104 protein-coding genes and 3 pseudogenes (1 of these 107 running past the window's edge) are annotated in these 111,360 nt (G+C 50.0%); 71 read left to right on the forward strand and 36 right to left on the reverse strand.

What is annotated here, in order from left to right:
* A protein-coding gene (locus ACYUJT_RS17760) for an ATP-dependent DNA ligase (protein WP_460324610.1) crosses the window boundary here: on the forward strand, positions 1–82 show its end. Its footprint begins 866 nt before the window's first position; only the last 82 of its 948 coding nucleotides appear in the window; its start codon lies off the left edge, out of view; it ends in the stop codon at positions 80–82.
* Positions 83–85: 3 nt separating this feature from the next.
* Here ACYUJT_RS17760 and ku read toward each other — a convergent pair whose 3' ends face one another.
* Positions 86–1,009 (reverse strand): non-homologous end joining protein Ku, encoded by a 924-nt coding sequence (gene ku, locus ACYUJT_RS17765; RefSeq protein WP_460324612.1) that lies wholly within the window; start codon positions 1,007–1,009, stop codon positions 86–88.
* A gap of 246 nt (positions 1,010–1,255) precedes the next feature.
* On the opposite strand from ku, the gene tsaE reads away from it, so the two are divergent.
* The 4 genes from tsaE to tsaD are packed head-to-tail and all read left to right on the forward strand — an operon-like array spanning position 1,256 to position 4,155.
* Positions 1,256–1,744 (forward strand): tRNA (adenosine(37)-N6)-threonylcarbamoyltransferase complex ATPase subunit type 1 TsaE, encoded by a 489-nt coding sequence (gene tsaE, locus ACYUJT_RS17770; RefSeq protein WP_460324821.1) that lies wholly within the window; start codon positions 1,256–1,258, stop codon positions 1,742–1,744.
* Complete coding sequence (tsaB, locus tag ACYUJT_RS17775) at positions 1,741–2,565, forward strand: tRNA (adenosine(37)-N6)-threonylcarbamoyltransferase complex dimerization subunit type 1 TsaB (protein ID WP_460324614.1); 825 nt, start codon at positions 1,741–1,743, stop codon at positions 2,563–2,565. The genes tsaE and tsaB overlap by 4 nt, the downstream gene beginning before the upstream one ends.
* A gap of 22 nt (positions 2,566–2,587) precedes the next feature.
* Positions 2,588–3,112 carry a ribosomal protein S18-alanine N-acetyltransferase gene (gene rimI / locus ACYUJT_RS17780; RefSeq protein ID WP_460324616.1) on the forward strand — a complete coding sequence of 175 codons (525 nt, stop codon included), beginning with the start codon at positions 2,588–2,590 and terminating at the stop codon, positions 3,110–3,112.
* A complete protein-coding gene (tsaD, locus tag ACYUJT_RS17785) occupies positions 3,103–4,155 on the forward strand; it encodes a tRNA (adenosine(37)-N6)-threonylcarbamoyltransferase complex transferase subunit TsaD (protein WP_460324618.1) in 1,053 nt (350 codons plus the stop codon). Before rimI ends, tsaD begins: the two co-directional genes overlap by 10 nt.
* Positions 4,156–4,289: 134 nt before the next feature.
* Here tsaD and ACYUJT_RS17790 read toward each other — a convergent pair whose 3' ends face one another.
* The gene (locus ACYUJT_RS17790) at positions 4,290–4,724 is read right to left on the reverse strand and encodes a bactofilin family protein (RefSeq protein ID WP_460324620.1); all 435 of its coding nucleotides are present in this window, start codon (positions 4,722–4,724) and stop codon (positions 4,290–4,292) included.
* A complete protein-coding gene (locus tag ACYUJT_RS17795; RefSeq protein ID WP_460324622.1) occupies positions 4,724–5,746 on the reverse strand; it encodes a peptidoglycan DD-metalloendopeptidase family protein in 1,023 nt (340 codons plus the stop codon). The genes ACYUJT_RS17790 and ACYUJT_RS17795 overlap by 1 nt, the downstream gene beginning before the upstream one ends.
* A 290-nt stretch (positions 5,747–6,036) precedes the next feature.
* On the opposite strand from ACYUJT_RS17795, the gene ACYUJT_RS17800 reads away from it, so the two are divergent.
* The 3 genes from ACYUJT_RS17800 to ACYUJT_RS17810 all read left to right on the forward strand — a co-directional run bounded on the left by ACYUJT_RS17800 (position 6,037) and on the right by ACYUJT_RS17810 (position 8,220).
* Positions 6,037–6,888 carry a VanW family protein gene (locus ACYUJT_RS17800; protein WP_460324623.1) on the forward strand — a complete coding sequence of 284 codons (852 nt, stop codon included), beginning with the start codon at positions 6,037–6,039 and terminating at the stop codon, positions 6,886–6,888.
* Between the two features lie 69 nt (positions 6,889–6,957).
* Positions 6,958–7,374, forward strand: coding sequence for a DUF6157 family protein (locus tag ACYUJT_RS17805; protein WP_460324625.1), 417 nt, complete (start codon positions 6,958–6,960; stop codon positions 7,372–7,374).
* 42 nt (positions 7,375–7,416) lie between these two features.
* On the forward strand, positions 7,417–8,220 hold the full coding sequence (locus tag ACYUJT_RS17810; protein ID WP_460324627.1) for an AAC(3) family N-acetyltransferase: 804 nt from the start codon (positions 7,417–7,419) through the stop codon (positions 8,218–8,220).
* A gap of 680 nt (positions 8,221–8,900) precedes the next feature.
* Here the strand turns inward: ACYUJT_RS17810 and ACYUJT_RS17815 are convergent.
* Positions 8,901–9,761, reverse strand: a complete 861-nt coding sequence (locus ACYUJT_RS17815; protein ID WP_460324629.1) for an AraC family transcriptional regulator — start codon at positions 9,759–9,761, stop codon at positions 8,901–8,903.
* A 171-nt stretch (positions 9,762–9,932) separates the two neighbouring features.
* On the opposite strand from ACYUJT_RS17815, the gene ACYUJT_RS17820 reads away from it, so the two are divergent.
* Genes ACYUJT_RS17820 through fucU form a run of 4 tightly spaced genes read left to right on the forward strand, consistent with a single transcriptional unit; the run spans position 9,933 to position 14,422 of the window.
* Positions 9,933–11,729, forward strand: coding sequence for an L-fucose isomerase (locus tag ACYUJT_RS17820; protein WP_460324631.1), 1,797 nt, complete (start codon positions 9,933–9,935; stop codon positions 11,727–11,729).
* Positions 11,730–11,754: 25 nt separating this feature from the next.
* A complete protein-coding gene (locus ACYUJT_RS17825; protein ID WP_460324633.1) occupies positions 11,755–12,414 on the forward strand; it encodes a class II aldolase/adducin family protein in 660 nt (219 codons plus the stop codon).
* Positions 12,415–12,430: 16 nt separating this feature from the next.
* Complete coding sequence (locus tag ACYUJT_RS17830; RefSeq protein WP_460324635.1) at positions 12,431–13,945, forward strand: rhamnulokinase; 1,515 nt, start codon at positions 12,431–12,433, stop codon at positions 13,943–13,945.
* 48 nt (positions 13,946–13,993) lie between these two features.
* Positions 13,994–14,422: an L-fucose mutarotase gene (gene fucU, locus ACYUJT_RS17835; protein ID WP_460324637.1), complete on the forward strand. Its 429-nt coding sequence runs from the start codon at positions 13,994–13,996 to the stop codon at positions 14,420–14,422.
* Between the two features lie 70 nt (positions 14,423–14,492).
* Here the strand turns inward: fucU and ACYUJT_RS17840 are convergent, their stop codons facing one another.
* The 4 genes from ACYUJT_RS17840 to ACYUJT_RS17855 form a co-directional block, all read right to left on the reverse strand.
* A complete protein-coding gene (locus ACYUJT_RS17840; protein ID WP_460324639.1) occupies positions 14,493–16,760 on the reverse strand; it encodes a hypothetical protein in 2,268 nt (755 codons plus the stop codon).
* Between the two features lie 140 nt (positions 16,761–16,900).
* Complete coding sequence (locus ACYUJT_RS17845) at positions 16,901–17,755, reverse strand: SDR family oxidoreductase (protein ID WP_460324641.1); 855 nt, start codon at positions 17,753–17,755, stop codon at positions 16,901–16,903.
* Between the two features lies 1 nt (position 17,756).
* Positions 17,757–18,854: a mannonate dehydratase gene (uxuA, locus tag ACYUJT_RS17850; RefSeq protein WP_460324643.1), complete on the reverse strand. Its 1,098-nt coding sequence runs from the start codon at positions 18,852–18,854 to the stop codon at positions 17,757–17,759.
* Between the two features lie 12 nt (positions 18,855–18,866).
* Positions 18,867–19,541, reverse strand: a complete 675-nt coding sequence (locus ACYUJT_RS17855) for a GntR family transcriptional regulator (protein WP_460324823.1) — start codon at positions 19,539–19,541, stop codon at positions 18,867–18,869.
* 141 nt (positions 19,542–19,682) lie between these two features.
* Here ACYUJT_RS17855 and uxaC point away from each other — a divergent pair, with 141 nt between their 5' ends.
* The 8 genes from uxaC to ACYUJT_RS17895 all read left to right on the forward strand — a co-directional run bounded on the left by uxaC (position 19,683) and on the right by ACYUJT_RS17895 (position 31,182).
* A complete protein-coding gene (gene uxaC, locus ACYUJT_RS17860; RefSeq protein ID WP_460324645.1) occupies positions 19,683–21,092 on the forward strand; it encodes a glucuronate isomerase in 1,410 nt (469 codons plus the stop codon).
* A gap of 69 nt (positions 21,093–21,161) precedes the next feature.
* Entirely contained in the window at positions 21,162–22,772 is a 1,611-nt protein-coding gene (locus tag ACYUJT_RS17865; protein ID WP_460324647.1) for a response regulator, read from the forward strand.
* Positions 22,769–24,523: a sensor histidine kinase gene (locus ACYUJT_RS17870; RefSeq protein WP_460324649.1), complete on the forward strand. Its 1,755-nt coding sequence runs from the start codon at positions 22,769–22,771 to the stop codon at positions 24,521–24,523. The genes ACYUJT_RS17865 and ACYUJT_RS17870 overlap by 4 nt, the downstream gene beginning before the upstream one ends.
* 127 nt (positions 24,524–24,650) lie before the next feature.
* The gene (locus ACYUJT_RS17875; protein ID WP_460324651.1) at positions 24,651–26,345 is read left to right on the forward strand and encodes an ABC transporter substrate-binding protein; all 1,695 of its coding nucleotides are present in this window, start codon (positions 24,651–24,653) and stop codon (positions 26,343–26,345) included.
* Positions 26,346–26,570: 225 nt separating this feature from the next.
* Complete coding sequence (locus ACYUJT_RS17880) at positions 26,571–27,434, forward strand: ABC transporter permease (RefSeq protein WP_460324826.1); 864 nt, start codon at positions 26,571–26,573, stop codon at positions 27,432–27,434.
* A gap of 27 nt (positions 27,435–27,461) precedes the next feature.
* On the forward strand, positions 27,462–28,400 hold the full coding sequence (locus ACYUJT_RS17885; protein WP_460324653.1) for a carbohydrate ABC transporter permease: 939 nt from the start codon (positions 27,462–27,464) through the stop codon (positions 28,398–28,400).
* Positions 28,400–29,416 carry an endo-1,4-beta-xylanase gene (locus ACYUJT_RS17890; protein ID WP_460324829.1) on the forward strand — a complete coding sequence of 339 codons (1,017 nt, stop codon included), beginning with the start codon at positions 28,400–28,402 and terminating at the stop codon, positions 29,414–29,416. The genes ACYUJT_RS17885 and ACYUJT_RS17890 overlap by 1 nt, the downstream gene beginning before the upstream one ends.
* A 224-nt stretch (positions 29,417–29,640) precedes the next feature.
* Positions 29,641–31,182, forward strand: coding sequence for a glycoside hydrolase family 43 protein (locus tag ACYUJT_RS17895; RefSeq protein ID WP_460324655.1), 1,542 nt, complete (start codon positions 29,641–29,643; stop codon positions 31,180–31,182).
* A gap of 99 nt (positions 31,183–31,281) precedes the next feature.
* On the opposite strand, the gene ACYUJT_RS17900 is transcribed toward ACYUJT_RS17895, so the two are convergent.
* The 5 genes from ACYUJT_RS17900 to ACYUJT_RS17920 form a co-directional block, all read right to left on the reverse strand.
* The gene (locus ACYUJT_RS17900; RefSeq protein ID WP_460324657.1) at positions 31,282–31,659 is read right to left on the reverse strand and encodes a rhodanese-like domain-containing protein; all 378 of its coding nucleotides are present in this window, start codon (positions 31,657–31,659) and stop codon (positions 31,282–31,284) included.
* Positions 31,660–31,701: 42 nt separating this feature from the next.
* Positions 31,702–32,625, reverse strand: coding sequence for a cysteine synthase A (gene cysK, locus ACYUJT_RS17905; RefSeq protein ID WP_460324659.1), 924 nt, complete (start codon positions 32,623–32,625; stop codon positions 31,702–31,704).
* Positions 32,626–32,783: 158 nt separating this feature from the next.
* On the reverse strand, positions 32,784–33,671 hold the full coding sequence (locus tag ACYUJT_RS17910) for a hypothetical protein (RefSeq protein ID WP_460324661.1): 888 nt from the start codon (positions 33,669–33,671) through the stop codon (positions 32,784–32,786).
* A gap of 484 nt (positions 33,672–34,155) precedes the next feature.
* Complete coding sequence (locus ACYUJT_RS17915; protein ID WP_460324842.1) at positions 34,156–34,431, reverse strand: hypothetical protein; 276 nt, start codon at positions 34,429–34,431, stop codon at positions 34,156–34,158.
* Entirely contained in the window at positions 34,407–36,374 is a 1,968-nt protein-coding gene (locus tag ACYUJT_RS17920) for an ABC-F family ATP-binding cassette domain-containing protein (protein ID WP_460324663.1), read from the reverse strand. Before ACYUJT_RS17920 ends, ACYUJT_RS17915 begins: the two co-directional genes overlap by 25 nt.
* Before the next feature lie 222 nt (positions 36,375–36,596).
* On the opposite strand from ACYUJT_RS17920, the gene ACYUJT_RS17925 reads away from it, so the two are divergent.
* The 21 genes and pseudogenes from ACYUJT_RS17925 (at position 36,597) to ACYUJT_RS18025 (ending at position 48,369) form a co-directional block, all read left to right on the forward strand.
* Positions 36,597–37,268 carry a 5-formyltetrahydrofolate cyclo-ligase gene (locus ACYUJT_RS17925; protein ID WP_460324665.1) on the forward strand — a complete coding sequence of 224 codons (672 nt, stop codon included), beginning with the start codon at positions 36,597–36,599 and terminating at the stop codon, positions 37,266–37,268.
* A complete protein-coding gene (gene moaC / locus ACYUJT_RS17930) occupies positions 37,238–37,732 on the forward strand; it encodes a cyclic pyranopterin monophosphate synthase MoaC (RefSeq protein ID WP_460324667.1) in 495 nt (164 codons plus the stop codon). The genes ACYUJT_RS17925 and moaC overlap by 31 nt, the downstream gene beginning before the upstream one ends.
* Positions 37,733–37,830: 98 nt before the next feature.
* On the forward strand, positions 37,831–38,316 hold the full coding sequence (locus ACYUJT_RS17935; RefSeq protein ID WP_460324669.1) for a MogA/MoaB family molybdenum cofactor biosynthesis protein: 486 nt from the start codon (positions 37,831–37,833) through the stop codon (positions 38,314–38,316).
* A gap of 147 nt (positions 38,317–38,463) precedes the next feature.
* Complete coding sequence (locus ACYUJT_RS17940) at positions 38,464–38,691, forward strand: twin-arginine translocase TatA/TatE family subunit (protein ID WP_460324671.1); 228 nt, start codon at positions 38,464–38,466, stop codon at positions 38,689–38,691.
* 56 nt (positions 38,692–38,747) lie between these two features.
* On the forward strand, positions 38,748–39,506 hold the full coding sequence (gene tatC, locus ACYUJT_RS17945) for a twin-arginine translocase subunit TatC (protein ID WP_460324673.1): 759 nt from the start codon (positions 38,748–38,750) through the stop codon (positions 39,504–39,506).
* Between the two features lie 315 nt (positions 39,507–39,821).
* Positions 39,822–40,103 (forward strand): co-chaperone GroES, encoded by a 282-nt coding sequence (gene groES, locus ACYUJT_RS17950; protein WP_155611430.1) that lies wholly within the window; start codon positions 39,822–39,824, stop codon positions 40,101–40,103.
* A 66-nt stretch (positions 40,104–40,169) separates the two neighbouring features.
* The gene (groL, locus tag ACYUJT_RS17955; RefSeq protein ID WP_460324675.1) at positions 40,170–41,789 is read left to right on the forward strand and encodes a chaperonin GroEL; all 1,620 of its coding nucleotides are present in this window, start codon (positions 40,170–40,172) and stop codon (positions 41,787–41,789) included.
* A 167-nt stretch (positions 41,790–41,956) separates the two neighbouring features.
* Positions 41,957–42,079: a hypothetical protein gene (locus ACYUJT_RS17960; RefSeq protein ID WP_460324677.1), complete on the forward strand. Its 123-nt coding sequence runs from the start codon at positions 41,957–41,959 to the stop codon at positions 42,077–42,079.
* The gene (locus tag ACYUJT_RS17965) at positions 42,076–42,219 is read left to right on the forward strand and encodes a hypothetical protein (protein ID WP_460324678.1); all 144 of its coding nucleotides are present in this window, start codon (positions 42,076–42,078) and stop codon (positions 42,217–42,219) included. Before ACYUJT_RS17960 ends, ACYUJT_RS17965 begins: the two co-directional genes overlap by 4 nt.
* Entirely contained in the window at positions 42,216–42,596 is a 381-nt protein-coding gene (locus ACYUJT_RS17970; RefSeq protein WP_460324679.1) for a MerR family transcriptional regulator, read from the forward strand. The genes ACYUJT_RS17965 and ACYUJT_RS17970 overlap by 4 nt, the downstream gene beginning before the upstream one ends.
* Positions 42,593–43,012, forward strand: a complete 420-nt coding sequence (locus ACYUJT_RS17975) for an Rrf2 family transcriptional regulator (protein ID WP_460324681.1) — start codon at positions 42,593–42,595, stop codon at positions 43,010–43,012. The genes ACYUJT_RS17970 and ACYUJT_RS17975 overlap by 4 nt, the downstream gene beginning before the upstream one ends.
* A gap of 107 nt (positions 43,013–43,119) precedes the next feature.
* Positions 43,120–43,500, forward strand: a complete 381-nt coding sequence (locus tag ACYUJT_RS17980) for an IDEAL domain-containing protein (protein WP_460324683.1) — start codon at positions 43,120–43,122, stop codon at positions 43,498–43,500.
* An 84-nt stretch (positions 43,501–43,584) separates the two neighbouring features.
* Positions 43,585–43,686, forward strand: a pseudogene (locus ACYUJT_RS17985) (thiol reductase thioredoxin); the annotation flags it as partial.
* A 49-nt stretch (positions 43,687–43,735) separates the two neighbouring features.
* A pseudogene (locus ACYUJT_RS17990) lies at positions 43,736–43,894 on the forward strand (tRNA 2-thiouridine(34) synthase MnmA); the annotation flags it as partial.
* A gap of 69 nt (positions 43,895–43,963) precedes the next feature.
* On the forward strand, positions 43,964–44,851 hold the full coding sequence (locus ACYUJT_RS17995; protein WP_460324685.1) for an alpha/beta fold hydrolase: 888 nt from the start codon (positions 43,964–43,966) through the stop codon (positions 44,849–44,851).
* Between the two features lie 84 nt (positions 44,852–44,935).
* Positions 44,936–45,061: pseudogene (locus ACYUJT_RS18000) on the forward strand (DinB family protein); the annotation flags it as partial.
* A 188-nt stretch (positions 45,062–45,249) separates the two neighbouring features.
* Complete coding sequence (locus tag ACYUJT_RS18005) at positions 45,250–45,570, forward strand: PadR family transcriptional regulator (RefSeq protein WP_460324687.1); 321 nt, start codon at positions 45,250–45,252, stop codon at positions 45,568–45,570.
* A gap of 72 nt (positions 45,571–45,642) precedes the next feature.
* Entirely contained in the window at positions 45,643–45,984 is a 342-nt protein-coding gene (locus tag ACYUJT_RS18010) for a DUF1048 domain-containing protein (RefSeq protein WP_460324689.1), read from the forward strand.
* 212 nt (positions 45,985–46,196) lie between these two features.
* Complete coding sequence (locus ACYUJT_RS18015) at positions 46,197–46,958, forward strand: ABC transporter ATP-binding protein (RefSeq protein WP_460324691.1); 762 nt, start codon at positions 46,197–46,199, stop codon at positions 46,956–46,958.
* Positions 46,959–47,708: an ABC transporter permease gene (locus ACYUJT_RS18020; protein WP_460324693.1), complete on the forward strand. Its 750-nt coding sequence runs from the start codon at positions 46,959–46,961 to the stop codon at positions 47,706–47,708.
* Between the two features lie 112 nt (positions 47,709–47,820).
* Positions 47,821–48,369: a dihydrofolate reductase family protein gene (locus ACYUJT_RS18025; RefSeq protein WP_460324695.1), complete on the forward strand. Its 549-nt coding sequence runs from the start codon at positions 47,821–47,823 to the stop codon at positions 48,367–48,369.
* Here the strand turns inward: ACYUJT_RS18025 and ACYUJT_RS18030 are convergent.
* The 11 genes from ACYUJT_RS18030 to ACYUJT_RS18080 all read right to left on the reverse strand — a co-directional run bounded on the left by ACYUJT_RS18030 (position 48,354) and on the right by ACYUJT_RS18080 (position 57,058).
* Positions 48,354–48,521: a hypothetical protein gene (locus tag ACYUJT_RS18030; RefSeq protein ID WP_460324697.1), complete on the reverse strand. Its 168-nt coding sequence runs from the start codon at positions 48,519–48,521 to the stop codon at positions 48,354–48,356. The genes ACYUJT_RS18025 and ACYUJT_RS18030 overlap by 16 nt on opposite strands.
* Entirely contained in the window at positions 48,518–49,363 is an 846-nt protein-coding gene (locus ACYUJT_RS18035) for an MBL fold metallo-hydrolase (RefSeq protein WP_460324699.1), read from the reverse strand. Before ACYUJT_RS18035 ends, ACYUJT_RS18030 begins: the two co-directional genes overlap by 4 nt.
* Positions 49,364–49,561: 198 nt before the next feature.
* Complete coding sequence (locus ACYUJT_RS18040) at positions 49,562–50,485, reverse strand: AEC family transporter (RefSeq protein ID WP_460324701.1); 924 nt, start codon at positions 50,483–50,485, stop codon at positions 49,562–49,564.
* A 234-nt stretch (positions 50,486–50,719) separates the two neighbouring features.
* Positions 50,720–50,956, reverse strand: a complete 237-nt coding sequence (locus ACYUJT_RS18045; RefSeq protein WP_460324703.1) for a hypothetical protein — start codon at positions 50,954–50,956, stop codon at positions 50,720–50,722.
* A 268-nt stretch (positions 50,957–51,224) separates the two neighbouring features.
* A complete protein-coding gene (locus ACYUJT_RS18050; protein ID WP_460324705.1) occupies positions 51,225–51,647 on the reverse strand; it encodes a Na+/H+ antiporter subunit G in 423 nt (140 codons plus the stop codon).
* Entirely contained in the window at positions 51,625–51,909 is a 285-nt protein-coding gene (locus ACYUJT_RS18055; RefSeq protein WP_460324707.1) for a Na(+)/H(+) antiporter subunit F1, read from the reverse strand. The genes ACYUJT_RS18050 and ACYUJT_RS18055 overlap by 23 nt, the downstream gene beginning before the upstream one ends.
* Positions 51,909–52,391 (reverse strand): Na+/H+ antiporter subunit E, encoded by a 483-nt coding sequence (locus tag ACYUJT_RS18060; protein WP_460324709.1) that lies wholly within the window; start codon positions 52,389–52,391, stop codon positions 51,909–51,911. Before ACYUJT_RS18060 ends, ACYUJT_RS18055 begins: the two co-directional genes overlap by 1 nt.
* 41 nt (positions 52,392–52,432) lie before the next feature.
* Positions 52,433–53,911 carry a Na+/H+ antiporter subunit D gene (locus ACYUJT_RS18065; protein ID WP_460324711.1) on the reverse strand — a complete coding sequence of 493 codons (1,479 nt, stop codon included), beginning with the start codon at positions 53,909–53,911 and terminating at the stop codon, positions 52,433–52,435.
* Complete coding sequence (locus ACYUJT_RS18070) at positions 53,904–54,242, reverse strand: Na(+)/H(+) antiporter subunit C (protein WP_460324713.1); 339 nt, start codon at positions 54,240–54,242, stop codon at positions 53,904–53,906. Before ACYUJT_RS18070 ends, ACYUJT_RS18065 begins: the two co-directional genes overlap by 8 nt.
* Positions 54,243–54,246: 4 nt before the next feature.
* Positions 54,247–54,669, reverse strand: a complete 423-nt coding sequence (locus ACYUJT_RS18075; RefSeq protein ID WP_460324715.1) for a Na(+)/H(+) antiporter subunit B — start codon at positions 54,667–54,669, stop codon at positions 54,247–54,249.
* Positions 54,656–57,058 (reverse strand): Na+/H+ antiporter subunit A, encoded by a 2,403-nt coding sequence (locus ACYUJT_RS18080; protein WP_460324717.1) that lies wholly within the window; start codon positions 57,056–57,058, stop codon positions 54,656–54,658. Before ACYUJT_RS18080 ends, ACYUJT_RS18075 begins: the two co-directional genes overlap by 14 nt.
* Positions 57,059–57,456: 398 nt before the next feature.
* On the opposite strand from ACYUJT_RS18080, the gene ACYUJT_RS18085 reads away from it, so the two are divergent.
* The 6 genes from ACYUJT_RS18085 to ACYUJT_RS18110 all read left to right on the forward strand — a co-directional run bounded on the left by ACYUJT_RS18085 (position 57,457) and on the right by ACYUJT_RS18110 (position 66,081).
* Positions 57,457–58,155, forward strand: a complete 699-nt coding sequence (locus tag ACYUJT_RS18085) for a universal stress protein (protein ID WP_460324719.1) — start codon at positions 57,457–57,459, stop codon at positions 58,153–58,155.
* A gap of 304 nt (positions 58,156–58,459) precedes the next feature.
* Positions 58,460–59,914: a polysaccharide deacetylase family protein gene (locus ACYUJT_RS18090; RefSeq protein ID WP_460324721.1), complete on the forward strand. Its 1,455-nt coding sequence runs from the start codon at positions 58,460–58,462 to the stop codon at positions 59,912–59,914.
* A 36-nt stretch (positions 59,915–59,950) separates the two neighbouring features.
* Positions 59,951–61,264 carry a nucleotide sugar dehydrogenase gene (locus tag ACYUJT_RS18095; RefSeq protein ID WP_460324723.1) on the forward strand — a complete coding sequence of 438 codons (1,314 nt, stop codon included), beginning with the start codon at positions 59,951–59,953 and terminating at the stop codon, positions 61,262–61,264.
* Between the two features lie 30 nt (positions 61,265–61,294).
* Positions 61,295–63,166, forward strand: a complete 1,872-nt coding sequence (locus tag ACYUJT_RS18100) for a glycosyltransferase family 2 protein (protein WP_460324725.1) — start codon at positions 61,295–61,297, stop codon at positions 63,164–63,166.
* A 30-nt stretch (positions 63,167–63,196) separates the two neighbouring features.
* Complete coding sequence (locus ACYUJT_RS18105) at positions 63,197–64,975, forward strand: polysaccharide deacetylase family protein (RefSeq protein ID WP_460324727.1); 1,779 nt, start codon at positions 63,197–63,199, stop codon at positions 64,973–64,975.
* 38 nt (positions 64,976–65,013) lie between these two features.
* Positions 65,014–66,081, forward strand: coding sequence for a glycosyl hydrolase family 18 protein (locus ACYUJT_RS18110; protein ID WP_460324729.1), 1,068 nt, complete (start codon positions 65,014–65,016; stop codon positions 66,079–66,081).
* Between the two features lie 163 nt (positions 66,082–66,244).
* On the opposite strand, the gene ACYUJT_RS18115 is transcribed toward ACYUJT_RS18110, so the two are convergent.
* Genes ACYUJT_RS18115 through ACYUJT_RS18125 form a run of 3 tightly spaced genes read right to left on the reverse strand, consistent with a single transcriptional unit; the run spans position 66,245 to position 69,209 of the window.
* Positions 66,245–67,165, reverse strand: a complete 921-nt coding sequence (locus ACYUJT_RS18115) for a glycine betaine ABC transporter substrate-binding protein (RefSeq protein ID WP_460324731.1) — start codon at positions 67,163–67,165, stop codon at positions 66,245–66,247.
* 3 nt (positions 67,166–67,168) lie between these two features.
* The gene (locus tag ACYUJT_RS18120; RefSeq protein ID WP_460324733.1) at positions 67,169–68,011 is read right to left on the reverse strand and encodes an ABC transporter permease; all 843 of its coding nucleotides are present in this window, start codon (positions 68,009–68,011) and stop codon (positions 67,169–67,171) included.
* The gene (locus tag ACYUJT_RS18125; protein WP_460324735.1) at positions 67,995–69,209 is read right to left on the reverse strand and encodes a quaternary amine ABC transporter ATP-binding protein; all 1,215 of its coding nucleotides are present in this window, start codon (positions 69,207–69,209) and stop codon (positions 67,995–67,997) included. The genes ACYUJT_RS18120 and ACYUJT_RS18125 overlap by 17 nt, the downstream gene beginning before the upstream one ends.
* 251 nt (positions 69,210–69,460) lie before the next feature.
* Between ACYUJT_RS18125 and ACYUJT_RS18130 the strand changes: the two genes are divergently transcribed.
* Positions 69,461–70,009, forward strand: a complete 549-nt coding sequence (locus ACYUJT_RS18130; protein ID WP_460324737.1) for a GbsR/MarR family transcriptional regulator — start codon at positions 69,461–69,463, stop codon at positions 70,007–70,009.
* 89 nt (positions 70,010–70,098) lie between these two features.
* Here ACYUJT_RS18130 and ACYUJT_RS18135 read toward each other — a convergent pair whose 3' ends face one another.
* Positions 70,099–72,339: an alpha/beta hydrolase family protein gene (locus tag ACYUJT_RS18135; RefSeq protein WP_460324739.1), complete on the reverse strand. Its 2,241-nt coding sequence runs from the start codon at positions 72,337–72,339 to the stop codon at positions 70,099–70,101.
* Positions 72,340–72,561: 222 nt separating this feature from the next.
* Positions 72,562–73,923, reverse strand: coding sequence for a lytic polysaccharide monooxygenase (locus ACYUJT_RS18140; protein ID WP_460324741.1), 1,362 nt, complete (start codon positions 73,921–73,923; stop codon positions 72,562–72,564).
* A 444-nt stretch (positions 73,924–74,367) separates the two neighbouring features.
* Here ACYUJT_RS18140 and ACYUJT_RS18145 point away from each other — a divergent pair, with 444 nt between their 5' ends.
* From ACYUJT_RS18145 to ACYUJT_RS18180, 8 genes are all read left to right on the forward strand, one after another.
* Entirely contained in the window at positions 74,368–75,285 is a 918-nt protein-coding gene (locus tag ACYUJT_RS18145; protein WP_460324743.1) for an AraC family transcriptional regulator, read from the forward strand.
* 116 nt (positions 75,286–75,401) lie between these two features.
* The gene (locus tag ACYUJT_RS18150) at positions 75,402–76,397 is read left to right on the forward strand and encodes an N-acetylglucosamine kinase (RefSeq protein WP_460324745.1); all 996 of its coding nucleotides are present in this window, start codon (positions 75,402–75,404) and stop codon (positions 76,395–76,397) included.
* Positions 76,390–77,700, forward strand: a complete 1,311-nt coding sequence (locus ACYUJT_RS18155; RefSeq protein WP_460324747.1) for a 6-phospho-beta-glucosidase — start codon at positions 76,390–76,392, stop codon at positions 77,698–77,700. The genes ACYUJT_RS18150 and ACYUJT_RS18155 overlap by 8 nt, the downstream gene beginning before the upstream one ends.
* Positions 77,701–77,908: 208 nt before the next feature.
* Positions 77,909–78,874: an ABC transporter permease gene (locus ACYUJT_RS18160; protein ID WP_460324749.1), complete on the forward strand. Its 966-nt coding sequence runs from the start codon at positions 77,909–77,911 to the stop codon at positions 78,872–78,874.
* 27 nt (positions 78,875–78,901) lie between these two features.
* Positions 78,902–79,795, forward strand: a complete 894-nt coding sequence (locus tag ACYUJT_RS18165) for a carbohydrate ABC transporter permease (RefSeq protein WP_460324751.1) — start codon at positions 78,902–78,904, stop codon at positions 79,793–79,795.
* Between the two features lie 85 nt (positions 79,796–79,880).
* Positions 79,881–81,551, forward strand: coding sequence for an extracellular solute-binding protein (locus ACYUJT_RS18170; protein WP_460324753.1), 1,671 nt, complete (start codon positions 79,881–79,883; stop codon positions 81,549–81,551).
* Between the two features lie 97 nt (positions 81,552–81,648).
* Positions 81,649–83,223, forward strand: coding sequence for a response regulator (locus ACYUJT_RS18175; protein ID WP_460324755.1), 1,575 nt, complete (start codon positions 81,649–81,651; stop codon positions 83,221–83,223).
* A 27-nt stretch (positions 83,224–83,250) separates the two neighbouring features.
* Positions 83,251–85,014 carry a cache domain-containing sensor histidine kinase gene (locus ACYUJT_RS18180; RefSeq protein ID WP_460324757.1) on the forward strand — a complete coding sequence of 588 codons (1,764 nt, stop codon included), beginning with the start codon at positions 83,251–83,253 and terminating at the stop codon, positions 85,012–85,014.
* Here ACYUJT_RS18180 and aspA read toward each other — a convergent pair.
* Both aspA and ACYUJT_RS18190 read right to left on the reverse strand, forming a co-directional pair.
* Positions 84,990–86,429, reverse strand: a complete 1,440-nt coding sequence (gene aspA / locus ACYUJT_RS18185) for an aspartate ammonia-lyase (RefSeq protein ID WP_460324759.1) — start codon at positions 86,427–86,429, stop codon at positions 84,990–84,992. The genes ACYUJT_RS18180 and aspA overlap by 25 nt on opposite strands.
* Positions 86,430–86,527: 98 nt before the next feature.
* Positions 86,528–87,787, reverse strand: coding sequence for a GNAT family N-acetyltransferase (locus ACYUJT_RS18190; protein ID WP_460324761.1), 1,260 nt, complete (start codon positions 87,785–87,787; stop codon positions 86,528–86,530).
* Between the two features lie 207 nt (positions 87,788–87,994).
* On the opposite strand from ACYUJT_RS18190, the gene ACYUJT_RS18195 reads away from it, so the two are divergent.
* Entirely contained in the window at positions 87,995–88,156 is a 162-nt protein-coding gene (locus tag ACYUJT_RS18195) for a hypothetical protein (protein WP_460324763.1), read from the forward strand.
* A 16-nt stretch (positions 88,157–88,172) separates the two neighbouring features.
* Here the strand turns inward: ACYUJT_RS18195 and ACYUJT_RS18200 are convergent, their stop codons facing one another.
* From ACYUJT_RS18200 to ACYUJT_RS18215, 4 genes are all read right to left on the reverse strand, one after another.
* Positions 88,173–88,862, reverse strand: a complete 690-nt coding sequence (locus ACYUJT_RS18200) for an ABC transporter permease (protein WP_460324765.1) — start codon at positions 88,860–88,862, stop codon at positions 88,173–88,175.
* Positions 88,863–89,798, reverse strand: a complete 936-nt coding sequence (locus ACYUJT_RS18205; protein ID WP_460324767.1) for an ABC transporter ATP-binding protein — start codon at positions 89,796–89,798, stop codon at positions 88,863–88,865.
* A 71-nt stretch (positions 89,799–89,869) separates the two neighbouring features.
* The gene (locus tag ACYUJT_RS18210) at positions 89,870–90,832 is read right to left on the reverse strand and encodes a sensor histidine kinase (RefSeq protein WP_460324832.1); all 963 of its coding nucleotides are present in this window, start codon (positions 90,830–90,832) and stop codon (positions 89,870–89,872) included.
* A complete protein-coding gene (locus ACYUJT_RS18215; RefSeq protein WP_460324769.1) occupies positions 90,832–91,539 on the reverse strand; it encodes a response regulator transcription factor in 708 nt (235 codons plus the stop codon). Before ACYUJT_RS18215 ends, ACYUJT_RS18210 begins: the two co-directional genes overlap by 1 nt.
* Positions 91,540–91,699: 160 nt before the next feature.
* On the opposite strand from ACYUJT_RS18215, the gene ACYUJT_RS18220 reads away from it, so the two are divergent.
* The 4 genes from ACYUJT_RS18220 to ACYUJT_RS18235 all read left to right on the forward strand — a co-directional run bounded on the left by ACYUJT_RS18220 (position 91,700) and on the right by ACYUJT_RS18235 (position 99,176).
* A complete protein-coding gene (locus ACYUJT_RS18220) occupies positions 91,700–92,950 on the forward strand; it encodes an MDR family MFS transporter (protein WP_460324771.1) in 1,251 nt (416 codons plus the stop codon).
* An 81-nt stretch (positions 92,951–93,031) separates the two neighbouring features.
* Positions 93,032–93,304, forward strand: a complete 273-nt coding sequence (locus ACYUJT_RS18225; RefSeq protein WP_460324835.1) for a hypothetical protein — start codon at positions 93,032–93,034, stop codon at positions 93,302–93,304.
* A 183-nt stretch (positions 93,305–93,487) separates the two neighbouring features.
* Positions 93,488–95,257, forward strand: coding sequence for a protein kinase domain-containing protein (locus ACYUJT_RS18230; protein WP_460324773.1), 1,770 nt, complete (start codon positions 93,488–93,490; stop codon positions 95,255–95,257).
* Positions 95,258–95,417: 160 nt separating this feature from the next.
* Positions 95,418–99,176, forward strand: coding sequence for an S-layer homology domain-containing protein (locus tag ACYUJT_RS18235; RefSeq protein ID WP_460324775.1), 3,759 nt, complete (start codon positions 95,418–95,420; stop codon positions 99,174–99,176).
* Positions 99,177–99,833: 657 nt separating this feature from the next.
* On the opposite strand, the gene ACYUJT_RS18240 is transcribed toward ACYUJT_RS18235, so the two are convergent.
* Positions 99,834–101,357 (reverse strand): methyl-accepting chemotaxis protein, encoded by a 1,524-nt coding sequence (locus ACYUJT_RS18240; protein WP_460324778.1) that lies wholly within the window; start codon positions 101,355–101,357, stop codon positions 99,834–99,836.
* A 257-nt stretch (positions 101,358–101,614) separates the two neighbouring features.
* Here ACYUJT_RS18240 and ACYUJT_RS18245 point away from each other — a divergent pair, with 257 nt between their 5' ends.
* The 10 genes from ACYUJT_RS18245 (at position 101,615) to ACYUJT_RS18290 (ending at position 111,219) form a co-directional block, all read left to right on the forward strand.
* Positions 101,615–102,523, forward strand: a complete 909-nt coding sequence (locus ACYUJT_RS18245; RefSeq protein ID WP_460324780.1) for a response regulator — start codon at positions 101,615–101,617, stop codon at positions 102,521–102,523.
* 326 nt (positions 102,524–102,849) lie between these two features.
* Positions 102,850–103,680 (forward strand): ABC transporter substrate-binding protein, encoded by an 831-nt coding sequence (locus ACYUJT_RS18250; RefSeq protein WP_460324782.1) that lies wholly within the window; start codon positions 102,850–102,852, stop codon positions 103,678–103,680.
* Positions 103,681–103,924: 244 nt separating this feature from the next.
* On the forward strand, positions 103,925–105,034 hold the full coding sequence (locus tag ACYUJT_RS18255) for an outer membrane lipoprotein-sorting protein (RefSeq protein ID WP_460324784.1): 1,110 nt from the start codon (positions 103,925–103,927) through the stop codon (positions 105,032–105,034).
* A gap of 224 nt (positions 105,035–105,258) precedes the next feature.
* Positions 105,259–106,443: an alanine racemase gene (gene alr, locus ACYUJT_RS18260; RefSeq protein ID WP_460324839.1), complete on the forward strand. Its 1,185-nt coding sequence runs from the start codon at positions 105,259–105,261 to the stop codon at positions 106,441–106,443.
* 260 nt (positions 106,444–106,703) lie between these two features.
* Entirely contained in the window at positions 106,704–106,985 is a 282-nt protein-coding gene (locus tag ACYUJT_RS18265) for a CopG family ribbon-helix-helix protein (RefSeq protein ID WP_019638235.1), read from the forward strand.
* A 3-nt stretch (positions 106,986–106,988) separates the two neighbouring features.
* A complete protein-coding gene (locus tag ACYUJT_RS18270; RefSeq protein ID WP_125082509.1) occupies positions 106,989–107,339 on the forward strand; it encodes a type II toxin-antitoxin system PemK/MazF family toxin in 351 nt (116 codons plus the stop codon).
* Between the two features lie 204 nt (positions 107,340–107,543).
* Positions 107,544–107,906: a DUF4190 domain-containing protein gene (locus ACYUJT_RS18275; protein ID WP_460324787.1), complete on the forward strand. Its 363-nt coding sequence runs from the start codon at positions 107,544–107,546 to the stop codon at positions 107,904–107,906.
* Positions 107,907–108,038: 132 nt separating this feature from the next.
* Positions 108,039–110,264 carry a Tex family protein gene (locus ACYUJT_RS18280; RefSeq protein ID WP_460324789.1) on the forward strand — a complete coding sequence of 742 codons (2,226 nt, stop codon included), beginning with the start codon at positions 108,039–108,041 and terminating at the stop codon, positions 110,262–110,264.
* Positions 110,265–110,496: 232 nt separating this feature from the next.
* On the forward strand, positions 110,497–110,823 hold the full coding sequence (locus ACYUJT_RS18285; protein WP_460324791.1) for a hypothetical protein: 327 nt from the start codon (positions 110,497–110,499) through the stop codon (positions 110,821–110,823).
* Positions 110,824–110,844: 21 nt separating this feature from the next.
* A complete protein-coding gene (locus tag ACYUJT_RS18290) occupies positions 110,845–111,219 on the forward strand; it encodes a hypothetical protein (protein ID WP_460324793.1) in 375 nt (124 codons plus the stop codon).
* Positions 111,220–111,360: the final 141 nt, after the last annotated feature.

Below are 111,360 nucleotides of genomic sequence, written 5' to 3' on the forward strand. Positions count from 1 at the left end.
CGGCGGAACGATGCGCCATCCGGTATTGCAGGGGATGGGCGATGTGCCGCCGGAGAGCTGCACGGTTACGCAGGGCATCTAGTAATCAGGAGATGGTTTTCTTTGCTTTGCTGGATGTTCTCTTCTTCGGCTTAGGCGCAAGCTCGCCGCTTAGCGGATCATCCGTACTGCCTGTCCCTGCAGCTGGTTTCTTGGCTGCCGTTTTGCGGGTACGCTTGGCCGGACCGGGATCGGTGACGACAGGCTTGACGGCTTCGATGCTGGCCTGCAATGCGGCCATAAGGTCGATGACATTGCTTTGCGGTTTGGCTGGTGCCAGGCTGATCTCTTCGCCGGCAATTTTCTGCTCGATGAGATGCAGTAGGGATTCACGGTAATCATCGGTATATTTCGCCGGCTCGAAAGGTGTGGACAGCTGTTCAATCAGCAGCTTGGCCATGGACAGTTCTTTATCGTTCACGTTGATGCTTTCCGGCAAATTGGGCACTTGCGAGATCGGCCGGATTTCGTCGGGGTAGAAGATTGTCTCCACGGCTAAGCAGCCCTCCATGACGCGAATAGCAGCGAGACTACTCTTGGAGCGGATGGCAATTTTGGCGATGCCGATTTTGCCAGAGTCGCGCATCGCTTCCAGCAGCAGTTGATAGGCGTTCGATCCTGCTTGATCCGGGGAGAGATAATAGGTTTTCTGGAAATAGATCGGGTCGATTTCGGTTAAATCCACGAAGTCCAGAATCGTGATCGTTTTTTCGGTTTGGGCCGACAACTGCTCAAGCTCCTCTTTTTCGAAGAGGACGTATTTGCCCTTCTCGTACTCGTAGCCCCGGGAAATCTCCTCCCAGGTCGTATCCTTGTCGCAGGTCGGACAACGTCTTACATAAGAGATCGGGCTGCCGCAGACGGTATGAATGTACTTCATGGAAATGTCTTTGTCTTCCGTTGCGGAGAACATTTTGACCGGGACATGCACGAGCCCGAAGCTGATCGCACCCTTCCAAACGGTATGCATTTTCAGTTTGCTCCCTTCCGTGTTCCATATTTATTATTTGGCTGCCTGGCGTATGATGATGACGAGTTTGATGCTAAAGATGCGTTGATACCAAGGAAACTGGCGAACTATCTCTATCATAGTATGGTCCATTTTGGTTTCTCATAACCGGGCGGCTGCGGCCTAAGTTGTTGCGGGTCTTGCGGCAGACCGATATAATGGGGACATACATTTTGCGCATGTAAAGGTGGTTGTATCTTCGTGGGATTGGATCAAGCTTCGGCCGAGTGGGTGTACGAGGCGAAAGATTTGGATGGAACTGGGCAGCTCGCAGCTTTCCTTGCCGCCCGGGCGACACCGGGAACGGTCATTGCCCTGGACGGTGATTTGGGCGCGGGGAAAACGGCTTTCTCCCAGCTGTTCGCGAAACATTTGGAAGTTCGGGACACGGTGAACAGTCCGACTTTTACATTAATTAAGGAATATGAGGGCAGATTGCCTTTTTACCATATGGATGTGTACCGGCTGTCGCTGGAGGAAGCGGAGGAGCTGGGGCTGGACGAATACTTCTACGGCAACGGTGTGACGTTAGTGGAGTGGGCCAGCATTATCGATGAAATTATGCCGGAACGGCTGCTGCACATATATATAGAAGCCGGGGCGGGCTCGGAGCGTAAAATGCATTTGACGGCTCGGGGAGAACCCTATGAGCAATGGATCACGACCTTGAGACAGAATGGAGCTGCACCTAAATGAAGCATAAGATAGAGCCGCGCCAGCGGTTATTGGCGTTGGATACGTCTACGTCGACGCTGGCTGTCGCCGTGATGGAAGGCGGCAAGCTGCTGGCCGAGCGGAATATTAAGGCGGAGCGGAACCATTCCGCCTATTTAATTACGGCGATTGAGGAAGCAATTGCTGCTGCAGGAGTAGGCAAACAACAGTTGAACGGTATTGCCGTCGGCGTCGGCCCGGGCTCCTATACCGGAGTTCGCATCGCCGTAACGACAGCCAAGACGCTGGCTTGGTCACTGGGGTTACCGTTGTCCGCCGTATCCAGCCTGGCGGCGATTGCGTTTGGCGCATTTGCTGGGGGAACAGGCCAGGTTCCGGAGCAATTTGCCGAAGCGAATACGACGACAGGTGAAGATGCGTCTGAGGCAGATTACTCCGCCCAGCATTGGATCGTGCCGCTGGTCGACGCCCGGCGCGGGCAGGCATATACTGCGCTGTTTAGCGCAGCAATAGGGCAAATTCCGCGCCGCTTGGAGGCGGATGCGATCCGGCTCGTGGCCGATTGGCGGAATGAGCTTGTCGAGCGGCTGCAGGGGCTGCCTTCTGCTCAAAGACCGGCAGGCGTATGGTTTGTCGGAGACGCGGCGCTCCACGCGGCGGCGATCGAGGAGTTGAGGCCTTTACTGGGAGATACGCTGCATTTAGTCGGCTACGAATTGGAAGGAGCATGGCTCGGACTCATCGGCTCGGAGCAGTTCCTGCAAGGAGCCCATGATGACGTGCATGCGCTGGAGCCGAATTATACCCAGTTGGCGGAAGCCGAAGCGAAGAAGCTTCGTTAGCATTCAGGAGGGGGGCACGGACATGGAGTCAGCAAAGTCGGTACAAATGGCCAAGGTGACTTTCCGTCAGATGACGCTTGAGGATATTCCCGATATTATGGTCATCGAGCATGAATCCTTCACCTTGCCCTGGAGCGAGGAAGCGTTCCGCAGTGAAATGACACTCAACCATTTCGCGAAGTATATAGTGATGGAATACGAGGGGAGCCCGATTGGGTATGCAGGGATGTGGACGGTTCTGGACGAGGCGCATATTACCAATATCGCCGTCAGAACGGCATACCGCGGTCATCATTTGGGCGAACTGCTGTTCCGCAGGATGATAGATTGGGCGGGCGAGCTAGGCATGCGCCGGATGACGCTGGAGGTGCGCGTTACGAACCATTCCGCTCAGTCTTTATATAGGAAGCTTGGATTTCATTCTGTCGGCACCCGCAAGGGGTATTATTCCGACAATCAGGAGGATGCGCTCATTATGTGGTGCGAGCTGCCCGAGCGGGAGCCGCAGGCAGGCGAAGAGGAAGGAAGCGAAGAAGATTGGATTTGAACCAAGATTGTTATATATTGGCAGTCGAGACAAGCTGTGACGAGACTTCTGTGGCCGTCGTTAAAAATGGGACCGAGGTGCTCTCGAATTTAATCGCGAGCCAAATCGAGACGCATCAGGCATTCGGCGGAGTCGTGCCGGAAGTAGCGTCCCGGAAGCATGTGGAGAGCATCACGCTCATGCTGGAGGGAGCTGTCAGGGAAGCGGGCATTCCCCTTCAGGACTTATCGGCCGTGGCCGTAACGGAAGGCCCCGGACTTGTTGGTGCCTTGCTGGTGGGGATTATGGCCGCGAAGAGCCTGGCCTTTGCTGCCGATAAGCCGCTAATCGGCACGCACCACATTGCCGGGCATATTTACGCAAACCGGCTCGTGCAGGAAATTCATTACCCTTCGATCGCGCTTGTCGTGTCTGGCGGGCATACCGAATTAGTGTTGATGGAGCGGGAAGGCAGCTTCAAGCTCATCGGCCGTACGCGAGACGATGCCGTCGGGGAGGCTTATGACAAGGTAGCGAGAGCGCTTGGCTTTCCTTACCCGGGCGGACCGCATGTCGACAAGCTGGCGCTTGAGTCGGAGACCGTCGAGGTTCTGCCACGGGCCTGGCTGGAGCCGGATTCCTACGATTTCAGCTTCAGCGGGCTGAAATCGGCCGTGCTGAATGCGGTTAATCAGCATAAAATGCGCGGGGAGGAAGGATATGGGCCGGCTATTGCCCGCGGCTTCCAAGAGTCCGTCGTCGAAGTGCTGGTAGAGAAAGCGATCCGTGCGGTACGAGCGACTGGGGCGGTGCAGTTATTGCTTTGCGGCGGGGTAGCCGCAAACCGGGGACTGCGGACGGCACTGACCGAGCGGTGCGAGAAAGAGCGGATCGAGCTTGTCATTCCGCCGCTGAAATATTGCACGGACAACGCTGCTATGATCGGGGCCGCTGCCTATTTGAAATGGAAGAGCGGCGAGTTCTCTGGCTGGGAGCTTAAGGGTGAGCCGTCACTCTCTTTGGAGAATTGGTCTGTAGGCACCAGCAACAAGGGTAGTGCTTAGCTTAATGAAGGAAAGCATCTCAAATTCCACGGCAGTTGGAGTTTGGGATCTTTTTTTATACGAATACAAATGAAGAATACAAAAGGGCTGTCCACTTTGAATGGAACACCCCTTTTTTTGCGGTCAAACGAATATTAAGCTTTCTTCTCTGATTTCTTCTCCGAAGCAGCAGCGGCTTCCTTATTGGCGCTTGGTGCCGGTGCGGTATCTGGCTGGCTGCTCATGCGGCTGCTGCCTTCAAAAATGCTGCCTTCCTCAATAGACAGGCTGGCGACCGTAATGTTGCCGTACAGTTTGCCCGTCGATGTAATGGAAAGTTTGCTCTTCGTTTGAACGTCCCCGGTCACAGTACCAGCAATGATGACGTTGCGCGCGGCAATATTGGACTTCACTTGCCCTTTCTCTCCGATCGTCACATCGCCTTTGCACTCAATATCGCCTGTTACTTGCCCTTCGATCCGGATGCTTGCATCCGATTTAATATTGCCTTCAAAGCTGCTGCCCTCACCTACCAGCGTATCGGTCGTATCAGGATCCAGCTTCACGGGAACGGCCTTGCTCTTGAACATTATTCATCCTCATCCTTTTCCGGTTTGATTAAATATATTTCAGGGTCGACCATTGCGCCGTTCTTCACCACTTCAAAATGCAGATGAGGCCCTGTGCTGCGTCCGGTCGAACCAAGCGTGCCTATGACATCGCCTTGCTTCACTTTTTCGCCTTTTACTGTTGAAATTTCGTTTAAATGCAAGTAATTCGTCGATAAGCCTGAGGGGTGGCTAATGGTGACGTAATTGCCGCGGGATGAGCTGTATCCGGCATCGGTAACAGTCCCGTCAGCTGCGGCGTATATCAAATCGCCGATATTTCCCTTGATGTCCAGGCCGTTATGCAGCGTCAGCTTGCCGTTAAACGGATCGAGCCGCTTGCCGAACGGCGAGGAGGTTTTCAAGGAATCCGCTGGCCAGTACGTCGGCAATATGCGCATCATTTCCTTGTACTCTGTTACGGCTTTTTTGGTTTGTTCCAGCCTTGCCTGCAGAGAAGGCATTTCTTCTAAAGAGGCGGATATACTCTCTCTTGTCTCTTCAATAAGGGAGTCGATATCCTCTTCGCTCAGAGGGATGAGCTCCCCGCCCATTCCTTCCGTACTCCACCCGGCGTCGGAATTTTGCCATGACGAAGACGAAGCGGACTGGATTCCGCTCCCTGTGCGTTCTCCGTTCGTAATGGACTTCAGCTCTGCTTCCAACTGCTCGAGCTCCGTCATTTTCGTTTCCAGTGTTTTGGATTTCTCAGAGAGTTCCACCAGTTGAAGCAGCAAGCGGTCGATTTCCTGTTCCTTATCGCTGACGGTCGCTTGAAGCTGCTCCGAGGACGCCGTAAGCTTGGTTTCCAAAGCCGCGATCTTAAAGGCGTGGCTCCGGTTTAGTGTGAACAGGGCGAGCGCAGTAACGAGCAGAACGACGGCGGCAATTAAGCCGGCAAGCAAATATGTGGAAGTCATTTTCAGACGAAAAACCGGCTGTGAGCCTTCGGGAACAACGAGAACGGTATAACGCTGGTTCTTGCGTTTAAATCCGAGTTTCATAGCTTCCTCCTGAATCATATACAGAATGTTTCATATAAAATGAATATACAAGCTTAAAAGAACGAGAGATGATCGTCTTCGTTCGCCAACAGGTACTATTCGGCAAATCATTCCAATATTCCTGTCGCTGGGGAAAATTTTATCGGATTTTTTTGCGAAACTGTGAAAATTGTCGAAAGTGTTGCGAGTGAACCTGGAAAATGAGCAGGTTTGCAACTTTTTAGGTGAAAGGACTGTTTAATAGAGTAGATTACGGTGGAATACATACAGAGACAGGGAGGGAAGGCAGAGTGAGTGAAGCGTTGAAGCCTGTAACGCGATCTAAACTGCGGGTCTGGCTTGGCACACGATACTATCGTTTTAAGCGGTATATGGAATGGTATTTGGGCGAAGACAAAATAGCCGGCTCCCGCAGCTGTAATTTGCTGCCGCATGTCATTTCCGAGCATCGAAGCCCCTTGCTAAGACAGCTGAAGGATGTCGATATGTGGCTGCAGCACAATAAAATCACGAATCTTAAATTGGCGGTATCCCGGATTGACGGTTTGATTTTGCAGCCTGGGGAGACGTTCTCTTTTTGGAGGGGGGTAGGCAAACCTTCCCGGCGAAAAGGCTATGTTGACGGCATGGTCCTCCATTATGGTAAATTTAAGCATGGGGTGGGCGGAGGGCTGTGCCAGCTTACGAATTTGCTGTACTGGATGGCGCTTCATTCCCCTCTCGAAATACGGGAGCGGCATCGCCACAGCTATGATGTATTCCCGGATTCCGGCCGCACCCAGCCGTTTGGCAGCGGGGCGACATGCTCGTACAATTATTTGGACTTGAAGCTTTACAATCCGGGTGATGAGCCCGTGCAATTGCATGTATTTTTGAATGATGAGAATCTCGTAGGAGAGCTTCGCGCAGCAAGTCCTTCCTTGTACCGATACGAGGTCTATGAGCGGGAGCATCGGATTACGCGTGAATACTGGGGTGGCCATATTAGGCATAATTTGATCTATCGCCGTGTCTACAACTTGGACGCCGAACTGATCGAAGATTGTTATATTACCGAGAACCATGCGCTGATGATGTATGAGCCGCTGCTTGAAGCCGGGGATGCCTCCCAATGCAAAGAGGATGACGGCCTGAAGTGCTAATTCGCTATTGGAAGATGCTACTCTATACTATTTGATGCTGAAGCGTCAAAAAAGGAGCGGTTGAAAACGATGAGCTACAAAAGTACCTTCATCAAAGTATCGCCGGATTGTCCCGTGACTAGCAGTGTCGTTCCGCAGCATAAAACGAGCAATAAGCCGATTCACGTTATCCAGTATGAGCTCTTGAGCCGTCATCCTTACCGGTATACGCATGAACAGCTGTTGTTTGAGGTTCATATTAGGCATAAAAACATCCCAGCCGATGAGCTGGAAATGAACCGCCAGCAAATTTGGGATGCGCTGTTCAGCAAATCGCATGCCTGTCTGCGGGCTTCCCAGCTTTCGAAAAAATACGGCTTTGGCGTTCATTACGATGCGGAGGGCCGAATTGCCGTCTATGGTATGGAGACGCCCGAATACGAACATTTCGTACAATCGGGCGATGAGATTACGCTGCTGAACGGGATGCGGAGCCGGCGTGAATAGGCAGCGGAGATAAGCTATTGAATTGGAAAAGGTGACCACACGATGGAAGAAATCAAAGGAACATTAATTACAGTTGATACGCTGCTGCAGGATTTAAAACAGCTTGGCGTGCAGGAGGGGATGACGCTGATCGTCCATTCGTCGTTCAAATCTCTTGGACAATGGGTGCTCGGGGGACCGGTATCCGTCATTCTCGCTCTGGAGAAGGCGGTTGGGACGGATGGCACGTTGGTTATGCCGACGCATACTCCGGATTTAAGCGATCCGTCAGGCTGGGAGAATCCGCCGGTCTCGGAATCTTGGTGGGAGGCGATTCGGGCAGAAATGCCTCCTTTTGACAAGGACATGACACCATGCGAATGGATGGGCGTAATCCCGGATACCTTTCGCAAGCAAAAGGGCGTCATGCGCAGCAGCCATCCTCAAGTTTCTTTTGCGGCCTGGGGAGCAAATGCTGGCGATATTGTGACGGGGCATGATCTCGACAATGGACTTGGCGAGCAATCACCGCTAGCCAGGATATATGATCGCCATGGCTGGGTACTGCTGCTAGGTGTCGGACATGGAAGCAACACATCTCTTCATCTCTCGGAGCATCGGGCGAGTTATTCCGGCAAGAAGACAGTGGAATGCAACGCTCCGGTAATGAAGGAAGGCGTAAGACAATGGATCAGCTACATGGATCTGGATTACGAATCGGCCGACTTTGATCGGTTGGGTGTAGATTTCGAGCGCTCGGGCGGGCGAGTCATCCGTGGGCAAATCGCTGGCGCTAGCGTGATGCTAATGCCGCAGAGAGAGCTTGTGGACTACGGGGTTCAGTGGCTGGAGCAGCATCGCTGCTAGCGGGAAGGCAAGCTTGCTGCGAGCTGCAGGCTGCAGGGAGTTCGTGGAGTAATGGTAATGGTGGAGCTAGTTCCTATGGGGCGGAAGCGCGTGGCCGATGTTTGCTGAGGCGGCGATTTTAGGCTGATGAGCAGGGCACACATGCTTGGAGGGCCTGTCGCGGGCCGTTGAGCAATGTGCGGCATGGCACCAATCAGTGCGCATTCTGTGCTAGCAGCGGGTAGCTAATGGACACTGGTTCCGCTATTTCGATGAAATTGCTCTAAATAAAGAATTAACGGACACAGAGGACCTTATCTGCTTATAAACAATCAAAATATAGCCGATTATTGCCTAATAACGTCCCCTGTGTCCGTAACAATCGGAAAGTCGCCGGAATTATCGAAATAGCGCCTTCTGTGTCCGTTAGAAATTTGCTGGATCATTGCCCAACCCAACGCACTAGCCGCCACCCCCAGCACCACACTATTCACGCACGACGTACCCGAATCTATCTACCGCATTTAAAGCAACCTAATTACTTAACGCACTAGCCATACACTCAGCACTACACCGCTCACGCACCACGTACCCGAATCTACCGTATTTAAAGCAACCTAATTACTCAACGCACTAGCCGCCACATTCTGAACCAAACCACTCACGCACCACGTTATCCGAGCCATCCGCACTTAAAGTGACTACCGCTTCGAACGCTGCGCTTCACGGTAACCGCTTGGGGTCTGACCGGTGACTTTTTTGAAGAGCATGGAGAAATATTTATCGTTATTGTAGCCGACGGCGGCGGCTACTTCATGGACGGGGGCCTCGCTCTCAGCGAGCAGGCGCTTGGCTTCTTCGATCCGGCGGGTAATGAGGTAGTTCACCGGGGAGTCGCCCAAGTCTTTTTTGAACAAACGGGACAAGTAATGCTGACTGACATAGAGGGTATCGGCGATCTCTTTCAGCGTGATGCTCTGCGTAAAATTATTATCGATGAACTCCTTCGTGCGCATCGTCAGCTCGCTTTTACCCTTAAGCGATTGGAACTGGTGATCCGCATCAACGATCCGGTATATGAGTGTGATCAGAGACATCAGCAGATTGCTGCTCAGCGTCTCATAGCCCAAGGCTTGGGAATCGCATTCCCGGAGCATTTCCGATAAGTAGGCTTCAACTCGGCTGGCATACTGTCCGCAGGAAATGACAGGATCGACATACGGAGGCAGCAGCAAGCCGCCCAGCACGCCATCGATATGCAAATTGTCCAATCCGCAATAAACTACCTTGAACGTTTCGCCATTTTGGCTCGTAGAGCGTTCCTCATGCAGTACGCCGGGATTGTAGATGGCCACGTCCCCCTGCTGCAGGGCGTAGCTCTTGCCGCCGATTTTAAACTCTCCCGAACCTTCGACGATATAAATGATTTCGCAGAAATCGTGAATTTGCATCGGCGCGTAGAAGGCGGTCTCGTCCACGACTTGTCCGGCGTAAAGGAGCTCGGGAATTTTTTTGAAACGGAATCGGTCGCTCTTGTTGTAAGGGATTTCAATTTTCGGCATTTGCAGTCCCTCCCAAACCGAACTTTACCTTTAATTATATAACCAGGGTGCGAGGAGGTACACATTATTGACCGGTATGGCCGGTAAAAGAACAAAATAGTAGGTTATCTTCACCTGCGCCCCTCATTAGAATAAGGGTATGCTCAAATTTTAACCATTGGAGGGAGAACGATGACATCATTTGAAAGCGATTACAGATGGCGGGATGGCTTCCCGGCTATTGGGATTCGTCCGACGATCGACGGAAGAAGAAGAGGAGTTCGCGAGTCGCTGGAGGAGCAGACGATGAATCTGGCCGAAGCGGTAGCGGCCCTGCTGTCGGAGCAGCTGCGGTACCCGAACGGCGATCCGGTGAAATGCGTCATTGCTGATACCTGTATTGGGGGAGTGGCCGAGGCGGCTGCGGCTGCAAAAAAGTTCAAAAACGCCGAGGTCGGGTTGACGATTACGGTTACCCCTTGCTGGTGTTATGGAACGGAGACGATGGATACTGACCCGACACTGCCTAAGGCGGTATGGGGTTTTAATGGAACGGGCCGTCCCGGAGCGGTGTACTTGGCTGCGGTCCTGTCTGCGCATGCCCAAAAGGGGCTTCCGGCCTTCGGCATTTACGGGGAGGATGTCCAGGACGAAGGAGACGGAACCATTCCGGCGGATGTGCAGGAGAAACTGCTGCGCTTCGCAAGGGCGGGGCTCACGGTTGCGATGATGAAAGATAGGGCGTATTTATCGATGGGCTCGGTATCCATGGGCATTGCGGGCTCCATGGTGGATGACCGCTTCTTCCAGGAATACCTGGGCATGCGCAATGAATATATCGATATGAGCGAGTTCACGCGGCGGATGAATGAAGGGATCTTCGATCCTGAGGAATATGACCAAGCGCTAGCCTGGACGAAGAAGCATTGCAAGGAGGGAGCGGACAATAATCCGGAGCATCTGCAATCGCCCCGCGAGCGCAAGGATCAGGAATGGGAGACGGTAGTCAAAATGACGCTCATTGCCCGCGACCTGATGATCGGCAATCCGCGGCTGGCCGAGCTGGGCTTCGAAGAAGAGGCTCAGGGGCACCATGCGATTGCTTCCGGATTCCAGGGGCAGCGGCAGTGGACGGACCATTGTCCGAACGGCGACTTCATGGAGACGCTGCTCAATTCCTCGTTCGATTGGAATGGCAGACGCTCCCCTTATATCGTCGCTACCGAGAACGACAGCTTGAACGGAGCCGGCATGCTGTTCGGATATTTGCTAACGAATACGGCTCAGATTTTTGCTGATGTCAGAACATATTGGAGCCCGGCTTCGGTGGAGCGGGTTACGGGCTACAAGCTTGAGGGCCGCGCAGAGAACGGCATTCTTCATTTGATCAATTCGGGCTCGGCCGCCTTGGACGGAACGGGGGAACAGATGAAGGAAGGGCGGCCTGTCATCAAGCCGTACTGGGAAATCAGCGATGAAGAAGTGGAGAAAATGCTTGCAGCGACCGAGTGGCGCCCGGCATCGCTGGAATACTTCCGGGGAGGCGGCTTCTCTACCGACTATTTGACGCGCGGCGGCATGCCGATGACGATGGCCCGGATCAATCTCGTCAAAGGGCAGGGGCCGGTGCTGCAAATTGCCGAGGGGTATTCCGTCGATCTACCGCAGCATGTGCATGACACGCTCGATAACCGGACGGACCCAACTTGGCCGACGACCTGGTTTGCGCCGAATTTGACGGGGAGCGGCGCTTTTACGACCGTATATAGCGTGATGGACCATTGGGGGGCCAATCACGGGGTAATCAGCTACGGCCATATCGGTGCCGATTTGATTACACTCGCCTCGATCCTGCGGATTCCGGTGAGCATGCACAATGTCCCGGCAGAGCAAATATTCCGCCCGCGGGCGTGGGGGCTGTTCGGCACAGAGAGCGCCGAGAACGCCGATTACCGGGCTTGCGCGAATTTCGGGCCGCTGTATAAATAGTAATTTACCGGAAAGGAGAAGCAGCATGCGAAATATGGATACGCGAAACGAGCTGTGCAAATACGCGCGCAAAATCGTAGATCACGGGCTCGTCGTCGGACCCGGTGGCAATATTAGCGCGCGGGCAGGAGACAAAATGTACTTGTCTCCCAGCGGCTTTGCCTTGGAGGAAATCGAGCCGGAGCAGTGGATCGAGGTTGATATTTCCTCGGGGGAAATAACCGATATCGGCCTGCGCCCGTCCTCGGAAGTGCTGATGCATCTGTACGGTTACCGGCAAAAGCCTGATATGGGGGCGATGGTTCATACCCATCCCTCCTACTGCATCGCTTTTACCTTGATCGAACGGGAGCTCCCGATCATGTTCCCCGATCAAGCGGCACTGGTCGGCAGCACGGTGTATATTCCTTATCTAATCCCGACGACGGAAGTGCTTGCGGAAGCTGTGGCCGCCAAGGTGAACGAAGCCAGTTCGATCCTTCTGGGCAACCACGGGCTGGTCACGACTGGGCGCAATTTGCGCGAGGCTTACTACCGCACTCAAGTGGTGGAGGAAAGCGCAAAAATTTATTTGAGCGCAAAAGCCGCAGGCAGCCCGGTTCCGCTTACCCTTCAGGAAGTTGCGGATATCGCCGCGCTGGAAAGCGAGGACTACCGGATTCAGCTGCTGCAAAAAATGAAGTGAGCGGGTGGTGATCAAGATGAACATATCCCCTTGCGTTCTAGCCTTTGATCTAGGGGCCGGCAGCGGCAGGGCCCTCATCGGCGAGCTTGTCAGGGATGAAAGCGATCAGCCTGACCACCCCGGTAGGCTGCAAATTACAGAAATCCATCGTTTTGCCAACATGCCCATACAGATCGGCGAGCACTTGCATTGGAATATCGCGATGCTGCTGCAGGAGATCAAGCACGCTATTCGCCAAGCGTACCAGGCAGGATATAAGCCGGTGAGCTGCGGAATCGATACGTGGGGCGTCGATTTCGGACTGCTTGACCGGAATGGCGAGCTGCTGGGCATCCCTTATCATTACCGGGATCGCCAGACCGAAGGGCTGGTGGAGGAAGTGTCGGCGCTTATCGGGGAGGAGCGGCTGTTTCGGGAGAGCGGGTTGCAGTTCATGCCCTTTAATACGTTATATCAGCTATATGCGATGAAAAAAGCAAACTCTCCCAAGCTGGAGATGGCGGACACGCTGCTGCTGACCCCGGATTTGCTTAACTATTTTTTGACGGGGCGCAAAGCTTGCGAATTCACCATGGCTACAACTACGCAGCTGTACGATCCGGCAAAGGGAGCGTGGAATGCGCCTTTGCTGGAGCAGCTTGGCCTGCCCGCGGATATCTTCCCGGAGCCGGTCTACCCGGGAACAGTTATTGGAGAGCTGACTGAAGCACTATGCGCTGAACTGGACGTGCCTCCGCTCAAAGTCGTGGCCGTGGCATCGCATGATACGGAATCGGCGGCCGCCGCCGTGCCTTCCGTATCGCCGCACTTTGCCTATCTGGTCAGCGGTACGTGGTCGCTGCTCGGCACTCCGCTGGAAAGGCCGCTGTTGGACCCTGCGGTGCTAGAGCTGCAATTTTCAAATGAGGGCGGAGTCGGCGGCAGCTATCATTTATTAAAAAATATTATGGGATTATGGATCCTTCAGGAGTGCAAGCGCAAATGGGAGCAGTCGGGGACCTCCTATTCCTACCCCGAACTCGCTTTGCTGGCGGAGGCGGCACCTCCATTGCGCAGCTTCATCGACCCGGACGATCTCCGCTTCATGAATCCGGCAGATATGCCTAAGGAAATTCTCGGCTACTGCAGGGAGACCGGGCAGGCCGAGCCCAGCAGCATCAGCGCGATCATTCGCTGTATTATGGAAAGTCTCGCGCTGCGTTACCGCCAAGTGCTGGAGCAGGCTGAGCAGCTGACCGGGGCGCGGTTCGAGGGGCTGCATATGGTAGGGGGCGGCATCCAAAATGCGCTGCTGTGCCAGTTTACGGCCAATGCTCTTCAGCGTCCGGTATGGACCGGGCCGGTTGAAGCCAGCGCGATCGGGAACATGCTCGTACAGCTGCTGGCCGGCGGCCTCATACGGAGTATGGAGGAGGGGCTTGAAGCGGTGAAGGCTTCATTCCCGCTGCGGGTCTACGAATCCGAAGACGGAATTGAATGGGAAGATGCTTACGAGACATATTGCGGGCTAGCTGCCCGTCAAGTACGCTAATTATGGAATGGGGTCCATGAAATCATTAATGAAGCTGGGAGGGCTGGTATGTTAAAAGGAATTTCGAGCCTGATCTCGCCGGATCTGATCAAAGTGCTGATGGAGATGGGGCATTCGGATGAAATTGTATTTGCCGACGCCAATTTTCCGGCAGCGAGCCATGCCCGACGTCTGGTTCGCTGCGACGGTCATGGCATTGCTGAGCTGCTGGAGGCGATACTGCCGCTGTTTCCGCTGGATGTATACGTGGATCGGCCCGTGACGCTGATGGCCGTAACGCCGGGCGACGGCGTAAAGACGCCGATTTGGGACAGGTACCGGAAAATCGTGGAGCAGTATCATTCCGGGTCCGACGCCTTCGAGGAAATGGAGCGGTTCGCCTTCTACGAGAGGTCGAAGCAGGCTTATGCGATTGTGTCTACCGGGGAGAGAGCACTATACGCAAACATCATTTTGAAAAAGGGCGTTGTCATATAAGATGCGATATCAATGACAAATAGCTGCCAGGATAACCGGCAGCTATTTCGTCTGTAAACTTATAAAAATATTAAAGAATCCAGCTCGAGCAATGCATACGTGTGATGCCGTCATAGGTTACGGCCAGCTTCAGCTTGTAGCGGGCAGCTGCATGGCAGTCCCCGGTATCGTCACTGTCGGAAGCCTCACTGTAATTGGAAGAGGAAGATTCGCCGTTGCCGGCAGCCTGACCAAAGCCAGAGGTTTCGATTCCCAGCCTATGATCGGAAAGGCAGATGCGCTGCACCTCTTCGCCGCCGCGCGGAACAATGCCGGTTACGGTCGCCTCGTCCAGCAGGTGATCGTCCTCGCTGTGGAGCGAGACGGTCAGCGCATAGCGGCAGCTGTGGCGCTCGTCGATGCTGAGCAGGCCGATCTGGGCGACAAGCGGCTTCTCCGGCAGCAGCCCGCCGCGCTGCAGCGATGGCCGAATGCTCAGCCGATCCGGCGCAGCGAGCTCCAGCTGCATCTCCCCGTTTAGGGCGCGGCAGCGCTCGGCCGTAAACTGCAGCGAATGCCGGCCCGCCTCGAGCGGGATATTCTCCGCGATATAGCGCAGGGATCCGCTTCCGTTCTCGGCCGGCGTCAGGGAGATCGGCCCTGGCAGTTCGCACCCGTCGATACTGAGCCGGAGCATCGGTTTGTCACCCTGCTTTACGATGGCTGCAAGCTTCAGCGTGTACAGGCCGCTCTGCTGCACGAAAATATCCAGCTTCTCTTCGGGAGAGGTGCAGCAGCCGCCCAGAACGCCGGGCACAACGAACGGATCGAAGCAATCCCGGTCGATCTCCTGCGCGGACCATGGCGCCGTTCCGGCGGGCAATCCGTTGTAATAGCTCTCCGGCGGGCCGAGCAGGCTTGGCTTCTGACCGCCGGTGTCGATAACGAGCTTCTGCAGGACGACGAACGGATCGACCATCCAAACTCGGAGCGTATGATAGCCCGGATGCTCGATATGGTGCCGCGTTACTCCGGTACGGATGTTAATAATGACGCTTTGCTCCCAATCGCGTCCATCGAATCCCTCGTCAGGCAGCTTCGCGATCAGCTCGGCAATTTGCACCGGCCCGTCATCGAAGGAGACGCCGATCCGCAGCCCTTGCCCAGGTACAAAATCGTTGGATGGAACAGCGGACAACGTGACGCTAACCTCGCCCGTACTCGTCATGTATACGGGATATTCCAGGCTCGGCGAGTTTCCGGCATCCGGCTGCTCCGCGCTAGGCCCGGTAACCGGGAATACGGCGACTGAGGATAAGGTGTGGCCGTAGCCTGCAATAGGTTGCCACTCCTTGCCGTTTGCACCGCGGCATGCGGAGTAATGCTCCGCCTCAATGGCGATGACGCCGCCCGTCTCGATATGACCGGCGAGTGAGTCGCGGGTTGGCTCGGCAGGATGGAAGACAGCGATTTGCACCGCGATTTCATCCCCCGTTGGGCCGCTGATCATGATTTCGCTTTGAACATCATTGCCGACTGGCGCAGCAGTCCAGTCGATATCAACCCAAATCCGCTTCTGCGAGATGACCTCTCCTGCGAATAGGGACAGCTTGATCCAGGGAGCTCCTGCCGTTGCGCGAAAAGCGAATGGTTCCGAGCCTTTATTAAAGACATCGATATATCTTGCTTCCTGGGTAAAACCGTCGAATGCAGGCAGCCGGCATACCGTTTTGGCCTCTGGCCATACGTCGGCTGTGCCCTCCACGGCGATGCCCATCTCGAAGTAGTCCTTAGTGGCAACCGTGCCCGTCTCCGGCATAGCGTTCACAGGTGGCTGGTTCCAGTTGGTGTACCCGATATGGGTCTGATCCATCAGGTGATCCAATTTGCCCTGTGAGAGCATTTTATTGTAGGCCAAAGTCAGTTCGCGATCGGCTTCAAAGATCAGCTCCGCCTCTCGGGCGGCGATGTTCGCCGCACTTCTTCCTTGTCGTGCATACAAGCGGCTTCGCGCAGCCTGCATATGCAGCTCCCACATTTGTGCGGAAGCCTGGGCCGGATAGAGGGCCAATTGGAAAAAGGCATTCCGCAGCGGTTCCGGCAGATCCTTATACAGCCGCTCTGCCTGGCTGGAGATGGCCTTCAGCTCTGAAACCACCAGCTCGGCTTCCTTGTAATCCGTCAGGCTGTACAGCTCTACAGCGTTCAACAGCTCGGGCTTTATTCTGCTGTTGAACTTGGCATAGCCCATCAAAATCTCCGCTACCGCTTCGCCATACTTAGCGCCGAATTGCTGCTCCGCCCAATGGACGGCGCCTTCGCCGCTAGTTTGCTGAACAACATAATTTTCGCTGAACATGATACTCCCCCTGCATACAAAATGGTATTCATCCGAATACGGAATGTGATTCAGTATATAAGATCCCCGCATTGGTCCGGGAGGTTCGAGAACAACATGTTTAATTGCATGGGGAAAGTGCTAAAGTTTTCAAAGCTTGATCATACTCCCGAGTAAGCCATGAATCCGCCGTCCACCGGAATGACCGTTCCGGTAACGAAGCCGGACGTATCCGCATCGGCGAGCCAGAGCAGCGTACCAAGCAGATCCTCCGGTACGCCGAAGCGCCGCATTGGCGTGTGCGTAATGATTTTGTGAGAACGCTCCGTCAACGAGCCGTCCTCATTGGTGAGCAGGTTGCGGTTCTGCTCCGTCAGGAAGAAGCCGGGTGCAATCGCGTTGACGCGGATGCCGGATTCCGCCAAATGGACGGCGAGCCACTGCGTAAAGTTGTTGATCGCCGCTTTTGCCGCGCTATAAGCCGGCACTTTGGTCATCGGACACGGCGCGCTCATCGAGGAAATATTCAGCACGACTGCTCCTGGACGGCCGAGCATCGTTTTGGCGAACACCTGCGTAGGAATAAGGGTGCCGACGAAGTTCAAGTCGAATACCGTTCTTACTCCGGGAATGCTCAGGTCAAAGAAGGTGGTGATGTCAGGATTCGTTAAATCCTCGGAGCGGAAAATTTCATTTGTCGTATTGGCGCTAGGCTGATTGCCGCCAGCGCCGTTGATCAGAATGTCGCAAGGGCCCAACTGCTCCCGTACGATCTTCTCCGCTTGGGTGACGCTGGCCACGTCGGTAACGTCGCAGGCGACCGCGATCGCCTGGCCGCCGCTAGCTTCAATTGCCGCGGCCACCTCGTCCCCCTTCTCTTTCGTCCGGTTAAGAATGGCAACCTTGACTCCCTGCCCGGCGAGCTCCTGCGCCATGGCCCGGCACAGCACGCCGGAACCGCCGGTAATGACGGCGGTTTTACCCTCAAGGGAAGAATGCTTAGGCAATGCACACATATTAATTCCCCTCCCCAGCGCTTACGTTAGCGGATTGTGCCTGTTGTCTCGAATAGGCGTCCCATAATCCCCATAAGTACATGATTCCGAGGCCGCGGTCATACAGCCCATATCCCGGACGGCATTGCTCGCCCCAAATATGTCTGCCGTGGTCAGGGCGGCAGTAGCCCGTGAAATCGGTATCATAATACGCTTTCACAACGCCGCTGATGTCAACCGTGCCGTCAGATGTTTTATGAGAGGTCTCGATGAAATCCCCATTATCCATAACGCGAACGTTACGGATATGTGTAAACGGAATCCGCCCCTGGAATTCGTGGATCATAGAGATGATGTCGTTGCTTGGCTTGGCTCCGAGCGATCCGGTGCACAGCGTAATGCCGTTAGCCGGGCTGTCATGGAGCGACAGCAGTCGGCGGAAGCCGGCCTGGTCGTTCAGGATTCGCGGCAATCCGAAGATCGCAAATGGTGGATCGTCCGGATGGACAGCCATCAGGATGCCGTTCTTCTCGGCAACGGGTACGATTCTGTCAAGGAAATACTTGAGATTATCCCACAGATCCTCTTCCGTAACTTCCCGATATGCTTCGAATAAAGTGGTGAGATGTGCGAGACGCTCAGGCTCCCAGCCTGGCATTGTGAGATCGCTGTTCTGATTGATGATTTTTACAAGATCGAACGGATCTACTCCGTCAATTTTTTCCTTCTCAAAGAATAGAGCGGTCGAGCCGTCTTCCAACTCTTTGAACAAATCCGTTCTCGCCCAGTCGAATACCGGCATGAAATTGTAACAAATGACCTTAACGCCGATTTGAGCCAGATTCTCGATCGTGCGAATGTAATTTTCGATATATTGATCCCGGGTAGGAAGCCCGAGCTTAATATCCTCATGGATGTTCACGCTCTCGACGACTTCCGTATGCAAGCCGTGCTTGCTGGCTAAGTCGCGGATTTCCTTAATCCGTTCGAGTGGCCATACTTCTCCAGCGGGCACATCATGAAGTGCCCACACGATACCCTCTGTTCCAGGGATTTGTCTGATTTGATCCAGCGTAACTGTGTCGTTGTTCTCGCCGAACCAGCGAAATACCATACGCATAACCTTCACCGCCTAATAAATTTTTGTTTGGTTATTGAAATAATCGGGAAACTTCTCCTGCAGCAGTCCAAGATTATAAATGCTGAGAGCCAAATGGGTCTGCATCAGGCGATCCGCCAAAGCTTCATCCTTTTGGCAAATCGCTTCATACACATCGCGGTGCTGCTCGAACAAATGATTCCAATGGGGATCGGTTCTCATCCACAGGATGCGGCTCCGGTTCAAATGAGCATTCATTTGTTGAATGACGCCCCAGGTCCCGAGCTTATTCACCCCTTCGAACAAGATACGGTGAAATTGCTCATCCAGTTCGAACATCGCCATCCCATCGTGCTTCATTAGGGATTCCCGCTGAAGGGACAAGTTGTTGCCAAGCTCTTCGAGCAGCTTCTCGGGGAATTGCTTGCATGCTAGACGGACGACGGCCCGCTCCAACTGCTCGCGCATGAATTGGGCTTCCAGAACGAGATCCGGTTCAATCAGGGACACCCGCGTGCCGCGCTGCGGAAGCACTACCACCAGTCCTTCCTGGGCAAGCCGGACAAAGCTCTCCCTTACAGGAGTACGGCTTACATTGAAAGTGATCGACATTTCCTTTTCGGATAACGTAGTTCCCGGAGCCAGCTCCATATTGACGATTTGCTTCTTTAATTCGTTGTACACGGTATTCCCAGCCGATTCTTGCATAGGGGGGTTCCATCCTCTCAATCGATCACCTCCTTACTTCTTCCATACTACCACACTTGTATGGTAGTATGGAACTGGCAATAATCAATAAATATCATAGCGGCTAGGAAGCAACGAATATATGCTGTCAGGGGGATGGAGATGAAACATTTTTACACGGAAAATTTGCTGCTTACGAGCAATAGCGCGAAAAAGCTGTACTTCGAATATGCAGCAGGAATGCCGATTTACGATTATCACAATCATTTGAATCCGGCGGATGTGGCGGCGAATAGGCAGTTTCGCAATTTGACGGAGCTATGGCTGGATGGGGATCATTACAAATGGCGGGCGATGCGCTGGCTGGGCATCGATGAATCGCTCATTACGGGAAAGGCCGGAGACCAGGAGAAGTTCATGGCTTGGGCCCGTGCCGTTCCGCGGCTAGTCGGCAATCCGCTCTACCATTGGAGCCATTTGGAGCTAGCCCGTTATTTCGGCATTGAGGAGCGGCTGAGCGAAGACAATGCCGAGGAAATCTGGCATCGCTGCAACGAACGTCTGCAGGAGAAGTCGCTTCGCGCTGCAGGCATATTGCAGCAGTTCGATGTACGGGTCGCGTGCACGACGGATGATCCGGCCGACGAATTGGCGGCTCATGGACGAATTGCAGACAACAAGGAGATTTCAGCCCGGGTTCTGCCGACCTTTAGACCGGACCGGGCTTTGAATATTACGGCCCCGGGATTCCAGGAATACATGGCGGAGCTTGGTCAGGCGGCCGGCTGCGCGATTGGGAATTACGAGGATCTATTGGAAGCGTTGAAGAATAGAATCGATTATTTTCATGCGATGGGCTGCCGCTTGTCGGATCATGGTTTCGGGACCTTCCCTTTTGAGCGGGCGACGGAACGGGAGACAGAGCTAATTTTTGCCAAAGCGCTCCGTGGGGAAATGCTGACGGATTCGGAAGAAAACCGCTATCGGACGTTTACCCTGCTTCGTTTGGGTGAAATGTATTATGACCGAGGTTGGGCGATGCAGCTGCATATTGGCGCCATCCGCAACAATAACGACCGCATGCTGAAGACGATCGGCAAGGATAGCGGGTACGATTCCATCCTCGATTATCATTTGGCGGCGTCCTTGAACACTTTCCTGAATGAATTGGAAATGGGCAGCCGCCTGCCTAAGACGATCGTATACAGTCTTTATCCCTATCATTATGAAATGCTTGCGACAACGATCGGCAATTTCCAATCCGGAGAGAGCGCTGGCAAGCTCCAGCTTGGCTCGGCTTGGTGGTTCAATGACCAGAAGGAGGGAATGCTGCAGCAGTTGAAAGCGTTATCCTCAATCGGGGTTATCAGTACCTTTGTCGGCATGCTGACGGATTCGCGCAGCTTTATGTCCCTGCCAAGACATGAATATTTCCGGCGTGTCCTATGCCGATTGTTCGGGGAGTGGATCGAAGAAGGAGAGCTGCCGGCGGATTACGATTATATTGGAAGCATCGTGCAGGACATTTGCTATCATAACGCGGTCCGTTATTTCGGAATTTCCTTGTCTTAACGTTTACGGGCATCACCAACATCATGTGCCGGCTGCATTCCGGGCAGCAGGCTGGGAGGAGGCATACCGATGGAACTTCACAGTGTTATTCTTGTAGATGATGAGCTGTTTACGCGGAAGGGATTAATCAAGTTGATCGACTGGGGAGCTTGCGGCTTCCAAATATCCGGCGAGGCTGACAACGGAGAGGACGCGCTGGAGTTGATCCGGTCCGCACGTCCCGATCTGGTCATCACCGATATTCGCATGCCGGTTTTGGATGGACTGGGGCTAATCCGACAGTTGATCGAAGAGGATGAGCAGCCGCCCGTGTTTGTCATTATTAGCGGCTATGATGATTTCAGTTATGCGCAACAGGCCGTTCGCTACGGAGTTCATGATTTCATTCTCAAGCCGATCGATGAAGGTGAATTCACCGAAATGCTGTGCAGGCTGAGCGGCCGGCTCCGCGAGGAACGCGAAGAGAAGGAGCGGGAGAAGCGTCTGGAGAATCAGGCGATGATCGAATCGATCATCAGGAATGAAGCCGAGGAGCAGTTCATTTCGACCTGGGAGGAGCAGTTGAACCTGACGAACGGCGATAGCCTGTATTATATGCTCGTGGAACTGAATGATCTGCACCCGTGGCGGCAGGTAGAGGAAGAGGAAGAGCTTCCTCTTCACCGGTTCAAGGAGCAGGTGGAGCAAGCGCTGCAGGAGATCGTAGGCGGAGAACAGCCGCTCTACATTTATGAGCATCGCAACCGCATCGGGGTGATTGTGCCTGAACGTCTGCTGAAGCCGTTTCATAACAACATCCGTTCGTTCGCGGAATCGCTTCAGACCAGGATAAAGGTTCGGGAGGGGCGCGTCTTTATTTATGCGGGATGCCCAGTTCAAGGATTGGCCGGCCTTCGAGGCGCGTACGAAAGTGCCAAAGAGGCGTTGTTATATAAATATGTTCATGACCATGAGGGCATTGTGGTTCATAGCCAAACGAGCGAATGCGCCGTCCAGTATATGCCGGTCGATCAGGAGCTATACCATCGTTTGATCGAGCAGATCGAGGAATATCGCCTTGAGGAGCTTGGGCGTTCGATCAAGCAGATGTTTCAGCGTTTCCAAGGGAAGCGCTATGCCCCAGAGGCCGTGAAGATGAGCATTCACCAATGCGTGCTTGGCGTGGTTGATATTGTCCGGGGCATGGAAGGGGACGAGCGTACGCTCGGTTCGTTGGACCCGGTTATCGGCTGGCATGACTTGAATTTGTCCCTGCAGGAGCTGCAGCGTCTCTTCGCCGCCTTTGCGGCGGAGAGCGGCCAGTATATCAGCGTCCTGCGCAAGGAGCAGCAAAAGGGCGGCATCCATAAAATCCGCGCCTATATCGAAGAGCATTATCACGAGAACATTAGCTTAAAGTCCATTGCTGCTAAATTTTATATGAACCCCGTTTACCTTGGCCAATTGTTCCGCAAAACCTACGGCGTATATTTTAATGATTTCCTGCTGCAATTAAGAATAAGCGAGGCCAAGCGACTGCTCCGCCAGACGGATATGCGCATATATGAGGTCGCCGATCGCGTGGGCTTCAGCAATCCCGATTATTTCGTGACGCAATTCGAGAAGCTGGAGAAGCTGACGCCAAGCGAATACCGTTCGCAGCTGGTGAAGGGAGGGGCGTCCTCAAGGACGAGCCGATGATACCTAATTTGAATAATGTTCGGCTGCGGGACAAGATGCTGCTGCTCTATTTTCTATGCGTGCTCGTTCCGATACTGCTTACGAATTTCATTTTCTATAACGTAACCACAACAAGTGTAAGAAATCAGCGGATGCAGGACATTTCCCGGGCTTTAGAGCAAGTCAAGAACGAGTTTCTTCAAGAAGTGGAAGATACCCTGCAGGTATCTTCCGTTTTTTATACCGATCATCTCCTGAATGAGATCATCGAGACAGAATACGAGCATCCCATCGACTATGTGGAGGCCTACGACTCTTATTTGCGGCGGATTATTAACACATCCAGCCCGGCTTATAATTCTGTGGATGCCATCACCGTATATGTCGATAATCCGACACTGCTATATTCAGGCGGCATTGTCTACATTGATCAGAACATCAAGCAGCAGGATTGGTACAAGAAAATATCCTCGGCCAAGCTGTCCGCGCCGATATTTATGCGTACAGGCCAAGATGGCCAGCTGGATACGTTCAGCGTCATTCGCCGCATGGATTACTATTATTATTCGCGGCAAGAGAACGGGCATTTCCTGAAAATCGATTTGCGCATGCCGGTGATCCGGCAAATATTCAACAATTTGAATTTGCAGGGCCGTATTTACCTGTTGAATGACCGGGGGGAGATCGAGTACTCGAACGATGCCGACCTCGATTTGCATGCAGGAGCTGTCGCTTTTGACCAGATAGTTGCCCCGGAGAGAACGATCGAATTTCACAAAGATTACGGGCAGAGCAATAATTTGAACGGCTGGAGCGTCGTGGGGAGAATTTCCGAGGATGAAGTGTTCCAGGAGGTCAGGCAAAACCGCAATTTCATCGTGCTGCTAACTTGCCTCAATATTCTGCTGCCGACCTTGATCATCGTCTGGATCACCCGTTCGCTGAACGTAAGGCTGATCCGTATTTTGAAATATATGAAGAAGGTCAAAAACCAGCATTTCGAGACAATACAGGATGAAGGCTCCAGCGATGAAATCGGACAATTAACGGGCGAATTCAATCGGATGACGCTGCAGATCCAGAGCCTGATCAATAACGTGTATGTAGCCGACATCCAGAAGAAGAATCTGGAGCTGGAGCGCCGTCATGCTCAATTGAATGCGCTGCAAAGCCAGATTAATCCGCATTTTTTATTTAATGCCCTGGAAACGATCCGCATGCGGAGTTTGATGAAGGACGAGGAGGAGACCGCGAGAATCATTCACAATATGGCGAAGATTTTCCGCAATTCCCTCGTCTGGCGGAAGGATATGGTCACTTTGAAGGAAGAGCTGGAATTCATTTATTGCTTCCTGGAAATCCAGAAATACCGGTTTGGGGAAAAGATTGAATACACGGTCCTGGCGAGCGAAGCCGATACTTCGATTCTAATTCCCAAAATGTCCATCGTTACCTTCGTAGAGAACGCAAGCATCCATGGCATCGAACCTTTGAAGCAAGGCGGAAAAATCGAGGTAGAGATCAAGCAGTCCGGCGACGAGTTGATCTGCATGATACGGGATAACGGTGTCGGCATGTCCAGCGAGAAGGTGGAGAAATTATACCGCTACCTGGAGGGCGAAGAAGAGATGGGGGAACGCATCGGCATTCAGAATGTCATCTATCGCCTCAGAATGTTTTACAAAGACCGGTTGACATTGAACATTCGCAGCAAGCTTGGCGAGGGAACGGAGGTTCTCTTTATCATTCCGGCGGAGAAGCGGTTAATGTAGAAATCTATACCGGGCTCCTATAGTTTTCAAAGTATCAACTTTAGATTGACGGGTAAAAGTCGTCGCCTGCCTCTCTTATAATGAAAGTGCTTACAAAAATGAAGGCCTGAAAGGGGAAGTCAAAAACATGAAGAAAAGACGGTTTTGGCTAAGTTGTCTGACCATCGTAATGCTGGCATCGCTGTTGTCCGCATGCTCCGGCGGCAAAGACAATAACAAGGCAGCGAACAGCGCATCAACAGGTGGCGCCCAGGAAGAGAAGCTGGATAAAGTAACTTTTACTTACTTTAATGCAGTGGCAGGCAAGGACGTTAATACGAATGAAACGAAAATTGGAAAAATATTTGAAGATCAAACTGGTGTGAACTTTAAAATCGAGCATCTTGTTGGCGATGAGAATACGAAGGTAGGCACGTTCATCGCAAGCAACAGTTACCCGGACGTGCTTGTGCCAGGCGGCTCGATCGATAAGCTGTTGAGTTCGGGCTCTTTTATTCCGCTAAACGATTTAATCGATCAATACGGCCCGAATATCAAACGGGTATATGAGCCTTACTACAACTTGATGAAGGCAGAGGATGGCAACATCTATTTCTTGCCGATGAGTGCCGTAGTGGGCGAGTACATTTCCGCTCCGAATATCGAGCAGGGAGCCTTCTGGATTCAGCGCCGCGTGCTGAAGGAAGCGGGCTATCCAACGATCAAGACGTTTGATGATTACTTAAATCTTATCCGCGAATATGTGAGTAAGCATCCGGGTGAAGACTTGACGGGATATATTGCATTGACTACACAAGACCAATTTTTTGCTTTAACGAATCCGCCTATGCACCTTGCAGGGTATCCGAATGACGGAGGCGTCATCATCGACATGGAAACTCATGAAGCGAATGACTATGCTGATGACGATTTTACCAAACGTTATTTGCAGGAGCTGAACAAGCTGAATGCGGACGGATTATTTGATAAGTCGTCCTTTGTTGACAATCGTGACCAATATTTGGCCAAAATCGCGTCAGGTAAAGTGCTTGGCTTCTTCGACTACAGATGGCAGGTAGGCCAATCGATGAACAACCTGCGTGAAGCGGCGCAGCAAACTGGCAACGATGATTTGGAGTATATGGCATTGCCGATCGTATTTGACGAAAACACCAAAGACCAGTACCTCGATCCGCCTTCCTTTGTTAACAACCGTGGAGTAGGTATCTCGGTTAGCGCGAAAGACCCTGAGCGTATTATCAAATACTTCGATAACCTGCTTACCGATGAGAATCAAATCTTATCGAACTGGGGAATTGAAGGCGAGACTTATTCGGTAGATGAGAACGGCCGTTTCTATCGTACAGAGGAACAAATCAAGCAGACGAATGCGGAAGCCTTCCGCGAGTCATTTGGCTTCAAGTACTTTGAATACAACTGGCCGCGTTACGGTAACGGTTCTTCGCTGCCGGACGGGAACTCCGTAGGGGCGGGCCGTCAACCTGAGGTAGCGCAAATGTCTTACTCTGAAAGCGACAAGAAGCTGTTGGAAGCATACGGCATCCAGTCATTCTCGCAATTGTTCGCAGCACCTGAAGAGCGTCCTTGGTACCCGGCTTGGAGTATTCAGATTGAGCAAGGTTCGCCGGCGCAAATCTTTACGCAGAAGAAAAGCGATTTGCAGCGCAAATACTTCCCTAAACTCGTTCTTGCCAATCCGGCGGAGTTCGACAAAATCTGGGATGAATACGTAACAGATTTCAACAAACTTGGCGTGAAAGATTATGAGCAGCTGATTACAGACGAAGTGGCTAAGAAAGTCGATCTGGTTCAAGGAAAATAATAAACCGAGAATTTGAAATGGAAAGGCCGGCTGATCTGGGCAATGAGAGGATTTCCGGCCTTTCTGTTATCTAAATTCCCCATTACTGGATAGGGAGGAGAAGAAACCGTGGACAATGTGACACAATTAAGACCGGCAGAGTCGCCCGAGCCCGAGGTTAATAAACTGGACGGCGGCTTGAAAGGTTTCTTCCACAAACTAAGCAAGCAAAGAGCGCTCGTCTTTATGTCGGTGCCTTTTCTGATTTGGCTGATTATCTTCAAATATTTGCCCCTATGGGGCTGGAGCATCGCGTTCCAGGACTATAAACCGGCAAAAGGGATGTTTGACCAGACCTGGGCCGGTCTGAAGCACTTCAAGTTCCTGTTTCAGGACGAGCATTTCGTCCGGGTTATGCGCAATACGCTTGCGATGAGCTTTATCAATCTTGTTCTAGGTTTTGTTACAGCGATTACTTTGGCGATTCTTCTCAATGAGCTTCGTAAAGTCGCCTTCAAGCGCGTTGTGCAAACGATCAGTTATTTACCGCACTTTATTTCATGGGTTGTAGCCTCAAGCATCATTGCGACGGCGTTGTCTGCGGACGGCGGCATCATTAACGATGTGCTGATGTGGCTCGGCATTATCAAAGAGCCGATTCTTTGGCTCGGGGAAGGGAAATATTTCTGGGGAATACTCGGTGTTTCGGAAGTCTGGAAAAACGTAGGTTGGAACACCATTATATATTTGGCAGCGATGACCAGTATTGATCCGTCTCAGTATGAAGCTGCAGAAATCGACGGAGCTGGACGGTTCCAGCGCATTTGGAACATTACGTTCCCGGGCATTAAGTCTGTTGTCGTCATATTGCTCATTATGAACATCGGAAACCTGCTGGAGACCGGCTTTGAACCGCAATACCTGCTTGGAAACGGCATGAACGTCGACTACTCCGAGAACCTGGATATCTTCGTGCTTAAGTACGGGATTCAGATGGGGAACTTCTCTCTCTCGATTGCGGCGGGTATGTTCAAGACGGTGATCAGCTTCATTCTCTTGTTTACAGCTAACCATATCGCGAAGAGACTGGGCGAGGACCGGCTGTTCTGAGGTCGTACTTCTTAAGGAGGATTCAATATGGCTAAGTCGCTATCTAAAGCGCCTAAAGTGCATGCCCGGTTCAAATCGCCATCGGACCGGCTGTTCGATACATTCAATATCATCTTCATGATTTGCCTTATGATCGTCACGCTTTATCCGTTTCTCAACACGCTCGCCGTATCATTGAATACGGCCAATGATTCCATTAAGGGCGGCATTTATTTATGGCCGCGGGTGTTTACGTGGGAGAACTACAAATACGTATTTGAGGAAGCAACGATTTTCCATGCGACGCTGATTTCGGCGCTGCGTACCGTGATTGGCACGATACTGTCCGTTTTCTGCTGTACGATGGTCGCATACACGATCGCCCGGCCGGAATACGTGCTCCGCAAGTTTATTTCGATCGCGTTTATTTTGACGATGTATTTCAGCGGGGGGCTGATCCCGAACTTCCTGCTTATCCGGGAGCTTGGCTTGATGAACAGCTTCTGGGTCTATATCATTCCGGGCCTGATCGGCGTATTTAACGTCATCATAATCCGGTCTTTTATCGAGAAGCTTCCGGAAGGCATTCTGGAGTCTGCCCGCATCGACGGCGCAGGCGAATTCACGACATTCCTCCGGGTAGTCCTGCCGCTCTGTTTGCCGGTAATTGCTACCGTCTCCCTGTTCTCTGCCGTATCCCAGTGGAACTCCTGGTTCGATGTGTTCTTGTACAATTCATCGAATGTGAACCTGAGCACCCTTCAGTATGAGCTTATGAAAATACTGCAGAACTCGAATACATCCATGAACAGCGGCAACGACTATGCGAGCATGTTCTCCGGCTCGGAAGCAGCCATCAACCGGGTAACGCCGACGTCGATCCGCGCAACGATGACGATCGTGGCGAGCGTGCCTATTATTTTGGTATATCCATTCCTGCAAAAATACTTCGTTCAAGGGATGACGTTAGGAGGGGTCAAAGGATGATGAGCAGCGTTATGAAACGAAATGAGCCGAAGCTGAAGGAGATCTTCGCTGATTGCTTCCAGATTGGAGCCGCCGTGAATCCGCGGACGATTCAAACGCAGGAGGAGTTGCTCGCTTATCACTTCAACAGCATTACCGCCGAAAATGAGATGAAGTTCATGAACCTCCAGCCGGAGGAAGGCAACTTCACGTTCGCGGACGCGGATACTATCGTGGATTTCGCCAAGCGCTACGGCATGCAGGTCAGAGGGCATACACTGGTCTGGCATAACCAGACGACGGATTGGCTGTTCGAGAACGGCAGCGGGAGCCTGGTCAGCAAAGAGACGCTGTACGCACGGATGAAGGAGCATATTCATACGGTGGTAGGGCGATATAAAGAGCATATCTATGCTTGGGACGTCGTGAACGAGGTCATTGCCGATGAAGGGCAGGAACTGCTCCGGGAATCGAAATGGACGGAAATCGCCGGGATCGATTTCATCGCCAAAGCGTTTGAGCTTGCGCATGAGGCAGATCCAAATGCCCTGTTATTTTACAATGACTACAATGAATCGAATCCGCTAAAAAGAGAAAAGATCTACAGGCTCGTCCAGCTACTGGTGGAGCAAGGCGTCCCTATCCATGGCATCGGCCTGCAGGCGCACTGGAATCTGTACGGTCCATCGCTGGATGACATCCGTGCAGCGATCGAAAAGTACGCTTCGCTGGGGCTGCAGCTGCAGTTGACCGAGCTCGATGTATCGATGTTCGCCTTCGACGACAAGCGAACGGATTTGAAGGAGGCGCCGGCCGAGCTCATCGAGCTTCAAGAGCAGAGGTATGAGCAGATGTTCAAACTGCTTAAGGAGTATAAGGACGTAATCGGCGCGGTGACGTTCTGGGGAGCGGCCGACGATTATACGTGGCTTGATAATTTCCCGGTGCGCGGGCGCAAAAATTGGCCGTTCCTATTCGATGGCCAGCATCAGCCGAAGCCGGCTTATTATCGCCTGGCAGAGATAGCTGGTTCATAGAACGAGAACATCAGGGTCAATAGGGCTAGTAGAGTTTAATAGAACGAAATGAAGAGATCAGGGAGGCATTCCCTGGTCTCGTATGCTATTTGGAGCCAATAACCCGATAAGGAGGAATCGACTCATGGAGCATATATGCAGGAAATTCGATTTTTTACGAGAATGGTAAAATTACGGCCGATCGCTCGGCAGTGTTATATACATAAGCTGAGAGGAGCAGAAGGATGAATATGAAGATGACATACAGCAACCCGGTATTGCCGGGCTTTTATCCCGATCCTAGCGTAATTAGAGTAGGCAGCGATTATTACATGGCGGCGAGCTCGTTTGAATATGTTCCCGGCTTGCCGATTTTCCACAGTAAGGATCTGATTCATTGGCGGCAGATCGGGCATGCGCTAACGCGGACGAGCCAGATCGATCTGTCCGGCCGCAGAAGCTCGGAGGGCATTTATGCGCCTACTTTAAGATATCATGAGGGCGTCTTCTATATCATTACAACGGACGTAATGGGCATTGGTAATTTCTACATGACGGCTTCCGATCCTGTCGGACCGTGGAGCGATCCGATCCAGATCCCATACGGGAACATCGATCCGTCGCTGATGTTCGACGATGATGGCAAGGTGTACGTGACTGCGCAAATGGGGGCGGACAAGGAATCCCATATTATTCAGTATGAGATTGATATTAAGACAGGTACGGCGCTAAGCGAGCCAGTGGTCGTGGCCCGGGGCGATGGAGGAGTATGGACGGAAGGGCCGCATCTCTACAAAATCAACGGCCGCTACTATTTGACTTGTGCCTGCGGAGGCACAGGCCGAGATCATCGCGTCTTGGTCTACCGGGGCGATGCGCCTTACGGTCCGTTTGAGATGATGCCTCATCCGATGCTGACCCATAACCGCCTTGCTAATGATCCGATTCAAAACGTCGGTCATGCCGATTTGGTCGAGGACATGGCAGGAAGATGGTGGGCGATGTTTCTTGGTGTTCGTCCGGTGGACGGTCAGTACAGCGTACTCGGCCGAGAAACCTTCCTGGCTCCCGTGCAATGGACGGAGGATGGCTGGCCGGTGGTGGACAATAATGAAGGAACGGTGAGGCTGGAGATGGCAGCGGAAGGTGCGGTCATCCCGTTGCCGTCTTCGGCGTCGGCGGTTGAGCCGTATTGGCGGGATGATTTCGCGGATGCACAGTTAGGGAACCGCTGGACATTCCTTCTGGCCGCACAGGAGGAACAGGCGCTGCTGGGCATGCGGCACGGGTACGTTGCGTTAAAGGGGAATGCCCTTGCACTGCGGGATATAGGCCCGGCCTTGTTCCTCGGCGTCCGCCAGCAGCATCGGATCGTCACCGTGACGACCGAGCTTCAATTCGCTCCGCAGCAGGAAGGAGAAGAAGCGGGCATCGCCGTTAGGCTGAACGAGCAGGGAAATTTGACGCTCGGCATCCGCTTGAGGGAGGGAGTTCAGGTTTTGACCGCTGTGATGACGGATCGGGGACTGACGACCATCCTGGCGGAGAAGCCGATTTCTGCTGAGCATGTATGGCTGCGCATAGTTGCCAAGGAAAGAGAATATGCACTGATGTACTCCTTGGATGGGGAGGCGTGGCATGAAGCGGGATCCGCGCCGGCCCGCGGATTGTCTCCAGAGGGCAACGGCGGCTTTACCGGGGCCTTGATCGGGATGTATGCGACCGGGAACGGCCGGAATTCCGAGGCTCCGGCGTATTTTGACTATTTCCAATATCAGGCGGAATAGAATAGAAAGAAAATCTCTCCTTCGATCGCAGGGCATTAGGCAAATGTCCGTGATCGGAAGGAGAGATTTTTTTGTCTGCCCATTTCGTGGGCAGTGGCGTTATCTTTCCAGTTTCTTGGGATCTAAAGGCTGCTCAATGACGTTCTCGAGGCCAGTGGCCATTTCCCCGTCCCAATCGAGCATGCCGCCGGCATAGTTATGCACTGCGTCGAATCCGTTCTGCTGAAAGTATCTGGCTACGCCGAAGCTTCGCTGCCCGCTTCGGCATATGAATACGTATTCCCGCTCCGGGTCCAAATCGTCCATATAGCCGATAATCTCCCCCATGGGAATGAGCGGAACGCCTGGAATGTGGGCCTGGATGTACTCCTCCGGTTCTCTGACGTCGATAATAATGGTTCGATTGCCGGGGTCCTTTAGTATATCGCTTAACTCTGTCGTGTCGATATGGGAAACTCCCTGAATGATTTCGCTCATGGTCGGGCACCTCATTTATTGTACTTGGTTTATTATATCTCTTTAAGAGAAGATGTCCATGCTTAAATATCGTTCGCCCGTATCCGGTGCAATGCATAAAATACGCTTGCCTGCTCCAAGCTGGCGCGCGAATTGAAGCGCTGTCCAGACGGAGGCTCCTGCGGAGGGGCCGACCAGAATGCCTTCCAAGGCCGCTAGACGACGGGTTGTCTCCAGCGCATCCTCGTCGGACACCTGAACGATCTCGTCATAGACGCTGGTATTAAGAATAGGCGGAACAAAACCCGGACTGGTGCCAACGAGCTTATGCGGACCCGGCTCTCCGCCGGACAGCACCGGGGAACCCTTCGGTTCGACGACGGCGATTCGGATGCCGGGAATATGCTCTCGCAAATACTCGCCAGTTCCCGTAATTGTTCCTCCTGTTCCAGAGGTGGCGACGAATGCATCGAGCCTGCCTTCCATTTGTTGCACGATCTCGGGCCCGGTGGTCAGGCGGTGGATCTCCGGGTTCGCTTCGTTCTGGAATTGTTGCGGCATGAAGCTGCCGGGGATTTCGGCAAGGAGTTGCTTCGCTTTTTCGATGGCCCCAGGCATCCGTTTGGCTGCGGGCGTGAGCACTACCTGCGCACCGTAAGCCTTCAAAATGTTAATACGCTCTTTGGTCATGTTATCGGGCATGACAAGGATTGTCTTGTAGCCCTTGGCTGCGGCGTTCATCGCGAGTCCGATGCCGGTATTGCCGCTGGTCGGCTCGATGATCGTCGCGCCGGGCTTCAGCTTGCCTGCCTTTTCCGCTTCGCGGATCATATGGGAAGCCGCGCGGTCCTTGACGCTGCCGCTCGGATTGAAGTATTCCAGCTTGACATAGACCTCGGCGTCCTGCTCGCTGACAAGACGGTTCAGCTTCACGGCTGGGGTATCTCCGACGAGCTCGGAGATGTTGTTAACGACTTTGCGGGTCATGGCGCATCACCTTTCTTTAGCCCTGTATGACAATATATTTTATCGCTTGGATAGGCCGACTTCAAGTTATCGGACAATAGGAAGAACCTTGGCGAGAGGCATTGAGCGTCCTTTTGCCAAGGTTCGGATTGCTGTTTTTATTAAATTCGGGAGCAAAGTTACCAGGAAGAGAGCTCTGTCCGTTTCCAGGTATCTTTGGCGACGCAGACGTAAATGTAATTTTCGTCCCAGGCGATGTCACCTTTATTTCCCGGAGCGCTGGAGGAGGCAGGGGTCTTTGCTTCGCGAATCGATATGCCGTCCCCGTTCACATCCAGCTTGCTCTGCGGTTCACTCGTGCCCACGCCGACATTTCCGTCGCTTCTTTGCACGAACAGGGAACTATCGATCGCTTCCCCTTCGTCCGAATAGCGAACTAAATTGAAGTCCCCTCCCGCATTATTGCCCGCAAGATCGGAGCTGTCGGCTCTCAGGCTCCAGAGCGGAGTCGTTTCGTTCTCTTTTCCTGTCTTGGCAAATTGCAAATCCCGGTTTCCCTCGCCCGCCACTCTTAATATGCCATCCATCACATTGAAGTTGGAGGAATGGGTGCGGATTTCCGATACGTCAGTATCGTAAGGAATTTCAAAGCGCGTGAATAGCTCGTCCTTATGCTCCCCATCCGGGGACATCGTAGTTTCGATCGAAATATGTTTATGGTCATGCTGCTCAGGATTGTTGGCTTTGTCATGGGAGACGATGGCCGTCTTGTCCATTCCCTTCTCATCGGCCCAGGCGATCGCTGGTTTGGCCCGCTCAGCTGTCCACTGCAAGCGGATCAGGTCGGATAAATGTCCTTCACTCGCGACCCATTTCTGATCGGTCGAAAGATGTATCCGTTCGTTATGCGGAAAAGCGATGCCACCCCCCGGAAGCGTAGAGGTTTGGAATTGTGGGGCTTGTGCCCCTGAGGAGGCTTGTTTGGAAGCGCTGCTGCTCTGGCAGCCCCCTAAATAAATCAAACTTAGACTTAAAATGAAGAGTGCGGCGGTTTTTAAGGTTTTCATTTGACTCTCTCCTTTCATGATTAACAATAGATCATGATCCCGTCCAATTTGTTTTGTTCTCTCTCTATTTTAATTCTAAGCTGCCATACTACGACAATTGATGTCGAAAAAAAAGGATGCAAAGGCTAGTTAAGATGATAAAGAGTGTCGTTCGGTTCTAGCAATAGGCTGTTAGATGGGTTTAGTATTTGCTAGGAATACCTGTGCACCGCTAGATTAGGTAGAGAGAAGTAGGAACGAAGGTTATTATGTCGCTAGCGCAACGTTTGGCTCGGGACGAGCTGAGGTGTCAGTTTTTATTGATAAATCGGCATTTATGTCGAGCATAGATTTTCTGAAATTCAATTTGGAATTCGCAGGACTGGAACGGAGGGGAGTAACCGTGGAATTAGGGAACGAAGCACTAGACAAAATGAACTCCGTACTTTAAGCCAACGTCCTTTGTCAAGATGTGGACAAAGTTATCCACAGATTGTAGACTAACTTAATGAAAGAAGAATGAAAGCTTGCGCACCAAGAGGTTGACCGTTTTACGAAAAGAAGGAATGATTTTTTCTGAAAACTGTGGATAATGTGGATAATTCGGTGGATAATCAGCCTTATTTCGTAAAAACATTGTTTTTAAAGGAAAAAAACGGCCTGAGAGGCCGTTTTTCATTGTTAGTTGAAAGTGAGTTTGTGGATAAGTTTGTGCGTAACTGATGTCAATTGTTAAGTCCATGTAAAAAATATTTTTTAAGCTTCCGCCAGCGACTCCCATTCCTCATAGGCAGCCGTTAATTGTTGCTTGCGCTCGTCGATCAGAAGCTGCCGCTCCTGTACAGCCGTATAGTCCTGATAGACCTCGGGTAACGTTAATTCCGCTTCAATGGCCGTGATTTGCTCTTCCAATTCGGAAATCGACTGTTCGAGCTGCTCCAGCCGACGCTGCCGCAAGCGCTCCTCGCGCTTCGCTTGTTTTTCCGCTTCGAATGTTGCGGCCCCATTCTTGGCCGCAGAAGCGTCGGCTCCGGAAGGACCGCCATGAGCCGCAGCTGGCTTGGGTGCTTGCACCGTGGCGTTTTCAGCCGCAAGTTCCTCAAGCTCTTGTAATTTCGCTAAGTAGTCGTCATAATTCCCCAGGAAATGATGGGCGCTGTCGGGGTGGAGTTCGACGATCCGTTCCGCCATTTTATTAAGGAAATAACGGTCGTGAGAAATGAACAGCAATGTCCCGTCATAATCGAGTAGAGCGGACTCAAGTACCTCTTTGCTGAATAAATCCAGGTGGTTGGTCGGCTCGTCGAGAATGAGGACGTTGGCTTTTTGGAGCATCAGCTTGGCTAGCGCGACCCTTGCTTTCTCGCCGCCGCTAAGTGCCGCGATTTTCTTCTGGACGTCCTCACCGCTGAACAGAAAGTTGCCCAGTACCGTGCGGATTCTTGCCTCTTCCATATGCGGAAATGCGCTCCACACTTCCTCCAGCACGGTGTTTGCCACATTGAGGTGGGTCTGCTCCTGATCATAGTATCCGACTTTTACTTTGCTGCCCCATGCTATCGATCCGGAGGAAGCTTTGAAATCTCCAGTCAAGATTTTGAGCAAGGTCGACTTGCCTATTCCGTTAGGACCGATTAGAGCAACCGTCTCGCCGCGCCGCAAATAGAATGATACGTTGCGAAACAGCGGGTTCTTATTGTCGGCAAAGGAATAGGACAGGCCGTCAACCTGCAGCACATCCTTGCCGGTCATGTACTCTGCTTCAAAGGAAAAGCTCGCTCGCTTCAGATCCCCGGTCGGCCTATCCATGATATCCATCTTCTCTAGCGCTTTACGGCGGCTTTGCGCCCGTTTGGTCGTCGATGCCCGCACAATGTTGCGCTGGATGAAAGTTTCCATACGAGAAATTTCATCCAGCTGTTTTTCGTACAATTTCATCTGGCTTTCGTATTCAGCTGCCTTTAGTGCGATGTAACGCGTGTAATTGCCCGTATACCTTTTTGATTGATGGCGCTCGATTTCGACGATGGCCGTGACGAGCCGATCCAGGAAATAACGGTCATGCGATACGATCAGCAGCGCTCCGGAATAATTGCGGAGGTAATCCTCCAGCCAGGTTAACGTCTCAATGTCCAAATGGTTCGTCGGTTCGTCAAGCATGAGCAGATCGGGGGCCTGGAGCAAAATTCGGGCTAAAGCGAGCCGGGTTCTCTGCCCGCCGCTCAGCGTGGAAATGATTGTATCCGGCGGGAAGCTGCCGAAGCCCATGCCGTGAAGCACGCTGCGAATGCGAGTTTCGATCTCGTAACCGCCGTTATCTTTGAACCAGTCTTGTTTTCGGGCGTACCGCTCCAGCAAATCCTGGTACGCCTTGTCATCATCATGATGCTCGGACAAAGCCGCGATTTCTTGCTCCATGCTGCGAAGCTCGCGTTCCGCATCCAGCAATGAAGCGAAGACATTCAGCATTTCCTCCCAGATCGTGAGCTCTGATTGCAGCCCGCTGTTTTGGGCGAGATACCCGATCGTGGTTTCCTTCGCTTTAAAAATTTGCCCTTCATCATATGACAATTCCTGAGCTAATATTTGCAATAGCGTCGACTTTCCGGCCCCGTTGACGCCAACCAGGCCGATGCGGTCCCGCTCTAAAACTTGCAGGTTAATGCCGTGAAGTATTTCGGTAACACCATATCGTTTCGTAATATTAGTCGCTTGAAGTAGCATAACATCTGAATCCTCCGCTTATTCTTTCTACATTTAGTGTACATGAAACGGCAGCGCATTGCATCGCTCTTTATGCAAGTCCCTTGTCTTATGAAATGTTAGAATTTTCGGGGCTATGAAAATACATGGATTTATGATATTTTTTCAGAAATCGCTTTAGTTTTCATTTTGCTTCAACAATGATAAACTAGATGAGAATATATCATTCTATGAGGGAATTATATGACAGATATCCCGGATCTTAAACATCATTTGCGCCGTGCGATGAGAGAACGCCGGTCTCAAATCCCGGAGCTATCGCGGCGAGAGCAGTCGCTGGCGGGCAGCTTGCTGGCAGAACGGGAAGTTCTGGGGCCACTGCGGCGTGAGCTTGATAGACCGCTTACGGTATTCATTTATGCTTCCTTTCGGGATGAGCCCGATACAAGCGAGCTGATGAATAACTGCTGGAGGCAGGGCGACCGTGTATTGGTCCCGAAGGTCACCGGGGGTGGGCGGTTTCTTTTGCACGAATTGAAGGAAGCCGATGAATTGCTGCCTGGCGTTTGGGGCATTCCCGAGCCAGCTGAGCATACGGGCATTTGGCCCGAGAGGCGCTGGCATGAAATCGATCTCGTGGTGGTTCCTGGTCTTGCCTACGACAGGGCAGGAGGCCGAATCGGCTTCGGGGGAGGATTTTACGACCGCTTCATGGATGCTTTGCAGTGTTCAGAGGGCGGCGGGGCAGGCGTTATAATTGCGGCGCTCGCTTTTCAAGAGCAAATATTGACGGACTGTATTCCAATGGAGCCCCATGATTTCAGGGTGGATCTGCTGTTTACAGCCTCCGGTACGATATATATCAATGAAAGTAGTGAAAGTCTATGTCTTCGGAATCCCGGGAAGGGAAATTGACTCATTTTAATGAACAGGGCAGAGCGAATATGGTCGATATTTCAGGAAAGCAGGCCACAGCCCGCACCGCGGTTGCCATATCGACGATTACGATGCATCCGGATACGCTTCGGGCCATCAAGGAAGGCCAGGTTGGCAAAGGGGACGTGCTTGCTGTGGCGCAAATTGCCGGAATCCAAGGGGCCAAAAAGACCTCTGACTGGATTCCCATGTGTCACCCGTTGCCGTTAACCGGGGTTAACATCATTTTTGCGGATAATGGGCATAACGAGCTGTATATAGAGGTAACCGTGAAGACGGAAGGCAAGACGGGCGTGGAAATGGAGGCGCTCACCGCCGTTTCGGCCGCGGCATTAACCGTGTACGACATGTGCAAAGCGCTGCAAAAGGATATGGTTATCGGCCCGACCCTGCTCCGCAGCAAAACGGGTGGAAAAAGCGGGGACTATTTATCTGGGTTTTGATTATTGCTTCTATAATAATGAATATAAGTCGTCAATCTAAAAGGATTTAATTCAGACATTAAAAACGGAGTTCCTATGTGGATGAGGAGGGTGACTTCATGGTTTGGAAAACGGCGATCCTGACGGCAAGCGATAAAGGCTCCCGGGGAGAACGCGAGGATACGAGTGCCCAGGTTATCCGGGAACTTGTAGAGGAAGAGCTCGGCGGGGAAATTGTAGAATACCGCATTGTTCCCGATGAACCGGATGAAATTATCGCGGCTTTAATTGAAATGACAGATTATTTTCAGGCGGATCTAGTCCTTACAACCGGAGGTACGGAGTTGGCTATCCGGGACGTGACCCCAGAGGCGACGCGGCGAGTGATTGAACGCGAAGTGCCAGGTATGGCGGAAGCGATGCGTTATTCGGTTATGCAGAAGAATCCCGCAGGCATGCTGTTTCGCGGCATCGTCGGTATTCGCGGCCGGACGCTGATCGTGAATCTGCCCGGCACGCCAAAAGGGGTTCACGAAAACTTGGCTGCCATTATGGATCAGCTGCCTGAAGCGCTGCTGATGGTTACGGGGCAATTTCGGCTATAGTCGAAAGGAACGGGATGAGTGCCGCTAAGATGTCTTAGAGCGGCACTGTTACTGTGATTTTAGTTATGGTATGATGTGGGCGTATGAATGAAACGGGCGTATTGTGCAAGCCTAAATTTTTTAAGTGCATTTGGAAGGGGAATCAACATGAGTGCAGGCGGATTGTTATTGATTATCATCGCAGCGCTATTAATATTCGGACCCAATAAACTGCCGGAGCTTGGCCGCGTCGTAGGCCGGACCTTCAAAGAATTCAAGGATGCAACGCAGGACATTATGGAGGACCGCCCTCAGGGCGATAAGCCTCAGCCCCCGGAGATCTCGGTATCTGCCCAAGAATCGTCCAAAACTGACGAGAAACGGCTTCCGGAGTAATACGATTTGGTAGTTTGTATGCTTACGAGTAATTTAGGAGTCGGGGAGGACGGCAAATGGCTGAAGAGACGCAGCAAAGCGTGGTCGAACATTTAACGGAACTTCGCCGCCGGTTATTTTGGGTACTGCTCGTATTTGTGTTTGTGCTGGTTGCCGCTTTCTTTGCAGTCAAACCCATTTATGATTATGTAACGGTAAATGCCCTCTCTGGCGTGAAGATTAATCTCAATGCCTTCTCTTTCTGGGACGGCGTTGGCGTATATATGAAAATAGCAATGATGGTAGCGCTGGGTGTAACCCTTCCCTTTACGCTGTATCAGGTCTGGGCATTCGTGAGTCCTGGACTTCGGCCTACTGAACGAAAGGCAACGCTTAAATACATTCCTTATGTGTTCCTGTGCTTCTTGATCGGGATTTCATTCGGTTATTATGTCGTGTTTCCGCTGGCTATGACGTTTACGGGGGAGCTTAATGCGGAGCTTGGACTTATCGAAACCTATGGAATGGCTGATTATTTCAAGTTCTTGTTTAATATTATCATCCCGATATCGCTGCTCTTCGAGCTGCCGATCGTCATTTTGTTTCTCACTCAGCTTAGAATTCTGACTCCAAAACTGCTGCGGAAAATGAGAAGAGTGGCGTATTTTGCCCTTGTGGTGATTTCCGTCATGATTACGCCTGCGGATTTTCTCTCCGCATTTCTGGTGCTTATTCCACTCATTATTTTATATGAGATCAGCGTGCTCCTTTCAGCGCGCGTACATCGCAAGCTGATGGCCGCGGATGCGGAACGGGAAGCCAAATTTAATTCATAGAGGCATTCTGCCATGATAAACACATCTTCTAGCGGGAAGATGTGTTTGTTTCATTTGGGGAACGTTTAGGAAACTGGAAGAAATCCATAGATTTGAAAGAGCAAATTGGAATATTTATAGATATATGAGGATATCATGAAAAGGGCGCATGGAACGATTCCGCCAAACTTACGAAAAAAATGCAGCGGGGAACTTGAAATCTGGATTCATTTTGAGTATCATAAAAAGTGGTTGTTAGCACTAATGTGTATCGAGTGCTAACGCATAGATAACGTTATTAAATTCAACAAAACATATTTAAAGGAGGACATTTTCATGATCAAACCTTTAGGTGAGCGCGTATTGGTAGAACCGATTGAGCAAGAGGAAACGACTGCATTTGGCATCGTACTTCCAGATAATGCGAAGGAGAAGCCGCAAGAAGGTAAAGTCGTTGCTGTTGGCAGCGGAACACTGAAGGACGGGGTACGTGTTCCATTGGAAGTGAAGGAAGGCGACCGCGTACTGTTCTCCAAATATGCGGGAACTGAAGTTAAATATGAAGGCAAAGAATACTTAATTATGAAGGAAAGCGACATCCACGCGATTGTGGGTTAAGCGTACATCAGCCTGACCTTATGAATAAAGAGCAAATTAACAATCATTCAGGGAGGTAATTGAATTATGGCAAAAGAGATTAAATTCAATGAAGACGCTCGCCGTGCGATGCTGCGCGGGGTAGATGCTTTGGCAGACGCAGTAAAAGTTACTCTCGGACCAAAAGGCCGCAACGTGGTGCTGGAGAAAAAATTCGGCAGCCCGCTGATTACTAACGATGGCGTAACGATTGCCAAAGAAATCGAACTGGAAGATGCATTCGAGAACATGGGTGCTCAACTGGTTAAGGAAGTTGCAACGAAGACGAACGATGTAGCCGGAGACGGTACAACAACAGCTACTGTATTGGCTCAAGCGTTGATCCGTGAAGGATTGAAGAACGTTACAGCTGGTGCAAGCCCAATCGGTCTGCGTAAAGGGATCGACAAAGCGGTTCGCGCTGCGGTAGAAGAGCTGCAGAAGATTTCCAAATCAATCGAAGGCAAGCAATCCATCGCTCAAGTTGCGGCAATTTCGGCTGGCGATGAAGAAGTAGGCGAATTGATCGCTGAAGCTATGGAGAAAGTCGGCAAAGACGGCGTAATCACTGTTGAAGAGTCCCGTGGCTTCTTTACTGAGCTTGAGGTTGTAGAAGGAATGCAGTTCGACCGTGGGTATATTTCCCCGTACATGATTACGGATACAGATAAGATGGAAGCGGTTCTGGATAACCCGTACATCTTGATTACAGATAAGAAAATCAGCAGCACGCAAGAGATTCTGCCAATCCTGGAGAAAATCGTACAACAAAGCAGACCGCTTCTGATCATTGCTGAAGACATCGAAGGCGAAGCGCAAGCGATGCTGATCTTGAACAAGCTGCGCGGTACATTCAACGCTGTTGCAGTGAAAGCACCAGGCTTCGGCGACCGTCGCGAAGCAATGCTGCAGGATATCGCTGCGTTGACTGGCGGACAAGTGATTACCGAGAAGCTCGGACTGGATCTGAAGGGCACCAGCGTAGAGCAACTGGGTAACGCTCGCCAAGTCATCGTTACAAAAGAGAACACAACAATCGTTGACGGAAGCGGAGATAAAGCTGACATTACAGCTCGTGTAAACCAAATCCGTACGCAATTGGAAGAAACCACTTCCGAATTCGACAAAGAGAAGCTGCAAGAGCGTCTGGCTAAACTGGCTGGCGGCGTAGCCGTAGTTAAAGTTGGTGCAGCTACCGAGACTGAATTGAAAGAACGCAAACTGCGCATCGAAGACGCATTGAACGCTACTCGTGCGGCTGTTGAAGAAGGTATCGTATCCGGCGGCGGCGTAGCCCTCGTGAACGTATACAGCGCCGTAGCTGCGCTTGCAGTGGAAGGCGACGAGAAAACTGGCGTGAACATCGTGCTGCGTGCTCTGGAAGAGCCAATCCGTACGATTTCCGCAAACGCAGGCGAAGAAGGCTCCGTTATTGTTGAGCGCCTGAAGAAAGAACAAGCAGGTATCGGCTTCAACGCGGCTACCGGCGAATGGGTGAACATGATCGAAGCAGGTATCGTTGACCCTGCTAAGGTTACTCGTTCTGCGCTGCAGCACGCTGCATCCGTAGCTGGATTGTTCCTGACTACTGAAGTGGTAATCGCAGACAAACCAGAACCGGAAAAAGCAGCTATGCCAGATATGGGCGGCATGGGCGGTATGATGTAATCATCGCCCAAAACCCTTGATATGTAAGGGGTTTAGGAGTGTTTTTAAATAAATGCTCACCTATTTGCTCACCTAAGAGAATAAAATAGGCTATAGATGAAGGTCTTCCATCAGTTTACTAAACTGTTGGGAGGCCTTTTCTTCTATGTTGTCGGTCATATGCGCATATGAATGAAGTGATACGGCAAAAAAAGGCATTGGATGAGGCGCAAGTCCGTTTGGAAAAGCAAATCAACCTAATGATGGAAAACCGGGATAAGTGGGTACCCGTAGAGGAGGATGAACAATGATTCATAATGGTTTACCAGATATGCAGGTAATACCTTTATCACCAAATGTTATTTTAATATCTAAAAAACTTGACTTTAACACTAGTGTCATACTTTATGATGAAATTAATAATTTTAAAAGAAGGGAGGTGGAGCTTTGAAAATAAGTCAAATAGCTAAAATGACCGGGATCAGTTCTCGATCCTTACGGCATTATGAGAAAAAAGGGTTGATAACTGTTTCTCGTCTTGACAATAATTATCGTGAATTCGATGATTCGATTATCGAAGCTATTAATACGATCCAACTATATCTTAATTTAGGTCTAACAACCGATCAGATTAAAGATATTCTGCATTGCCCTGAAGATCAAGGGTACGACAAAAAAGACGAGTATTGTGAAGAATTGCTGCAAATATATGAAACCAAGCTGAATGAAGTAATACGGAAAAAAAAGGCATTGGATGAGTTGCAAGTCCGTTTGGAAAAGCAAATCAACCTAATGATGGAAACCGGGATAAGTGAATGGTATAAGTGAACAGCGAATTTACGATTGCAGTACACAGCTTAGTCTTTTTGGCCTATTTACCTGATCATATGGCAAGCAGCGACTTGATCGCAAAGAATGTTTCCACCAACCCAGCAAGAATTCGGAAGATCATGGGCTGTTTACGCAAGAACGGTTTCGTGAAAACAAAACAAGGGATCGGAGGAGGGTATATCCTGAATTGTGATCCCCAGGAAATCACCTTAGCCCAGGTTTATCGTACGGTTTCATGCGGGACATTTAAACCACACTGGTGCACAGGGGACCCGAAGCAAAATTGTCTCATATCCGCTAACATTCAGCCGGTGATGGATCTCATTTTCAATGAAGCTGAAGTCTATTTTGAAAAATATTTGGAGCGGATCACCCTTCAATCGGTGCTGGAAAAAGTTAAGCAGTATCAGTAATATGGTCTCTCTTTTTTTAAGCATACTGTAACATTATTTATTACAGATAACTTATAATTTTTTTCATTTAACTGTAACTTTATTTGTAACATACGGAGGTGGCCTACGTGACGCCATTTGAAATCGGGGATTGGGTCAAGGGAAAATCGAAGGATGGAGAATTGATCCGTGGGTTTATTGAAGCGATCGATTTTTCGCAGGGGACTGTGAATGTGTATGTAGTCGCGTGTGATCAGGAGAAAACCATCGGAAGAACCATTGAAACGCTAAATAATTGGGTGATAAAATGTTCGGTTTCAGAGACTGTCCAAGAAGAGCAAATCCATTATTTAGTTGACCTTGCATTAGAAACGCATGACGTAGAATGGTTTAACCAGCTGTCAACCCAATTAAACACATTGAGGTCAGGCTTAAAACGAACAAATCAGAAGGAGAGGTCACATTTTTCTCCTGTAAACCGATTGGGCCAATCAGGAATAAAAAAATAAATTTCAATAGGAGGTAAACAAAATGGCTATTGTAGAACTAAAGGATCAAACGTTTCAAAGTGACATTACAGCAGGGACTGTATTATACCCACTTTGTTACTGTTTAAAGAAGGGCAAGTGGTTGAAAAAATCGTTGGCTTTCAACCAAAAGAGCAGCTGTTAAACCAAATCCGGAAATATTTATAAGCTTTTTAGTTTAAATGTAACAAAAATCATTACATTTTATTATTGGAAGATAAAGGAACAGGGGTACGATGTCATCGGTGTTTTTATGAAAAATTGGGATGATACGGATGATTTCGGGCATTGTTCCGCAGAGCAAGATTATGAAGATGTTCGCAGAGTATGTGATCATATTGGGATTCCCTACTATACGGTAAATTTTGAAAAGGAGTAGAGGATAACTATGGCAAATTTTCTCTTCGTTCCTGGTAAATAAAACAGAAGGAGTTGGTTCTTTAAAATGTTCAGAATGCGTTTAAAAACGGCGGCGATTTTACTTGTATGCCTCGCATTGGTATTAACGGGCTGCATGGCAAATAATCAGGATAATAAAGCCGCCGAAAAAATTACAAAAACCGCCAATCTTTTCTTCACCGACGTCGGCCACGGGCGGAACGTCGTGCTGCTCCATGGATGGACGGCCGACTCCAACGACTGGATCTGGCAGCTGCCGGTCCTCGAACAGCGATATCGGACGCTCAACGTCGACCTGCGTGGACACGGCCGGTCCGAGGTCGTGCCCGCCGGTGGTTACGCTCCATCGGATTACGTCCGCGATCTGGAGGCGCTGCTCGAATCCAAGTCCGGGGGCGGAAAGTTCGTGATCATCGGCCACTCGATGGGGGGACAGCTCGCTGCACGGCTGGCGCTCAAGCGGCCGGACCTCGTGGAAGCGGTCATATCCGTGGACGGCTCGCTAGGCTTCGCGGCCGAACTAGAGCCGGTCTTCCGGAAGGCGGCCGATGCGCTGCAAGGCGACGAACCTGGGGCAGCCGCATCGGCCGTGTTCGAGCAGTTCTACGATCCGGCGACGTCCCCCGCGCTCAGGCGCTGGCATGCCCGCCGGGCGGTCGGCCTGCCCGAGCAGGTGGTGCGCGAATCCTTCGCCCCCCTGTTTCTCGGCGCTGACCAAGTCGGCATGGGAGAGGCGAGCGAGCGGTTCCTCCGGCAGCTGCGCGTTCCCGTCTACCACATGAGCCGGGATCCGGCCCAGGCGGAAAGGATGCGGACCTGGTTCACCGATCCCCGTTCGAAAGTCGACGTCTGGCCAAACGCCGGCCACTGGATCATGCAGGATCGGCCCGACGACGTGAACGCCGCGCTGACCACGTGGATCGACGCCCTCTGACCGCCGGCAATGGCGAAAGGATCTCCGAGACTGTAGTACTGCAAATACCGTGTCGTGCACCTGGACACTCTTTGCGGCTTCGGCGTCCGGGACATCCTGTCACAAGTCCTCTTGCATGGGCAATATCACCGGGGACAGATCAACCGGGCACTTCGGATCGATTCAGCAGAGCCTGCCCAAGTCGATTACATCACGTTCACGAGGCTCTAACAGGGTCTAATTTACTTTTATTCATTCTTCGTTGCAAAAATAGTTGACATCCGCACTAATAAGTACTACATTATAGGTGTAATAAGTACTACTGAATAGCGTGGTTGCCAAAAGCTATTCAGTAAAAATTTACTACTGTACTATGTTATACAGAATATAAGTCATACAGAATAGAGGTTGCTCAGATCATGGAAAATTTAACTGAAATGCTGAAGGGTGTACTGGAAGGCTGCGTGTTGGAAATCATCAGTCGCCATGAAACCTATGGCTACGAAATTACCCGCCGACTAAACGAGCTTGGATTTACCGAAGTCGTGGAAGGGACGGTCTACACCATTCTCGTGCGATTAGAAAAGAAAAACCTGGTGAACATTGAAAAGAAACCGTCAGACATGGGACCTCCCCGCAAGTTTTACTCACTTAATGAGGCTGGAGGTGAGGAACTTGAGCTGTTTTGGAAAAAGTGGGATTTTGTATCATCAAAAATCAATGTCTTAAAATCAAACTAACTTCATAAGATAATCCGTCCGTTTTCTTTGGAGTGTCTTGTGTAGCTTATAAATAAGGAGGAAAAAAATAACATGATGGAAATGTTCAAAAAATTGATGGGTGATAAAAAAGAGTACAAGATGATGATGGCACGGGTTGAAGCCTTGCCAGAGGACTACCAATTTGTATTTAAGAAAATTCAAAACTACATGTGGAATTTCGCGTCGGGTAATGGGATGGATATGCTGCACATGCAGTATGAATTAATCGAGTTGTTCGAAACCGGTGCGGCGGATGGCAGACAAGTGCTGGAGATCACGGGTGACGACGTGGCGTCCTTTGCCGACGAACTAGTCGCAAACGCTAAAACCTATGTCGCCAAGTATCGTGAAGATTTGAATCAGAGTATTAAGGATAAATTTGGAAAACAATAAATTCAATAAATAATACCAACTGATTAGCTAGTGACAAACGATGAACTTCCGTCTTCGCTATTCAGTTATATTTTTACCCCAGTAGTAAGTAATACAGATTATCTGTCATACTAAGTAGATAACTATAGGTAATCTTACTAAGTAAGCGCTAAATCGTAATTTCGGATTTCTAAGAGGCCCTGCTGTGCTATTTATAAGGAGGAGAAAATAAGATGAGCCATGTAGCGATTTCTGTAAAGGGGTTAAAAAAATCCTATCAAGACAAGGAAGTCTTAAAGGGAGTGGATTTTGAGGTGCGGCGTGGGGAGATTTTCGCACTGCTGGGTTCCAATGGAGCGGGCAAGACGACGATGGTCAACATCCTCTCGACGCTAATGAAGCCTGATGGCGGCGAAGTAGGTATTTGCGGCTTTGACGTCCAGCGTCAACCGGATCATGTTCGCCAGAGCATCAGCCTTACAGGGCAGTTCGCAGCTTTGGATGGCATGCTCACTGGGCGGGAAAACCTGACCATGATTGCCAAGTTGCGTGGTGTTTCCAATCCCGCTCAAGTCGCCGATAATCTGCTTGCAAGATTCAGCCTGACCGATGCGGCGGGCCGTCGGGCAGACCAGTATTCCGGTGGGATGAAACGCCGGCTCGATATCGCCATGAGCCTGCTTGGGGCGCCAGCCGTCATTTTTCTCGACGAACCGACGACAGGGCTTGACCCCGAAGCTCGGATTGAAGTCTGGGATACCATCAAGGAACTTGCCAGCAACGGCACGACCATCTTGCTAACGACCCAGTACCTGGAGGAAGCCGAACAACTGGCGGACCGTATAGCCATTCTGCATGGCGGCAAAATCATCACGACCGGTACCCTTACTGAACTCAAGGAGATGTTCCCGCCAGCGAAAGTAGAGTATATCGAGAAGCAGCCGACATTGGAAGAAATTTTCCTTGCGATGATCGGTAAAAAGGAGGAGATATAAATGAAAAATAAAACAGGGGTGTTACTAGGGCGTTTAATGCGCAATATCATGCGCAGCCCGGATACGATAATCACGGTGGCAATTACACCGATCATGATGATGCTGCTGTTTGTCTACGTATTTGGCGGTGCCATAGAGACAGGTACGGACAACTATGTCAATTATTTGTTACCGGGAATATTGCTGATGGCTATCGCATCCGGCGTCGCTTACACTTCCCTACGGCTGTTTACGGATGTAAAAAGCGGGCTGATGGCGCGTTTCATTACGATGCCGATCAAGCGATCGTCGGTATTGTGGGCACACGTAATGACCTCACTGGTTTCCAACGCACTAACTGTCCTGGTGGTAATCCTCGTTGCACTCTTGATGGGCTTTCGTTCCGGCGCTGATATTTTGGATTGGCTCGCGGTTGCGGGGATACTCGGGCTGTTTACGCTGGCGCTGACATGGCTGGCGGTCATTCCCGGATTGACAGCGAAAACTATGGAAGGCGCGACGGCCTACTCGTATCCACTGGTTTTCCTGCCGTTTATCAGTTCGGCCTTTGTCCCCACCGAAACCATGCCTACAATTGTCCGTGCTTTTGCTGAGAACCAACCCGTGACTTCAATCGTGAATACGATCCGTGCTCTCTTGTTTGGAGGGTCTGCTAACCATGATATCTGGATCGCTCTAGCCTGGTGTGCCGGCATTATGGTCATCGCTTACATCTTCGCCAGTAAACAATTTAAACGCCAGTTAGGGTAAGTACACCATTTTGGATACAAGTGAAAGGAGAATAGAAAGTAATTTAAAGGAAAATTTGAGAGTTTTATCGAATATATTTTGAATGTTCTTTTTTAAAGGGAGGGATTTCTGAATGGCAAAATTGATATATCATGTTGCAGTTACACTTGACAATTTTATTGCAGATTCGAATGGAGTATCTGACGAATCTATATTTTTAAACGAGGGTGACCATGTTACAGATTTCATATCCGATACTCAGCAATATGATGCGGTATTAATGGGGGGGAAGACCTATGAATACGGTTTTCAATTCGGTCTTAAACCCGGTGAGCCTAGCCCTTTTAAGTTGAAGCATTATATTTTCTCAAACACAATGCAGTTTGAATCAAACGATGAAGTGAAATTAATTAAAAATAACGCGGTAGGCTTTATACAAGATCTCAAAATGAAGGAAGATGGAAAGCTTTGGCTCTGTGGGGGCGGTCAATTGGCGGGGTCATTAATTCAACATAAACTTATTGATCAATTAGTTTTAAAAGTTAATCCTGTAATGATTGGCACGGGGATACCACTATTTGGCGGTGTTAAACCTCGTTTGAATTTGGAATTAGTTGATATGAAACAATATTCGAACGGAGTTCTTAGGTCAACTTATAATATCATTTATCCTTCTAGATAATTGCCCAGACGAGATATGCTGATTTGGGCTCCAACCTTTGGCAGCATGTCGTGGTAAGCATAGGACGTGTACTGAAATCCATGGTCGCTGTGAACGACCAGTCCAGTCACGTCTTTTTGCTTGGCAAAGGCTTTGGCGAAGTTCTCTTTCAATTTACATACTTTCCGTACTCAGGTACAGCAATCTGATCAAATTCGTTAACAAGTTTCTCCAGGCTTGTTGTCAGCACCTCACCTGACATTGGCAACCCATGTCCAGTAACAGCAACTGCGGGCTTCAGCACAGCTAGTTTAACAACCGAATCCTTGGCAGCCTTCCAATCTGTTGTAAGATAACGAGGAGGACCGCTAATTTCCTGTTCCTGTGTGAACACTTTATACAGATATTCCTGTTTCACTGTAACGAAAGCATCTCCAGCTATTAACGCCCGGTCTTTCTCTCTAAATAACGAAATATGGCCAGGAGCATGTCCTGGTGTATGGATCCACCTAAACCCAGGCATATGGGGGACCGTTCCATCAGATGGCAACGTATGTACGTTACTTCCTAAGTTTATCGGCTCATTAGGGAACATAGGAGACATTTTTGCCACCATACCGCCTTCAACGGTTGGATCTGGTTCCGGGTAGCTTTTCTGGCCTGTTAGGAATGGGAGTTCCATTGGATGGGCATAGACTGGAACAGCCCAATGCTTGACCAGTTCTACTACAGCCCCGACATGATCAAAATGGCCATGGGTCAAAATGATCGCTTTCGGCCGGCTGTTTACGCCAAATCTTTTTTCGACGACAGAAATGATCTCATTAGCTGATTCCGGCATTCCTGCATCTACTAACACAAAATCCTCGGATTCCGAATGTCCCACTAGACAGATGTTGACAATCTGGACTGTGTAACAAAATAGATCGGGCAGTACCTCAATTCCTACACCACTTCCTAACGAAGTTGTTGGAATAAATTTGTAGTCATCTCCGTATTCCATTTCTTGAGTCATTTTTATCAGCCCCTCTATAAATACTAAATGTTCAAATGTATTATGTGCTAAAGCACAAGTATCTCATCCATGCATATCCATGTCCTTGTTACCGGCACGGCAGTCAAGGTTTTCACTGGTATGGTTCATCGGATGGCGAGAATAAAAAAAGAGCTGTTTCGAACAGCTCCAATTTAATTTAATATGCTTCGTGATGAATTAACCTACGAATTTAGATAGCGAGATCAGTGCAGTTATGGTTATGACGTTCAGAAGCGTTGAAATAAGCACGGTCTGGGAAGCGAAGTCGGGCTCATTATTATATTCTTCAGCGAGAATCGTACTGTTAACGCCTGTTGGCATGCCAGAGGCGATAAGCAGCGCTTGAGCCGGAATGCCTTTGAGGCCGAGCACGAGAATAAGGAGCAGCCCGATTGCCGGGCCGACCAGCAGCCTTAAGAAGGCGCTGATGTAAACATCTGCCCGGTCAAGGCGGAGCGGATATTGAATAATTTGCGCTCCCAGGGTCAACAGAGCAATGCTGACCATAGAATCCGCGATATAGCCCAGCGGCTTTGCTGCGAAATCCGGCAGCGGCCAGCGGAAGACGTGAAAAACAAGGCCAAGCACGAGCGCGTATGGAACCGGCATTTTTAGAAATCCGATTAACGACGCTTTTAATGTTCCTCCCGATTTAGCCCGTTGAACCGAGATGACGCCATAGGTAAAGGTGACGAGGCTCTGAAAGGTCATGACCAGCGCCTGAATCGAAGTGGCGAGCGGATCGCCCTTGAATGCAAGCTGATTGATAGGAAGTCCGTAGTTGCCCGAGTTGTCCAGAATGAGGCTATTCGTGAAGGCTGCTTTCATGCTCGGCGTGAATCCCCTCCGCCAGCTGACAATAGAGCTGACGACATACTGAAGCGCAATATATAAAATATAGAACAAGGTGACGCTTCCCAATAAGAGTGGAGACATTTCCGAATTGTACATGCTCAAGAACACAACAGCTGGGGTAATATAATAGAAATTAAGCTTTGCCAAGGTATATAAATTTAGCTGAAAAACACGGTGCATCAGCGCCCCAAGTCCAATCAGCACAAAGATGGGCAGGACCACATCCACCACGATTTCTATAATCATCTTGTTGTCCAACTTCCTTCTGAATAGTGAAATCTGAATGAGTAAGCAGTGTTATTATACCATGTTTGCGGAGTTAAATTGCTAATTTCAGATGACATACGAAAGCCTCGCCGTAAGGCGAGGCTCTTCTAAGGGCATGTCATTTGTTCTTTATGCTTTCTATATCAGCTTCCAGTTTAAGCTGGCGGCGATTAATAATATCAATGCTGTATTCATGGGTGTTGAGCTGGTTGGTCACTTTTCTCTCAAAAGATTTTTGGGACAAACAAGGCGCTTGGTAATTTCCAGTGTCTCCAGAACAGCTTGTCTAATTAACGGAATATCTGCGGTGTTCGCTTTGATCTCCTTCAGTTCGGCCTCGAAACTAATTTGCCTAGATTCCAGCGCCTCTTGCCTGCCTTCCAAATTGCCCATGCGATTGTTCAGTGATTTGAGCTCATCGAGAATTTGCGTTAGGATTTGATCGCTCATATAGATGCATCCCTCCCTTTTTTGAAAACGTGAATAAGGTAATGCTTATATATTGATTCGCTTCTAGTTGTCCATAATTCAGGTAATAAGGCATGATAGCGCCAACGATATCTGCCGTTGATTAAGTATAACCTAATGGGTAGTAGGCCGCAATTGAAATGTAAAATATGTCGATTTAAGGAATTAATCCAAATCTGGTTATGAATGAAACGAAAAAGGCCGGGAAGGGGATCGATTGAATTCCCTTGCCCGGCCTTTCAAATTCCAACTAATTTACAGTGCTGCCTTGCGGCTGTTCTAGCCCTTGCTCATGTTCTTTATCCTGTTTCTTCTTCTGACTGCTTCCTTGCAGGACAGGCTTTAATTCATCTTCGACCGTCGAATCCGCCAGCTTGACGTTGGAGCGATAGGCCGCCCGGATAATAAGGTGGCCGGATACGGGGGCTGTTATGAATACGAATAGTATACCTAGGATAACCCTTACGCTGATGTAAGCATCGCTGAACCATATATACAGGAAGGTTCCGATAAGGGTTAATAGAACGGCAAGCGTAGAACTTTTAGTGGCTGCGTGCGCCCGCGTATACACATCCGGAAAACGAATAATACCGATGGCGCTGATCACGCTAATAATGCTGCCGATCAGGATTAAGGCGACTCCAACGAATTCACCCACTGCGTTTACGTTCAATAATAACACCTCTCTCGATAAATCTGGAGAGCGAAATCGTACTGATGAAAGCCAGTAAGCCCAAGACGAGTATAACCTCCAAATAGGCTTTAGTTCTCAGCAGTATAGATACCGCGGCGATTCCGGAGATCAGGTTGACGCCGATCATGTCCATCGCGATAACGCGATCGGGCAGGGATGGCCCCCTAATAATGCGATACAGGGAAATGGCAATCGCTACGCCGAACAGGCTTAGGGAAACCCCTAGCATAATATTGATCATTATCGAGTCACCTCCATGATTGCTTTTTCAAATCGGCCTAAAGAACGGATTAGATCCTTCTTGTAACGTTCAATGTCGAGGGCATGGATATAAAATGTATCTCCTTCGGGAGAAACTTCCATAACCACTGAACCCGGAGTGAGTGTGAGCAGCAGCGCCAGTGTGGTTACTTCCCAATCGCTTTTCAGGGCGGTTTGATAAGTAAATATACCAGGCTTGATATCTATTTTCGGACTGATAATATGCTTCATAACGACAAAGGCCGACATGAACAGCTCGGAAATGAAGATCAGGATGAGCTTAACGACCCGGTAGAACCGATGCAAATAAAATTGTTTCCCGAAGAAGCGCTGCATAACGAAAATGATTGCGACCCCGACCAGGAAGCCGGCAAAAAACGTCGTAAATCTCAGCTCGTCTTCATCATTGAGAACCATCCATAGAAAGGCAATAAATAAATTCAGCAGAAACTGAGCAGGCACTTTACATCCCCCCTTTTTTCATATCGTGCATTCTAATTTCATTATTTGCTTAGGACCGCATCAATATAGATGTAGGGATTCGTTAAAGTTGCCGCTGCGTCAGCGATGTAAGGCGAAATATATTCCGCTCCGAACCCAAGAGCGATAGAGGCAGCCGTTAGCAGAGCGCAAGGGATGATCCAGCCATTGCTTAGAGGAGCCACATCTTCCTCGCTTGTCGTGGATTCTCCCCAGAAGCAGTTTAGGAAAATACGCAGCAGGGAATATAGCACGAATATGCTGGAGATCAGGGAAAGGGCGAGCAGGATATACGCACCGCTCTCAATCGCCCCTTGACCGATAAGGATTTTCCCCATAAACCCGCTTAGTGGCGGAATGCCGGCAAGGGCCAGCATAATGATGAAAAACGACCAGCCTAATATCGGATAGTGGCGAATCAATCCGCTCATCCGGTCGATCATCGTCGTACCGGTAAGAGCCACCATGGAACCAGCGATGAGGAACAAGGCTGCTTTGACAAGCATGTCATGAACCAGGTAATAAATAGATCCTTCGATAGCTGCCGGAGTAGCGACGGCTAGACCGACCAGGATAAAGCCTACTGCGATGACTACGTTAAAGGATACGATTTGGCGGATATCCCGATATGCAATCGCCCCGAAGGAGCCCCCGATCAGCGTAATGCCGGCCATGATGCCAATGATCGTATGCGTGATTGAAGGCTCATGATAGAAGAGCAAGGTGAACATACGAAACATGGCGTAGATGCCGACCTTCGTCAGGAGCCCCCCGAATAAGGCCGCTACAGCCGTCGGCGGCACGCTGTATGAGCCAGGCAGCCAGAAATAGAGCAGCAGGCCTGCCTTTAAGCCGAACACAAGCAAGAACAAAATGCTGATAACGGTAAGCAGCGGAGTTTGTCCCGATTCGGCGATCCGTTCGGATAAATGAGCCATGTTCAACGTGCCAACCGTTCCGTACAGATAAGCGATGGCTACAAGAAAGAACCAGGAAGAGAGCACGTTAATCGTTACGTATTTAATGGATTCTTTCAATTGGGGCTTCGTGCCCCCAAGCGTAATGAGCGCATAAGAAGCTAATAGCATGACTTCGAAGCACACATATAGGTTGAACAAATCCCCGGTCAGGAAAGAGCCGTTTACGCCTGCAACCATGAGCAGGACAAACGGATAGAAGAACATCCGCTCCCGCTGCTCCCCGATAGAGTAGAAGGCGTAAATCAAGCAAATGGCAGCAACGAGGCTTGTCGTTAGCACCAACAACAGGGAGAAGGAATCGCCGACAAATAGAATGCCGAACGGGGGCTGCCAATTCCCAAAGTCTAGGCGGATGATTCCCGTATTTTGAATCATGTTCAGAATATACAAGCTGATGCCCGTAACCGACAATACAGCAGCCAGACTAAGCCATCTTTGAATCTGAATTTGCGACCGGAAAAATACAAGCAGAATGCCGGCAAGTACCGGAATGACGACGGGGAGCACAAGGATATTATTCATTCACTATGCTCCTTAGCTCGTATAAATTATCGCTTCTACTTTCCTGGTACAACCGGTAAGCGAGTACGAGAAGAAAGGCGGTGACCGCAAAGCTGATTACAATGGAGGTCAGGATCAGAGCTTGCGGCAGAGCATCGGTAAAGGTAGTCGTTTCTTCACCGAGTACGGGCACACCGCCGGTCTTCAGCCCGCCCATCGTCATAATGAGTAAATGTACCGCATGCGTCAGCACAGACGTACCTAGAATAATTCGAATAACATTCCTGGAGAGGAACAAGTAAGTCGCAACCGACACCAGCACTCCCATCAGGATGATGATCAACGTTTCCATACACTTACACATCCTCGCTAATACTTAGAATAATCGTGACGACGACACCGACTACGCCAAGGGCTACGCCGAGCTCAAAGATCGTGACCGTAGCTAGGCCCGTTTTTCCGAATACAGGAAGATTGAAATAAGAATAAGCATGGCTCAAAAAAGGAATATCCAAGAACAAGGAAGCGGCTCCCGTCGCAACTGCAATGAAGGCGCCTAGGGCAGCGACTAATTTAAAGTCCAAAGGAATCCTTTTCATGATGGTTTCCGTATCGAAGGCGAGAAATAACAGCACCAGTGCGGAGGCGAGCACGAGCCCTCCAATAAAACCGCCGCCGGGGCTGTTATGCCCGGTTACGAACAGATAGACGGCCATCGTCAAAATGATGAATACTACGATCTTCGTAACGGTTTGTAGAATGACGTCATTGATCTTCAAGGTTCTGTTCCTCCTTCGTCGTTTTTAATTTAATGAGCGTGTATACGCTCAATCCGCCGATGAAGAGGACGATGACCTCAAGCATCGTATCAAACGCCCGGAAATCCCCAAGAATCGCATTGACGATATTTTTGCCGCCGGCCAACTCATACGCGTCTTCAAAGTAGCCGGAAATGGTATCGAACAGTTTGCCGCCCCTTACCGAGAGAGCAACCAATACGAATACGATGCCTACAGCTATCGAAATGGCCAGGTTGGTACGTTTCGTTCGGCGAGGCGCTTCCTCTTTTTTCCATTTAGGCAGAAAATAAAAGCAGAGCAGGAACAACGCCGTCGATACCGTTTCTACGACGAGCTGGGTCAGCGCCAAGTCAGGCGCACGGAACACGACGAAGAACAGGGCCATAGAATAACCAAGCGTTCCGTTAAGGAGCACGGCGTTGACGCGCGATTTAGCCAAAGGAATGGCAAGCGCAGCGGCGGCCATGACGAGAACCAGAACGAATTCATACACACTAATCGGAGCATCGCCTGTAAAGTCGAAGGCGTAGGCGCCCGTGAACAGCAGCGTACCTCCCACTGCAGCGATGAAGAACAGGAAAATATATATCGAATAGCTTCGCAAGTAGCCTGTCATATAGAAGGAGGTTATCCGGTTCGAGATTTTCTCCATTTGGATCAAGCTGTTGTTGTACAGGTTATCCAGCGTCCATTTCTCAGGCAGCAGGGAATAGATTCCTTTCCATCGCCGGATTGACAAGTATAGCAAGGTGCCGATCGCAATGACCCCGAGCGTCATCCATAAAGCGGGACTGAATCCATGCCAGGCTGAAATAGGTTCAATCATGCCCTCGAGCTCAAGGGAGGGGAGGATGCTGGCCATCGCCGGACGCAATAGATAGTCGCCCAGCACGTTTGGAAAGAAGAAGATCCCAACAACCAGAACCGCCAGAATGATCGGGGAAATCAACATGCCAGCCGAACCCTCATGGGCTTCATGGTCCAGCTTCTCCCGCTGATATGGCCCCAGGAACGTCTTGAAGACAATGATCATGCAGTATATAAAGGTGAACACGCTGGCAACCCAGGCGACGACAGGAAACAATAACTTCGATACATGCAGGGAGAATATCCCGGATTGGCTTACGCTGACTACGGCTTCAAAGAACATCTCCTTGCTCAGGAAGCCATTGAAAGGCGGCAAGCCAGCCATGGAAAAGCTGCCGATCAGCGCAATGGTGAAGGAAATGGGCATAAACGACATCAACCCGCCAAGGCGGCGAATGTCACGGGTGCCTGCCCCGTGGTTGACAATACCGATGACCATAAACAAAGCGCCTTTGAACGTGGAATGATTGACCAAATGGAACAGCGCTGCAAAGGTCGCTTGGGTATAAATCACGGTCTCCACGCCTGCCCCCATGGACAGCGCTGCCGAACCGATACCGAACAGGGTCATGATGAGACCGAGCTGGCTAATGGTCGAGTAGGCGAGCAGCGCTTTAAGATCCGTCTGGCGAACCGCGTTGAAGGAGCCCCAGAAAAGCGTGATGAGGCCAACGCTGCTGACAAGCCAGAACCAGGTTTCGTGGCTGCCGAAGATTGGCGTGAACCGGGCGACTAAATAAATGCCCGCTTTGACCATCGTTGCCGAGTGGAGGTATGCGCTCACCGGTGTGGGTGCTTCCATCGCGTCAGGCAGCCAAATATGGAACGGAAATTGGGCGGACTTCGTAAAAGCCCCGAGCAGCAGCAGCAGTAGTGCTGGAATAAATAGCATATGATTGTGATCGATGGTTGTGATAATGTCCCGGATGCTCATAGTGCCGGTCATCGAATAGATCATAATGAAGCTGGCCAGCATGGCGATACCGCCTGTAACTGTGGTTAGTAGAGCTTTTTTTGCACCGTATCGGGATCTCTTCCGGTGGTACCAGAAAGCGATCAAGAGGAACGACGAGATGCTCGTCAATTCCCAGAATGCATAGAACACCATCAAATTATCGGAGAAGACAACACCAAGCATGGCTCCCATAAACAAAAGAAGGTAAATATAGAAGTGGCCCAGCGATTCTTCTGCAGATAAATAATAAATGGAATAAATGATGACCAGGCTGCCGATCCCGGTAATCAATAGGCCGAAAATGATGCTCAGCCCGTCAAGATACGTGGTAAAATGGATGCCGTAGGAGGGAATCCACGCGATCGTGCTCAAGTAAGTCTCGCCCCCGGCCACCGACGGAATGTAGCGAGCCAGAGATACAAACAGGACAACCGGCACGATCAGGACGAACCAGCCGATATGTTTGCGTGAAACTTTGGCGTATAAGAATGGAACGAATATAGCGGCAAGAAAAGGGATCATTATGGCTAAGTTCACGGATAACAAAGTCTAACCTCCATTTTCATGATGATGATCTTCTTTATTTTGAGCAAAAAAGCAGCCTTATAAAGAAGGATTCCCGCAGGGCTTGACTCCTATGTCAATAAGCGGGATAATAGGAAACCATAAGTCTTGTGATCGCCTATGGCAAAAGAAGCGAGGACTTCGCTCAGGAAGTGAATTGGGAGTTCTGGAAAAGCAGCCGGCAGCTTTAAAGCAGGCTGTTCGAAACAACCAGTCGACGAATGGAGAATGTCGGCCAAACGATAAGGAAAAATTATAATAATAATCTAATTATACAATAAAGATAGTGCCGATGTACAACAAATACATTCCATGTATAAGATTTTCTTATAGAGAATTTGTAAATACTATGAAATCAATTAATGAGGTGAATTTTCGTCATGAAGAACGTAAAGGGTCGTATGGATGAGAGCATTCTCGTTTGCGTATATTACGGTCCAAATGGTGAGCGGTTGATCAGACGCGGCCATAAAATGGCGAGTATGTTGAATTGCCCGCTATATATCTTGACGGTGGATCCGCTCCCGTATGATGAGTTTGATGCCGAGAAATCGGGATACATCGAGCGCTGGAAGGAGCTGGCCGAGGAATGCGATGTTGAGGAGTTTATTCTCCTGGACAATGAAAAGAGGCCCACAGCCAAAATGATTGCGGAGGTTGCCCATAAATACAACGTCACGCAAATCATCATCGGACAAACCGCCCAGAACCGCTGGGAGGAGATCACGAAGGGCTCCTTCATCAACGTGCTTCTTCGCGAAATCACTTTCGTTGACCTTCATATCGTATCGCTGGATCGCACCATCAAAAGCGAGGACGAAATCGAGTATGAGGCTGGCGTCCGCGGTTATCTTCTGAAGGAAGGGGATAGTTATAGACTATGCTTCTCCTGCCAGAAGAACACTAGCTATGAAGGAATATTCTATAAAGAGATCGGTACGGATTTTAACAACGGCATGTTTAAATTTGTCTGCAGCGGCAGAACCTATCAGGTTCATGTCGCCGAAGACAAAGTGACCGAATCGATCGATGTGCCTTCCAATGTGAAGTATGAGCATAAGGCGCATGATTTAATCTAGAATTTTTAATATCAGTGAAATAAGCCCCAGTGCCTTGCAGGCACTGGGGCTGTTGTATTTTATGCTGGCTCCGGAAGGAGTCTTTTTTAATGGGGAAAATATCCTGAAATTGCTTCAATCTAATGATTCCTTCACGGATATTTAGTAGGTTATAATACCTATAAGTAATTACAAGTTACTTCCTCGTAATAGATAGACTGGGCAAAATTGTTTAGAAAATGTACAGAACGGCTTGATATATTATTGGACGATTCAGGAATTAAACAATCAACAATTCTATTATTTGGTAAAAAGGGGCTATAGCATGAAGAGCAATAACAGATTTAAGAGGGGACAAGCGTTGATTCGATTTACGGCTCTGTTCATGAGCCTGGTCTTATTGACCAGCTGCGGAATATTCGGTTCCGGCGGCGGCCCTGCCGATCCCGCGGAGAGCCAGGGGCAAGACCAGCAGACCATCGAACGCTATACGGGGGAGAAGAGCAGGCTAATATCCTCCGTTTATACAGCGAGGAAAGAGCTGAGCCTTACCTTTAACGGCATGGGGGATGCAGAGACGATGGAGCGGCTGCTGAACGAGCTGGACAAGTATGGCATCAAAGCGACGTTCTTTCTTCCGGGAATACGGGTAGCGGAGGAGCCGGATATTGCGAAAAACATTCTCGAACGCGGCCATGAAATCGAGAATAATACACTGAATCACCTGGATCTAACAAAATTGGATTATGAGCAAATCTATAAGGAAATCCAGCTGGCCAACGAGGTCATCGAGAAAGAGACGGGCGTTACGCCAAAATACATACGAACGAAATCAGGCGACTACTCCGACGATGTTCAGCTTGCAGCCGCGCAGCTGGGAATGGAGGCAGTCGTCAGCTACAACATCAACCCGAAGGATCGCGATATGAAGAACGCGAAGGAAATCGGCGATTATGTAGCCAGATACATGTCGAGGGGCGCGGTCATCTCGCTGAATACCGACATTAATCCCGAAGTCGTGCCGGCGATCGCTTTTATCGCTGGAGCAGCGAAGGAGATCGGCTATAACCTGATTACGCTGAACGAGCTGGCGAAGAACGGCGGGGTGCGCAAGCCGCTGGAGGAAATTCCCGGGTTTGATGCTGCGAAGCTGAAACCCGATTACAAAGGTACTCCTTATGAGCTCGTCTATAAGGCGAATACGAGGAAGAAGGAAATCGCCCTTACCTTCGACGATTGGGCGACAGACAAGACAGTTACGAGAATATTGGACATATTGGCCGAGCATGATGTCAAGGCAACGTTTTTCTTGCGGGCACAGGGTGTGGAGCAAAATCCGAATCTGGCGAGAGCTATGATTGAAGAGGGACACGACGTGGCCAACCATTCCTATGCCCATCAGATTGTGACTACGCTGACTCCGGAGGAACTGCAGGAAGATGTCGTCAAAGCCCATCAAGTGATTACGGAAGCGATCCAGCAGCAGCCGCTAATGCTGTACAGGCCGCCGACAGGCGTTGTAGACAATAAGACCGCGGAAATTATCGCGGCTACAGGTTATCCGCGAATTGCGATGTATGACGTGACTACGCTCGATTGGGATGTCAAGAATAGCGCGGATGATATCGTGAACGGTGTCTTGAGACAGACGGGGAACGGGAGCGTCATTCTGCTTCATATTCTTGACGGCATTCATACGGCAGAGGCGCTGCCGACCGTACTGGAACGATTGAAGAAGAAGGGCTACACCTTCGTGATGATGAAGGATTTGATTCAATAAAGAGGCGGAATATTTTGACGGACGGGGATGGAACAAATGGGATTATATGAAGATATCGTTGACCGGCGCGAAGGAATTGCCGTCATCGGCCTTGGGTATGTCGGCCTGCCGATTGCGGTCGCTTTTTCGAGAAAGACCAGAGTGGTCGGCTTTGACGTGAACCGGAAGAAAATAGAGGGTTATTTGGCGGGAATCGATGCGACGGGAGATGTGGGCAACGACGTCATTCAGACGTGCGGCGTGGAATTCACCTCCGACGAAGAGCGGCTCGAAGGTATTCGCTTCTTTCTCGTTGCTGTGCCGACTCCGATTCAAAGCGGAAATGTGCCGGACTTGAAGTATGTGCAGAGCGCCAGCCGGGTTGTCGGCAAGCAGCTAACCAAAGGGGCGGTCGTCGTATATGAATCTACGGTGTATCCCGGCGTGACGGAGGACGTATGTATTCCTATTCTCGAAGAGGAGTCGGGATTGCGGTGCGGAGAGGATTTCAAGGTGGGCTACTCGCCGGAGCGGATCAATCCGGGAGATAAGGTGCATCGCCTGGAAAACATCGTGAAAATCGTATCCGGCATCGACGATGAAGCGCGGGACGTGATCGCACAGGTATATGAGCTTGTGATTGAAGCTGGCGTATACCGTGCGGAAAGCATCAAGGTCGCCGAGGCAGCCAAGGTCATTGAGAATGCCCAGCGGGACATTAATATCGCGTTCATGAACGAGCTGTCGATGGTGTTCCACCGGATGGGCATCGATACGAAGTCCGTGCTGGAGGCGGCGGGGACAAAGTGGAATTTCTTGCATTTCACGCCGGGCTTGGTAGGCGGGCATTGCATCGGCATAGACCCCTATTATTTGACTTATAAAGCGGAGGACACCGGCTATCATTCGAAGATCATTCTGGCCGGGCGGCATATCAATGACAGCATGGGGGCCTACATTGCGGATAGCATAATCAAAATATTGGTCCGCAAGCAGCTCGATATCCGGAATACGAGAATTGGCCTGCTTGGCCTAGCTTTCAAGGAAAACTGCGCCGATATCCGGAACACGAAAGTTACGGACATTATTAATGAGCTGAAGGATTACGGGGTGACGACATTAGTTGCCGACCCGCTGGTAGATCCGCAGGAGGCTTACGAGGAATATGGCATCGAATTGTCGGATATGTCCTCGTTCCGGGACTTGAATGTCGTCATTGTTGCGGTTCCGCATACGCCTTTTGCTGAAATGGGGATCGAAGATTATAAGAAAATGTACAACGGCAACCAGACGAAAATTATGATTGACGTCAAAGGGATATACTCCAAAGCGGAATATGAACGCAGCGGTTTCTATTACTGGAGGTTGTAGTGTATACCAATATGATTGGGGACGCAGATAGTGATTAAAAGTAAGAAGAAAAATATAGAAGAAGTACTGACCGTGCCTAGAATAGACCGGCGAACCCTATCGCATGTGCCCGATCCCGAGAATATTCGGGGACGGCTCGACCGCAGGGGACTGCGTGGCGACGGCCTGGGACCGGATCCGGACGATAACGATCCGGATTCCCGCGAGAAGCTGCGGCTGCTCAGCCTTCGTTACATCGCAGATTTCGACGTTCTGCTAATTCCCGAAGGGGGAAAGAAGAAGTCGGGGATCCAGGCTCGGGCCGTCGATATATCGTCCACGGGTATTTTGCTGGAGATAAGTCCTGAAGCAAGCAAGTTCGAGGTGGGCGATCGCTATCAGCTTCGCTGCCATATCCCACCGGGAACGATGCCCGAGGGCTTTGAATCTTTGGTTAAGCTTGGCGCAGACATCATTCGTTTGTTTACACGGGAGACAGATGGGCAGGTCAAGCAGATGGTGGCCCTGCAATTCGTACAACCGTTGACTGAGTATTTCCAGAAGAAACGCTGGGGATATTCGATTTATACGGCAAGCGGATTGATGTTCGTCGCTGTCGCTGTCATTATGCTGATGCGCGTAGAGAGCGTCATTTATTTCAAATACAATTTCTTCCTGTATTTATACAGCTTGATTGCGGCTATCTTTTTACTGAGCCGGTATTTGTTTGGGGCATTTTACCGGGACGTGCCGGTCAATCCCGATTATACGCCGGGCGTAAGCATCATTATTCCGTGCTTCAATGAAGCAGAGTGGATTCACCGAACGATATTAAGCTGCATCAACCAGGATTATCCGGTGGATAAGCTGGAGGTCATCGTTGTCGATGACCGGTCTACCGATAATTCCGCTGAGGAAATCCGCAAGACGATAGAGATGGTTCATCAAGAAGCGGAGCGATACGCTACCAAGGAAAGATTGAAGATGGTCGTACTGCCGGAGAACGGGGGCAAGCGGGTTGCTTTAGTGAAGGGCGTGGAAATGGCCAAGCATGATCTCGTCGTCTTCGTGGATTCCGACAGCTTCCTGGAGCCCACGGCCATCAAGCATTTGGTGCAGCCGTTCCAGGATCCACGCATGGGCGGCGTCGCCGGGCGTACGGATGTTGAAAATAAATATACGAATTCGATCACGAAGCTGCAAACCGTGCGTTATTATATTGCGTTCCGCATTATGAAGGCGGCGGAATCGTATTTCGATAGCGTTACCTGCCTGTCTGGTCCGCTGTCCTGTTATCGCAAGGACCTTGTGCTGAAGCATTCCGAGGCGTGGTTGAACCAGAAGTTCCTGGGACAGCCGGCGACATTTGGCGATGACCGGAGCATGACGAATTTTATTTTAAAGACGCATCGTACCGGTTATCAGGATACCGCAATTTGCTCGACGATCGTGCCGTCGAAAATGAGTGTGTTCCTGAAGCAGCAAATGCGGTGGAAGCGTTCTTGGCTGCGCGAGTCGCTGCGGGCTTCCGGTTTTATTTGGCAGAAGGAGCCTTTTATGTCGCTCTTTTTCTACGTCGGGGTTATCGTGCCGATCGCTGCGCCGATCGTCGTGCTGTACAACCTCGTTTATGTCCCGCTGGCCTATCAGATTTTCCCGGGTACGTTTCTGATGGGACTGCTTCTGATGGGACTTCTGATGAGTCTGGCCCATTTATTGTTCCGCAAGAGCAGGCTGTGGGTATATGGACTGATATTCTGCTTATTTTACGAGGCAGTGCTGCTGTGGCAGATGCCAGTCGCCTGGGTGACGTTCTGGAAATCCACCTGGGGGACGAGGGAGACGCCGCAAGATATAGAAGCTAGAGAGAAAAAAGAAGCGCGAAGACAAAAAAATAAAAAAAGAATCGGATTGCCGTTCTAAAGCAATCGCCTGAAGATTCATAGAGTGAGGATGGCAGAAATGTTAAAGAAGAAGCGAAACTCTGCCCTGGATTATCGCAAGAAAAATCGCAGGAAAGTGATCAGGACCTTCGTGCAAGGTGCGATTTTGCTGGCCGTAGGTGTGCTGCTGTTCAACGCTTTGTTCGGAATCCGGCGATATGAGGAGCCTGACAAATCCGAATGGCGCAACAATAAAGGCTTTATTGCCATATCCTATTTCGGCGTAGGGCGTTCAGCTTCGCCTAAATTGGTGGCCAAGAGCGAGCTCGATCAGCAACTGAAGGCTCTTTATGATCAAGGCTATGTTACGATATCGCAGCAGGATGTTTTGGATTTCTATATGTATCATAAACCGCTGCCGGACAAGGCGCTGTTCTTATCGTTTGAAGACGGGCGAAACGACTCCAGTCTGTTCTCCCAACCGTTGCTCGAGAAATATAATTATAAGGCGACGTTCTTCTCTTATGCGAATAAGATGGGGAAGAGCGAGCGCAAATTCGTGCAGCCGAAGGAAATGCTGAACATGATGAAGTCGGGCTACTGGGAGCTGGGGACCAATGGAAACCGCCTGACATACATTAATATATTTGATGATCAGGGCAAGTTTATTGGAATGAAGGAAGAGAACGAATTAACTAATAAGGAGCATATCGAGTACTATAACCATTATTTGATGGATTTCATCCGGGACGAGAACATGATTCCGGCGGAAAATCGATCGGAGATGGAAGCGCGGATACATAGCGATTACGCGGTGATGAAGGACGTCTATTCCAGCAAGCTGGGATTCGTGCCCCAAGTGTACATGATCATGCACGCAAATGCCTTGAACAATGGCATGAACCCCCTGGTCGCCCATGCGAACAATACGAACATCGAGCAGTTGTTCAGCATCCATTTCAATCGGGAAGGCGAGGCCTTCAATTCTGCTGATGGAGATGTGTATGATTTGACCAGGGTGCAGGCGGCACCGTACTGGTACACCAATCACTTGCTGATGAAAGTACAGAAGGATACGGGAGAGGAGATGCAGTTTGTCCGTGGCGACGATCAGCTTGCTGCTCGTTGGCAGCTCGTTAGCGGAGCGGCGCAGTTTGCCGATAACCGCATTATTCTGACTTCTCCTCCGACAGATCCGGGTATGCTGTACTTGAACAATAGCGAGAGCAGTGAGGATACCGTGATCTCCTACAAATTAGCGGGGAACGTGGTTGGCAAGCAGACCGTTTATGTCCGCTATGACCGGCCGACAGGAGCCTTTCTAAGGGTGGTCGCTGAGAACAATGAGCTGCACATTGAACAGCAGAAAGCTGGCGGCGAGGCTGAGCGCGTATTCTCCAGCCCGCTGCAGGCGATTGCTTGGAGTGAAAAGGATCTCGCTTTCTCTAAGGCTTCGGTATACACGAAGGAGCAAATTGCCGCGAGTGCCGGGCCGAAGGAGGAAGAGGAGTATCCCATTAATATTCGACAGACAAGACAGCTGCAGGTCGAACTGAGCGGAGATCAGCTTACAATCACAGTCGATGGCGATCGCATTGCTGACGGAGTGGCGCTTGACGGTTTGGTGAAAAGCGGCGGCATTGCCCTTGAAGCGGAATACAGCGAGCAAAATAAGAAAGACGATATTTATGACGGCGTATTCGAGGATCTCGAAGTATCGCTGATGACAAAGGAGGACGGCAAGCCTAACGTCGTGTATAGCCATAATATCAAAGGCTTTCAGGGTATCGTTCACGGCTTCAAAAAAGGGTTGGACGCCTCCTTAAATTGGGTGATGGACACCTTCTAATATTAGAATAGAAAGAAGAGAAAGGTGTCAGAGAATAGATGACGAGAAGATGGGTATATATTATGGCTGCTGTAATTATAGTCATTATCGCGGGCATTGTATGGTTTAACAGGCAGGAGAATGAGGAGCAGACGATCCGGGCGGTTACCGTGGAGCAGAACCTGGAAATGTCCGCCTGGGTTGTAGATTGGAAATGGGAATCCGGTGTGGCCGATTTGCAGCAGATGAGCAGAAGCCTCGACCGGCTGCAGGCATTTGCCGCTTATTTCGATAGCGATAACCGTCTCTATTTCACCGATGATATGCATAACGCTCTCCCGCGTATTTTCGAGACAGCGCGCAAAGGCGGCGTGAAGTACGTGGATTTGACGATCGTCAATGACCGCTGGAACCCCGATGGAACGGCAGTGCAGAAAGACCCGGGCATTGTTTCGCGTATTTTAGCCACCAAGGAAAGTCAGGAGAAGCATATCGAGGAAATTATCGACACGGTGGAACGGTACGGATTTGACGGCGTCGAGATGGATTTTGAGAAGGTCGGGGAAGCGGACTGGGAGAAGCTTTGCATTTTCTATGAAAAATTGTATGAACGCTTGCAGGCCAAAGAGAAGGCGCTTCGCGTCATATTGGAGCCGCGTACCCCTATTGAACGGCTGGCGCTGCCAGAGGGCCCGGTGTATGTGATGATGGCTTACAATTTGTATGGCAGCCACAGCGGCCCTGGTCCGAAAGCGGATCATGCGTTTATAAAGAAGCTGGCATCCCGCATGAAAGTGCTGCCCGGTGAAGCGGCGATCGCTTTGTCCGTGGGCGGCTTTGACTGGGCGGGTGACGGAAAGGTGACTTCCTTGACGGAGAAGCAGGCGGCAGAGCTTTTGCGGCAGAGCAGCACGGCTGTACCGATGAGGGATAAGGCCAGCGGAAGCGTGTATTTCACTTACAAGGATGAAGAGGGCCGGAAGCATACCGTTTGGTATGCGGATGGGGAGACGATATTGCAATGGATTCGCACAGCCCAGCAGGCGGGGTATCATAATATCGTCTTATGGAGGCTAGGCGAGTTCGAGCAGGTTACGCTCAACAAGCTGAAGAATTTCCAATTTTAATTTCTTTTTCAGGTTACGGTAATGTGGCATTAAGGAAGGGCAGTTAAAGTAAGGATACTCCCTTTTTTATAAAGGAACCCATCCCGCTTCAGCGGGATGGGTTCTATGCCGTTTGGCCATATGGAACGGCTCCATAATTGATTTGTAGTTTTGAATTTACGAACTATTTCAAGTCTTCGATGGAGTTGGCCTCTACATATGCCGGAACGACAAGCCCGGTACGGACGCCGGTCATATTCGCGCCGAGATCCTCTACTTGATCCTTATACTTATCCCAGTAATCGGCGTGGGTCAACGGCAGCCAAGCAGCAGCCATCGCGTCCACATCGCCGCTGGCTACGCCTGTCCACATCGGACCTGCTTCCACCTGGAGCGCTTCTACCTTATATCCAAGGCGGCTCTCCAGAACGTATTGAAGCAGATTCGTGCTGGCGATTTCGGAATCCCAAGCGACATAACTGAGCTTTAAGGCCTCGCCGCTCACCGGCTCAATATCCGCGGTCCAAGTATCGATGCGATCGCTATGGCTTTCAGCCCAGGCTTTGGCCGCTTCCGCTGGATCCTGTCCGTCCTGGATGGCTGTCATGACTTCACCCATCTCGTCGGATGTCCACTCGAAGCGGTCCAGGAACTCATAGGCTGCTGGATGATCTTCCTTCAGCCCTTTGCGGACGACGGTATGGATTTCCTCCGCCTCTCCGAATACGTTCTTCGGATCCTCCAAGAACTTCAGATCATACTTGGCGAACATCCAGTGCGGCGTCCAGCCTGTAATAATGATCGGCTTCTCGGATTTCATCGCCTTCGCCAGCGTAGCCGTCATGGCCGCACCGGAGCCTTCGATCAGCTTCCAATCGGAAAGGCCATATTCCTCAATGGCCGCGCTAGCTGCTTTCATAATGCCGGCACCGGGATCAATTCCGATAATTTCATGCTTCACTTGCTCACCCAGTGACTTGCCTCCAGCATTGCCTGCTGGATTGCCGGCATTCCCTCCAGCATTTCCTGAATTCCCGCAAGCTGCTAGCAGCAGTACGGCAGTCAAGCTTAACATCATCCATAGTTTCGTTTTTTTATTCCTCATGAATTATGCACCTCTTTTTTTGGATTTCAATAGATTTTGCGTAAACCGGTCAAGTACGATCGCTAGTACGACGACAGCGAGTCCGGCTTCGAACCCCTGACCGATCTTGAGCTGGGTTACCGCGCGGTATACCGTTGCACCAATTCCCTGTGCGCCGATCATCGAAGCGATGACGACCATGGACAGGGACAGCATAATCGTCTGGTTGATGCCGGCCATCATCGTAGGCATCGCCAGAGGCAGCTCCACTTTGAACAGCTTCTGCCACGAAGTTGAGCCGAAGGCATCTGCGGCCTCCGTGAGCTCACCGGATACCTGCTTGATTCCGAGATAGGTCAAGCGGATCGTAGGTGGTATGGAGAAGATGACAGAAGCGATCACTCCCGGTACGACGCCGAGACTAAAGAAGGTAACGGCTGGCAGGAGATACACGAACGCAGGCATCGTCTGCATGAAGTCTAGCAAAGGCGATATGATGCGGTGGGTAGTTCTGCTATAGGCGCTCCATATTCCGATAGGGATGCCCAAGACCACTGAAATAATGCCGGAAGTAACTACGAGGCCAAGCGTATTCATCGTTTCTGTCCAATAGCCGAGATTATCGATCAGCAGGAATCCGATTACCGTAAATAACGTGAGCGGAATTCTTCCGATCAGGAAGGCGAGGATACCGAAAATCGCGATGAATAGTAGCGGATGCGGTAAAAGAAACAACCATGAGAAGAAACCGACGACACTTTCAATGATCTTGGACAGCCCTTCAAAAAAGCCCCCAAGGTTCGATTCCATCCAATCGACTAAAACCTCGATCCAATCTGCGAGAGGTATTTTAGGTATGAAGCTCATGCTTGTTCACCTCCATCTCGCGCACGTCTCCCGCAAGCGCGCCCAATACAGCGCCGCGTACGATTACGCCCAGCAGTCGTCTTTGCTCATCGACAACGGCCAGCGGCACCTTAGCAGAGCTGGTTGCTTCAAACAGGTCGCTCAGCACCGTATCCGGCGATACCTGCGGACCATCGGTGATCAAGATATCCGATAGCGTTTTGCCTGTCTTGTTCGCGTCGGACGCATCTTCCGCCGTAATGACGCCAAGCAAGCGCATAGACCGATCGACGACGAAGAGATTCGAGATTCCCCGTTCCCGCATTAACTGCAAAGCAACCCGGGGGCCGCGATCCAGCGTAATCGTCTCGGGTCTGCGCATAACATGCGAAGCGGTCAGCACCTTCGAGAGATCCACATCTTCAATAAATCGTTCGACATAATGGTTAGCTGGCTGAGTGAGCATTTCTTCAGGTGTTCCAATCTGGATGAGCGAGCCATCTTTCATCAAGGCGATCCGGTCCCCGATACGCAAGGCCTCATCAAGGTCATGCGTAATAAAGACGATCGTCTTCTTCATTTTTTCCTGCAGCTCGATCAGTTCATCCTGCATATCCCGGCGAATTAAGGGGTCGAGTGCGCTGAATGCTTCATCCATCAACAGCACCTCCGGATCATTCGCTAAGGCTCTGGCGAGGCCAACCCTTTGCTGCATGCCGCCGCTGAGCTCATCCGGCATCTTGTCGCCCCAGCCCTTTAGCCCGACAAGTTCCAGGGCTTGTTCTGCTTTCATTTTCCGAGTGTTAGCGTCGATTTTTTGGATTTCCAAGCCATACTCGACATTTTGCAGCACCGTCCTATGTGGAAACAGCGCAAATTTCTGAAACACCATGCTGATGCTCTTTTGACGTATTTTTCGCAGCTGGGTTTTGTTCATTTTCAGCAAATCCTGGCCGTGAATGAGAATTTGACCTGAGGTCGGCTCGATCAGCCGATTCAGCATCCGGACGAGGGTCGATTTGCCGCTTCCGGATAGTCCCATGATGACGAAAATTTCCCCCTGACGGATGTCCAGGCTGACCCGGTTCACGCCAACGGTTATGCCACGATCGGCCAACTGTTCCTTCGTTTGTCCCTGCTGGAGCAGCTGAAGTCCCTGCTCCGCATTCGAGCCAAACAGTTTAGTAACTTGCTTTACTTCTAGAATGGGTTCTTCCAAATTATCCACTCCTTTTCTAATGGAATTCTAAGGCTGCACGGGCCTGTAGCCTCACTTGCTACTTAGTCTAACAAAAAAAAGGGAATCTAAACAACCGTTAATACGGTTCGTATAGAACGTACAGAAAAAACTGTACAAGGTGAATGATACCTATGCTCCTTTATCCTTATAAATGCTCGCTAAGCCGCCACTTTACTTTTATCTGGCCTTTTTTTAAGATATAAGAAGTATCGTGATAGGAGGTTGCAAGCATGGGCTTGGACCAGCTCACACCAGAGCAGCAGGCGGATATAATGAAAGTGCGCAAGCGCGTGATTGAAGCCATTGGCAGAAACATGGATTTATACGGGATTTCGTTGTCGACAGGTCATCTTTATGGTTTGCTTTTTTTTGCAGATAAACCGATGACGCTGGATGAAATGGGTTTGGAGATGAAGATGAGTAAGACAAGCATGAGCACGGGCGTGCGGACTCTGCTTGATCTTAAAATGGTGAACAAAGTGTGGGAGAAAGGCTCTCGCAAGGATTTATATGAGGTTGAGTACGACTGGCATCAGACGTTTACGGATTATTTCGCAATCAAGTGGAGAAAAGCGGTAGAATCCAACATCCTCATCCTGCGCAGATCGATTGAGGAGATGAATAAATGGCTGGCCACTGAGCCGGAAGGTGCCATAGCGACTATTCTTCAGGAGGACTGCAAGAAAATGATTGATGCCGTTAAATACTATGAGTGGCTTGATCGTTTGATCGATGCGTTGGAAAGCGGTGAAATATACCAGCTTGTTCCGAAAGAGTAGGCCATAGTCAAGTCGGCTATATAGCCGCAACAAAACCGCCATCCCAGGCACCGGTGCTGCAGGGATGGCGGTTTTTGCTGCGTTGTTTCTTAATATATGCCGATATCATCGAGCATGATTTTGCCCGGCCCTTGGGGAAAGTAGAAGGTGATTCCCTTAAGCGCGGATAAATCTAGCCGTGGATTGACCTTGGCGAACTCCGACAAGTTAAGCATCACCGTCTGAAATACCGCCTCCTGCGGGTACTTGTATTTGCCGTCTGACAGGCGCTTCTCCACCCAAGGAAGGATCGTGAAAGCAACTTCTGGCGCAGATGCGATCTCGATATAGTCGGCTAGCGAAATGCGGGCCGATTCGCCGTTCGTGCTGTGCAATTCCACCTCAGCCTGCAGCCCGGCAGAAGATGCAGGCGGTTCGGTGAGCTCAAAGCTGCGGTTGGATATCGAAAAGGAGAGGATTTCCGGCGGTTTAGTCATCTTCCTTGGCTGGAAAGACGAGTTCCATGCCAGCGAATAGGAAGCAGAACCACCGTCACTTTTCTTCGCCCCCCATTCCAAGGTTATGCTTCGGGTCCCTTTGTTTACGCCCTTGCGATTCTTGGCTTCTTCCTCCACCCAAGTCAAATGATTTCCTTGGGCTGAGCCGCCGCTTGGAAGTGTGACCCGGTTCAAATCCTCATCGTACCAGGCTATTTTGTTGAAATTGGCGCTCTCAAAGCGGTTGAAATATCCGGTATCCGCCGGAAGCCAGTGAAGCCCTGTCCTGTAATCGCGGAATAAGGGCAAGTAGCTCTCATCCCCGTGAAGCGCTGATTCCAAGAAGGCTGAGATGTATATTCTGGCAATATCCCGCTGTTCCTTGGGCCCGATGATCGCTTGCTGGTTCAAGAAAATTCCCTTCGGATAGCTGATATCCCGAAAGCCCCATTCCGTGTTGAATTGGCTGTGATTGGCGTCACCGATGTATATGGAAGACTTGAAATGAGCGGATGGCTGCGTGAAAGAGGTCCTGATATACTGCCGGTCGCCGTCAAAATCGTTCACATCCGCGTCCCGAGCCCCTTGCATAGCTAAATAGCTGACGTCCTTGATTCTGGCAAACTCCCCATCCACCTTCTTGTCCGTGGGTGAAATCGCGATGATGGCTTGGATGTTGTAATGTTCTAAGTCATCTAGCGTCTCGTCCGCGCTGAACCAGCGGCCTGCATCCTTCGCCATGGCTACTGCCTGCCCGCCTCGGGAATGTCCGATTAATCCGACTTGCTCAAAGTTCACCTTCTGATAAAAAGGGGTTACTGAGTCGCCCGCAAAGCCGTTGATCTGCTGCAGATGCTTCAGCAAGACCCAGGCCCGAACCTTCATATCGTTGTCCGGAATGCCCGTCCAGGCCGAGTAATTCAAATAATTCTCATCGACGGATACGGCGATGAAGCCCCTACTGGCCAGGAGCTCGCCTAAATAGCTGTAGCCTTCATCAGAGAAATCCTCCATGAGATGGTTGCCGTGCACCATGAGCACCAGCGGAAAGGGACCGTCCCCCTCGGGCATCCAAACCCTGCCGTTCAGGGGAAGCGAGCTTTGATCAAATCCCCAGTAGCTGGTACGGAGAGCAGGCCATTTTTCGATATATGCGGAGGCGTCTACCGAGGTCGAAATAAGATCGGCCTTCTTGCCGTATTCCGGTCGCCAATAATCGCTTCCACTTCCGTAGTCGAACGAAAAATAGTCGTAATTTCCCGGTTCGGCAGGGTTCTTCGCTTCAATGGGCGCTGCGTGTTTCGCTATGCCCGGATATGCAGCCGGGCTGTCTGCAGGCCATACCGCCGCGGACACGCATAAGAGTACAAGTGCGGAAGTGGCATAGAATCTCAGCCGTCGGCTAAATCGGGTACGCAGCAGTCCGGCGCCGATTCCCGTCGCGATGCCTATCAGCATGAGGACACCCGCGGTAACAGCGGAGATTGCCGCATCATGATCCTGCAAAAAAATAAAGAAAATGACTGTGAGCGCATATAGCACTGAGCCGGTATACAGCCGGGGAAGCGGCAGGCCGATTAGCGCCAGCAGCACGGCAGCCAAATGGGCAACGATAAACAGCCCTGTCGTCCCCACGGAGACGAAGGCCAGAATATCTGCCAAAGCGCCGAAGCCGGTAGGCATGCCCAGCGCAGCCAAAGTAAAGACGAACATCGACGCTCCCCAGGGACCGACGACGGCCATTCGCCAAAAAGCGGTATCATAGCGATACGTTTCGCGGATTCTGCGGCCAAGCCGTTCGCGCAGCGGCGGCTTTAAGGGAATATATTCGGTTTGAAGCTGTTGAAGTTCCATGGTTTCTCCCACCCGGTTATTGATCTTTATTTATTGTAACATGCTTCGGGCAGCTGAAAAGCTAGTAGTGGCTGGAATGAACCGGGTGCCCTATTAAAATGTTGAATTTGAACGGCGTAAAGCCCCTTTACCTGCCGATGGATCAACCGATGGGTTGTTTCATAGACAGGTTAAAGGGGCAGGGCTGCTTAGGTTAAATTATATCGGGTTAGTCATGCGGTTCTATTTCAAAAGCCATAAGGCCGGCGTATTAGTCGGCTCCCATCCTTGTAGGGAAGTATGGGCCTGACGGCATTCATATACCGAACCGTTATAGGTTACCAGCGTTCCCACCGCGTAAGCCGTATTCGCCGCCCATGGCTGGGCAGACGGCGATTCCGGTGCTTCCGCTGTCTTGGCGCTGACAGAATTGCTCGCCGCCGATTGATTGCCAGCGGTATCAAAAGCCCGAACGGTGAAGGTATATGTCGAATTTGCGCTAAGTCCTGTGACGACATGATCGGTGGTCGTTCCGGAGACTGTCGCAACCAGCGTCGAACCGTTGTAAATGCGGTAGCCTGCTACGCCCACGTTGTCCGTGGAAGGACTCCACATCAAAGAGACGCTGGAGGAGGTAGGCGTACCCATGACATGCAGATTGCCGGGTACCGATGGTGCTTCATTGTCGACACTGACCTCTTTCGTTTTCACTGTAACCGGATTGCTCGCGTTTGACACATTACCGGCGGCATCCCTGGCTTTTACAGTGAACGTATACGATGTATTTGCGGTTAAACCCGAAACGGTGTGGCTCAAGGTAGAGCCGGAGACCGTGGCTGCAAGTGAGCCACCGTTAAAAATTTGATAGCCGGTTACGCCGACGTTATCCGTTGAGGCATTCCAAGCCAAAGAGACGCTCGTGGCAGTGGAGCCGGTGGAAGTCAAAGCCGAAGGCGCACTTGGCGCAATCGTATCGGCAGGAGGATTGCTGCCGCTGAAATTGACATCGATGACATTGTAGAAGGCATTCGCCGTATCAGCGACTTCCCAAACTGCCAGAATGACATGGTACCCGCTGCGCTGCGGGACATTGCATGTATTCGAATATTCGAATGGAGGGCGTGCACCGCCGTAGTCTACAGAGCAGAAAGGAGTCAAATCAAAGGAGTTTCTGGAAAGGGGTGCATTCGGATCCCAATTATCTTTCGTGATATAGTATTTCCAGCTAGCGGTAGCATGAGCGGCCGTCAGCTTCCAATTGAACGTATTCGTACCTGCATTTATGTTCACCTTCGTCCAGCGTGTAGCGGACTGCTCGTCGAGTTTAGGAAAAGCTCCGTTTGCGCTGGCGATCTTGCCGTCCGCAGGGCCAGCCTGAGGGAAGCCTTTGGGTGCTTCCAGGCTCTGTGGCTCATAAACAATTGCACCGCAGTCGGTGTTTTGCCCATTTTTACACAAAATTGCCCGGCTGCCCGGACTGTCTACATAACCGTGCGCGGATGCTTGGTCGGCAAATAAAACCATGAATAAAGACAACAGAATCATTAGGCCTAAAGAAGTGATCACTTTTAAGATAGCCGGTTGAGATAAACGAATTGCTGGCATTAGGATAACCCCCTTTTGAATTTGGATGGACCGCCTGTGGAGCCTAGCTTCACATGGATTGACAATGTAGGACATCCTCCTTATACAATGAACTTGCAGGTCGTCTTGACTATATCACCTCCTCTAGTGTGTATTTATATCAACTCCGATCGAGATACTGTTCCTGGAGCTCCATAGCTGCAACAGCCTTTGACGGAGTTCATACCGTGTTTTAAGAGGCAATCAAACGACAAATATCGGTAAAAAAACTTCAAAATTTGCCATGGTTGATAATGGGTTTAATACCTAATACCAACAAAAATGACAAATCATTAAGAAATTTAAGTAACATACTATCGTCCTCCGCTGCTGCTCGTCAAGCTTATTTTTTTGCAGCTGATTTGGCGGACATGCCAATTCCAGGTAAATTTGTGATAAGAACAAGGCGTTTAGGAGGCGAAAAAATTGAAGGAGTCGACAATATCCATTCAGCGGGATCAGATTGAACTGCCCCCGCAATTTCCGCTGCATGTCTCAAGAACAGAAGGGGTATCCCCATTATTCCAGCGGCTCCATTGGCATCGGGCTCTCGAGATCAACTGGATCACTCGTGGAAGCGGGATTTACGTCATCAACGGGCAAGAGTATCCATTCGAGGCAGGCGACATCTTCCTAATCGGCTCAAATGACCTGCATCGCGCCTACGAGGGCATTGGCCTGGAGATGGTCATCCTGATGATAGAGCCGTCCCTGCTTGCCACCGAGCAAAGATATGATCCGGAAATTTTGCTGCCGTTCCGTGACATCGGGTCTTATTTCTCGAATCATATTTCGCATGAGCAGCCTGGAAGCGAGCGTCTGGCCGGATACATCGAGGCCATTGATGCCGAGTTCGCGGCCAAGAAGCCGTCGCATGTCTCGATCATTCGCGGTTTGCTGTTGCAACTGCTTGGCGAGGTGAACCGAAGCTTCAAGCATGAGGACATCATCCCTGGCGGAGGCAAAAGAGAGGTCATAAGCAGCACAAGTACACGGCGCTCTGTCTCCGGCCGAAGACAATTAGAGCAGATGAGAGCGGTTATTTTGGCGCTGGAGGCCGAAGTATCCCACCCATGGACGCTGAAGGAGATGGCAGAAATCGCTCACTTGAGCCCATCCCGTTTCAGCGCACTGTTTAACCAGGTGGTAGGAACTTCGCCGCTGCACTATCTCGTTCAGCTTCGGCTTGATCATGCGGTCGAGCTGCTGGAGCAGGGAGAACTGAGCGTACTAGAAATCGCTGAGCGGTGCGGATTCAGAAATCTCTCGAACTTTAACCGGATATTCTTGAATTATCTGGGGGTAACTCCGACCGCAATGAGAAGGCGGCTGCAGGGGGAATAAGCGGCTAAATCTGCTGTGAGTGATCCAAAACAGTAAGATTGTATCAGCTTTGAGCTTGATTACAGAAGAAATCGGCAGGTTATCCTCGTATCCTAAAGGAGAAGGAGAGATGACCTATGAACTTCTTTTTGGGTGTCGACGCTGGCGGCAGCAAGACCTACAGCCTCATCGTCAACGAGAAGGGCGAGACACTCGGCCGCGGTGCAAGCGGCAATGGAAATCATCAGACCAACCCCGCTCATGCGGAGAATAATATTGCTTCAGTTTGCGATCAGGCGCTTCGGGAAGCAGGCTTGTCCAAAGATAATATTACGCATGCTTATTTCGGCCTAGCCGGAGCGGACCGCGAGCCCGATTATGCGGTGCTTCGTCCGATGATCCGAAGATTGGGCTTTCCACAGCATTCCATCGCCTGTGATACGATGATCGCCATGCGGTCGGGCACGGCTCGTTCATACGGAGCCGTCGTCATTAGCGGTACAGGATTCAATGCCGCCGCCCGCAACCCGGCCGGCGAGGAGCTGCAGTATGGCGGGTTTGGATATATTTATGGCGATGGCCATGGTTCGGGGCGGGATCTCGCGAATTTCGCGTTCCGGTCAGCGGTGCGCGCCTGGGATTTGCGGGGGAAGCCCACACTCCTTCATGACCTTGTCTTGAAGACTGCGGGGTTCCAAAGTGTCCCGCAAATGCTCGACGCGGCGCTGGACCAAGGCTATGTCCCTCCGCTATCTCTGGCGGAGGTAGTATTTGCTGCCGCTGAGCAAGGCGATGAGGTTGCTGCCAGCCATTTGGCAGAGCAGGGCAGCGAGCTAGGAAATGCAGCTGCAGCGCTAATTCGCCGGCTCGGCATGGAGAAGGAAGATTTTGATGTCGTGCTCGGCGGCAGCATCCTTGCCAAAGGCCGGAGCACGATTATGACTGACGCGCTGGCCAGAACCGTCAGCCTGACAGCTCCGCGGGCGAAAGTCGCGCGTATTACGATGGAGCCGGTAGCCGGCGCGGTGTTAAGCGCCATGGACGCAGCCGGACATATGGCGAACGGGGAAATCATGGAGCGCTTGCGCGGCATAAGCTTTAGCGATTTGAAGGGAGAGGCAAAGGATGAGTGACAGACGCGGTCTCAAAATAGCCGTAATCGGCGGGGGTTCCTCGTATACCCCCGAGTTGGTGGAAGGGCTGATCCACGGTTATGAGGAAATGCCAGTTGCTGAAATCTGGCTGGTCGATATCGAGGCAGGGAAGCGTAAGCTGGATATCGTAGGCAATCTCGCCAAGCGGATGGTCCGCAAGGCTGGGCTGCCTATTCAGGTGCATCTGACCCTGAATCGGAGAGAAGCGATTAAAGACGCAGATTTTGTATCGACACAGATGCGCGTAGGCATGCTGGAAGCCAGAAAGCTCGATGAGCATATCCCGATTAAGCATGGGGTGATCGGCCAGGAAACGACCGGTCCCGGAGGCATGTTCAAGGCACTGCGGACCATCCCTGTCATATTGGACATTTGCCGCGATATCGAGGAGCTGGCTCCGCATGCATGGATGCTGAACTTCACGAATCCGGCTGGCATGGTCACCGAGGCCGTTCAGAAATATTCGCGCGTCCGGACGATCGGGCTGTGCAATTCGCCGATCAATTTCAAGAAGTCCCTGGCCTCGGCCTATAGCGTGCCGGAGGAGAAGGTGCTGCCGGAGTTCGTCGGTATTAACCATCTGCACTGGGTAACCTCCGCCCTTGTGAACGGCAAGGAGGTGCTGCCCGAGCTCCTCGCGGGGGAGGGCGGCGAGTATACCGCGTCGAACGTTCCTACCTTTGGCTGGGACCCTGAGTTCCTGCAATCGCTGGCGGCCGTGCCGACCTATTACCTTAAATATTTTTATATGCAAAACGAGATGTTTGCGGAAATGAAGGAATCACTGCAGCAGAACGGAACGCGGGCCGATATCGTCAGCCGGGTGGAGAAGGAATTGTTCGAGCTGTACGAGGACGAGACGCTGGAGGAGAAGCCGAAGCAGTTGGAGCAGCGCGGCGGAGCTTATTATTCCGAGGCAGCTGTAAGGCTGATGCAGTCTCTGTATCTGGGACGCAATGATATTCAGACACTAAACGTGGCCAATGGGGGAATCTATGATTTTTTGCCTGAAGATGCCTCCATCGAGGTAAATTGCGTTGTGACCTCCGGCGGGCCGATTCCGCTCGTTCCGGGACAGGTACCGCCGCATATCAAGGGGCTGCTGCACGCGGTGAAGACGTACGAGAGCTTGACGATCGATGCTGCCGTTAGCGGTGATCGGGGGCTGGCACTTCAAGCCTTGGCGCATCATCCGCTCGTCCCTTCCGTCTCGACGGCTAAAATACTCCTGGATGAAATGCTGGAGGCGCATCGCGAGTATCTGCCGAACTTTTTTTCCTAAACCTTAGGAAAATTAGAGGGTGTCCTGACAGTCATCAACGATGACAACAGGGGCATCTCTTTTTTTGTGATTACAGAATTTATAAAAGACGGTGATTTTTATCAGATTTAGTTGATTAGGCAAGTAGTTAATACCCTCCGACTTTTTTTAAGATATAAGTGTGGATTACTTCAGTGACGTTGGAAAACGGAGTAGGAGGGAACAACATATGTCACAGCTTTCCATTGAGAAAAATATGCAGCCAAGCCCGCCGCAGACGAAAATAAAAAGCGGGCTGACGCGATTTTTAAAACAATGGGATTTGCAATTAATGGTCATCCCGGCGCTGGCGCTCATTTTTGTTTTTTCGTACATTCCGATGTACGGAATTTTAATCTCTTTTCAGGATTATAAAATCGGCAGCAGCTTCACGAGCAGTCCTTGGGTGGGATTCAAGCATTTCAATTATTTTTTCAATTCGCCGGAATTCGGTCTGGTGATGCGCAACACCATCGTCATCAGTTTTCTTAAATTTCTTATTGGATTTCCAGCGCCAGTCATCCTGGCCTTAATGCTGAATGAAGTCCGGAAAATGGCATTTAAAAGAACCGTCCAAACCGTGACTTACTTGCCGTACTTTATGTCCTGGGTTATTGTTGGCGGTCTGGTGAGCTCCTTGCTGTCCGCAGACAGCGGTGCCGTAAATATGCTGTTAGAGCGATTGAACCTGATCTCCCAGCCGATTACTTTCTTGTCCTTACCTGAATACTTTTGGGGAATTCTCATCACTACAAATGTGTGGAAAGAGATTGGGTTCGGCTCCATCGTTTACTTGGCGGCGATTGCTGGAGTTGATCCGCATACCTATGAGGCAGCCTCCATCGATGGGGCAAGCCGTTTTAAACAAATTTATTTGATAACGCTTCCTTCAATTATGCCAGTTGTTACGATCTTCATGATTTTGGCGATCGGCAATTTGCTCAGTGCAGGCTTTGAAGATATTCTCATCCTTGCTGCAGATAAGGCAATTAGGGATGTCTCCGATGTTATCGACACGTATGTCGTGCGGGTGGGGATTGAAAACTACCGTTACTCCTACGCTACAGCGGTAGGTTTGTTCAAAGCAGTGGTAAGTGTTGGACTTTTGACCTTGGCTAACTTTGTAGCCAGAAGATCTGGCAATAGTCTATGGTAATCGTGACACAATTGGAGGAATGCGGAAATGGTGCGTGACAGCTATGGCGATCGAATTATGGTAGTTATCATTTATGTTTTCTTGACTCTACTGGCGCTTTCAACCTTGTATCCATTCCTGAATGCGCTGGCCATTTCCTTTAACGAGGGAATGGATACCTCAAGAGGCGGAATTACGCTTTGGCCCAGAGTATTCACACTGGAAAATTATAACGTAGTGTTTAAAGACGAAAGGCTGATCAACGGCTTTATTATCTCGATCCTCCGTACAGTGATCGGTACATTCTCATCGATATTATGTACAGCCATATTTGCATATGGCATGTCCAAAAAGGAATTGATCGGCCGCAAATATTACATGATTATGTGTATTATTACGTTGTATTTCGCGGGTGGCTTGATTCCCACATTCCTGCTCATCCGTAATCTTGGACTGATGAATTCCTTCTGGGTATTTATCATCCCTTCCCTGGTCGGCGTCTGGAACATGATTATATTCCGTACTTTCTTTCAGGGGCTTCCGACAGGACTGGAGGAATCGGCTAAAATAGATGGTTGCGGGAATTGGGGGACTTTTTTTCGTATCGTGATTCCGCTGTCAGGCCCGGTCATCGCGACATTGTCTTTATTTACGGCGGTAGCGCATTGGAATGAATGGTTCTTGGCGGGGATTTATATTTCTGACGTGGAAAAATATCCGATTCAGACGATCCTCAGGCAGATTCTGCTTTCGAATATTGTTTCAGATCAAGGAGGGCTTGATTCCTCGGCACTGGCACATATGGACAGGGTAAGAACGATCACAAGCAAATCTTTGTCCATGGCAACGATGATGGTAGCCACACTTCCGATTATCACGGTATACCCATTTGTCCAGAAGCATTTCGTTAAAGGAGTTCTTGTTGGTTCACTGAAAGAGTAGATAGACCATAACTGCTCGAAATGGACTGAGTTTGGAGCATTATGCTTTAAACATAAATAAGAATTTGAAAGGGGAAAGCAGCAGGATGAAAAAAAGAAGCTGGTTAATCAGTATCTTGTCTGTGGTAATGATCTTCTCGCTCATGATGGGTTGCTCATCCGGAAATGGCGGCAACAAAGCAGCCGCACCGAGCAACAACGGAGGAGAACAACAGGGGGAGGAAGCACCTCAGGAGTCCAACCTGTATCAGCTTGGCAAAGAACCGCTTGAAATTTCCATCTTCGGTAATTACGAGTGGTACACCATGCCGAAATGGGGAGCAGATCCTATGACGAAATGGGTTCAGGACAACAAAAAGGTTACAATTAAGGAAATTCCGAACGGTGGTAATAACGCTTCAAAGCTCAACACCATGATTGCTTCAGGTGACTTGCCGGACATCGTCTGGGGAGAGCGCGGGGCAGACGTAGAGCGCCTCCGGGAAGCCGGTCTTCTTGTGCCGCTTGATGGTTACCTTGATAAATATCCGAATCTGAAAAAGTGGCTTGACCCTATAGCATTGAATATGCTGCGTTCACCTGACGGTAAACTGTATCAATTCCCGAACTGGTACACGAACCGCCCGAACGGTAACGCAGGCTGGGTAGTGAACAAAAAAATGTACGAGGAACTCGGTTCGCCTAAGCTTGAAACAACCGACGATTTGTACAGTTATTTGAAAATGGTTAAAGAGAAATATCCGAAAGTCACTCCTCTGGAAACAGACATAGCTTCTGAGGGACACGGTATTAGCCAGATTTTCTCCGCATTTAAGGAGAATAATTTAAGTGCCGAAAGATATTATGCAGTACCTGTCGACGGCAAGATGGAATCGATTTATAAAGACGAGGCGTTCCGTGAATCTGTGGTGTATACAGCCAAATTGTTCCGTGAAGGTCTGATCACACAGGATGCCATGACGCAAACCCGTGATCAGGTTCTAGAGAAGCTTGTATCTGGCCGGGTAGCTGTGTATGCTTCCGGGAACCCAACGGTATTTGCTATGGAAGCTGACGTAGCGTTAAGAAAGAAAGATCCGAATGATGGTTACTTCATGATTTGGCCGATCCACAAGGAAGGTCTGGATAAGAACAAAATTTTCCCAGGTACTTATAATAAACTGGGCTGGAACGTGGGGGTAATTACAACCAGCGCGAAGGACCCCGAGGCTGTATTTGCATTCCTTGATTGGTGGACGGGACCAGAGGGTATGGTCTTGCAATACTACGGAGTTGAGGGAGAGTACTGGCAAGGTTGGCAGGAGGATGGAACGACGCCGATATTCACCGAGAAATATGTAACGCAAAGAGATCAGCTGGCCGAGTATCAAAAGAGCACGGATCCGTTCCAGTGGGTGGGTAATACCGTATACTTGGATGATATGAAAGGAAAATATGAAGAGACCTTGAAGGAAGAGGATCGGAACTGGGCCACTTACTGGCAGTATAAGATCACTTGGAGAACTCAAGGCGACTATACGGAGTTTGTAAATATGCACCCGATGCCAGATTCCGAGGAGGGAATCGCCTTCCAGCGGGTTAAGGATATATGGCTGAAAGTAAGACCGCAGTCCATGTATGCTAAATCTGATGCAGAAGCATTAGCATTATTGGATAAGGCCCATGAAGATTCAATGAGAGCTGGATTCCAAAAGGTGCTCGACTATTATACAACGAAGTGGGAAGAGAATAAGGCCATGATTAATAGAAACCAATAATTGTAATTTGAGGGGGCCTACGGGACCCCTCATTGTGTTGGCTGCAAACTGTGAGGATCATTAAAATTCAAGAAGATGACTCGGGAGGAGGGGTACCGTGTATAAAGTACTGTTAGCCGATGACGAAATGCTGGACCTCGAAGGATTGAAGCGGTTCATTCCTTGGTCTGAGCTGGGGCTTGAAGTGATTGATGCTGTGAGTAATGGATTCGCTGCCTGCGAAGTTATCAAGCATCGGCCGGTTGATATATTGGTGACGGATATCAATATGCCCAATATGTCAGGGCTGGAGCTGGCACGAAAGGCAATCGAAAAGAAGCCCGACATTCGCATCGTATTTGTAAGCGGTTACCAGGATTTTCATTATGTGAAGCAGGCGTTATCCATGAAGGCTTGCAGCTATGTACTTAAGCCGGTGGATGACGATGAGCTGATCGCATCCCTTCAAACGATCAGGCAAGAGCTTGAGCTCGAAGGTAAACGAAAGGAAGCCGAGGAGCATTACCAAAGTATGATTCCCATGGCAAAAAATGAGCTGCTCATTCGCTTGCTGGAAGGCGAGCTGCAGGGAGATGAGTCTGAGGTTTTGACCAAGCTAGCTGCAGCCAATGGGTTATTTGCGCTTCAAGGACCGCTGCGGGCGGCCGTCATTGAAATGGATGATTTGAATTGGAGAAATCAGAGCAGGCCAGAAGAGGCTGGACAATCTGACGATTTGCTGCAAGAAATGAATAAGCTGCTGCTGGAGTGCGGCATGCAGCATGCCTGTAAGCTGTCCAAACGGCGATTAGCCGTCATCATCCAGGGAGACAGAGTAAATGAATGTTTTGCTGCCTTATATGATGCAGTAAACTCGAAACTGGCTATCCCCATGACGATAGGTCTTGGAGAGCCGGTTCAGGAAATATCCCTGCTCCCGCAATCCTATAAGCAGGCGCTTGAAGCGCTGGATGGCAAAATGTTTATTGGCCGAGGGCATATCATTAAATATGAAGAAGTTCGCCGTACCCCGGAAATGAAGGATGCGAGAACATTGGATATTCGTCTTGATGCTTTGTTCAAGGCGATGTCCAATTATGAGCTCGTTAAAATACATGATGAAATCGATAATTTATTCCAATCGGTATCGACCCTTCGCTCCAAGTTTACGATCTACAACCTGGCGATTTACATCGTCTTCAAGCTGGAGCACTATTTGAGCACGCTGGATGAGGATCTGTCCAAAATGCTTGGCTTCGAACTTTCTAATCTGGATATTGTATTGAAATTCGATATGATGGACGATATTCGTTCCTGGCTCGTACGTAAAGCCTTCGAAATTTCTGAAACCTTGCGGCGGAGGGAGAGTTCCCAGTGCAGCAGGTTGATCCGCGATATATTGAGCACGATGCAGGAGCAGATGCATGAGAATATTACGTTGAAGGATATTGCTCACAAATTTTCCTTCTCGCCGAATTACTTGGGCCATCTATTTAAGGAAGAAGTGGGAAAGACCTTCAGCGAAATGCTGGTTCAGCTCAGAATGGAACAAGCCTGCGAACTGCTGCGAAATCCGAAGCTCAAAATTTATGAGGTAGCCGATCAGGTTGGATATCGTTATATCCCATATTTCAGCAGGCAATTTAAAGAAACCTACGGGATGACGCCAATGGAGTTTCGCAAACGAGAATAATACTGGAGGGAAGACATGTTGATCCCTATGAAGGAAAAAAAACGACAGAGGCCGTATATCCCGTTCGGCTATAAGCTGATGCTTACATATATGTTCTTTATCGTCATTCCTGTCATCGCCATCGGCTATTTCTCGAATGCCATGTATCAGGAGTCGATCCGCAAGCATGCCCGAACGAATACGCAGGCAACACTGCTGCAAATTCGGGATAATATCGAATACAAGCTGGAGGATGTGGAACGAGTTTCTTCTATTATATATGATGATTATTCCCTGGTCTGGCAGCTGCGCCATTTCGAGAACGGCTGGGATACTTATGACAGGACGATGACGATCCTCAGGCCCAAGTTTCAGAACGCGATGCAGGCGACACGGATTAATATTGCCATGTTTATTTTTTTGCAGAATCAGCATTTTAACGAATCCTATTATGGCTCCTTCGAGCAAGAGAACCTGGATACGCTGGAACGCAAATACAACATATATCATGCGGAACGATTAGTTGATCAAGAGTGGTACAGGGCCCATCCCGAAGAGGAATACGGGAAAACGATGGTCTGGAGAAAAGTGCAGCGCGACGAGGAATTCGGACGGATATCCCTGTTACGGCGCATGGTTGATGTATTTCCGCTGGAAGTCAAGGAAGTTGGGTTTATGCGTTTTAGCGCTAGAATTCAGGAGCTGTTTGAAGCGATGGATTATTTGAAAATCGGAGAGGGCAGCGTACTGCTTCTTAGGGATGAGCAGGGTAGGGTCTTATATCAATCGGGCGAAGTCCCCGCAGGCTGGAGAACGGAAGAACTGTCCGAGAAGGATTATTTAACCATCACTGAAACGTTGAATGAAGGGAATTGGAAGCTTCATGCCTATGTGCCAATGACGATTATGGAGCGGGATTCTGCACGGGTTAGCATGTTTATATTGGGGACATGTGTTATTTTACTGATCGTATTTTCGATCGCGGGCATATTCATTTCGCGGTATTTCTCGGTGCGCGTCATGAAGATCGTATCCGTATTGAACGCTTTCCGCGAAGGCGACCTGCACAAACGGATGCGTTACAAGGGGAAGGATGAATTCTCTCAAATCGCCTCTGCGCTGAATGAGATGGGTCAGAACATCGATCATCTCATCGAACAAGTGTATCTGACGCAAATCGAGAAGAAGGAGGCGGAACTGGAATCTCTGCAGGCGCAGATTAATCCGCATTTTCTGTATAATACGCTGTCCTCCATCAGCCGGTTGGCCAAATTTGGCGAAATCGACAAGCTGCAGAAAATGGTGCTTGATCTCGCTAAGTTCTATCGTCTCTCTTTAAATGAAGGAAGAACGGTGATCCCGATTCGCCATGAGCTGGAGCAGGCTGAAGCCTATCTCAATATCCAGAGGACGAAATACGGGGACAAGGTGACGATTTCCTACGACCTCGATCCGGAGATCGTGCGATATGTAACCATTAAATTGATTTTACAGCCTTTCATTGAAAATGCGCTGGAGCATGCCTGGTTTGGCGATGCCCTCCATATTCGGATTGAGGCGAAGAAGATCGGCGACAATATCGTCTTCAAGGTGATCGATAACGGCCTTGGTATGTCTCTTGCGTTCATTCGCCGCATCTTCGACCCGGTGGAAGGCCAGAACGTCGGCTTCGGCATCCGCAACGTAAATAGCCGCATTCAGCTCCATTTTGGCGCTGAATACGGCGTAACGATTGGCAGCAGGCCGGGGATGGGAACGACAGTGCAGATCGTCATCCCCGCCACCCCTTACTTCCCGGAGGAAGGGGTATGATGCAGGAATTTGGCCCCGGCAATTCCCGGCGAGGTCATCTCGTGGGGATCGAGGATTTCATCGAGCTCCTCCGGGGTTAACACTTTATATTCGAGGCATAGCTCACGCACGGAGCGGCCCGTGGCAATAGCTTCGGCGGCGATTTTGCTGACCGTTTCGTAGCCCAGATGCGGGTTGAGCGCGGTAATGATGCCGACGCTCTGGTCCACGTAGGATTTGCATTGCTCCACGTTCGCTGTGATTCCTTCCAGACAGTATTTCTGGAACGATTGGAAGGCCTGTTTCATGATGCTGATGGACTGCATCAGGTTGAACACGAGCACGGGCTCCATGACGTTCAGCTCGAATTGTCCCGCCTCGGCAGCCATGCTTATGGTGGTGTCATTGCCGATAACCTGGAAGGCAACCTGGTTAATGAGCTCGCACATGACAGGATTGACCTTGCCCGGCATGATCGAGGAGCCGGGCTGTCGGGCCGGCAGGGTAATTTCCTTGAACCCCGTTCTAGGTCCGGAAGCCATCAGCCGCAAATCGTTGGCGATTTTGGACATGTTGATCATGCAAAGCTTAAGCGCAGCCGACGTCTCCGTATACGCGTCGCAGTTCTGCGTGGCGTCGACGAGCTGGGCCGCCGAGAACATCGGATAACCGCTTAGCTCGGCCAGCAGCTTGACGACCCGTTTGATATACTTCGGGTCCGCGTTTAGTCCGGTGCCGACTGCCGTAGCGCCCATATTGATTTCAAACAAAGCTTGTCTCGTCTGGTCCATTCTGCGAATGTCCCTTTCCAGCACGCGCCGGTAGGCTTCGAACTCTTGTCCGAGACGGATCGGCACGGCATCCTGCAAATGAGTCCGTCCCATCTTGATCACGCTGTCGAACTCCTGCGCCTTCTTCTTAAACGTATCGGCCAGTGAGCGAGTAGTCTTAATTAGCCCGTCGAGCAGGTTCAGGATAGCTATATGATTCGCTGTGGGGAATGCGTCATTCGTCGATTGGGACATGTTAACGTGGTTGTTCGGGCTGACTGCGGCATAATCGCCCTTCTCTTTGCCGAGAATCTCCAGTGCACGGTTCGCGATCACTTCGTTGGCATTCATGTTGATCGAAGTGCCTGCGCCGCCTTGGATCGGATCGGTAATGAATTGATCGTGATAATGTCCGCGCATAATTTCGTCCGCTGCTTGGATGATCGCTTTACCGACCGCAGTGTCGAGCTGGCCGATGTCCATGTTCGCCTGGGCGGCCGCTTTCTTCACCAGGGCAAGCGCATGGATAAGCTCGGTATTTATTTTGTATCCGGTAATGGGAAAATTCTCTACCGCACGCATCGTTTGGACGCCGTAGTAAGCCTCTTTCGGAACTTCCAAAGAACCGAGAAAGTCCTTTTCGATTCGGAATGAGTTGTTTGGCATGATTCTTCCACCTCTCCTTATGTCTACAATTATATTGTAACCTTTTTCAACAGCAGGATATCCAGGTAAGAGCCTGTTTTATATCCGATGGCTCGGAATCAGAATTTATCCGTTAAATAAAACACGGAGTTTTGAATCGGAAACATGACCTGCAGCAATTCAACCATCGGAGGATGCGGCTGATGCCGCGCTTCAGAGCGAAGCTCGACCGTCATTTCGTTGTTGTACCCATGAAGCAGCATTGTCACAAGCTCCGGCTGCCGGAACTCCAGGGTGGCAACCCTGCTGGAATCGTAATCCACAACAACCGTTAAATGTTCCTCTTCATATATGAGCAGGGCGGACTGTTCTTCGCAGCTTAAGGCAAGTCTGAAATTGACAGTCGACTCGTTACGCAGCCTACGCTCCAAAACCGGCTTTATAATCTGCAGCGTTTCGGCCAGCCGGATCATTTTCCACATCATCAGGTCCGATACTGCTTGCTCCGCATTCCAATCCTTCAGGAGCGGCAGTAAAGCGTGATCAGTCGGCAGCCTGAATTGCAATGTCTCTATATTCGGATGCTGTGCAGTCAAATGGGACAGAATCGGCAGAATTGCGGACTCATGTCCCGGCAAGTAGCAGAGCTCCTCAAGGGTAATGGCTTCGTTATTCCACGGATTCCGCCGCCCCAGGCGGCCGTAAGCGATGATGGCCTCACCCAGCAGGGCAACGGACCACGTGCCTTCCCGCCATTCGTCCGACTGCAGCATCTCCTGCCAATAGACGTGATTGCGTACCCGTGATAAAGTACGCCTTTGATTGTTTTGCTCAAAAATTGCAGCGATTTGCTCCAGATGGGCTGACGGCTCGAGAGGCTTGACCGAATAAGGAGCATTCGCTGCTGCTGCATCCGAATCCGCCAAAGCTAGGCTTATCCGATCAGAGAATTGATCTGCAGGCAGCCAATATTCCGTTTCCGGGACGATGGTCCAGCCCAATTTTTCATAAAAAGGATGGATGCTCGCGAGAAGCAACGATAAATCGTAACCTTCCTGCGCCATCCATTCCGTTAGTTTTTGCAAGATTTGCAGACCTAGTCCTTGTCCGCGGTATTCGGGTTTCGTTGCTACGCTGCCGATGCCGGCAACCTTGAGCGTTACCTCCTCTACGCGGCAAATATAAGGGAAAACTTGGACGGTGGAGGCGATGGCTCCATCCACGACAGCTACCCAAGTGGTATCAAAGCGGTAAGCGGTACTGTGGTCAAGCCGGGATTGAAAATAAGATTTGCCTACCGGAAAGCAATGGTCCAGCAGTTCGTAGACCTCCTCCAGCTCGATACGGCTCTGAATCGGACGAATCTCCATTTTCGACATTTCAGGTCACATCCAATGCTCCATTAGTTAACTAGATAAGTCTAATGTACCATGTTCCACAATGTACCTACAATACAGTTAAGGCGGAACAATGAATTATTCATGTCCGCCCTAACTGCAACTTTATTCCCTTTTATATCGTAATAAGTTTAAAGCGTGCGGTAACTGGTTAAATAACACAAAAGTGAGGAAAGGAGCGAGACAGCGATGGACATTATCGTTCACAGTGCATTGCCTTATTACTCTCAGCATCCAAGATCACCGATTATGCATCTTTCCAGGAAAAGTGACGACACGCGCAAGTCCGTCCGGTTCAAAGACGTGCTTCACGAGAAGATGAAGACTAACCGCGACAAGCAGAAGCGTTAACCAGTATTCAGGTGATCTACCCGACATCGGTCCTCTCCACGTTGCGAATCGTCCAGCCGGCTATAGCTACGCCAACAACAGCCAGGGCCAACGGGACATAAACGATTGAGGCGATCGAGAACCCCGGATTGTGCGAGCCGATCAACGCGACGATAAAAATGGCAGATACGATCGTCGCAGGTACGGATTGCTTGCGCATGCCGAAATACAAGGGGATCAAACTGGTGCCCGCCGTGGCGACCGAGAAGGTGAATATGGATAACACCTGTTTAAGCAAGAATTCTGTGTCTACGTTACCGGGAATGAAATGTAGATAAGAATTCAGCAGCACAAGCAAGCCTGCCGAGAACAAATTGGTAACAAAGACGGTTATAAAAGTTAAGATCATAATGAACAGCAGCTTCGCGCCGATCAATTTTTTACGGCTGATGGGATAAGAGAAGAGGATAAAGATAGTTTTGTTTTTGTATTCTTCAACTATGAGTTTAGCTACTAGCACCCCGCCTAGAATGACGCAGGTCACTCTTGCAACAGCCCCGACGACAACCAAGGCTTCATCTAAATCTCTTAGGGGAACTTCATGGGGAGCTTCTACATAATTAACCAATATGAGTATTGCTATGATGCACAGGCTGGCGATAAACGCACTGCTGAAATACCACCCCAGCGAATGTTTCTTCAGCTCCAGCTTCATAAGCTTGATCATTTACGATGCCCCCTTCATATTTTTGTTGTTGCGTTGAATAAGATCCAGGAAATATTCCTCCAGGGACATCGATTTCTTGTTGATGGCCTCGATCTCGATGTTCTGTTGAACTAACGCCCGAAAAATCTCCCCCTGACTGATCGATGCATCATAAATGCGGATGACCCGATCATGCAGTACTTTGAAATTGGAAATCTGCAGCTGGTGGTCCAGAATGGCTGCAGCCCGGCTGGGTTCCCCTGTAGTTAGTTCAATAAACTCCGTATTTTGTCCCCGAATGCTCTCCATAGACACTTCATCGATTAGTCTGCCATCGCTGATTACTCCGATTGTATCTGCAATCTGCTCGATCTCACCCAGCAGATGAGTTGAGATTAACAGGGTAATCCCGTACTCCTTGCTCAAGGTCTGGAATAATTGGCGCATTTCCTGAATTCCTAACGGATCAAGCCCGTTTATCGGCTCATCTAGAATGAGCAGTTCGGGTCTGGTCATGATCGCCCTGGCAATGCCAAGCCGCTGCTTCATGCCAAGGGAGAATTCCTTCACCGGTTTCTGATCGGTATTCCTTAAATTGACCATATCCAGAGCTTCTTGAATGGCATGTTTGTTATGGTAACCCATATATTCGCCATGCAGCTCCAAGTTTTGTGCAGCCGTCATTTTCTCATAAAATATCGGGTACTCGATGATGCTGCCGAGCCGTCCCAACACTGCGTAAGAAGCAGCCGTCAATCGCTCGCTGAACAGCAGAATCTCCCCGGTCGTGGGCTTCACGAGATTGGTCAGCATCTTCATGATGGTTGTTTTGCCGGCGCCGTTTGGCCCGAGGAAACCATAAATTTCTCCCTTTCGGACCTTCATGTTTACATTGCTGATGGTTTCTTTCCCGTTGTAGGCCTTGCTCAGCCCGTGGGTCTGAATGATATATTCCATTGGCATGGCTCCTTCCGTTATGTTACGACCTCATTCTAGCTGCGGAAATTATCTTATTTGTGATATAAATCTTACAAAAATCTTACGTTTGCACCGGCCGCCAGGCGCAGCTTAATCGTGAATGCCGTCTTGTGGAAAGGTTGGCTGTGCAGCGTAATCGATCCGTCCATCGCCTCCACCAGCCTTTTGGTAATCGTTAGACCCAGTCCGCTGCCCTGAAAGGAACGATTCCTCGATTCCTCGAGCGTAAACATGCGCTCAAATACACGCTCCAGATTTTGCTCCTGAATGCCTTTGCCACGATCCCATACTTCTATCGTCACGTGGGTTTCATCCGCAGCAAGGGCCAGGCCGAGTGTTCCTCCGTCGTGTCCATAGCGGATCGCGTTAGAGAGCAGATTGGTTAATACCCTCTCTAGTGCTTCCTCATTTCCGTAGGCATATATCGGGTGGTCGGGAATTTCGATGACGGTCTCCATGCCGCTGGATTGAACCCACTCGTAAAAAGCTACCATGTTTTGTCGGCAAATTTCATTGATATGTACTTTCTTTATCTCAATCTGCCGGTCCCCGGACTCCAATTTTGCCAGGTCAAAAAAAGAATTGATCAACGCAATGATTTCCGACGTTTTGTGCTGAATATGACGAAACAGGCGGCTTCGTTCGGCTTCATCCATGGCAGGATCGGCTTGGATCATTTCGACGTATCCCAGAATGACGGTCAGCGGCGTCTTTAAATCATGCGAAATATTCGCCAGCATTTTTCTCATGGATTGCTCTGTTCTTGCATAGCGAACGGCCATTTTCTGGCTGCTGGCCAATACCCCCTCGATGTCCATGACCAAGTCTTGCAAATATTTATCATCGGTAAAGAGCAGCAGCCGTTCAGAGGTTTCGTTACCGATAATGCGGTTTAACTTCCTGGATATCTCTGATAGGCTTGAATCACGCTTCTTTTGCGCAGCATATTGAATGAGGTTCCAACTGAATGATCCAGCGAGAAGGACGGTCAACATATACAGTAAGGCGGTCATCACTGAAAATCCCCTAATTTGTAGCCTATGCCCCAGACGGTTTTGATATATTGCGGGGAGGAAGGATTGTCCTCGATCTTGTCGCGCAGCCTGCTCATATGAACGTTAATAATATTCTCGTCGCCGTAGTATTCGTCTCCCCAAACGGAGCGGTATATCTGCTCTTTGGTAAATATCTTTTTCGGATAGGTGAACAGCAGCTTCAAAATGCTCCATTCTTTGGCGGTCAGGTGAATCTCACGCCCATGCTTGCTTAGCCGGATATTGTCGATATCCATGCTCATGTCCTGAACGGTAATGATGTTCGAACTGCTTGAAGCGAGACCTCCCGCTGCTGAATATTCCGTCGCCCGCCGAATCGCGGATTTGACGCGAGCGGTCAACTCAATCAAGGAGAAGGGCTTGGCGATATAGTCGTCAGCTCCAAAACCAAGTCCAAGCGCTTTATCCACTTCACTATCCTTCGCCGACACAATGAGCACGGGAACGCGGCTGTGCTCCCTAATTTTTTTGAGGAAATCCATGCCGTTTAAGTAAGGCAGCATGAGATCCAGCAGTACAAGTGCGTAGCTTTGCTCGCCGAATAAGCGCAGGGCCTCCTCCCCATCGCGGGCGAGCGTAATGGAGAAGCCTTCTTTGGACAAGCAATTGATAACCATTTCGCTGATCGAAAGGTCGTCTTCAACAAGCAGTATGCTTTGATTCATTGCGGTTACCTCCTATTCTCCCGTTTCCCAGGAATTGGGCCATGTGTTGGATTTCATTTTACCATATCCGCAGTCTAGCAATAGATCTTGACAGTTTAAAAAATTAAGCGTTAAATGGTTGAATAGTTTTGAATAAATTGTAAATAAAGAAGGCGCATAAATGAACGCTCATTTGAAACAAATTCACCCGTTGTCCTGGACGATCATCATCGGCACGATTTTTGGCCGCACCGCGATTTCGATGAGCATCCCGTTTTTGTCGATTTACCTGATCCGCTCCATGGGCGCCACGCCAGCTGAGACGGGGATCGTCGTAGCCGTCAGCTCGCTGATCGGCGTATTTGCCAGCTTCTATGGCGGTTATGTATCCGATGTCATCGGCCGCAAAAAGGTGCTCTTCATTGCGATCTTCGGCTGGGTACTCGTATTTACCGGGTTTGCATTTGCGAATAAAATATGGATTTTCTTCATTATGAATGCTTTAAACGGTCTGTGCAGGGCGACGTTCGAACCTACTTCCCGAGCGCTTCTTGCCGACATTACTCCGAAGGAGAGCAAGCTGCTCGTATTCAATCTACGATATGCGGCCATTAATATCGGGGTCGTCATCGGGCCGCTGCTCGGACTGCAGGTAGGGGCTACCAATTCCAATAGCGTGTTTCTAATAGCGGCCGTAGTTTACGCCTGTTATGGCATCTGTCTGGTCGTGCAGTTTTGGCGCTATCATGAGCTTGGACAGGCAAACAAAGAAAATGAGCAGCGGCTTGGCCTCGGCGGGGCTTTGAAAGCGACAGGCGGAAACCGGACATTTATGCTGGTGCTGATCGGAATGATTTTCTGCGTGCTCGGTTATGGACATTTCGACTCCACGCTGGCCCAGTATATGGAGATGAGTCCGCGGATTGAAGAGGGAGTCAAATGGTTCAGTTACCTGATATCGCTCAATGCGGTAGTCGTGCTGGCGGTTCAATATCCTCTCGTACGGCTCTCCGCCCGCTTTGCGCCGGCTCTGCCGATCATTGCCGGTAACTTGTTCACGGGTACTAGCCTTGTTTTATTCGGGATGTCCGATACACTCCCTTTTTTAATGATATGCGTCGTTATATTTACTGTTGGCGAGGTGCTGATTTTCACAGCAACGGATGTTCTTGTCGATCGCATAGCCGAGCCTGAGCTGCGGGGAGCATACTTCGGTATGTTTGGTTTTAATAACTTGGGAACGGTATTGGCGCCTTTGCTGGGCGGTTTTCTGCTTGAGGGGCTGGGGGTCGCTTCGTCACAGCTTATTTTTGCGCTCATCGGATTGACGACCTTTATCGGCGTTCCGTTTTTGTATTTGGCTCACCGGAGCTTGCGGCAGTTGGAGAAGGCTCGTACCCATCGCGAAGGTCAGCAAACCATTTCCTCTTGAGGATTATACAATTTATATATTAGGCAATCGTCCACACTCTCCCGGCAAATGACGCGTATATTGTGTCATGAGCCTGGGGAGGTGATAAGCTTGGTAAAGATCAGTGATCAGGCGAAGAAGTACCTGAGTAAGAGGGTCAAAATCAAGACAAAGACCGGGGCGGTGCTGTACGGAAAAATCGTCAAGGTAAGCGGGAATAAGCTATACCTTCAAGTGTCCTCCGTCCATGAGCGGGGCAGCAAGACCCATGCTACGTTCGCTCCGTTCATTATTCCGCTCGTGCTGTTTGATTTGCTTGCCATCTTGCTGCTGGAAAGACGGAGAAGACGGCGGCGCAGAATTGTAACGCTGTAAGAAGAACATAGTCATTATTTTGGGGAGCCTGGGGAGGCTCCTTTTTTGCCCGAAGTTGATGGGGATTTTTTACGCTTAGCATCTTTTAGGATGGTAGTTTTAGTTTATAATGGGGTAAAACCAGCACATATTCACTTGAGCCAAGAATGATAACATATCACGGTTAAAAAGGATTGTAGCGTAATGATAAATATTCCCGGTTACTCTATCACACGGACGGTTTACGAAGACTCTTATCTTCTAGTTGCATTCGCCTCTATAGAACAAACGTCTAAGCAGGTGTTGTTAAAAATCGTTAAAAGCGGAAGAAGCGTAACGATTGAAAACGCCAAGCTTATTCATGAGTTTAATTTTTTGAGCGAACTGGATATGAAGGGTCTTCTCAAGCCTAGTTCCTATTTGAATTTTAAAAATATGATGGTGCTGGAGTACGAACCGGTTCACGCGTTAACCTTACGGGATTATTGGTCAAAGGCGACTGTGACACCTGATACATATGTGCAAATAATGAAGAGTGTAGTGACGCGCTTACAGGAGCTTCATGAGCACCAAATACTTCATTTAAATATCAGGCCCGACACACTGCTCATCCAGCGCCATACGGATGAAGTGTTCCTAACTGGGTTTGGGTATGCGGTGCAAATGAATGAGCGGAAGGAGCAAGGCCAGAGCAGCTTGGAAGGAAATCCAATATATATGTCGCCAGAGCAAACGGGGCGAATGGATTATCCGGTTGACGATCGCGCGGATATTTATTCTTTGGGGATGGCTTTCTATGAATTATTTGCCCGGAGGCTTCCTTTCACTGCAAAGGGAGCACTGGATTGGGCGCATGCCCATCTGGCCCTGCAGCCTGTGCCATTAGATCAAGCAAACCCGACGATACCTTCGATCATCTCGGATATTGTGATGAAAATGCTGGCCAAAAACCCGGAAAGTCGTTATCCAAGCATGAAAGCCATTTTGGAGCAGCTAGGGGAGCATACCTTAGTAGTGAATGGGAAAAACAGTTTTGCTCGGGCTAAATGGGAGATGAGCGCGAACGGGGGGGACGATCCGCGAAATACTGGATTACCCTGGCATACGAATGCTACGGCTTTTTCTTCTGGAGATCATCACGTCCAAGCTCATCGCACTACACTGGTTGTAACCGATAATATTGTCAGTTATCCTCAAGTACTGGATTTGGCCGCTATCGTTCAAGCGTCAGAAATCTTCGCAGAGAATATGAGCGGGGAACAAATCGCAGAGCAATTAATGCAGCTTATAATAAAGAACGCAGGAGCGCAGCGCGGATTACTTATCATTCCCAGCCATAATCAATGGTATGTGAGTATAGAAGCCAAGCTTGAAGGTCAGGCAAAAGTCTCTTCGCTTCAGCACATTCCTTTAGATACATACCCGGAAATAAGAAGAGAGCTTGTGGCCGGCGCTCTTCAGGAGAAAATGGTTATGCAAGCAGCGACGCGGGAAGCATTTCGGGAGACAGCGCTGGCTGCAAGAAGTAAAGTCAGCGGGATTATTCTTTGTATGCCTATCGTCATCCACGAGGAAGTTCACGGTTTGCTGTATATGGAGAATATGCTTACATCAAAGCATTTTGCAGCCGAACGATTCCATGTGATCAAAAATTTAGCCTCACAGGCTTTATTTGCATTAAAGTCTAGGTTATTAGCCATTTCTACTGGAGATCGACATGATGAAGAGCAAGTCATAGAGCTGGATGGACTGACTGAAGTCAGGCGTTCATTAACTACAAGGGAGCAGGAAGTGCTAAAGCTCGTATCTGAAGGGCTATCCAATAAAGAAATTGCCGCAGCATTAACCGTTACGAGTGAAACGGTTAAAACGCATCTCAAAAACATATTTGAGAAGCTAAAGGTAGATCGGCGCATGAAGGCAGCGGCTATAGCCAAGACGATTGGATTGCTGGATGAGGAAGAGCGCAGGTAAGCTATAGTTAAGCGATATAGAAAGTATCCATAAATATCCCTCGGTCGGGGGATATTTATTTTATTTTTTACAATTTACAATTTGAAGTGATGGGCGGATCCAGAAAGGGGAGTGTACTATTAAATACCCAGATAGAAAAAAAATTATTTGTTTGTTATCGATGATCTGTTTTACGGCGACGCTCTTATTTGCCGGCCCTGCAAACAGAGCTTCTGCCGAGCAGATACAAGCCGAGACGATTAATATCATTAATTACAGTCCGAGCGGATTCGCAACGATGTCACATCGCTATAGTGATGGAAAGGATATATCCTATATTGATTTAAACTTTAGTCAGCTGCCTTCCAACGCGAAGTGGGCAACGTTTATGCCGATCCGAGGTTTGAGCAATGGGATAGAAATCTATTACAGTCGTGACGGAATAACAACCGAGAAACGATTCATCAGCGATTATTGGTACGGACTTCCTACTGATGCTAGATGGATCACGGTCAGCAATTTCGACGGCGGATTTGGCCAAGGGAATCCTATTCACAACCAAAAATACAGATACAGCCTGGACGGTGTCACTGTATTGGAAGGGGATTCGGTTCCTGCAGAAGCGATATGGGCGACCTTAAGTTATTATGAGACCACTTGGGACGGCGAGACTAAAACGCTTGATTTCGGCAGATCCTCAGGCACCTATACGTTAAACGTCGATACGATACAGAAAGTGAGTATCTCATCGAGCAATCAGAACGCTCCGAAGTACGCGCAGGCCGGAGATACGGTCACGCTATCCATTTCTTCTGCATTTTATCTGAAGCCCCCCGTCGTGCGAATTGCCGGGCAGGAGGTTCAGGTGGTGCAAAATGGAAATCGTAAAAACTGGAAGGCTGCCTTGACACTGGACTCTTCCGTTCCTGAAGGCCCTATCCCGTTTATGCTCGAATATGAAGATGAAACAGGAAATAGGCGCGGCCAGCTTGACGCCACTACGGACGGGAGCAAGGTTCACGTCGATAAAACTCCGCCAATCATTATTGAACTTAGTCATTCACCATCAGTTTGGACACAGCAGAATGTGTATGTCGTAGGTACCGTGAGAGATGATGCATCTGGTGTTGCTGCACAAAAATGGCTGCTGGGCGAACATGACGCCTCAGTCATGCGGAATTATGGAACCACAGTGCCTGGAAATTACTTCGTGGCTACTAACAACGGCAAGTATACATGGTACGCGAAAGATCAGGTCGGCAATGAAATCGTCGCCGTCACTGAAGTTAAGAATATTGACCGCGTGGCACCGACGCTAGAGGTCCTCACGAAGCAGCAGGGATGGACGAACCAGCCGATCCCGGTTACGGCCAATGCCGTCGATTATCAGAGCGGCTTGAATTCGGGGCAATTCAAATGGGCTGCAGGACAGCAGACAGCCGGTTATTTCCTTACAGGCGGTACCTTAATCGTGAATAATACTTTCCTTGCCGATAGCAATGGCAAGTATACCGTCTATGCTGTGGACCAGATTGGCAATGAGACGTTCCAGACCATCACCATCGATCAAATCGACCTCATTCCACCAAACATCACGTTAACGCCTTCTACGGGGGCGCCAACAAGTCAAGATGTGATCATTGATGTCAGTGCGCTTGATCAAGAGAGCGGAATAGCTGAGCAGAAATGGGCCAAGGGAGACCTGAATGCCGCCGCTTTCGCTCAGGGGGGCAGCGTGTTTACCGGCAGCTTTCCTGTGTCCGAGAATGGCATATATACGGTCTTTGCCAAGGACAGAGCAGGGAATGAAACTGTACGGACGATTTCCGTGACGAATATTTTCAAGACGGGTCCAAGCCTCTCCCTCGCTTTGTCTTCAACGAGCTGGAGCAATCAGCCTGTTGCCGTAAATATCAACTATATCGACAACGGGAGTGGGATTGCCGAGCTGGAGTGGGCCAAGCAGGGGCCGAATGGGCAGCGGGCTCCCTTGAATGTGGATGCTGTCCAATTCCTCGTTCAAGAGAACGGGATTTATACGGTCTATGCTAAGGACAAAGCCGGGTTCGAGGTAAGTGCCGATATTGAGGTGAGCCGTATCGACATAGAGGCTCCGCAGCTGGATGTGAGCTTGGATCCAGTGGATTGGACGAATCAGCCTATCACAATCACCGCTGCCGCTAACGATGATACGGATGACCAGGTGGCTTTGAAATGGAATGCGGGACGACAGCCCGTCTCATTTTTTCAAAATGGCGGAGGAGTTTCATTCCAGAATTCTTTTCAAGTCAGCCAAAATGGAGAGTATACGGTCTACGCTGAGGATCACGCAGGGAATGGGGTCGTAGAGGCGATTGTGGTAAGCAATTATGACGGAGCAGAGCCTACGATTCATCTCAGCATTGGGAACGCCCTGCCGACCAACCAGAGCGTGACGGTAACCGCCGACGTATATGACCGTTTAAGCGGGATCAGCGAGGTGAAGTGGGAGGCTGGAGACCAGCCTGTCAGTTATTTTGAGCTGGCCGGTACGGACTTTGGCGGATCAAGCTCTTTTGAAGCTGAGCTGAATGATATCTATACAGTTTACGCGAAGGATCGCGCCGGCAATGCTGCCGTACAAACGATCGAGATAACAAATATCCATAGGGATGTGCCGATCATTAAGCTTACGGTATTTCCGACGGTATCTACGAACCAGAACGTCACTGTGACTACATCTGTTTACTCGCCAGTGAACTTGGTCGCAGCCAAAATGACGTTCGGGCTCCAGGATGCTGCCTATTTCGAGCATAATGGAGATCCGTTATTGCCGGAAGTGGTCGCCGTGGATAATGGCTGGATCAGCTTCTATGCGAAGGATGAGGCCGGCAATGAAACGGTGAAGCAAATCGAAATTACGAACATTGACCGCAATCGGCCAGTCATTACGTTAACGGGCGATTCGATCATTGTTCTTGTACAGGGCACCGCCTTCCAAGACCCGGGGGCTAAAGGCATGGACGATGTGGATGGAGATATTTCGCATACGATCAGGGTGTCAGGCCAAGTTGATACTGGAGCTGTCGGCGAGTATATACTGCGGTATAACGTCTCTGATGCAGCGGGGAATGCAGCGGAAGAGGTTATACGGACCGTGAAAATAACTCCTCGGCCTATTATTGATGACAATGGGCAAGGAGGCGGGGGCAATAACAGCGGTGGCGGAGGGTCGCCTTCCAGTGGAGGCAGCCCTTCCGGGGGAAACTCATCCAGTGGCAGCGGAAATCCGCCCGGAGGGGATAACACGGCTCCTGCCAAGGAGACCGGAGATGGCTCCAAGCCGGATGAAAGTGAATGCTCAGCGGGGGCTGCATGCAGCGCTAATGATAGCCAGGTATTCTTGAGCGACATTGAAGGACACTGGGCTAGTGAAGCGATTCGGGAGCTGGTAAGAAGGGGTTGCGTTAAAGGTTATCCAGATGGAACCTTTCAGCCGAATCGCAAGGTAACCAGAGCCGAGTTCATCACTTTATTGGTTCGGGCTCTTGAATTGAAGGGTCAGGAATTCACTGCGTATGCCCCTGTGTTTGACGATGTGCAGGGACATTGGGCACAGAAGACTATAGCCGCAGCACAGCACTATGGGCTGATTCACGGCTATAGCGACCGCGTATTCGCTCCGGATGAGCTGATTACGCGCGAACAAATGGCCGTGATCGCAGCCAAGGCCTATGGCTTGAGAGTAGAAGCGGCTACCGATTCCACTGCGATTGAATCAGGCAATCTGCTATACGAGGACGCTGGTGATATTTCTATGTGGGCGCGGATTGCTGTTCAGTGGGCAATGGAGCAGCAGATGATGATCGGCCTGCCCGGCAACAGGTTTCAGCCGCAAGTGCACACGACAAGAGCCGAAGCAGCTGTCGTATTGCTGAAGCTAATCAGGCAATTTGAATAGTATGTTTTGTGTTGGATGTGAAAATAACCTATTTTCCATCCAACTTTTTTGTACTGAGCTTTTGAGCGGGAAAGCAGCAAGGCGGATGCCTGTCACCTTCAGTAGATTGTGGGACAAAGCCACGATTCCAAATTCAACGTGAACCTTTTTAGGCCCCGCAAAGAGAAACGGCGGAACGACCGGTTGCCCATGATGTGACCAAACACCCTCTCCATCTTCACTTTACGCCGAGCATGGTTCAAGTTTCTCGTCTGGTAAAGCGAACGTACCGGCCATTCGGGCAACTAAACGGTCATTCAGCTTATCTAAATGGATTTGTAGTAGTTAGTTTCTGCGGCAAAGAAAGGAAAGTAGATTTAAATGTAATTCATGTCGTTAGAAGAAGGGAGAAGGCCATCACGGGCTGGATTCTTGATTTTAAGTGCATAAAATCCATTTAATCCTCTGAAGTATGCGTTTAGAGCATAATTAGATACATGGATTCCATTTAGTGTTTGACAGCTTAGTGTTCGACAACTTATTAATGATGAGCTAAGAATGAGATGCAGGCAAGAGAGAAAATTGATTCCGCAGAAATGGAAAGCTTTCTGAAAGAAAGGGGCGCCCCTCGGTCATCTATGATGACTTTTGCGACAGCCCCTTCTTTTTGCTGTCCAGTTATGGTCTACCCGCCGATAAGCTCCTCTCAACGCTGCCGATAATACCGCCTAACTCGGCAACGAGAGATTCCAGGTTCAACGCGATATCATTGACTGCGTCGGAGGATGCAGATTGCTCCTCTGCGGCGGATAATATTTTCTCGATATTCGAGAAAAATGCCGATGTTATTTCGGACACCTGAATCATCATATCATGGGTCTGTTTGGAATGCTGGAGCAGTAAATCGGTCGTACCGGATATGTCCTTGATTTGCTGATCCACGGTGTTCGAAGATTCGGAAATTTCAGCAAAGACGCGCTGCGTCTCGGTAATTTGCTCCAGACCTTTCTGCACTTCGCTTAAGCTGACGTTCATTTCGCTGAGCACCTGATCAATACGGCTTTGGAAGGATTGAACGTTCCTGTGGATTTCGGCAGCAGAGTCATTGGATTGGCCGGCCAGCTTGCGGACTTCCGCCGCGACTACGGCGAATCCGCTTCCGTGTTCTCCAGCCCGGGCCGCTTCGATCGAGGCATTGAGAGCCAGCAAATTAGTCTGATCTGCGATGGACGAAATGAGATCCACGAGCTTTTCGATTTCCTGGGAGCTATCGGCCAACTGATGGATGATCTCGTTCACATTGTTAACGGAAGAGGTAATTACGTGAATCTGGCTTGCCAGTAAATGAATCCTCTCTTGCCCATAAACGACCTGTTTCGAGGTTGCCAGGGAACTCTCGGTGACTACATTAGCGTTCTCGTTAATATGCCCGACCTGATCCACCATGCTTTGAATGCTCTCGACACCTAAGCCTAGCTTATTCGTCTGCTCGTAAGCCCCCATAGAGATCGTTTCAATGGAGGTGACGATTTCTTGACTGGCCTTGGCGGACTGGCTGGCGCCGGACAAGAGCTGGGTGACGGCATTCAACACCGACTCGCTGGAATCATTCATGTTTTGGAGAACTTTGTCTAAAGCCTGCTGCTGGGAAGCTACTTTTTTCTCGTATTCACTAGTATGTATTTGTTTGGAATAGACGAACCAGATCGTTGCTCCGCTTGTAAGAATTAAATAGAGGGCATGAATGAGCAGCAGTGAGAAACGGTAATCGGACATGCCGCAGAGCAGCTGTGGGAACCAGAAATAACCGGCTAAATGCTGAACTGCGAATATAGCGGTGCTGTAGATGAGTATTCTAATATTTTCATAGTAAGCAATAATCGCGATCGTCATAAATATGGAGAAGTGATACTCCACGAATCCGTCGCCGCCAGCCATAATGGAAATACTGCTGAATGTCAGCGTTGTGCTGTTCAGCCATGGCAGAGCCGGGGAACTGGTACTCTTCCTATAAATGAGGAGGCTTAATATCATTAGGACAATCGGAATAAAAAAGAGCAAATTTTTGAAAAGGGATAGCCCCTGCGATAACTGGCCGATCCCGCTCATCGCTCTATGAACTTCGAACAGAGATGTATATCTGTGCACGGCATGCGTTCCTACAGATAGCAACAGCGAGATTCCGGACAAAATGAGCATCATTGAATTTTTTTGCAAATGCTTTAACTTCATCTTTCGTTTCCAACCTGCCTTTATAAAAATTTCATTACAAATATGTGAAGCTATTCATTAACGCCTCTTCCTCGCCGAAAATGTAATCAAATCCTTCAGACGAAGGAACGGGTTCGGCGACTCGTTATTTTGGCATAATGTACATCATATATCGCTGAACTCACAGAAATCTCACAACATGCATAGTACTTGTCATTTGCGTCATAAATCAGGCTGAGGGTAGGGGGATGTCATTGCTAAGAACAGTTATCGTTGAGGATGAAAGGCTTTCTTTGAATATGATGAAAAGATACATTGATGAGCATCCGGAATATGAGCTCATCGGGGCTTATTCCGATCCGTTCGAGGCGTTGAAAGACATCCCCCGCTTGCAGGTTGACGTGCTTTTTACTGATATCGGCATGCCTGGCTTAAATGGATTGGAGCTGGCGGAGCGGGTAAAGCAGGATTCCATGCAAATCGTGTTTACGACGGCACATCGGGAATATGCGGCCGATGCCTTTCGCGTCGATGCGGTGGATTATTTGCTGAAGCCGGTTACGCGCAGGGCAGTCGATGCGATTGCCGCCAAATTAGAGCGAATAAAGCGTTTGCTCGCCATGGAGGCTTTGAAGTTCAAGGCGTCTGTCATGACGGTAAAATGCTTTGGTTCATTCCGAACGACCAATCAAGATGGAGTTATCGTGAAATGGCCAACGAAAAAAACGGAAGAAATGTTCGCTTATTTTATCGTGAACGAGGGGCAAATTTTAAACAAATGGATCCTTGCAGATAGTCTATGGCCGGAGATGGATGGTGCGAGAGCGGTTCACAATGTATACAATACGATCTACCGGTTGAAGAGGACATTTGAGGAGTTCTCCCTGCCTTTATCGATCAGAGTGATCAATGAGGGGTATGTTCTTGAAGCAGTCGACGGGGCGATCAGTGTGGATCTATACGATTACCGGGAACTGTCAGGGCAGGAGAAGTTGACGGCAGGTCAGCTCCAGCTCTTGCAAAACCTATATGCAGGTTCCTTATATCAGGATAGAGACTATCCTTGGTGCATCAATCTAAGGGAAAGTCTGGAAGTGATGCATATGACAAAACAGCAGGATATGTCCTTACTGGCTGGAACAGCCGATATGACCTAAGCAAATATGGAGCTGATCCGTTCAACGCAAGGAACCCGAAGGGGTTCTTTTTTTGTTGTCCGTGTCCGTACGAAATGATTTCATTGTATTGACAATACATGAAGATGGTCATATAATCATTAACGATAATGATAATCATTATCAATAAAACAATCGGAGGAAATACTGTGCCTTATACATATCGTTTTAAAAATCAATTGAGATCTTCTTTTATCATTGTTTTTATTTTAGCTGTTGCGTTGATTTCGGGATGCGGCTCTGCCGGATCAGTAACAGGACAGAATAATGTTCCCGCAGAAACGGAAGTTCTCTCCCCTGTTACGCGTATGGTCAAGGATGTGAGCGGCGATGTGGAAATTCCAGCTGCACCACAGAAAATTGCTGTATTGCTGGATTACTATTCGGATCATTTGCTGGAGCTTGGAATCAAGCCTCATGCCTCGACGACGTCGCTTGTCAATCATCAGTTCCTACCATATATAGCAAATCAAATGGAAGGTGTAATCCCGTTAGGCGCATCGGAATCTCCGAACCTGGAGGCGTTGTTGGAGGCTGAGCCCGATTTAATTCTTGCTTACGCCCCCTCTCATCAAGAAATCGAAGATAGTTTGCGGAAGATAGCTCCGACGCTCATGCTTGACGGAGAATTAATGAGCGATTGGCGCCAGCTGCTCCTGGAGCTGGGAAGAATCGTCGGGCAAGAGGAACTAGCGCAGCAGAAGCTTAACGACTATTTGACTAAAGCTGAGAGCGCAAAAGAGGAGCTGGGTCGCAGGGTTGGCGAAGAAGTGTTTGTCGTTATGCGAGTGATGCCGAAGGAATTGAGAGTGTACGGAGTGGACGATATCCGGATCGGCCGCATCATTCATCAGGAGCTAGGTCTAAACGGCTTGAAGCTTGCCGAGGGTAAAGCGATGCAGACAATTTCGCTGGAAGAGCTGCCGAATCTTAATCCGGATCATATTTTTCTGATGGAGAATGTAGAGGATACGGCGAAGAGCAGGCTAGACGAATTAAAGAACTCAGCCATATGGAAAAACATAAAGGCGGTTCAGGAGGACCAGGTTTACATCGTTGAGCAGCAATTATGGAACCGCGGAATTGCGCCGATCGGCTCCAATCAAATCATTGACCAAATTCTAGAAATCGTAAGATAGCGTACCGGCGTTCGGGAATATTTTGCACAATCAGCTTCTAATCTGGCAGCTTAATGCTAGCGGATTCTGGAAGTATCTATGCAAATATTCTTGGCGCCGGTTTTATTATATGTTATAAATAGCCATGCATACCTTTGTAATCCTAGCCAAGTTCCTGCTTGTCAAACTAGTCCGCATAATCGGCCAAGTTCCCTCATAGACATGTTATCAGTTTAGGAAATCAATCTGCAGAGGGGATGATCTCATGCGACGGATCACTTGGGCGTTAGTCATTGTGATATGCTTGAGTGCTGTATTGGGCGGTTGCGGCAAGAAAGATGCTGACGGAGTCGTCAAGGATTTGGACAAAATCGTTACGAAGCTGGAGAGCTACCAGGGTTCGGGAACGATGACGCTCCATACGGGGGATAAACCCCAAGAATACAAGGTTGAGGTATGGTATCAGAATCCGTCTTTTTATCGGATTGCTCTGACGAATGCCCAGAAGGACATTACGCAGATCGTCCTTAAGAACGATCAGGGCGTCTATGTGTTGACGCCGAGTCTGAACAAGAGCTTCCGCTTCCAAAGCGATTGGCCGGAGAACCAGGGTCAGGTCTACTTGTATCAGACGCTCGTGCGAAGCATCCTTAGCGACAACACTCGTCAATTCGTAAGCGATAAGGATAGCTATGTGTTCGATGTAGCCGCGAACTACAATACCCACGCGCTTGTGCGTCAAAAAATTTGGCTCGACAAAGACGACTATGCGCCGAGGCAGGTACAGGTCTCGGACGCTGAAGCGAAGGTCGTGGTTGAAGTGAAGTTCGAGAAATTTAACTTTAATGCCAAATTTGACGATAAATCATTTGATATGCAGCATAATCTAGATACGGCAGGCCAAAAGTCCAAGGGAACGCTTCTTGAAGTGGATGAGAACGGGATGCTCGTCGAAAGCACGGAGGCTTCCGAAACAGGTGCGAGTGCAACGGATCAAGGTGTAGAAGGGCAGGGCTTGGCAGCTCCGGCGCTGAGTGAGCCGTTCGGCGTCATTATTCCGACGTACTTGCCTGAAGGTGTAGCGTATAAAGATGATAAAGTCGTAGATGATAGTGATAGAAGCAGCGTACTGCTCCGATATGACGGTACATATCAATTTACGTTAACCGAATCCCGTTCACCGGATCGTACGGTTTCGCTGGCAACCGGAACAGTTATCGATCTCGGTTTCACTGCGGGCCTGCTGACAGGAGATGAGCTGCAGACTTTAACCTGGACCATGGATGGACTGGAATTCCGTATTACAAGCGACAATCTTCCCGTGAGCGAAATGGCAAAAATAGCCGCGTCTATGGAGGAACAAACGGGTAAATAAGAAGAGGCTGGCGGACTTGCGGTACTTCTGATAGGCTGTAGGAGCTATCGAACCCGTCAGTCTGTCTCTTCTTTTTATTTGGAATAAACCGCATTATGGGTTAAAATGACTTCGTATGCACAATATGGTTTATTCTGTTTAATTGACAGCGGCCTTCTGGAACATTACGATTAATGTATTGTTTGATGATGGATTTTCACTCATTAGAGAAGGTGACCTACAAAGTGCAAGTGAAGTATCGACCTACCCGTGCAGAAATCGATTTGGACGCGCTTTATGCCAACTATACTGCTCTACGGAGAAGAATACCAGCGGACATGAAGCTGTTAGCATGCGTTAAAGCAAATGCATATGGACATGGAGCTGTGCCCGTCGCCAAGGAACTTGAACGCTACGGGGCCGATTATCTTAGCGTAGCCTTTCTAGACGAAGCCCTGGAGCTGCGCCAAGCCGGTCTGACCATTCCTATTCTGGTTCTGGGCTATACCCCTCCGAACGGAATACGTACGGCATGGGAGAATGGGATTACCCTTACTTTGTTTAGCGCAGAAGCGCTTGACGAGATCAAAGCTATTGATCCCAGCGAGTATACCGGCAAACTGAAAGTCCATATCAAAATCGATTCTGGTATGGGGCGCCTCGGACTCCTGCCCGGAGATGAGGCGCTGGATTTCATCCGCAATGCAATGAGCCTGCAGCATTTGGAAGTGGAGGGCTTATTTACCCACTTTGCAACAGCGGATGAGCAAGATAAGAGCTATACATTGGAACAGTACCGGCGTTTTCAGAATGTGGTTCATGCGCTGAAGCATTATGATTTGGATATCCCGATTATACATACAGGCAACAGCGCGATTGCAATTGATTTACCGGAGATTTCGTGCCAGATGGTGCGGATCGGCATCGCATTGTATGGCCTCTACCCCTCCGATGAGGTTCATAAAGAGCAGGTTTCGCTTCTTCCGGTTCTATCTCTTAAGACAGAAACGGTGCAGGTGAAGACTTTGCCGCCGCATTCCTCCGTAAGCTACGGAGCGAAATACGTAACGGATCGGGAAGAGGTTATCGCAACGCTGCCGATAGGCTATGCCGACGGATATTCACGGATGCTAAGCGGTAAAGCGCAGATGCTCATTCGCGGCCGGCGCGTTCCTGTCGTGGGAACGATCTGCATGGACCAATGTATGGTTTCGCTACAATCTTTAGCTGAAGAAGCTGAAGAAATCCAAGTCGGTGAGGAGGTTGTTCTCATCGGCCGGCAGTCCGGTGCAATGATTACAGCGGACGAACTGGCCTCCATGCTCGGTACCATTAACTACGAGTTGATCTGTATGTTGGCTCATCGTGTGCCCCGTCTATACATAGGCACAAATAGACCGCAAGTTTTGGTAAACCCGTTGTTTGCCTAAAAAGGCAGACAAAAAACTACAAAACTATCTTCCTAATGGAAGGATTTTATGCTAGGTCCATCGAATGATATACATTATGCTCGAATCATAAAGATGGAAATGATCAAGGTATGTACGCTCATGCCAATTTTGGTTATAATGAAATGCAGCATACTTGATATACACTTAGCATATATTCTTTTGTATAAATATCCTTGAATATTGCTATACTGAGTCACAAGGATCTGGGTCGAGAAGGTTTTGGGGGTGGATGTTTAAAGATGGCCAATATGCAGAACACCAAAAGGATTATGATCAGCTTACCGGATCATCTATTGCAGGAAGTGGATGGAATCGTAGCTATGGAGAATTCCAATCGCAGCGAGCTTATTAGGCAAGCCATGAAACTGTATTTGAACGAACGGAAGAAACGCTTCATCCGGGAGTCTATGCAGCGTGGCTACATGGAAATGGCCAAGATTAACTTAACCATGGCCTCTGAAGCTTTCCACGCGGAGGAAGATGCAGACAGCACTCTGGACCGCCTAGTTAGCGGGGTGTGACCATTGATTGTAAAGCGCGGCGACGTATTTTTTGCAGACCTTTCCCCTGTTGTCGGTTCTGAACAGGGCGGGGTAAGACCTGTGCTTATCATCCAGAATGATATCGGCAACCGATTCAGCCCAACGGTAATCGTTGCTGCCATTACCGCTCAAATCCAAAAAGCTAAGCTGCCGACGCATGTTGAGATTGAAGCGGCTACGCATGGATTTGATAGGGATTCTGTCATTTTGCTTGAACAGATACGTACGATTGATAAGCAAAGACTGACGGACAAAATTACCCATTTGGATGATGAGACGATGAAAAAGGTTAACGATTCGCTGCTTATTAGTCTGGGATTAATCGATTTTTGATGAGAAGAGGAGAAAATTTCTCCTTATAAGGCGTCCCGCCATAGGGGCGTCTTTTTCTAATGTCGTATTTAAGCTACCGATCTTGTGTAATGTTGTAAGTCGGCTTCTATTTAAAGTTAGGATGAATTTTTCGAATTCGCATAGCTTCGCTGGCTTAATCTGGTATAATAAACATATCTACATCTCTGAGGAGGACCGTTTTTAATGGATTATAATTCTTCTGGGCAATACAACTACAATTATCCGCCCGCACCACCCCAGCCGCCTGCACCACCTGCAGAGCAGAGCACGAATGGCAAGTCGGTTACGGCGCTGGTTTTGGGAATATTGGCTATCGCTATTCCCTACATTGGATTTTTTCTAGGGATTGTGGCGATCATTATTGCTTCTATTTCCTTTAAGGAAATCAAGCGAACGAATGAGAAAGGGCATGGCTTCGCCCAAGCAGGATTGATTTGCGGCATTATCGGTACCGCTATTTACGCGCTTATTATCTTGTTCCTTATCATCGTATTTATCGCTGCCGTATCTACACCGGATAATTACTGGAACTACTCGAACTTCTAATTCGACGATCAGACACCGTACCTCGTGTACGGTGTTTTTGTTGTTCATTGGCCCTTGAGAAATGGTCCTGACTGGCACTCGGCCGAAAATTTTGTGATAATAGGAGCAGTGCAATCTGAGGATGAAAGAGGGATGACTTTGTCACAAACTGAAATCAATCCGGAAACGAATACGAACGAGGCGCAAATCGAGGTTAAGGTTCAGGAGCGAATCGTGGCTCAGGCGGCCAAAGAATTAGGGCTGCCTTTAAAGGGAGTGCGGACAACCGTCCAGCTGTTGGATGAAGGTAATACGATCCCCTTTGTGGCCCGCTACCGCAAAGAGATGACTGGAGAACTGGACGAAAACCAGCTTCGCGATATCGAGGATCGGGTACAATATTTGCGGAATTTGGAGGTTCGCAAGCGGGAAGTGATCCGCATCATTGGCGAGCAAGGCAAATTGACCCCGGAGCTGGAGTCTGCCATCGTTCAAGCGGTGAAACTGCAAGAGGTTGAGGATTTGTATCGTCCATACCGGCAAAAACGCAAGACCAGAGCCAGCGTCGCAAAGGAAAAAGGCCTCGAGCCTTTGGCAAAATGGCTGTTAACGCAACCTAAAGACGGCGAGCCTCTGGAGGAGGCTGCCAAGTATGTAAATGCGGAACTTGCAGTTGAGACGGCAGAAGAGGCGCTGCAGGGCGCTATGGACATCGTAGCCGAGGAGATTGCGGATGAGGCGGCAATCAGAGCCTGGGTGCGGAAGTACAGCATAGATCATGGCGTGATTGTGTCGGAAGCGAAGAATCCTGAGGAAGAATCCGTATACGAAATGTACTACGACTACCGCGAGCCTGCCAAGAAAATGCCGCCCCATCGCATATTGGCGATTAACCGGGGCGAACGCGAGAATATTCTTAAAATTTCGCTGGAACTGGATGCCGAAGCGATCCATCGCCATATTGCCGGGCGGACGATTAAAGGTCGTTCCGTGACCGGGAGCATTCTTCAAAACGTGATCGAGGATGCTTATAAAAGGCTGATCGCCCCTTCGATTGAACGGGAAGTGCGCGCGGAGCTGACGGAAAAGGCCGAACGGCAGGCGATCTCTATTTTCTCGGCGAATTTGCGCAGTCTGCTGCTTCAGCCGCCGATAAAGGGGAAAATCGTGCTTGGCGTAGATCCGGCTTACCGTACAGGCTGCAAGCTCGCCGTCGTGGATGAGACGGGCAAGCTGCTGGAAGTCGCCGTAACTTACCCGACGCCGCCAAACAACAAAAAGCGGGAAGCGGCGCTTAAATTCAATGAACTTATGGATAAATACGGTGCAGAGCTTATTGTTATCGGTAATGGCACGGCTTCCCGCGAGACGGAACAATTCGTGGCTGAGATTATTGCGGAACGTAATGATTCTAACCTGGCCTATCTGATCGTGAACGAGGCGGGGGCCAGCGTCTACTCGGCCTCAAAGCTGGCGCAGCAGGAGTTCCCTGATCTGGACGTCGCTGAACGCAGCGCAGTCTCGATAGCGAGAAGACTGCAGGATCCGCTGGCTGAGCTCGTGAAAATCGAACCTAAAGCAATCGGCGTTGGCCAATATCAGCACGACGTATCCCAGAAGCATCTGGACGAGAGCCTTACGGCGGTAGTAGAGTCCGCGGTTAACCATGTCGGCGTAGACGTGAATACGGCATCTCCTTCCCTCTTGTCCTATGTTTCCGGCGTTAACGCAACCACTGCCAAGAACATCGTTAAGTACAGGGAGGAGAATGGAAAATTCACGAGCCGCAAGCAGCTTCAGAAGGTTCCACGTCTCGGCGCAAAAACGTACGAGCAGTGTATCGGGTTCATGCGGATCAATGATGGAGAGCATCCGCTCGACCGCACGCCGATCCATCCTGAGTCCTATGGCGTGGTCACTGAATTGTTCAAGGAGCTGCGTGTAGAGCTGAACCAGCTCGGGACCAAGGAATTGGCCGAGATGCTCTCCACGCTGGAGCCGGAAAACTTGGCCGTACAGCTCGGCGTAGGGGTTCCGACGTTGCGGGATATTCTCGACAGTCTGCAGCGTCCGGGCCGCGACCCGCGTGAAGAGCTTCCACCCCTGATTTTCCGCACAGATGTTCTGAAAATCGAGGATTTATCCCCAGGGATGGAGCTTCAGGGCACCGTTCGTAATGTCATTGATTTCGGCGCGTTTGTCGATATCGGCATTAAGAACGATGGCTTGGTGCATATATCCCAACTCAGCAATGGCTACGTGAAGCACCCGATGGACGTGGTTTCGGTTGGCGATAATGTGACGGTATGGGTGCTTACCGTTGACATTAAGAAGGGACGCGTCGGGTTGACCATGCGCAAGCCTACAGAAGTGAAATAAATATGCAGGGATCTAATAAATTACCAGTCTGAAAGTTCTCAGGCTGGTAATTTTGTTTTTATCGTGCTGACCTCCTATCCTCGTGCATGTTTTTTTTTACTTTGTACACAATGGTAACTATGGCAAGCTCCAGCCCAGCCGGATGAACAGGCAAGTTCATTTGGCCAAAGTTATGGAGAGTTTCTGCAAATGACGGTTTATGACGTAAGCATTTTTAAGAGGAGGGGTGACGTTGGGTAAGCGTTACTATGTGTCCATACCGGGACGGTCGGTTCTGGAAGAGCAGGGCGCCACAGCTTATGAATGGACGATTGAAGCGTCTTCTGAAGAGGCAATCAACTTGAGATATATGCTGGAGCGGATTGGAGAGAAGGAGGATAGCTCCTTTGTGGCTTATATGTTTCCTTGGCCGGATACGCCGGAAGATGAGACTAACAGCGGGTTCCAGAGTCAGATAGACAAGGTGTACCGGGAGATTTACCGGCTGGGCACGGAAGAGACCAGGCGGCAGCTGGACCGAAGCGGTTATGGAGCCGGGGAAGACGAACACGAACAATAACTACAGTAGAATGAGGTGTGAATGAATATGTACTATATCAAGGAAGCCAAATTTCGTCGCTTGGCTGAACATGACGGCCGGGAATGCGCCGAAGTACAAGTATGGCCCGGGGCGGCCGGTGATCCAGAGCTGTATGTGTACGTAGCCCGGTCCCAGGATGGGAATGAGGATTACGAGATCATCCGGATGATTCGCAGCGATGCTGATTTCGAGATCGATTGGTATGATAACAGCCATCACCAGGCTTATGCCGAGATCGCGGAAGAGAACTTTGGCGATACCGGGTGGCCTGAGCCTGCGAAGCAGCGTGTGGATTTCAAGGAGCAGCTGCTTGCTTACGGCGACATCGCCGACAAGCTTAGTGATAAATTGAAAGGCGAAGACACGCAACATTGAGCGGCAGGTAAAATAGTACTTTGAAAATAGAAAAGGATGCGTTATAATAAATAACGCATCCTTTTTATACATACCTTTTTATGTCCCAGTAGCTCAGCTGGATAGAGCAACGGCCTTCTAAGCCGTCGGTCAGGGGTTCGA

This window comes from Paenibacillus sp. YSY-4.3, assembly GCF_054767475.1.

Coding starts and splice junctions, on each gene's coding strand:
- ku (WP_460324612.1), bottom strand. CDS start 1,009: ATGCATACCGTTTGGAAGGGTGCGATCAGCTTCGGGCTCGTGCATGTC.
- tsaB (WP_460324614.1), top strand. CDS start 1,741: ATGAAGCATAAGATAGAGCCGCGCCAGCGGTTATTGGCGTTGGATACG.
- rimI (WP_460324616.1), top strand. CDS start 2,588: ATGGAGTCAGCAAAGTCGGTACAAATGGCCAAGGTGACTTTCCGTCAG.
- ACYUJT_RS17790 (WP_460324620.1), bottom strand. CDS start 4,724: ATGTTCAAGAGCAAGGCCGTTCCCGTGAAGCTGGATCCTGATACGACC.
- ACYUJT_RS17795 (WP_460324622.1), bottom strand. CDS start 5,746: ATGAAACTCGGATTTAAACGCAAGAACCAGCGTTATACCGTTCTCGTT.
- ACYUJT_RS17805 (WP_460324625.1), top strand. CDS start 6,958: ATGAGCTACAAAAGTACCTTCATCAAAGTATCGCCGGATTGTCCCGTG.
- ACYUJT_RS17810 (WP_460324627.1), top strand. CDS start 7,417: ATGGAAGAAATCAAAGGAACATTAATTACAGTTGATACGCTGCTGCAG.
- ACYUJT_RS17815 (WP_460324629.1), bottom strand. CDS start 9,761: ATGCCGAAAATTGAAATCCCTTACAACAAGAGCGACCGATTCCGTTTC.
- ACYUJT_RS17820 (WP_460324631.1), top strand. CDS start 9,933: ATGACATCATTTGAAAGCGATTACAGATGGCGGGATGGCTTCCCGGCT.
- ACYUJT_RS17825 (WP_460324633.1), top strand. CDS start 11,755: ATGCGAAATATGGATACGCGAAACGAGCTGTGCAAATACGCGCGCAAA.
- ACYUJT_RS17830 (WP_460324635.1), top strand. CDS start 12,431: ATGAACATATCCCCTTGCGTTCTAGCCTTTGATCTAGGGGCCGGCAGC.
- fucU (WP_460324637.1), top strand. CDS start 13,994: ATGTTAAAAGGAATTTCGAGCCTGATCTCGCCGGATCTGATCAAAGTG.
- ACYUJT_RS17840 (WP_460324639.1), bottom strand. CDS start 16,760: ATGTTCAGCGAAAATTATGTTGTTCAGCAAACTAGCGGCGAAGGCGCC.
- ACYUJT_RS17845 (WP_460324641.1), bottom strand. CDS start 17,755: ATGTGTGCATTGCCTAAGCATTCTTCCCTTGAGGGTAAAACCGCCGTC.
- uxuA (WP_460324643.1), bottom strand. CDS start 18,854: ATGCGTATGGTATTTCGCTGGTTCGGCGAGAACAACGACACAGTTACG.
- ACYUJT_RS17855 (WP_460324823.1), bottom strand. CDS start 19,541: ATGCAAGAATCGGCTGGGAATACCGTGTACAACGAATTAAAGAAGCAA.
- uxaC (WP_460324645.1), top strand. CDS start 19,683: ATGAAACATTTTTACACGGAAAATTTGCTGCTTACGAGCAATAGCGCG.
- ACYUJT_RS17865 (WP_460324647.1), top strand. CDS start 21,162: ATGGAACTTCACAGTGTTATTCTTGTAGATGATGAGCTGTTTACGCGG.
- ACYUJT_RS17870 (WP_460324649.1), top strand. CDS start 22,769: ATGATACCTAATTTGAATAATGTTCGGCTGCGGGACAAGATGCTGCTG.
- ACYUJT_RS17875 (WP_460324651.1), top strand. CDS start 24,651: ATGAAGAAAAGACGGTTTTGGCTAAGTTGTCTGACCATCGTAATGCTG.
- ACYUJT_RS17880 (WP_460324826.1), top strand. CDS start 26,571: ATGTCGGTGCCTTTTCTGATTTGGCTGATTATCTTCAAATATTTGCCC.
- ACYUJT_RS17885 (WP_460324653.1), top strand. CDS start 27,462: ATGGCTAAGTCGCTATCTAAAGCGCCTAAAGTGCATGCCCGGTTCAAA.
- ACYUJT_RS17890 (WP_460324829.1), top strand. CDS start 28,400: ATGAGCAGCGTTATGAAACGAAATGAGCCGAAGCTGAAGGAGATCTTC.
- ACYUJT_RS17895 (WP_460324655.1), top strand. CDS start 29,641: ATGAATATGAAGATGACATACAGCAACCCGGTATTGCCGGGCTTTTAT.
- ACYUJT_RS17900 (WP_460324657.1), bottom strand. CDS start 31,659: ATGAGCGAAATCATTCAGGGAGTTTCCCATATCGACACGACAGAGTTA.
- cysK (WP_460324659.1), bottom strand. CDS start 32,625: ATGACCCGCAAAGTCGTTAACAACATCTCCGAGCTCGTCGGAGATACC.
- ACYUJT_RS17910 (WP_460324661.1), bottom strand. CDS start 33,671: ATGAAAACCTTAAAAACCGCCGCACTCTTCATTTTAAGTCTAAGTTTG.
- ACYUJT_RS17915 (WP_460324842.1), bottom strand. CDS start 34,431: ATGGGAGTCGCTGGCGGAAGCTTAAAAAATATTTTTTACATGGACTTA.
- ACYUJT_RS17920 (WP_460324663.1), bottom strand. CDS start 36,374: ATGCTACTTCAAGCGACTAATATTACGAAACGATATGGTGTTACCGAA.
- ACYUJT_RS17925 (WP_460324665.1), top strand. CDS start 36,597: ATGACAGATATCCCGGATCTTAAACATCATTTGCGCCGTGCGATGAGA.
- moaC (WP_460324667.1), top strand. CDS start 37,238: ATGTCTTCGGAATCCCGGGAAGGGAAATTGACTCATTTTAATGAACAG.
- ACYUJT_RS17935 (WP_460324669.1), top strand. CDS start 37,831: ATGGTTTGGAAAACGGCGATCCTGACGGCAAGCGATAAAGGCTCCCGG.
- ACYUJT_RS17940 (WP_460324671.1), top strand. CDS start 38,464: ATGAGTGCAGGCGGATTGTTATTGATTATCATCGCAGCGCTATTAATA.
- tatC (WP_460324673.1), top strand. CDS start 38,748: ATGGCTGAAGAGACGCAGCAAAGCGTGGTCGAACATTTAACGGAACTT.
- groES (WP_155611430.1), top strand. CDS start 39,822: ATGATCAAACCTTTAGGTGAGCGCGTATTGGTAGAACCGATTGAGCAA.
- groL (WP_460324675.1), top strand. CDS start 40,170: ATGGCAAAAGAGATTAAATTCAATGAAGACGCTCGCCGTGCGATGCTG.
- ACYUJT_RS17960 (WP_460324677.1), top strand. CDS start 41,957: ATGAATGAAGTGATACGGCAAAAAAAGGCATTGGATGAGGCGCAAGTC.
- ACYUJT_RS17965 (WP_460324678.1), top strand. CDS start 42,076: ATGATTCATAATGGTTTACCAGATATGCAGGTAATACCTTTATCACCA.
- ACYUJT_RS17995 (WP_460324685.1), top strand. CDS start 43,964: ATGTTCAGAATGCGTTTAAAAACGGCGGCGATTTTACTTGTATGCCTC.
- ACYUJT_RS18005 (WP_460324687.1), top strand. CDS start 45,250: ATGGAAAATTTAACTGAAATGCTGAAGGGTGTACTGGAAGGCTGCGTG.
- ACYUJT_RS18010 (WP_460324689.1), top strand. CDS start 45,643: ATGATGGAAATGTTCAAAAAATTGATGGGTGATAAAAAAGAGTACAAG.
- ACYUJT_RS18015 (WP_460324691.1), top strand. CDS start 46,197: ATGAGCCATGTAGCGATTTCTGTAAAGGGGTTAAAAAAATCCTATCAA.
- ACYUJT_RS18020 (WP_460324693.1), top strand. CDS start 46,959: ATGAAAAATAAAACAGGGGTGTTACTAGGGCGTTTAATGCGCAATATC.
- ACYUJT_RS18025 (WP_460324695.1), top strand. CDS start 47,821: ATGGCAAAATTGATATATCATGTTGCAGTTACACTTGACAATTTTATT.
- ACYUJT_RS18035 (WP_460324699.1), bottom strand. CDS start 49,363: ATGACTCAAGAAATGGAATACGGAGATGACTACAAATTTATTCCAACA.
- ACYUJT_RS18040 (WP_460324701.1), bottom strand. CDS start 50,485: ATGATTATAGAAATCGTGGTGGATGTGGTCCTGCCCATCTTTGTGCTG.
- ACYUJT_RS18045 (WP_460324703.1), bottom strand. CDS start 50,956: ATGAGCGATCAAATCCTAACGCAAATTCTCGATGAGCTCAAATCACTG.
- ACYUJT_RS18055 (WP_460324707.1), bottom strand. CDS start 51,909: ATGATCAATATTATGCTAGGGGTTTCCCTAAGCCTGTTCGGCGTAGCG.
- ACYUJT_RS18065 (WP_460324711.1), bottom strand. CDS start 53,911: ATGAATAATATCCTTGTGCTCCCCGTCGTCATTCCGGTACTTGCCGGC.
- ACYUJT_RS18070 (WP_460324713.1), bottom strand. CDS start 54,242: ATGGAAACGTTGATCATCATCCTGATGGGAGTGCTGGTGTCGGTTGCG.
- ACYUJT_RS18085 (WP_460324719.1), top strand. CDS start 57,457: ATGAAGAACGTAAAGGGTCGTATGGATGAGAGCATTCTCGTTTGCGTA.
- ACYUJT_RS18090 (WP_460324721.1), top strand. CDS start 58,460: ATGAAGAGCAATAACAGATTTAAGAGGGGACAAGCGTTGATTCGATTT.
- ACYUJT_RS18095 (WP_460324723.1), top strand. CDS start 59,951: ATGGGATTATATGAAGATATCGTTGACCGGCGCGAAGGAATTGCCGTC.
- ACYUJT_RS18105 (WP_460324727.1), top strand. CDS start 63,197: ATGGCAGAAATGTTAAAGAAGAAGCGAAACTCTGCCCTGGATTATCGC.
- ACYUJT_RS18110 (WP_460324729.1), top strand. CDS start 65,014: ATGACGAGAAGATGGGTATATATTATGGCTGCTGTAATTATAGTCATT.
- ACYUJT_RS18115 (WP_460324731.1), bottom strand. CDS start 67,165: ATGAGGAATAAAAAAACGAAACTATGGATGATGTTAAGCTTGACTGCC.
- ACYUJT_RS18120 (WP_460324733.1), bottom strand. CDS start 68,011: ATGAGCTTCATACCTAAAATACCTCTCGCAGATTGGATCGAGGTTTTA.
- ACYUJT_RS18130 (WP_460324737.1), top strand. CDS start 69,461: ATGGGCTTGGACCAGCTCACACCAGAGCAGCAGGCGGATATAATGAAA.
- ACYUJT_RS18135 (WP_460324739.1), bottom strand. CDS start 72,339: ATGGAACTTCAACAGCTTCAAACCGAATATATTCCCTTAAAGCCGCCG.
- ACYUJT_RS18140 (WP_460324741.1), bottom strand. CDS start 73,923: ATGCCAGCAATTCGTTTATCTCAACCGGCTATCTTAAAAGTGATCACT.
- ACYUJT_RS18150 (WP_460324745.1), top strand. CDS start 75,402: ATGAACTTCTTTTTGGGTGTCGACGCTGGCGGCAGCAAGACCTACAGC.
- ACYUJT_RS18155 (WP_460324747.1), top strand. CDS start 76,390: ATGAGTGACAGACGCGGTCTCAAAATAGCCGTAATCGGCGGGGGTTCC.
- ACYUJT_RS18160 (WP_460324749.1), top strand. CDS start 77,909: ATGTCACAGCTTTCCATTGAGAAAAATATGCAGCCAAGCCCGCCGCAG.
- ACYUJT_RS18165 (WP_460324751.1), top strand. CDS start 78,902: ATGGTGCGTGACAGCTATGGCGATCGAATTATGGTAGTTATCATTTAT.
- ACYUJT_RS18170 (WP_460324753.1), top strand. CDS start 79,881: ATGAAAAAAAGAAGCTGGTTAATCAGTATCTTGTCTGTGGTAATGATC.
- ACYUJT_RS18180 (WP_460324757.1), top strand. CDS start 83,251: ATGAAGGAAAAAAAACGACAGAGGCCGTATATCCCGTTCGGCTATAAG.
- aspA (WP_460324759.1), bottom strand. CDS start 86,429: ATGCCAAACAACTCATTCCGAATCGAAAAGGACTTTCTCGGTTCTTTG.
- ACYUJT_RS18190 (WP_460324761.1), bottom strand. CDS start 87,787: ATGTCGAAAATGGAGATTCGTCCGATTCAGAGCCGTATCGAGCTGGAG.
- ACYUJT_RS18195 (WP_460324763.1), top strand. CDS start 87,995: ATGGACATTATCGTTCACAGTGCATTGCCTTATTACTCTCAGCATCCA.
- ACYUJT_RS18200 (WP_460324765.1), bottom strand. CDS start 88,862: ATGATCAAGCTTATGAAGCTGGAGCTGAAGAAACATTCGCTGGGGTGG.
- ACYUJT_RS18205 (WP_460324767.1), bottom strand. CDS start 89,798: ATGGAATATATCATTCAGACCCACGGGCTGAGCAAGGCCTACAACGGG.
- ACYUJT_RS18210 (WP_460324832.1), bottom strand. CDS start 90,832: ATGACCGCCTTACTGTATATGTTGACCGTCCTTCTCGCTGGATCATTC.
- ACYUJT_RS18215 (WP_460324769.1), bottom strand. CDS start 91,539: ATGAATCAAAGCATACTGCTTGTTGAAGACGACCTTTCGATCAGCGAA.
- ACYUJT_RS18220 (WP_460324771.1), top strand. CDS start 91,700: ATGAACGCTCATTTGAAACAAATTCACCCGTTGTCCTGGACGATCATC.
- ACYUJT_RS18230 (WP_460324773.1), top strand. CDS start 93,488: ATGATAAATATTCCCGGTTACTCTATCACACGGACGGTTTACGAAGAC.
- ACYUJT_RS18235 (WP_460324775.1), top strand. CDS start 95,418: ATGATCTGTTTTACGGCGACGCTCTTATTTGCCGGCCCTGCAAACAGA.
- ACYUJT_RS18240 (WP_460324778.1), bottom strand. CDS start 101,357: ATGATGCTCATTTTGTCCGGAATCTCGCTGTTGCTATCTGTAGGAACG.
- ACYUJT_RS18245 (WP_460324780.1), top strand. CDS start 101,615: ATGTCATTGCTAAGAACAGTTATCGTTGAGGATGAAAGGCTTTCTTTG.
- ACYUJT_RS18250 (WP_460324782.1), top strand. CDS start 102,850: ATGGTCAAGGATGTGAGCGGCGATGTGGAAATTCCAGCTGCACCACAG.
- ACYUJT_RS18255 (WP_460324784.1), top strand. CDS start 103,925: ATGCGACGGATCACTTGGGCGTTAGTCATTGTGATATGCTTGAGTGCT.
- ACYUJT_RS18265 (WP_019638235.1), top strand. CDS start 106,704: ATGGCCAATATGCAGAACACCAAAAGGATTATGATCAGCTTACCGGAT.
- ACYUJT_RS18275 (WP_460324787.1), top strand. CDS start 107,544: ATGGATTATAATTCTTCTGGGCAATACAACTACAATTATCCGCCCGCA.
- ACYUJT_RS18280 (WP_460324789.1), top strand. CDS start 108,039: ATGACTTTGTCACAAACTGAAATCAATCCGGAAACGAATACGAACGAG.
- ACYUJT_RS18290 (WP_460324793.1), top strand. CDS start 110,845: ATGAATATGTACTATATCAAGGAAGCCAAATTTCGTCGCTTGGCTGAA.